This is a genomic window from Streptomyces sp. NPDC047130 (assembly GCF_040643475.1).
In the GTDB taxonomy this organism is placed as follows: Bacteria; Actinomycetota; Actinomycetes; order Streptomycetales; family Streptomycetaceae; genus Streptomyces.
The window spans coordinates 1-111,876 of sequence record NZ_JBEYUK010000013.1 but is presented as its reverse complement, the minus strand read 5'-3'; the positions used below and the strand labels follow the sequence as shown (position 1 = coordinate 111,876).

Here is a 111,876-nt window from a genome sequence, read left to right as displayed (position 1 = left end):
GGAGGCGCTGCCCGCGGGCCACGAGGTGGTGCTGGTCCACGACGCAGCCCGGCCGCTGGTCCCGGTGGACACCGTGGACGCGGTGATCGAGGCCGTGCGCGACGGCGCCCTGGCCGTGGTGCCCGCGCTTCCGCTGGCCGACACGGTCAAGGAGGTCCAGCCGGCCGCCGTGACCGGGGAGCCCGAGCCGGTGGTGGCCACCCCGGACCGGGCCCGGCTGCGCGCCGTGCAGACCCCGCAGGGGTTCGACCGGACGGTGCTGACCCGCGCCCACAAGGAGGTCGAGGGCGAGGTCACCGACGACGCGAGCATGGTCGAGCGCCTCGGCCTGGGGGTCGTCACGGTGCCCGGGCACGAGGAGGCGTTCAAGGTGACCCGCCCGCTGGACCTGGTCCTGGCGGAGGCGGTCCTGGCCCGCAGGAGGCGCAACGATGGCTTCTGAGCAGCCCGCGGAAGCCACCGCTTCCGAGCGGCCCGCGGCCACGGCGGCTTCCGAGCGGCCCGCGGTCCCGTACCCGCTGCCGCGGGTCGGCATCGGCACCGACATCCACGCCTTCGAGGAGGGCCGCGACCTGTGGTGCGCGGGCCTGAAGTGGGAGGGGGAGGGACCGGGACTGGCCGGCCACTCCGACGCCGACGTGGTCGCGCACGCCGCCTGCAACGCGCTCTTCTCCGCCGCCGGGCTCGGCGACCTCGGGCAGCACTTCGGCACCTCCCGCCCCGAGTGGTCCGGCGCCTCCGGCGTCACCCTGCTCACCGAGGCCGCCCGGATCGTCCGTGCGGCGGGCTTCGTCATCGGCAACGTCGCGGTGCAGGTCGTCGGCCCCCGGCCGAAGATCGGCAAGCGGCGCGAGGAGGCGCAGAAGATCCTCTCCGAGGCGGCGGGCGCTCCGGTCTCCGTCTCCGGCGCCACCACCGACGGCCTCGGCTTCCCCGGACGGGACGAGGGGCTGATGGCCGTCGCCACCGCCCTGGTGGTCCGCGAGGCCGGCCGGTAGCGGCGGACCGCCGGTGGCCGCTTGTGGTAGTGGGCGTGAGGCAGTGCCCCGCGCCCACTACTCTTGAGGCGTGACTATTCGCCTGTACGACACCAGCGCCCGGCAGATCCGTGACTTCGTCCCGCTCACGCAGGGCTGTGTCTCGATCTACCTCTGTGGCGCCACCGTCCAGGCACCCCCGCACATCGGGCACATCCGCTCGGGCCTCAACTTCGACGTGCTGCGCCGATGGTTCGCCCACCGCGGCTACCAGGTGACCTTCGTCCGGAACGTCACCGACATCGACGACAAGATCATCGCCAAGTCGGCCGAGCAGGGCCGCCCCTGGTGGTCCATCGGCTACGAGAACGAGCGGGCCTTCACCGCCGCCTACGACGCGCTCGGCTGCCTGCCCCCGACGTACGAGCCGCGGGCCACCGGCCACGTCACCGAGATGGTCGAGATGATGCGCGGCCTGATCGAGCGCGGCCACGCCTACGAGGCGGACGGCAGTGTCTACTTCGACGTGCGCTCGTACCCCGACTACCTCTCGCTGTCGAACCAGGACGTCGACGACCTCCGCCAGCCCGACGAGGGCGTGGCGGGCAAGCGGGACCCGCGCGACTTCGCCATGTGGAAGGCGGTCAAGCCGGGCGAGCCCAGCTGGGACACCCCGTTCGGCCGCGGCCGCCCCGGCTGGCACCTGGAGTGCTCGGCGATGGTCCACAAGTACCTGGGGCCCGCCTTCGACATCCACGGGGGCGGCCTGGACCTCGTCTTCCCGCACCACGAGAACGAGATCGCCCAGTCCAAGGCGTTCGGCGACGAGTTCGCCCGCTACTGGATGCACAACGCCTGGGTGACGATGAGCGGCGAGAAGATGTCCAAGTCGCTGGGCAACTCGGTGCTGGTCTCCGAGATGGTCACCCGGTGGCGGCCCATCGTCCTGCGCTACTACCTGGGCACCCCGCATTACCGGTCGATGATCGAGTACAGCGAGGAGGCCCTGCGCGAGGCCGAGTCGGCGTTCGCCCGGATCGAGGGCTTCGTCCAGCGCGCCGTGGAGCTCGCGGGCGGGCCGGTCGAGCCCGCCGCCGAGGTCCCGCCGGCCTTCGCCGAGGCGATGGACGACGACCTGGGCACCCCGCAGGCGCTCGCCGTGGTGCACACCACGGTCCGGCAGGGCAACAGCGCGCTGGCCGCCGACGACAAGGAGGCGGTGGTCGCCCGCCTGGCCGAGGTCCGCGCCATGCTCGGCGTGCTCGGCCTCGACCCGCTGGACGCGCACTGGTCCGGCGGCGCCGAGGGCCGCGGCGAGGAGCTCGAGGGCGTGGTCGACGGGCTGGTGCGGCTGGTGCTCGAGCAGCGCGAGGCCGCCCGCGCCCGCAAGGACTGGGCGACCGCCGACGCCATCCGCGACCAGCTCGGCCGCTCCGGCCTGGTCATCGAGGACAGCCCGCACGGACCCCGCTGGTCCCTCGGCGGCAGCTGACCCGACCTGCGCGAATGTGCCGCCCGGGCTTCCGGGCGGCACACTTGCACTTCCAGACGCACACTTCCCCCCAGCTTCACGGAGACGATCAGCTCATGTCCAAGGACCGCCGCGCATCGAGTAAGAAGGGCGCGCAGGTCGGCAGTGGCGGCCAGCGACGCCGGGGTCTCGAGGGCAAGGGGCCGACCCCGCCCGCCGAGATGCGCAAGGGGCACGCCAAGCAGCGTGCCGCCAACGCGAAGGCCCGCCGCGCCCAGGGCCGGCCCGCCGCCGCCCGCCGGGGCGGTGGCCGCTCCACCTCCGAGCTGGTCGTCGGCCGCAACCCCGTCGTCGAGGCGCTGCGCGAGGGCGTGCCCGCCAAGACGCTCTACGTGCAGCAGTTCATCGACAGCGACGAGCGGGTCCGCGAGGCGCTGCAGCTCGCGGCCGAGCGCGGCGGCATCAACCTGATGGAGGCGCCGCGCCCCGAGCTCGACCGGATGACCAACGGCCTCAACCACCAGGGCCTGGTGCTCCAGGTCCCGCCGTACGAGTACGCGCACCCCGAGGACCTGGTCGCCGACGCCGCGGACCGGGGCGAGGACGCGCTGATCGTCGCCCTGGACGGGGTCACCGACCCCCGGAACCTGGGCGCGGTGGTCCGCTCCGTCTCCGCCTTCGGCGGCCACGGCGTGGTCGTGCCGGAGCGCCGCGCGGCCGGCATGACCGCGGGCGCGTGGAAGACCTCGGCGGGCACCGCGGCCCGCACCCCGGTGGCGCGGGCCACCAACCTGACCCGGGCGCTGGAGCAGTACAAGAAGTCCGGCCTGGTCGTCGTGGGCCTGGCGGCCGACGGAGAGCACGAGATCGGTGACCTGGAGGCGCTGTCCGGCCCGGTCGTCGTCGTGGTCGGCAGCGAGGGCAAGGGCCTGTCCCGCCTGGTCGGCGAGACCTGCGACTTCCGGGTCCGCATCCCGATGCCGGGCGGCGCGGAGTCGCTCAACGCCGGTGTCGCGGCGGGCATCGTGCTCTACGAGGCGGCACGCCGCCGGGTCTGACCGCCGGCTCACCGGACCCGGTGCGGCACCCGTTCCCTCTCGAACGGGTGTGCAGAAATTCGCCCGCGCGGGGTGTTTTGCGGACGACTGCCGAGCTTGACGTGCTTCGGACAGATCGGGGCGGTCGGGGCAGTGTCCTTACGTGTCGTCACTCGGTTAGATGAGTGTGGACACCAGAACACCCCGCACACCTACGGGGGACCGTCCGTCGGGCTTCGACGACACCCCCGCGCTGAGCATGGTGAAGGTGCCCTGCGATCCCGCGCAGGTCATCGTCAATCACGCGAGCTTCCGCGTGCAGTTGGGCGCCTCGGCGCGGCGGGCCAGGTCGACGCGGATCGCCGGGCACGTGAGAGCCACCGAGGACACGACGCCGATCCCCGTCGTCGCGCAGCCGGGTGCGGCCGCGGCCGGGAAGAAGCGGCGTCCGGTCGTCTGGAGCGGGCGTTCGGCGCCGGACGACACGGGGGCGCACCGCCTGCTGCAGGCCGTGCGGGGCGCCCAGCTGGGCGGCCTCGCCCAGGCGCCCGCCGCGCCGGTGTCCCCCGCGCCCTCTCCCGCGACGACCCAGACCATCCCGCGGCTGCCGGACCCCGGCGCGGGCTACGGCGGCGGGTTCGGCGAGGGCCTCGACCGGGGGTACGACGGCGGCGTGGCCGCCGGCTACGCGGGCGGGCGCGAGGAGAGCGCGACGGAGCGGACCCTCGAGACGCCGGTGATCGGCGAGGGCACCCGCCTCCTGCCGCCCATGCGGTCGGTGGGCAGCGCCTTCGAGGAGCCCGGCTACCTGGCGCCGGGCGCGTACGAGACCTACGCCGACGAGTACGGCTCCGACGCCTCCGGCTACGGCCGGACGGGCGCGTACGGGGGCACGGGGGCGCGGTACGGCGGGTACGGCGCGGACGGGTACGCGGGCGGCGGCTACGGCACGGACGCCCACCGTCCCGGCGCCTACGGTCCGGACGGCCACCCCGCGGACGGCTACCGCCCCGACGGTTACGCCGCGGACGGCTACGGTCCCGACGGGTACGGTCCCGACGGGTACGCCGCGGACGGTTACGGCGCCGAGGCCTCGGCGGTGGAGGCCGGGGCCGAGGAGGGCCGCGGGGGCCGGCGGGCGACGGAGAAGCACGCCTACTACCCCGGCCGCCGGATGAACCTCGGCGTGGTGCTGCTGCCGCTGCGCGTGTTCCTCGGCTTCGTCTCCGTCTACGACGGCATGGGCAAGCTCTGCGACCCGGTCTACTTCGACGGCGGCGAGCGCGGCTCGATGACCCGGCTGCTGCACGCCCTGGAGCCGGGGGGCGTCGGCGAACCGCTGCACGGCTTCGCCCTCCAGCACCCGGTGGGCTCCGGCCTGACCGTGGCCTTCCTTCAGGTGCTCGTGGGCGTGCTGACCGTCCTCGGCCTGTGGCAGCGGGTCGCGGCCGGGGTGGGCGTGCTGCTGGCGGCGACGCTGCTGATGTGCGTGAGCTGGCAGGCGGTGCCGGTCTACGAGATGGCGGACGTGGTCTACCTGGCCGCCTGGTCGCCGCTGGTGATCGCGGGCGCGCCGGTCTACTCGGCGGACGGCGCGCTGGCCGGGCGGGCCTGGCGGCGGCTGGGCCCGCGGGCCCCGCTGTGGGACCTGCGCCGGTACGTGCTGAAGCGGGGGGCGCTGGCGGCGGGTGTCGTCGCGGGCCTGACCCTGCTGGTCGGGTCGCTGCTCGGCGCGGCGGTGCGGGACGCGGACCGGGTGGTCGTGCCGCGCCCCGGCGAGCCGCCGCGGAACGCGCTGCCGGGGTCGCCGCTGCCGGGTGACACGGCGCCGGGGAGCCGGTCGCCGTCCGAGTCGGCCTCGGGCGAGCCCACGGCCGGGTCCGAGGGCACGGCCTCCGAGCCGACCGCGGGCACGGCGGGAGCGCAGGAGCGGACCGCCGGCACGCAGGCGGACGCGGGCGAGGCCGCCGCCGGGACGGACACCGGGGACGCCGGCGACGTCTCGGGCGGGCGGCCCAGCGAGTCCGGTCAGGCGCCGCCGGTGGAGCCCGCGCCCGAGGAGGCGCCGGCGGGAGCCGGCACCTCGGACGGCGCCCCCTCCTCCGGCAGCCCCTCCGGCGGCGGCTCGCCCGACGAGTCACCCCGCAACCCCGGCCTGGTCGGCGGCCTCTTCGGCTGACCGGCCCGAGCCCGACGGGAGAGCCCCCGGCCCTGGTACGGGCCGGGGGCTCTCTCCTTGTCCCTCCTTGCCGGGGGGGCCGTGCCCCGGGCCTGGGGTGTCGGCCGGGGTGTCCGCCGGGGTGTCCGCCGGGGGGCCTCCGGGGCGTCCGCCGGCGGAGGGGGAGCACCGGTGGGAGCCCCGTGTCACCTGCGCCAGAAGAGGTGGTGGGTCACGCCGCTCGGGCTGGGCACGACCTCCAGGTGGTACCGGTCGAGGAGCTCGTCCGGCGACTCCCACAGCCGCAGGCCGGAACCGAGTTCCATGGGGGAGACCGCGACGTGCAGCGTGTCCACGAGGTCCGCGTCCAGGAACTGCCGCACGGTGGACACCCCGCCGCCGAGCCGGACGTCCTTGCCCCGCGCCGCCTTCCGGGCCTGCTCCAGGACGCTCACGGGGTCGCCGTCGACGAAGTGGAACGTGGTGTCGGAGAGCGTGAACGAGGGGCGCGGGTGGTGCGTCATCACGAACACCGGGGTGTGGAACGGCGGTTCGTCGCCCCACCAGCCCTTCCACTCGTGGTCCGTCCACGGCCCGCGCTGCGGGCCGAACTTGTTGCGGCCCATGATCTCGGCGCCGATGTTGTGCGAGAAGTCCCGCGTGAAGTAGTCGTCGAGCCCACGGCTGCCGCCGGGGTCGGTGCGGTTGGGCCAGCTCGCGGTGGCGCCCGCCCAGGCGAAGAGCGCCGCCGGATCGACGGCGAGACCGAACGGGTTCTCCAGGCTCTGGTCCTCGCCCGCGCCGACCCCGTCGCTCGAGACGGTGAAGTTCTGGACCCTCAGCAGCTGCGGCATGCGGTTCCCCTCTGTCGCCGACAACGGTGGCCAGACCCTACCGGCGGCGGGAACGCGGCGGCGGGCTCCCGCGCGGGCGAGGGCGGCGCGTCGCGGTGGCGGCCGCGGGGGTTCAGGCGGCTGCCGGCGTCAGCCGTTGAGGGCGGCGAGCTCCTTGGCGGCCTCCGTGAGGTCCTTCGCCGTGTCGATGGCCCGCCAGTACGCCCCGTGCGGGATGGAGAACCCGGCCAGCCGCCGCTCCCGCGCGAGCCGGGGGAACGTGCTCCGCTCGTGGTCCCCGCGGTCCGGCAGGAGCTCGGCGAACTCCGGCGAGAACACGTACACCCCCGCGTTGATCTCGAAGGTGGACGGCGGCGCCTCGATGAAGTCGTTGATGTACCCGAACCCGTCGGTCCTGACCGCCCCCCACGGCAGCCGGGGCCGCGCCAGCGCCAGCGTGGCCACCGCGCCCCGCCCGGTGTGGAAGTCGGCCATGTCGCGCAGCGAGAACCGCGTCCAGATGTCCCCGTTGGTGGCGTACCAGGCGCGGTCGGGGTGCGGCAGGTGCGCCGCGGCGTATTTCAGCCCGCCGCCCCGCCCCAGCGGCTCCGGCTCGACGACGGTGGTGACCCGGGCCGGCAGATCGGCGGAGTCGAGCCACTTCTCCAGCACGTCGGCGAGGTGCCCGCAGCTGACGACCACGTCGGTCACCCCCTCCTGGGCGAGCCAGGTGATCTGGTGGCCGATGATCGGCGTGCCGGTGCCGGGGATCTCCACCATCGGCTTGGGCCGGTCGTCGGTGTAGGGGCGCAGGCGGGAGCCCTGGCCACCGGCCAGGATGACGGCCTGGACGGGGCGCGCGGCGGCGTTCGGATCGGTCATGGACCGCACTGTACGTGCGCCCCGCGCGCCACTGGGCGAGGAGGGTGCCGGACAGGCCCTGGCTGTATTGCCTAGCGGCCGCCCGCCGCGGCCACGCCGGTGGCGAAGGCGGTGTCGCACACCGGGCGGGAGTAGGACTGGGCCTTCACCGGGCCGTGGACCCGGACCGCCGCCCGGCCCAGCGCGCGGGCGATGGACGCGCAGTGCCGTGCCAGCGAGGGCTGCTCGTCGACCGCCTTCTGGAGGTGGGTGAGGGCGACGCCCGGGTCCTTCTCCTGCAGCTCGGTCAGCAGCCGGTCGCGCAGCACGTCCTGCGGGGCGGGGCGGGCCTTGCCGGAGACGCTCGCCGGTGACCCGGCGTTCGCAGCGGCGAGCACCGGGTCGGCGGGCTCGCCCGACCAGTTCACCCGGGTGACCGCGAGCGTGCCGGAGAGGACCAGGACGACGGGGAGGACGAGGGCGAGCGTGCGGCCGATCCCGCGGGCGGGACCGCGGCCGGCGCGCGTCTGCTGGTTCGTGGTGTGCTTCACGCGAGTGAGGGTAGCGGGCGGTAGTTGTTAGGCGACATTTGGTAACCCTGATGGGTGACCTTTCGGTGGAGCATTCGAGTAGCCGTGTTGACGCGGCCGGTGCTGCGGTGCGGCCCTTGCGGTGCGTGCCGCTCGTGCGGTGCGGCCCGTCGAGGCGCAGCCGGGCCCGTGTGTCTCCCCGGCGTCGCCGGTCGCCCGGGAAACGGGAACGGGCCCCGCGGCGCGATGCCGCGGGGCCCGTTCCGTTCCGACGCCGGCCGGTGCCGGCTCCGGATCAGTCGGAGAGACGCTCGCCGGTGGAGGTGGAGAAGACGTGGGTCTCGCCCGCCTTCGGCACCACGTGCAGCTTGGAGCCCTTCTCGGGGACCTGGCGGCCGTTGACGCGGACCACCAGGTCCTTGTCCTCGCCGCCGACGCGGGCGGTGCCGTAGACGTAGCCGTCCGCGCCGAGCTCCTCGACCACGTTGACCGAGACCTCGAGGCCGGCGTCCTTGGCGAGGCCGGCGCCGCCGAGCTCCACCACCTCGAAGTGCTCGGGCCGGATGCCCACGGTGACCGTCGTGTCGCCACGGCTGGAGGCCGCGGAGAGCGCCTCACGGCTGACCGGCACCACGCTGTTGCCGAACTTCACGCCGCCGTCGGTGATCGGCACCTCGACCAGGTTCATCGCGGGCGAGCCGATGAAGCCGGCCACGAAGAGGTTGGCGGGGCGGTCGTACATGTTGCGCGGGGTGTCGACCTGCTGGAGCAGACCGTCCTTGAGCACGGCCACCCGGTCGCCCATGGTCATGGCCTCGACCTGGTCGTGGGTGACGTAGACGGTGGTGATGCCCAGGCGGCGCTGCAGCGACGCGATCTGCGTACGGGTCGAGACACGGAGCTTGGCGTCCAGGTTGGACAGCGGCTCGTCCATGAGGAAGACCTGCGGCTCACGCACGATGGCGCGGCCCATCGCCACACGCTGACGCTGACCGCCGGAGAGCGCCTTCGGCTTGCGCTCCAGGTACTCGGTGAGGTCGAGGATGCGCGCGGCCTCCTCCACCTTCTGCCGGATGACGTCCTTCGGCACGCCCGCGATCTTGAGCGCGAAGCCCATGTTCGCGGCGACCGTCATGTGGGGGTACAGCGCGTAGTTCTGGAACACCATGGCGATGTCCCGGTCCTTCGGCGGCAGGTGGGTGACGTCGCGGTCGCCGATGCGGATCGCGCCGCCGTTGACGTCCTCCAGACCCGCGAGCATGCGCAGGGAGGTCGACTTGCCGCAGCCGGACGGGCCGACGAGGACCAGGAACTCGCCGTCCTGGATCTCGATGTCGAGCGCGTCGACGGCGGGCTTGGTGCCACCCGGGTAGATGCGGGTCGCCTTGTCGAACGTAACAGTGGCCATGGTGATGGGCCCCCTTCACCGGCAGGAACGTGCCGGACGATCCGTAGTGGAAGGTGGTGATGTCCGATCCGGTGAACCGGACTGCAGGGACGTTAACCCGCGGGGCCCCCAAAGTCAGCAGAGTCCGGCGGAGAAGTTCGCAACAATTCCCGACGAGGCCCCCCGGCACGGTGGGTACACTGCTCGGGCAACGCCTCCTTAGCTCAGCTGGCCAGAGCACCGCTCTTGTAAAGCGGGGGTCGTCGGTTCGAACCCGACAGGGGGCTCCAGGCAGGACACGGCGAAGGCCCCGGACCGATCATGGTCCGGGGCCTTTGACATCCACGCCTGACATCAACGAGAGCGGTCACTCACGGGCGGGCCGCCGCTTCAGCAGCCGGTCCATGTGGCTGATCGCCTCCCGCTGCGTGTCCTGCACGACGTGCGTGTACACGTCCATCGTCATGCTGATCTGGCTGTGGCCCAGGATCTCCATGACGACGCGGGGCGCGACCCCGGCCGCCGTGAGCAGCGTGGCGCAGCCGTGCCGGGCGTCGTGCAGCCGGACGGGCCGGAGGCCGGCGGACTCGCTGACGCGGACGAAGGACCGGTGCACGTTCCGCGGCTCGATCGGCCGCCCGGTGCGGGTCGCGAAGACGTAGCCTTCAGAGGTCCAGTCGATGCCGGCGGCCGCGTACGCCGACTGCTGCCGCATCCGATGCCAGCGCAGCGGGGCGATGCAGATGGCCGGCAGGGGCAGGGCACGCGAGCGGCGCCCCTTGGTCTCGTCGTTGTAGAGCACCCCGCGTCGACGCTGCACCTGCTGGCGGACCAGGAGGACGCGGTTCTCGAGGTCGATGTCCCGCCAGCGCAGGCCGACGATCTCACCCCGGCGCAGGCCCATGGCGATGGCGAGCACGAAGGCCGCGTACAGCGGGTCCCGGCGGGCGGCGGCGAGAAATTCGAGCGTCTCGTCCAACGACCACGGGCTCAGCTCCCGTGGGACGGGCCGGGGCGGCTCCACGAGCGTGGCGACGTTGCGCGTGATCAGCTCCTCGCGGCAGGCGGCGGAGAGGGCCGTGCGCAGGACGCGGTGCGACTCCTTGGCGGTGGCAGCGGTGGTCTTCTTCTCCAGCTGCAGGAGGAAGCGGCGCACGTCGGGAGCGCTCAGGGACTCCAGCCGCTTCGTGCCCAGCATCGGGGAGAGGTAGAGGCGGACGTGCGCCTCGTACTTGTCGTAGGTGCTGAGCTTGCGGCGCGGCTTGACCACGCTGTCCAGCCAGAAGGCCAGCCACTCGGCGAGCTTGGCCGACCGGGTGGGCACGGGCACGCCCTGGTCGACCTTGTCGAGCAACTCCCGGCGCTTGGCGTCGCACTCCGCCCAGGTCTTGCCGTAGGCGAACTTGCGGGCGCGGGTGCCGTCGGGCTGGAGGACGTACACGGCGGCCTGATAGCGACCGTCCTTGCGCTTGGTGATGGTTCCCGCGCCGTTGGGGTTCCGCTTGCGTTGCTGGGCCATCAGGCGGCCTCCTCGATCTCGCGGGCGATGAAGTCCAGAAGGGCGTCCGCCGGCACGCGACGGGAACGGCCGATGGTGATGGACGTGAGACGACGCGAGCGGATCAGGTCGTAGACCGTGGAGCGTCCGAGCTTGAGCCGGGCCATGACCTCCGGCACGGTCAGCAGTTCGGCGGTCGCGGTGGTCATGCTGCGGCTCCTTCCAGGGCGAGTTGGTCGAGCAGGGCTTCGCGGGCGGTCTCGCGGTTGAGCTGGATGTCTCGGGCGATGGATGCGGCGAGCCAGGATTCGCCGGGGGTGTGGCCGTGGCCGGCGTAGGCCCAGTGCGCGAGGGTGAGCGTGGTGCCCTCGTCGGTGTCGGCGGGGTCGGGCAGGCCGAGGGCGGCGCGGTGCTGGGCGGCGCGGTAGTCCGCGCGGACCTGGCGGAGCGCACCGAGGGTGGTGGAGTAGGTACGGGACTTGGTGGAGAAGTGGCCGCGGAAGCCGAGCATGTGGGCCCACCGGGCAAGCTGCCGGTCCCGGTAGAGCGGCTGGAGGCTGACGCAAGCGGCCATCAGGCGCCGGGCGTGTTCGGGGATGTCCAGGCGGGTGAGGTTTTCGCCCAGGCCGGTGCCCTGGCAGGTGGCGCAGCGGCCGAGTGCTGAGTCGGCGCGGTCGTAGCGGGGGGAGCGACCGGTGCCGCGGCAGGTGCGGCAGTGCACAGGCGCATCCGCGGCGCCGGTGGTCTCGGCGGCCTTGGTGGCGTACTTGGCGACGTAGGAGGCGACGGCCGCTTCGGTGATGTCCTCACCGTCGTCGAAGGCGCGGACGGGTCGAACGTCGAGCTGGGTGCCCCAGCGCAGCGTGCGGGCCGGCTGCTTCCCGGCGGCGGGGACGTCGACTGCCACGCGGGCCGCGGCGGCGTGGATGGCGTCGGTGAGCAGGTCGAGGGTGGCCCAGCGCGGCGGCGGACTGTCAGGTCCGGCGGGTCCGTCGAAGCGGATCACCGCATGGAAGTGCACCGCTCCGCGTTTCTGGTACTCGGCGACCTTGCCGAAGGAGACGCGGGATTGTTCGCGGGCGTCCTTCTGCGTCAGCCCGGCCCGCTTGGCGATCTCGCGGCGGAGGTAGATCGTGAAGTAGCGCCACAGGTCGGAGGCGTGGTTGTTCCACAGCACCGCACCGGCGTAGTCGTAGGTTTCCGGGTCGAGCGGCGTGCCGAGTTCGGGGGCGTCCTCCTGGTGCCAAGTGCCGCAGCGGCAGGGGCGCTTGCCGGGCCGGTTGTGGACCGGGCCGAACGAGGGCGCGGTGAGGGTGGCAAACACTCGCGGGTGGTCGCGCACGGTGTGGGGCGTGCCCTTGGCCGGGTCGCCGGTGAGGCCGGCGCGGATCAGGTGGTAGGTGTCTCCGGCGTAGGTCCAGGCGCAGGACGGGCAGCGGGAGGCCCGGCGGTTGCCGCAGGCGACGCGGAGCCGCCCACCGGGCTCGGTGTCGGTGGAGTAGGCGTAGAGGACCTGTCCGGTTTCACGGTCGCGGGTGACGGTGGAGCCGCGGAGGTGGATCGGGTCGGAGCAGCCGCCGGTGCGGCGGATCTGGTCCTGGACGCGGTCGAAGCCGGGGGACCCGGCCACCCGCAGGAGGTCTGCGAGGGTGGCCGGGTCCAGGCCCGCCGCGGCAGTGGCGACGGTCATGCGGTCACCGCCGGACGGTGGCGAGAGCGCCGGCGGGGGCGGTGCGGCCGGTGCCCTTGCAGGTGGGGCAGGTGACCGGGAGCGTCTGACGGGTGCCGTCCGGGCGGCGGGTGCCGGTGGTGATGGCGGCGGTGGCGAAGCCGTCGCAGTCGCGGCAGATCCGCGAGGCCGGGGGGTGCTGGGGCATGATGGGCTTTCCCTTCCGGGTCCGTTGGGGTCTGGGAGTGGTGCAGGCGCCCGGGGCGGCGGAAGTTTGGCGACCGAGGCCGCCCCGGGGGCCGTTCAGCGCTGGGGCTTGTTGTGCATGTCGTTGACGAGCAGGCGCAGGACGATCGCGGTGACGGCGATCGAGACGCCGGTGATGGCGACCGCCAGGAGCATCGAGACCAGGACGGCGCCGACGACCAGGACCACGGCCCCGCCGCCGGCGGCGAGGGCGACCGCGCTTCCGGGCGTGAGCTGGATGGCCGGCCGACCAGCGGCGGCAGGTGCCATCGGCGCCGGCTGGTACACCGCCGGTGCCGCGCCGGGCCTCTCCGGCTCGGGTATCGGCTGGACGGGCGCGGCCGGTATGGAGACCGCGGGCGGGTACTTCGGGGTGAACATCAGGAGTGATCCCTTCGGCGGTATTCAGTCGAGGACGGAGCGGAGCGCGGTGCCGATGAACGTGTCGGCGGAGAGGTAACCGGTCAGCAGCAGCGCGGCGACCAGCCAGATCGGCGGGCGGACGAGGCGGATGCCGAGGAGGGCGACGGCGACCATGGCGAGCCAGAGCGGGACGTCGATCACGGCCGTCTCCTCACGCCTTGCAGCGGTGGGTCTGGGCGGCGAGCTCGGCCCCGGCCCTGGTCGGGTAATCGCCGGAGAAGTCACAGCGCGGGGCGGTGCAGACCGCGGTGTGCTGGTCCCGGCCGCGGCCGTCGTAGTAGGTGGCGACCTGCACCGGGCCTATTCGGATCTTGTTGCGGAAGCGTCGGTACGCGGACACGTAGAACCTCCTGGTCAGTCAGGTGAGTTGAAGTTGCGCGGCGATCTGGTCGGTCATCGGGGCCGGAAGGCCGAGACGGGCCGCAAGGACGTCCACGGGGATCGGTGAGCCGGTGGCGGCCTGGTGGGAGTCCGCCAGCTTGCGAGCGTGGTCGAGGAGCGCGGACGGGATCGCTGGCGTGGCAGGTGTTGACGGAGGCACCGGAGCCAGCTCGGGCACGGGCGGGGTGGAGTCGACCGGAGCCGGTTCGGGGTCGGGCTCTTCGGCGCGCTCCATCTCGACTTCCGCAGGCGCACGGTCGACGGGCGGCGTCACCTCGTCCGGGACCGGTGCCTCGTCCGAGGTGGTGTGGGCCGGGGAGTGGACGAGGAGGGTGCCACCGAGGAAGGCGAGAGCGGGCCACCCTGCGACGAGGATGCGTAGCCAGTCCGGCACGTCGGTGAGGTCGAGAAGGCCGGCGGTAGCGATGTTCGCGCCGAGCGAGGCGAAGAGGGCGACGATGAACCAGGTCCAGGCCCCGCCGTCTCGCACGGTGCGCAGTCGACGCCATGCGGCGACCAGTAGCAGGTCCACGGAGATCGGGTAGGCCCACGCCTTCCAACCGGTCTGCCCGGCGGCTTCCGCGAGGTCGTGTAGGTGGGAGAAGGACAGAGCGCCCGCGATGACGGCCTGGATGAGCACGGCGTCCGGGCGGAGCAGTCGAGCCATGAGGAGTCACCTCCCTTTGGGGGAGTTGGGCCAGGACCGGGCGGGAGCAGTTCGACCGCCCGGCCCCGGCGGCTTCATTCGGTTGCCGGGACCGGCTTGACCAGCGAAGGGCGTTGCCCGGCAACCGGCTCGGGCACGTAGGGCCGGAACGGTTCGAGGGCAGGAACGTCGGGGACCAGGTGCGCGTGCTCGCGGCAGACCGCGATCACCTCGTCCTGGGAGACCTTCGGGGTGCGGATGCGGCACCAGCCGCCGGAGGCGTCGGTGGCGACCGCGGTTCCGGGGCGGTCGGCGGGGATCTGGCAGGCCACCGGGACCGCCGCCGGGGCGACGTCCTTGAGCCCCATCTCTGCCGTTTCCTTGTCGTTGACGCGGTGGACGACGCGGCCGGTGAGCTGGGCTCGGAGCATGGTGGCGCCGCGGCCGAGGTCGGAGCCGAAGCGCTGCCCGCACACTTCGAGGTAGAGGCCGGCGGCGCGGCCCATCTGCGCGAGCCGGATCAGTGCGGTCACGATCCGCTCCCGGCGTTCCTCCTCCTTCTTCGAGGAGGTCAGGAACAGTTCCGCCACCTCGTCCACCAGGACCACGACCGGCACCGGCCGCACCTCGTCCGGCAGCTCCCACAGATCCGCAGCGCCGTAGAGGCTGAGCAGGTCGAACCGGTCGCCCATCTCCGTCAGCAGCACGTCCAGGAGGTCGGCCGCCCGGTCCGGGTCGGTGGCCAGCGCCGACAGCCGCGGCGCGTAGCCGGCCTGTTCCACGCCGCGCTTGCAGTCGATGCCCACCAGGGCGGCGGGGAGCTGGGCCAAGCCCTTGATGAGGTTGCGCTGATACATCGACTTCCCGGAGAAGTTCGCCCCCAGTGTCAGCGCCATCGGTACCGCCCGGTAGTCACGTTCGAACGGCGTTCCGTCCTCCCGCAGAGCGACCGGGACCACCATGTCCCGCGGGCGGGCCTTGGCCGGCATCCGGACGTCGCGCAGGACGTCGTAGCCGGTCATCCGAAGCTCGACGAAGCCAGGCTTCACCGGGGCGACGGTCACGGAGTGAACGCCCCAGGCGTGGCGCAGGCGTTCGGTCGAGGCGATGACGTCGGCGGGTTCGAGGCCGGCGGGAAGCCGGAGCGTGACCCGCAGGCCGGTCGACGTGCCCCGGACCCGGCGAACCTTCGGCGGCACCGGTTGCACCTCGCGCCGGGCGACGTTCCGGGCCATGAACGCCCGGAGGCCGGACGGCTGCACGGTCAGCCCGCACACGTCCATCGTGGAGCGGTACCGGAGCGTGAACCGGCCCGCCGTGAGCGGCTTGCCCACCAGCGACCAGTACACGCGCGGCGCCCGCGCCTTCGCGTAGCCGAGACCACCCGCACCCGCTAACGCGCCGGTCGCCTCCACCCACACCGTCAGGTCAGCCATGGTCAGACCGCCGCCGTGATGGCAACGGCGCGGAACGAGATGCCGTGGCGCTTCTGCCCGTTGAACTCGTTCTCCCAGTCACGCGCCTTGAGCCCGATCACCTTCACCGGCATCCCCGGCGCCAGGCCCTCGGGGTAGCCCGTCTCCGGGATGGTCACCTGGTAGAGGTTGCCCTCACCCTCGTCCGAGACGAGCAGGCCCACGGTCGACAGGGGCGCTCCGGTCTCCCGGTCCATCGCGCGCTCACCGGTCTTGGCGTTCGCGAGCTTGGGCGTCGGCGCGGTCGCCACGAACACCACGGCGGTCGAAGTGTCGATCTTGAAGGACGGCATGTGCACTCCCAGAAGTGAAGTCGGGACAGCTCGAAGGCTCGCCAATCCATTGCAGTCCTAGGACTGCGGCGGCCTTGACGAGACTGTGGCACGCAGTCCTGGGACTGTCAACAGTCCTGGGACTGTGTTTGACTTAGAGGGAACGGAAGGGGCGCACATGGCGGCCAAGTGGCGAGAGCTGGCGGACAAGCTGGCCGAGGAGATCAGGAGCGGCAAGTACGAGCCGGGACGGCAGCTGCCGCACATCAGGGAGCTGGTGGAAAAGGGTGCGGGTTCCAAGTCCACGGTTCACGCCGCCTACAAGGCTCTGGAAGCCGAAGGTCTGGTCACTTCCTCCCGCGGTCACGGCACGGTGGTGCGTGAGCAAGCGCCGCTGAAGCGGCTCGGTATCGCCCGCTACGACAAGGCCAAGTGGCGGGATGGGGACGAGGTCGCGTTCATCGCCGACCGCGTGGCGTCCGGCCGCGCCTATCGCCGCAACGAGCAGACGCAGACCGTCAGCCTCGTGGAAGCGCCGGCACTGGTGGCCGCGGCCTACGGACTTCCGGAAGGCGCGGAGGTCTACGCGCGCGCACGGCTGGTGAAGGAAGGCGAGCAGCCCACCCACACGCTGACGAGCTACTACCTCCCCGAGCACGTCGAGGGCACCCGCCTCGTCGATCCCACACCGGGACCGGCCGGACGAGGCGGCGGGTTCCGGGTGCTCTACGACGCCGGCTACGAGATCGACCACATGAAGGAACAGCTCTTCGCCCGCGTCCCCACCGCCGACGAGGTGAAGCAACTGCAGCTGCCGCCGGGTGAACCGGTCGTCGAGCTGCACCGCACGGCCTACACCGCCGAGGACCTGGTGGTGGAGTTCGCCATCGGCGTGCACGCAGCCTCTCGGTTCGCCTGGGAATATGACTTCAAGGTGCCGGACTCCGCAGCGGACCCGAAGGGCTAGACGTGATCTCAGAGCAGGACCGGGCAGACGCCAAGCGCTTGTGGGAGTACCACCAGATGCGCCACCATGCCCGGCCCTGCTCGGTCGCCATCGGCCTCGGAAGCCACGATCTCGGCGTGGCCGACACCGCCGTCGAGCTGTACCGGCGAGGACTGGCCCCCCTGCTCCTGTTCACCGGCGCCACGAGCCCCACGACGCGAGAGCGCATGCCGCGAGGAGAAGCCGTCCATTATCGGGAGCGCGCACTCGAGCTGGGCGTGCCCGAGACGGCGATCCTCGTCGAGCCCCGGGCGCGCAACACCGGTGAGAACGTCAGCTTCTCCAGGGAGCTGCTGGCCGAGGCCGGCGTGCCGGTGTCGTCGGTGCTGCTGATCAGCAAGCCGTACGAGGAGCGGCGTGCCTACGCCACCGCCCGCAAGCTGTGGCCCGAAGTCGAGATCGTCAGCGCGTCCACGCCGATGACGTACGAGGAGTACAGCGACTCCATCGGGGACGAGCGACTCGTGATCGACATGCTGGTGGGGGCGCTGCAGCGGCTGGTGGTCTACCCCGAGCAGGGGTTCATGATCCGCCAGCCCGTCCCGGACGACGTCATGGACGCGTACCAGCGACTGTGTCGCAACGGCTTCACCAGTCGGCTCCTTGCCACCGACACGACAACGAGCTGACCAGCACCGGGCATTGACCCGAGCAGACGCGTAGCCCGTTGTTACGAATTTCTCTACCTCATCAAGCCCGGCTGCGCTCCGCTCCGCCGGGCGCGCTCCCGGCTCCGCGTCGCGCTGCGCTCCTGCCTTCGGCCCGCTCCGCGCACGCTACGCCGACGCGCGCCCACGACGGGATGGGGCCGGGGCTGCAAGGCGAGTACCGCATCACTGGGGCCGCGGTGAAGGACATGCCTCCGGCGGGGGCGCTCAGGCTCCAGGATGGCGGGGGCGCCGCGGGCGAGTGCCGGCCGAAGATGGCGGGCGCGGGGAGCTCCCATCCCGCCTGCCGTCGACCCAGGCAGAGCCGAGCAGACACGGCACCGGGCGTCCAGGTCGTTCGTACAGTGGCGCGCTCCACCTGGACGCCCGGCACCGCGCCTGCTCCACGGAGTGTGGGTCGACGGCAGACGGGATGGGAGCTGGGGTGAGTAGTGGGCGAAGCGGGAATCGCCGCAGACCGCTGGTTTAACTACGTGCATCTGCCGCCACAAGTAGCTCTTGGATCAACTCCTCTTCTTTGGGGATCGAGCGGCGATGAAGGATGGCGCGCACCGTATGCGTGAGAATGGTCCACGCCTCCATCCAGGGGTCCTGATTGTTTTTTGCTTTAATGATTCCTCCGTGAGCCACCTTCGATCGATCGCCATACGACCGCTTTGCGCGCTGGAAGAATTCCTGCCGATCCCCCAAAGGGGCCTGCATCTGGGCAAGGTAAAGGGCGAGTCGAAAGCTGACCTCTGACTGAACTTTGGGGAATAGCGCTTCAAGGCCAGTCCAGATGTGGAGAAGTGACTGCCCGGCGTCAGGCACGACGGGGCTCGACGTCAGGACGCGTTCAATAAAGGAGCAGACAGGGTACTGACCCCGGAGGGCAGTCCATCGCTCCACGTCTTCCACTGCCTGCATGAACGCGCTCGGAGTCAGCGCCCGTGCGAGGCCCTCCCTGCGTGACACGGAGCCAGAAGTGTAAGGAGCTTCCCACATTTCTACGCACGCAGTCGCACTACTAATTCCGGTCCGCAACCCCTCCGGGAGAGAGTCTATTGTGTAGCTCGACTTGCGAGAGTTAATGCCAGCGTATTCATTTATTGAATGACTCGACATGAACTGAACGGAGAAAGGATGCACGCCTTGGGCGTACATCATCACGTGGAGCGGGAAGAGCATGCGCCGCGCATCGTCAACGGATTCCGCGGCGAGCGAGATTTCTAGATTGCAGTGCTTGAGGCGGATGTCGCCAGCCGTGAAGGGGAACTGCATTTTATGCTTGCTCCCCAGTTCTGCCCAATCGAAAATACTGACATCCCACTTCCGGGGAATGATGCCGTACTTTCCGCACTGGATGGGATCGCTAAAATTCTGAGGAATTAGTCCTGCGAGTGGTGCATAGTACGTCCCCACGTGCCACCCTCCCCTGTCGTCCTTGCTGGATTATGGGGCAGGCGCAAGCGCACGTCGTCCGATTTCCGGATCTCTTCTGCGTGTGTGCGTGCTGTCCACACTCACGTACCGGTTGCTGTACAGCAGCGGAGTACAGCAACCGGTACGACCGCAGCCGACCATCAATGCAAGTACGCGGCCTGCTGGTCAGCCCAGCAAGCCTCAGCGACCGTACCGCCCGTAGTTCGCATCGAGGGGCTTGACGTGAGCAGTCGGTGCTGATCGGCTGTATCCATGGCCGTGGACCCCAGCGAGTACGAGAAGGCAATACCGTTCGTGGCTGCCCATCTCGCGAAGATGGAGCGAGCGGTGGACCGTACTCGCGCTTCGCACGCGGGCCAGCCGTTCGTCGCGGTGCATCAGGCGCTCGTCGACGCGCTGCAAGACGCCGGCGCCGAACATGTCGTCCCCCAGGTCGTCGAGGAGTTGGCGCGCCAGATTTCTGGTGCAACCAGCGGTCCATGACACCCGCAGGGTGAGTGTCTAACTGCGTGACAACGCCAACGAACAGCGGCGGACGAGCGCGAACGTCTGTGGACTATCAGCACAGGTGAGGGACACAGCAGCCCGAGGAAGGGCTCGCACCCAAGTTGCTTCGGGACAAAGAGGTCGCTCCGTTAGGGTGCCCCGCATGACCAGCGATGCCCCGGCCTGTCCCGAGTGCAGTGAACCTATGAAGTTCGGCGGCCTGGTGCTCTCCGAGCGGGAGGACGACGGCCAGCGGACCTGCCGGTCACTTTGGAGATGTACCGATCGGCATGTCTGGTGGAGCTGGGCAGACCGGCCGGACGAACCACCGGAGGTCTGCCCGGTTCCTGGACTGTTCCGGTGACATCCAACGCTGACATCAACGAGCACGGAGGACGGTGACCATCGGCAGCCGCGCAGGACACCGGTACATGACGTGGGTCGCAACCACGGCGGGGGCAGATCGAACTTGTAAAGCGGGGGTCGTCGGTTCGAACCCGACAGGGGGCTCCAGGCAGGACGAGGCGAAGGCCCCGGACCGATCACGGTCCGGGGCCTTCGACATCCACGTCGAGGGGATCGGCCTGGTCGAGCGCACACCAGGACCGGCGGCACGAGGCGGCGGGTTCCGGGTGCTCTACGACGCCGGCTACGAGATCGACCACATGAAGGAACAGCTCTTCGCCCGCGTCCCAACGGCCGACGAGGTGAAGCAGCTGAAGCCGCCGCCGGGCGAACCGGTCGTCGAGTTGCACCGCACGGTGCAGGACTGGCGCTCGAGGGCTCACTCCCAGGGCTCGACACCCACCACGGCCGCGACCGGCACTGCCCCGTACACGTGCGGGAACTCCTCCCCGTTCGGTGGCATGGCCTCGTATCTCAGCGGGACGTCGAGCTGGCTCGGGTCTACGACCAGCACCACCAGCTCGTCGGGGCCCTCGTAGTCGCCGTAGAGGAAGGCGGCGATGCGCGGGAGTTGGTCGCGGGTGGAGAAGTGGATGAAACCCTCTTGTTGGAGCGTGCGGCCGCGGGTGGACATCTCGTAGGTGCCGGACTGGCAGGCCGTCTCCCAGAGGGAACGCTCGGTGATGTGCACGATGTGCTGAGGTTCTGGCATGCGGGCACGCTACGGGTTCGGCTCTGCCGCGCGCACCCGCGATAAAAGGTTCCTGACATCACATCCACGGCTGACATCAACGATGCAGGACGGGGCGCACACGAGCGTTCCTGGCAGGCCGTAACGGTGCGAGGCCACCGTACGACCGGGGCCGCGGTGAAGGACATGCCTTCGGCGGGGCGCTCGGGCCCCGAGATGGCGGGGGCGCCGCGGGCGGGTGCCGGCCGAAGGCGGCGGGCGCGGGGAAGGGGAGCTGGGATGGTTGGGGTACAGGTACGGGACCAAGCTCGGCGCATGCTTTCAGCCAACCTTTGGAGCGCATCTGGGGCCGGTTGTCAGGAACCAAACCCTGCGCCGTAGCTGCGCATATGCGGGCCTCTTGCGCTGAATCCGACCGCTGAGCAGGGGATATGGCACTGTCTGGTAACGCATTGCTATGCATTGCGTTACCTATCACTGCCAGGCAGTGACGAGGGGTCCGGTTGCAGCCCCCATCGGTTACCACTCACCTGTCTCGCCGGGCACGATGACCTCACCAAGTTGGAAGCCCGCCCCACTGCAGCGGACTTGGAGGAAAGCAGCAGCGGGGACGGGCACGACCCGGAGGTCTACGTTGAGTTTGACCCCTCAACCGCACCATCTGTCAAACCGTCATCGTTGTCCGTGGGTGCTTGTGATCGTCATCCTCGTAATGTGGTTGTGGCCGGAGGCCAAGGATGCGGTCGGTATCTACGTCGATGCAGCCCCCGTAGCGGCCCTCTTCGCCGGACTCTGTACCGCAGCTAAGTACGGCAACCGTGGCGGCCGGTGGCGGTGTCCCTCGGCTTTCGAAAGCTGAAGCGCCGCTGTAATAGCTGGCGCTGACCGTCTCGCATAGAGCTACGGATCAGAAGGCCGCCTGGGCTGTCTCCGAGCCGTCCGAAGCCGTTCACACCGGCTGACTATGCCTAATGGAGACAGCCCGGGGGTCTGCCTTCCGGTAGCTGTAGGAGCGAAGGGCTGCGGCTCCCCGGGCAAGCCTCGAGGGAAGGGGCGCCAGCCGACATCGTCAGTGCCGGCATTTACAGTCTGGGCATGTTTCCGCAGCCGGTTGAGGGGGCCTCCGGCCCTTATGACGCGGGGTATCTACCTCGCGTGGAGATGTGCATGTACCCGGTCGACGAGGCCATCACCGAACCTGTCGCCAAGCTGGGTGGCGGTCCTGTGTGGCTGGAGCAGCCCTGCTGGCCCCTGCACCCCCGCACGGGTGAGCCGCTCTACTTCATCGGGCAGGTTCCGGTTCCCGTCAGGCCCGGCGACGAGTTCCGGATGGCGTACCTGTTCCTGTCGTACGAGGACTATGAGACCGGTGGCATGCATCCCGAAGACGGTGAGTCCGTGGTGATCATCCAGCCCGGCGGGCGGATACCCGGCCTCGCCACGGTCGGGCCGAGTGGTACCAAAGGGCGCTCACTCTTCGCATTCGACGCCGAGGAGGAGCAGGTACCGATGGAGCTCCGCGTCGAGATGCGGCCGGTCTCGGAGGACCAGGAGCGCGAGCTGGAGGAGGACGGAGTCTTCGATGTGTACGACTACATCGGTGGAAAAGCGAAGTACCCCGATTGGGCCCCTGTCGAGGCGCCGTGGCGGTTCCTCTTTTCCTTGCACTGCACCGGCGACAGCGGGCCGTACTTCCTCAATTTCGGAGACAACGCCGGGTACGTATACCTGAGCCCGGACGGCCTGGAAGGGCGATTCGGTTGGACGGCCGCCTAGCAAACGCAGGTGAGCGGCCAGCATCCAAGAGCGTTTCCCGGATCAGCCGCTCTCGACGGCTCCGGACCTCTCGTCCCGAGCCGCTTGCGTGAGCGTAACGCGAGCGGACGGGGCCGGGGTGAACAGGTCGCCCTGGAAGTCGCCCAGAGCTCGCCGCTTCCGGCCAGGGATCGCCGCTGGTGGCGACCGCCTGCTCGACATCGCCCCGGTGGATCTGTGTGAGGGCAAGGTGGATGGTCGCGTTGGCCTCCTCCCTCTCCGGACGTCGGGACCGCACGGCGTGGACCTGTCGGCACCGGTCGGGCCGGAGGTGCGTTCCGCGGTGTGAGCGGCCGCCCGGTGCGGCCGGGTGTCCGGTCAGTCGAGCCAGATGATGACCGCGTGGCCGGCCTCAGCCGCTGCGGTGAGGTACTTCTGCAGGTCGGCGAACCAGTCCCTGCCCCACTCGAGGGAGGCCCTGTCGTCCCACCCCAGGGGATAGATCTCCGCGGCAACCAGCTCCTGCGGGTCGATGCCGTCGAGGAGCTGGTCGTAGGTGAGGCGGCTCAGGGCTCGGGCCCCGAGGCGGACCCGGTCCGGGGGCAGGTAGCGCGGAGGGCCGTACCCCCAGTCGTCGGCCTCACCGAGGGGCTCTTCGCCGTGGACGACGTTCACCGGGAACTCGGAGCGCCGGAGCAGGAAGTCCAGCAGGTGCCACGTCTGGTGCGTGGAGAAGTGGCGAGCCTCGGCCGGTGACAGCTCGGACTCCTCGTCGGCGTCCGCGGTCTCCTCGACGTGGGAGAGTGCCCAGTCGGGATCACCGATGGCGCGTTCCAGCTCGGCCTCGGTCATGCGGAAGTACTCGCCGATCATGCTCATGGCCGGATGCTAGGTGCTTCCGCCGACATCGGCAGTCCGGTCCGGGGACGGTCCGGGCTGTCCCGCGGCAACGTCGGCCGTGCTCAGTCGACCGGGTCGGGGGTGGTGCGGTCCGGGGAGGGGCGGTGCTGGTGGGGGATGGGGCAGCCGCGGAGGCCGGGGGTGGGGAAGGTGCCGAGGTCCTCGAGGCGGTAGCCGGTGGGGTAGCCCGGGTAGCTCCTGATCTCCGGGTTGTGGCGGGCGTGGTGCGCGCGGCGTCGCGGCGGCAGGAGGCGGACGGCGCGGGCGCGCAGGCGGAGGAGGCCGTGCACGAGGGCGCGGACGCCGGGGCGGGGCCGGGGGTAGCGGAAGGCGCGGCGCAGCGGCTCGTCGAGGAGGGCGAGGGTGCCGGCGCGCAGCAGAGGGGCGAGCGGGCGCGGGTACCAGGAGGCCATCAGGTCGAGGGTGGCGTCCGCGACCTGGCGGGAGCGCGCGTCCCAGGCGAAGTGGGCGGCCTCGTAGGAGTTGAGGAACTGCTCGAACTCCTCGAAGGTGCGCGGGATCTCCTTGATGCCCATGTGCTTGCCGAGCGCGCGGTAGTAGGCGGCGGTGGCGCGGCGCTCGTGGTCGCTGAGGGGGCGCCAGCCGAAGGAGTCCAGCCACCGGGCGGGGACGACGACGAAGGTGCACAGCACGTACCGCATGTCGTCGTCGGAGATGTCGTAGCTGCGGTGCATGCCGTTGATGCGGCGGATGGCGGTGCGGCCGGCCTCGCTCTCGAAGCCGTGCTCGACGACGGCGTCCAGCAGGAGCGAGGTGTCGTCGTACCGCTTCTGGGGGCGCTCGGTCATCTCCGCCGTCTCGGCCAGCAGGCGGCCGATGGAGGGGACGGCGTAGGTGCGGTAGAGGGCCAGTTCCAGTGCTCGGGTGTGGTCCCAGGGAAACTCGTAGGTGGCGGTCAGGCGGTAGATGGTGAGGAAGTCCCGCTCGGGGTCGAGGCTTTGGATCTCCTTGAGCCGGTCGTAGCGCTTGCCGCCCACTCGGTCACCCCTTCGTCGCCGTGGCCCGACTGTCAACTGTAGGCAGTGGGGCAGCGATTGGGAGCCCCTGAAACCGGCCTCGGCGCATGCCTGTTGGCCTGGGCGCGCCACGGTGCGGCCTCCGTCGGACGCCGCCGGGACGCCGGGCCGCCGGGACGCCGGGCCGTGGATCGGCCTGCGACCCGTGGCCTGCGGTCTGCGGCCTGCGACTGCGGCTCGACGAGGAGGCGGCCGTGTGAGGATGAGCGCATGATTCGACCCGCCGTGCCCTCCGACGTGCCCGTCATCCACGCCATGATCCGTGAGCTCGCCGCGTACGAGAAGGCGCCGGACGAGGCCGTGGCCACCGAGGAGCAGTTGGCGGAGGCGCTGTTCGGGGAGCGGCCAGCCGTGTTCGCGCACCTGGCGGTGGACGAGGCGACGGGGGAGCCGGCCGGGTTCGCGCTGTGGTTCCTGAACTTCTCCACCTGGCGCGGGGTGCACGGCATCCACCTGGAGGACCTGTACGTCCGGCCCTCCGCGCGGGGCGGCGGGCACGGGCGGGCGCTGCTCACCGAGCTGGCGCGGCTCTGCGTGGAGCGGGGCTACCAGCGGCTGGAGTGGTCGGTGCTGGACTGGAACGAGCCGGCGATCGGCTTCTACCGGGCGCTGGGAGCCCGGCCGCAGGACGGGTGGACGGTGTTCCGGCTGACCGACGAGGCGCTCACCGCGCTGGGGAGCCAACCGCGCTCCGGGGCGCCGGCGGCCTGAAGCCGGGGACCGGGCGGAACCGGCCGAGCGCCTGCGACACCGCCTCGAGCGCGGCGGCGCAGGCCACCGCGGACAGCACGCCCGGCGCGGCGACCTGGTCGCCGGCCAGGTGCACGTCGCCGCCGCGGTCCACGGCGGGACGGTCCCGCCAGGTGGTGCCCGGCGGGTCCACGGCCCCGGTGCGGCCGTCGGCCAGCGCGTCGCGGCGGTGGGTGGCGCGGTCGCGCCAGTCGGGCAGGCCGAGGTCCAGCAGTACCTCGCCGTGGGCGAGGGCTTCGTCCCGGGGCGCGCCGGGGGCCAGCGGGACCTGGGCCTGGACGAGGTGCTCACCCGTGGGCGCGAGGGTGGGGTCCTGGGCGGTGAAGCGTTCGAAGTAGCCGGGGACGTCCAGGTCGGAGAGGGCGAGGGCGTCGCGGGGGTCCTCGCGTACCGCCAGGTCGATCAGGAGGGTGCGGCCGCTCGGCCAGGTCAGCGAGGGGTCGTCGAGGATGCCGCGGGCGGCGGCCAGCGAGGTGGCGACGATCACCGGGCCGGTGCGGGTCCCGGCCCCGAGGTCGGTCAGGGAGTGGATCCGGGAGCCGGTCTCCACGCGGACGCCGAGGTTGCGGGCGCGGGCGGCCATCCGGTCGACGATGGTCTGCCAGCCGCCGCGCGGGTAGCGGACCTCGGGCGGGAAACCGGTGATCCGCAGGAGCCGCTCCTGCACGAAGCGGGCGGAGAGGGCGCCCGGGTCGTGGTGGAAGCACACCACGGCGGTGAGGTTCGCGGTGGCACGGGCGGTCTCCTCGCCGATCCGCCACGACGCCCAGCTGAGGAAGTCGACGTCGGCGGGCACCTTCTCCGGGGCGAACCGGAGCAGCCGCAGCAGGCCGAGCGGCGGGGTGCGGCGCAGGGCGCCGTGGTGGTGGAACCGGATCCCGCGGACGTCACCCGGCCGCAGCGGGGGCACCGGGCCGACCAGGCCGCGGTCGTTCAGCCAGGCCCAGTGGGGGCTGCGGGTCAGGAAGGCGTGCGGGCCCTCGTTGGTGCGGTAGGGGGCGGGGGCGGTGCGGGCTCGGCCGCCGAGGTCGTGGTGGGCCTCGTGCAGGGTGACGTCGGCGCCGCGTTCGGCGGCGGCGATGGCGGCGGTGAGTCCGGCGAGGCCGCCGCCGACGACGGTGACGGTGCGGGGCATGGCTCTCTCCCTCCCCCGCGGGGCGAGGCGGGGGCGCCGCCGGGCCGCTGCCGGGACGCCGCCCCGCGGCGCTGCGGTGCGCCGCCGGGGCCCTGCGGTTCGCCGGTGCGGGGTCGTACGGGTCCGTACGGGGCGTACGGGGTCCGAGTCCCCGTTTGCGGTGCATCGACTCGACCGGTTGGGGGCGACCTGGGTGGGCGGGGGCGGTGCGAGGGCGGTGCCGCCTGGCCGCGCGGGCGGTGCGGGCCTCGTGGTGCCTGGGGCGGTGTGAGCCTCGCGGTGCCTGGGGTGGTGCGGGCCTCGTGGTGCCTGGGGGCGGGGCGGGGCCTGTCGGACGGCGGGGCGGTGCCGGGGGTTACGGGAGGCGGGGGTAGCGGGCCTGGAGGGTCCAGATCGCGGGGTTGTCGGCGAGCTCCTCGTGCAGGTCGCACAGGTCCGCGACCAGATCGTGCAGGAAGTCCCGCGCCTCACGGCGGAGTTCCGCGTGCGAGAACCGCAGCGGCGGCTCGTCGGTGGTCATCCAGTCGGCGTCGATCTCGACCCAGCCGAAGCGGCGCTCGAAGTAGAGCCGGTCGGTGGACTCGGTGAAGTCCAGCTCGGCCCGCTGCGGCCGGGCGGCGCGGGAGCCGGCCGGGTCGCGGTCGATGTGCTCGGCGATGTCGCAGAGCGCCCAGGCGAAGTCCAGCACCGGCACCCACCCCCAGGCCGTGGAGATCTCCTCGTCCTTCTCGGTGTCGGCGAGGTAGACGTCACCGCAGAACAGGTCGTGGCGCAGTGCGCGGACGTCCACGCGCCGGTAGTCGGTCTGCGGCGGGTCGGGGAAGCGGTTGGAGAGGGCGTAGCCGATGTCGAGCACGTGTCGATGGTGTCATGCCCCGGCCGGGCGGCCGTCCTGCGGCGGGAGACCGTCCTGCGGCGGGAGGCCGTCCCGCGGGGCGAGGTCGGTCCGGGCGGCGAGGGCGGCGGCCACCAGGGGGGCGAGCCGGGGCGGCCAGATCGTTTCCTCGGTGGCGGCGAGCTCCTCGAGGTCCCACCAGCGCCAGGAGAGGATCGCGTCCGCGCCGTGCGCCTCGGCGACGTCGCCGGCGAGGTCGCGGCGCGGGGCGCGGGCCAGGAAGACGTGCTCGTGCTGGCGGACCGGGACGCCGTGGTACGTGAAGTCGTGCTCCCACACGCACAGCAGCGCTCCGGGGGTGACGTCGCTCCAGCCGGTCTCCTCGCGGACCTCGCGGGTGGCGCCCCGCAGCGGGCTCTCGCCGGGCTCCAGCCCGCCGCCGGGGAGTGCCCAGTAGACGCCGTCGTCGGGGTTCTCGTAACGGAACAGGAGCACCGGCCGGTCGGGGTCGGGGCCGACGACGGCGACGCGGGCGGCGGCCCGGGGCATGCGCGGGGTGCGCGGGTCCTGGAGCGGCTTGCGCAGCACCGAGCACGGGCGGTGGAACTGGCGGTCCACGCGGTGGCCGATCACCTGGTAGCCGAGGGCGGTCCAGAAGGCGAGGGAGTCGGGCGTGCTGTCCAGCACGGCGAGGCGGACGGCGGTGCGGCCCGCGGCGAAGAGACGGGCCTCCACCGCGGCGGCGACGCGGCGCCCGTAGCCCCGGCCGTGGACGGACGCGTCGATCATCAGCAGGCCGATCCACGGGTCGGGGTCGACCGGGTCGGGGTGGTGGGCGAGGGTCACGGCCAGACCGACGAGGCGGCCCGAACTGCGGGCCAGGAGCACCTCGATGTCGGGGTTGGCGAGCTCCTCGGCGAGGGCCGCGGCCACCTGCTCGGGCCGGATGTCGTCCGGGTCCGGGAACTCGTCGCCCCCGCTCAGCGCGTGGAAGTCGCGGTTCGACGCGTACAGGGCGGTGAGCTCGGTGAGCAGTGGGCCGGGGATGTCACGGTCCGGGGTGAGGGGCAGCGGCTCCAGGATCATGCGCCGCACGCTAATCCACGGGACGGCTGCCGCGGCGTCCGTGCGGGGAACCGCCCGGACGGCCGGAGTGGCGCCCCGCACCGGGACCGGTGCGGGGCGCCACGGGCCGGATCCGGGTCAGACGTTGACGCCGAAGTCCTGGGCGATGCCGGCGAGGCCGGAGGCGTAGCCCTGGCCGACGGCGCGGAACTTCCACTCGGCGCCGTGCCGGTAGAGCTCGCCGAAGACCATCGCCGTCTCGGTTGCCGCGTCCTCGGAGAGGTCGTAGCGGGCGATCTCGGCGCCACCGGCCTGGTTGATCACGCGGATGTACGCGTTGCGGACCTGGCCGAAGTTCTGCGAGCGGTTCTCCGCGTCGTAGATGGAGACCGGGAAGACGACCTTGTCGACCTCGGCCGGCAGACCGGCCAGGTTGACGTTGATCGCCTCGTCGTCGCCGGCGCCCTCACCCGTGCGGTTGTCGCCGGTGTGGACGATGGACTGGTCCGGCGTCGCCTTGTTGTTGAAGAAGACGAAGTACGCGTCCGCGTGCACGCGGCCCGCGGCCGTGACCGCGATGGCGGAGGCGTCGAGGTCGAAGTCCGTTCCCGTGGTGGTGCGGACGTCCCAGCCCAGGCCCACAGTGACGGCGGTCAGGCCCGGAGCCTCCTTGGTGAGCGAGACGTTGCCGCCCTTGGACAGGCTTACAGCCATGGTGGGAGTCCCTTTCTTCTTCGTTGTGTGACTGACGGGCTTCGCACTGGGGGCGAACCTACCGTCGCTTCGTTCAACGCCGGGAGAGGTCCGAGAGGTTCCGCCTGCCTTTACCTTTTTTACCGTTCACCCGGACAGCGGGACGGTGACCGGCGGGAAAACCGGGGTGACTGCGGCGCCCCGGGCGGGGGACCATGGGGGCATGTCCGGTCGCCCCCTCCTCATCCGCGGCTCCGTGCCTCTGCCCGAGGCGGAGCTGAGCTGGCGCTTCTCCCGTTCCGGAGGACCGGGCGGACAGCACGTCAACACCAGCGACACCCAGGTCGAGCTGCGGTTCGACGTGGCGGCCACCGAGGCGCTGCCGCCGGTGTGGAAGGCGCGGGCGCTGGAGCGGCTGGGGTCGCGGCTGGTGGACGGCGGCGTGCTGGTGGTGCGGGCCTCGGAGTACCGCTCCCAGTGGCGCAACCGCGAGGCGGCGATGGAGCGGCTGACGGCCCTCCTGGGGGAGGCGGTGGCGCCCCCGCCGAAGGTCCGGCGGCCCACCCGCATCCCGCGCGGCATCAACGAGCGCCGCCTGCAGGAGAAGAAGCGCCGGGCCGACACCAAGCGGGGACGCAGCTCCCGCACCTGGGACTGACCGAGCCGCCCGCCGGCCCCGCGTCCGCCGGGACGCCCCGCGCGGTCCGCGCTCCCCCGTCGCGCGGACCGCGTGCGCGCGGACCGCACCCGCAGGCCCGCGTCGTGGGACCGCCCCGGAGGGTCAGCTCAGGTGGCGGTACCGGCTGCGGAAGTGCAGCAGCGGCCCGGCGTCGCCCGGCCCCGTGGTGGCCGTCAGGACGCGCCCGACGATCAGCGTGTGGTCGCCCGCCTCCACCCGCTGCTCGGTGCGGCACTCCACCGAGGCCAGCGCCCCGGCGATCAGCGGCGCCCCGCTGGCCTCGCCGTGCGTGTGCGGGATGTCCGCGAACAGCAGCCGGTCGCTGACCCGCCCCTTCATGGCGAACCGCCCGGCGATGTGCCGCTGGTCCTCGGCGAGGACCGACACCGCCCACAGGGGCTGCTCGGCGAGCAGGTCGTCCATCCGGGAGCCGGTGCGCACGCTGATCATCGCCAGCGGAGGGTCGAGCGAGACCGACATGAAGGCCGTCGCCGTCATCCCCGCGTCCTCGCCGGCCGGGCCGTCGGGGTCGAGCTGCGGCTCGTGCGCGGTCACCAGGACCACGCCCGAGGCCAGCCGGGACATGGCCGCGCGGAAAGCTTCGTCGTTCACCCCTTCAGCATGCCCCGGCCCCGGAGCGGCATGGGCCGCAGGGGTCCCAGGGGGTGCAGGGGGTGCAGGGGTCCCAGGGGCCGCAGAGGCTGCCGGGACCGAGGGGCCGGACGAGGTGTGAGGGGCACGGAGGGAGGAAAGGGTCGCCACATGAACGACGCTAGGCGCCGCCACGCCTGCCGCGCATCGGCCCCGGGCCGCATCCGGCCCCCGCTCGTGGACCTAGGTCCCCCGCCCGCGGACCCGGGTCCCCGCCCGGGAGCCCACCCCGGAGCACCGCAGCCGTCCGGGGCGCCTGCGCCGCCCGCGTCGTCCGGGTCGCCCGCGCCGGCCGCGCCGTCCGCTCGGCCTGTGCCGCCTGTGCCGTCCGCTCGGCCTGCGCCGCCCGCGTCGTCCGGGTCGCCCGAGCTGTCCACGCCGGCCGGCCCGGAAGCCCACCCCGGAGCGCCGCGGTCGTCCGCTCGGCCCACGCCGTCCACGCCGTCCACGCCGTCCACGCCGTCCGCGTCGGCACGGCGGTCCCGTGTCTCCCCGCCATGCCCCGTGGGCCGCGTCGTCCGCGCGGTTCCGGCCGTCCCGGCCGCACCGCCCGCGCCGCCCGTCCCGTCCGTTCCTCCCGCCCCGACCGCCCCCGCGCGCCGCGGAATCACGGGACGTTCGCCATCGTTGCCCCCACGTTGTCCCCGTTTCCCGTGATACATGTGACTTGACTCACAGCGTGAGAAATTTGCTGACCCTGCGTACCGGTGGGGCAGCGCGCTGTGATTCAGTGGCGTGGAAGCTGCACGAGTACGCCGAAGACAACCCTTGATTCGCTGCGAGGTCTCGGGGGGAGGGCGAGCATGGAGACCGAGTCGGAACCGTATGTCCGCCTTGCGACTCTGCGGCAACTGCATCAGCTGATGGCGCGGATGAACACGGCGCGCAGTCTGGCCGACACCCTGCAGACCGTGGCCGACGGGCTGGTCGAGGGGCTGGGCTGGGAGCTCGCCTGCGTCAACCTGGTCCGCCCCGACCGGGGCGACCTCGTGGTCGCCGCCGTCGCGGGCAACACGGCCGCCGAGGCGCTGCTCACCGGCCGGTCCGGCTCCCGCGAGTCCTGGGACCGGCGGCTGCTGATGGGCGAGGCCTGGGGCACGCTCCGCTTCATTCCGCACACCGAGATCTGGGAGCTCCAGGACGACGTCCCGACCTGGCACACCGCCGGACCGCTGCCCCGCTTCGAGGACGAGTGGCACCCCGACGACCAGCTGATCGCGCCGATGTACGCGCCCGGCACCCTGGACCGCGGGGTGGAGCCCGAGCTGATCGGCGTGATCTCGGTGGACCGGCCGCGCAACGGACGCCGCCCCGGCGCCTGGGGCCGTGAGGCGCTGGAGACCTACGCCTTCCACGCCGCGATCGCCATAGCCAACGCGCGGCTGCGCTCCAACATGCAGCGCGCCCTGGTCCGCCTGGAGCGCGACCAGCAGGCGCTGCGGGCCAGCGAGGAGAGCTTCCGGCAGGCCTTCGAGTACGCCCCGTCCGGCATGGCCATCGCCGACCTGGGCTGCGGCGACCAGCACGGCCGGATACTGCGCACCAACGACGCCCTCTGCCGGCTGCTGGGCCGCCCCTCCACCATGCTCTGCAAGCAGTCCTTCGAGCAGCTGGTCCACCCCGAGGACGCCGAGACGCTGCGCCGGACCTACGCCGACGGCGGCCGGGCCGAGCTGCGGCTGGCCCGCCGGGACGGCAGCTTCGTGTGGGTGTCGCTGCGCAACTCGGTGGTCGCCGACGCCGCCGACGGGCCGCGGTTCCTGCTCAGCCACGTCGAGGACATCGAGGAGCGCAAGCGCCGTGAGCTGGCGCTCGCCCACCGCGCCTCGCACGACTCGCTGACCGGCCTGCCGAACTCCGCGGAGCTGCGGGCCCGGCTGAGCGCCCGGCTCTGCGACCGGCCCTACGCCCTGGACACCGCCGGCTCCCGGCTGGCCGGGGTGGTCGAGTCGCTCGACGCCGCCTACGGCGACGAGCCCGTCGAGGCGGGCGCGCACGAGGCGGGCATCTGGGGCACGGGCGGCTACGGCACGGGCGGTTACGACGCGAACGGCTACGAGGCGAGCGCCTACGAGACGGGCGGCTACGAGACGGGTCCTTACGAGGCGGCCTACGACAGCGGCGTGTACCGCGACCTGCCGTCCGAGCACGGTCAGGAGAACGGCGGCTCGGGCCTGACCGCCTACGAGGCGGACCCGTTCGAGGGCGCGGGCCACAGCCGCGCCCCGGTGCCGGTCGACCCCTACGGCATCGTCCGCGAGCCCCGCCACGTGCACACCGTCGCCCCGCGGGAGACGCGGGACGACGGGGCCAAGGGGCTGGCGGTCCTCTTCTGCGACCTGGACGGCTTCAAGGGCATCAACGACCGGTTCGGCCACAACGCAGGCGACGCGGTGCTGATCGAGGTGGCCCGCCGCCTCAGCCGGGGCGTCCGCGACGGCGACACGGTGGCCCGGCTCGGCGGCGACGAGTTCGTGGTGCTCGCCGACGGCCTCGGCCGGAGCGACGCCGAGGACCTCGCGGTGCGGCTGCGCAACGAGATCGTGCAGCCCATCACGGTCGACGGCCGCGACATGAGGGTCGGAGCCAGCTTCGGCATCGGCTGGGCGCACTGCGGAATGACGGCGGAGGAAGTGCTGAAATCCGCCGACGAACGGATGTACGTGCAGAAACGATCACGTCCGAAAACTCACAGACGCGCCGGTTGAGCCGCAGGTCAGCGCCCCGTCATCTCCCGGTGGGATCTGTGTCACCCACTCGGGCTACAAACACCGGGTACGCTCGCAAGACATCACCTGTCGCACCTGACCCCGCACCTGTTGAGGAGTACCAAGGGATGACGTCCGGCAACAACGGCGCCAGCACGCCCGAGGACGACGACCCGTTCGGCTACCTCTACGCCGACGGGCAGGCCAACGGGGCCCAGCCGCCCTCCGGCGGCGGCTACGGCTACCCCAACTCGGTCAACCGTGTGCGGGCCGTCGGTGAGCGCCGGTACGGCGGCCAGCAGACGGCGCAGCAGCCCGTGCCGCCCGCCGGCCCGGGCTACGGCCGTCCGAACCCCCATTACCAGGCCCCCGAGACGACCGCCCTCGGTTCCGTCGGAGCCCCCGGCGGCCCGGCGGCCCCCGGCCACCGCTCCCACGGTGGCGGCGGGGGGCGCGGGCGCGGTCCCAACACCAAGGGCCTGATGATCGGCGCGGTGGCCGTGGTCGCCGCCGTGGTCGTCGGCATCACCATCGCGATGACCGGTGGCGACGACACCGAGAACGGCGCGGACGGCGGCCCGTCGCCGACGGCCTCCAGCATGGAGAAGCCGACCAAGGCCGCCGACGACGGCAAGGACAAGAAGAACGCCGAGTTCGACCCGGTCAGGATCGACGCGGCCTCGCTCTCCACCGGCCTGGCCGGCGGCGCCGTCACCGCGAGCGACGTCCCCGGCGCCGGCTCCGAGGGCGGCACCTACGTGGGCGGCCTTACCACGCCCGGTTCCTCGGTGACCTGGACGGTCAACGGTGTTCCCGAGGGCGGGCAGTACACCCTCTTCACGTACTACGGCGTCCCCGGCGAGGACACCAAGGGCACGCTGACCGTCAACGACGGGACGCCGGCCGACCTCAACATGAAGAACCACGCGCGGGCCGAGAAGGGCGACTGGGCCAAGGGCTGGACGTACACCTACAACTACGTCCAGCTGAACAAGGGCACCAACACGGTCACCCTGTCCTGCCCGAGCGGCTGCAATGCCAACCTGGCCCAGTTCGGCCTGGTCAAGGGCCAGGTCGCGGACGAGCCGAAGTTCTCCTGAGGCTCCAGCCGCCAGGCCCGCCAGGCCCGCCAGGCCCGCCAGGCCTGCGCCACCCGCGCGGCCTGCGCCACCCGCGCGGCCTCCGTGGCCCGCGGGGCTCGTGCCGCCCGCGCCGTCAGCCCGTCGGCGCGGCCTCGGCCACCCCGACCCGGCCGAGCAGTTCCTCGTAGAGCGCCCGGTCGAACTCCCCCGCCGCGGGCGCGGCCACGGTGGCCGCCGAGAGGGCGGTCGCCCGGGCCAGCCGGTCCGGCCAGGGCAGCCCCTCCACCAGCCCGGACAGCAGACCGGCGACCACCGAGTCCCCGGCCCCCGCCGGATTGCCGCGCAGCGGCCGCGGCGGGACGGCCCGCCAGTGGCCTTCCGGTCCGGCGGCCAGCAGCCCCGCGGCGCCCAGGGAGGCCACCACGGTCCGCGCGCCGCGCCGCCGCGCGTCGCGTGCCGCCTGCGGGGCGTCGTGCGAGCCGGTCAGTTCGGCCAGTTCGCCCGCGTTGGGCTTCAGCAGGTCGGGCCGGGCGGCGATCCCGCGCCGCAGCGGCTCGCCGGAGGTGTCCAGCAGCACGGGCACCCCCGCCGCCCGCGCCTCGCGCACCAGGTGCGCGTACGCCCCCACCGGGACGCCCGGCGGCAGACTGCCGCAGAGGGCGACCGCCCGCGCGCCGGGCAGCAGGTCCCGGTAGGCGACCTGGAAGGCCGCCCACTCGGCCGCGGTCACCGCGGGGCCCGGCTCGTTGAAGAGCGTGGTGTCGTCGGCGGCCGGTTCGACCACCGAGACGGTGCGGCGGGTGGTGCCCGCCACCGGCGTCAGCGCGTCCACCACCGGGCCCGCCGTGCGCGCCAGCAGGTCCCGCAGGACACGGCCGGTCGGACCCCCGGCGAAACCGGCGACGGTGACCCGGTGCCCGAGTGCGGCGAGCACCCGGGCGACGTTGACGCCCTTGCCGCCCGGCCGTTCCGCGACCTCCGACACCCGGTGACCGGTGCGCGGACGGAGTTCCGGGACCCGGTAGGTGATGTCGAGTGCGGCGTTCAGCGTGACCGTGAGGATCATCCGGTCCGCCTCCCCCCGATGATGCGCCTGCTGTCGAACGCGACCGGGTTCCGGCCGCCCTTTCTGGTCCGATCATGCCAAAAACGGAGGCGGGGGCCCAGAGTCGGAGCAGGCGCGGTCCCGGTGACGGTCCGTCCGGCCCGCCCGGCGCGGCGTCACCGCCGGCGCGGATCGACCACCCAGGCGCCCTTGCGCATCACCCCGCGCAGCGTGAACTCCTCGTCCAGCACCACGAGATCGGCGTCCTTGCCGGGTTCCAGCGAGCCGATCCGGTCGTCCAGGCCGAGCAGCCGGGCGGGCGTCGAGGAGATGGCCGCGACCACCTCCTCCACCGGCAGGCCGTCCTCCGTGACGGCCCGTCGGAAGGCGCGGTCCAGGGTGAGGGTGGAACCGGCGATGGAACCGCCCTCGGTCAGCCGGGCCACGCCGTCGACCACGTCGACCTCCAGCGGGCCCAGCAGGTAGCGGCCGTCGCCGAACCCGGCGGCGTCCATCGCGTCGGTGATCAACGCGACCCGACGTCCGCCCGCGTGACGGAACGCCAGCCCCAGCGCGCCCGGGTGGAGGTGCACGCCGTCGTCGATCAGCTCCACGGTGACCCGCTCGTCCTCCAGCAGGGCGGTGACCGGGCCGGGGGAGCGGTGGCCCAGCGGGGGCATCGCGTTGAAGAGGTGCGTGGCGACGGTGGCGCCCGCCTCCACGGCCTCCACGGTCTGCTCGTAGGTCGCGTCGGTGTGGCCGACCGCGGCGATCACGCCCATCTCGCGCAGCATCCGCACCGACTCGATCCCGCCGGGGAGTTCGGCGGCCAGGGTGACCATCCGGGCCTGCCCGCGGGCCGCCTCCACCAGCTTGCGGACCTCCGACGGGTCGGGGTGGCGCAGCAGTTCCTCGGAGTGGGCGCCCTTGCGGCAGGGGGAGATGAACGGGCCCTCGAAGTGGACGCCGGCGATCTCGCCGTCCTCGGCGAGCTCGGAGAGCAGGCCGGCGCGGCGGGCCAGGGAGTCCAGGTCGCCGGTGACGGTGGAGGCCACCAGGGTGGTGGTGCCGTGCGCGCGGTGGGTGTGGACGCCGCGCAGGACCTCCTCGACGGTGCCGGAGGTGAACGAGGCCCCGCCGCCGCCGTGGTTGTGCAGGTCCACGAAGCCGGGGACGACCCAGCAGCCGGTCAGGTCGATCTCGGTGGCGGGCGCGTCCGCGGGCACGGCGGCCGGGTCGGCGAGGCGGTGGCCCTCGACGACCACGCGGCTGCCGGGGACGGTGCCGCCGGGCAGGACGACCCGGGCGCCGGTGAGGACCGTGCGGGAGCCGGCGGGATCGGTGGACGTCGTCATGGGGCGGGCACCTCCGGGGTGGGGGAGTGGGCGGGGCCGGCGGCCCGCGGGACGCCGGCGTCGGTGGCGAGCAGGTCCCAGGCGAGGAGGCCGGCGCCCAGGCAGCCCGCCGAGTCGCCGAGGGCGGCGGGGACGATCTCGGGCGGTACCTGGAAGGTGATCCGCGAGGCCACCGCCTCGCGCAGCGGGGCGAACAGGGTCTCCCCGGCCTCGGCGAGGCCGCCGCCGATGATCAGGCGCTGCGGGTCGAGCAGGGTCAGGCCGGTGACCAGGCCGTCGGCGAGGGCGTCCACCGCCTCCTGCCAGACCTTCCGGGCGCGCTGGTCGCCGCGGGTCACCGCCTCGGCGCAGTCCGCGGCGTCCGCCCGCGGATCCCCGCAGGCCAGGGCCCAGGCCTCGCCGACCGCCGAGGCGGAGGCGTACCGCTCCAGGCAGCCGCGCTGACCGCAGGGACAGGGGGCGCCGCCGGGGCGCACCACGACGTGGCCGATCTCGCCCGCGTTGCCGTGGGCACCCGCCTCGACCCGGCCGCCGATGCCGATGGCGCCCGCGATGCCGGTGCCGAGGGCGACGAACAGGACGCGGTCCGCGCCCCGGCCGGCGCCGGCACGGCCCTCGGCGAGGCCGCCGGAGCGCACGTCGTGGCCGACCGCGACCGGGATGCCGTGCAGCCGCTCGCCGATCAGTTTGCGCAGCGGGACGTCCCGCCAGCCGAGGTTGGCGGCGTAGACGGCCACGCCGAGGGCGGAGTCGACGATGCCGGGGACGGCGATGCCCACCGCCGAGGCGCCCCGGCCGAGGAGGGACTCGCCCTCGGCGTGCAGGTCCGCGGCGAACCCGAGGATGTCGTCGACGACGGCCTCGGGACCGCGGTGCCGGCCGGTGGCCCGGCGGGCCTGGTGCAGCAGACGGCCGTCGGGGCCGACCAGGGCGGCCTTCATCCCCGTGCCGCCCACATCGAGGGCGATGACGTGATTCACCCGACCAGTCTGGCGGGTGGGCCGAGAAAGGTCTAGTCCACTTGTCGCAGGGAGTGGGGCGGGAACGGGCGGGAACACGCGGGAACCAACCGCCGGGAACCCGCGGGAGCCGGGCGTCGGCGGCAGCGGTTACGGTGCTGGGCATGGACGAGCTCAGCCGCAGGGAACAGGACGTGCTCGCGCTGGAACGGCGCGGATTCGCGGGGCCCGGCGCGAAGGAGCGGGCGATCCGCGAGGAGCTGGGCCTGGCCCCCGTGCGGTACTACCAACTGCTGAACGCGCTGCTGGACGACCCGCGGGCGCTGGCCCACGACCCGGTGACGGTCAACCGGCTGCGCCGGATCCGGGACAGTCGCCGCGCGGAACGCTGAGCGGGGGGTTGACCGCGGGCCGCGCGGTTATGGTCCCGATATGGGCAGCGACCAGAACGACATGCAGGGGCTCCCGGAGCCGGTGACGGCGGCCGGGCGGGACGGGCTCGCGGCGATCCTCGCGGCGCCGGAGCGGGCCGTGATCGCGCTGGACTTCGACGGCACGCTCGCGCCGATCGTGCCGGACCCGGACCTGGCCAGGGCACACCCCGGGGCGGTGCCGGCGCTGGCGGCGCTGGCGCCCAAGGTGGCGGCGGTGGCGGTGGTCACCGGGCGGCCGGCCGAGGTGGCGGTGCGCAACGGCGGCTTCGCCGGGGTGGACGGGCTGGACCACCTGGTGGTCCTCGGCCACTACGGCGCGGAGCGGTGGGAGGCGGCCACCGGGAAGGTCACGGCGCCGGACCCCCACCCCGGTGTGGAGGCGGTGCGGCGGGAGTTCCCCGAGGTGCTGGCCTCCGTCCCGCAGTCGCGGGGGACGTGGATCGAGGACAAGGGGCGCGCGCTGGCCGCGCACACGCGGCGGGCGGAGGACCCGGAGGCCGCCTTCGCGGCGCTGCGGGAGCCGCTGGCGGACCTGGCCGCACGGCACGGGCTGATCGTGGAGCCGGGGCGCATGGTGCTGGAGCTGCGGCCGCCGGGGATGGACAAGGGGGTCGCGCTGCGGCGGTACCTGCGGGACGTGGGCGCGGGATCGGTGCTGTACGCCGGGGACGACCTGGGGGACGTTCCCGCGTTCGAGGCGGTCGCGGGGTTGCGGGGGGAGGGGGTGCCGGGGGTGCTGGTCTGCAGCGCGAACGAGGAGGTCCGCGCGCTCGCCGACCGCGCGGACCTGGTCGTCCCCGACCCCGCCGCCGTCGTCCACCTCCTCCACACCCTCGCCGACCACCTCCCCTGACCCCGGCCCGGGCGCGGCGAACGGCTCGCGTCGTCACGCGTGGGCCGACGGCCCTGTACGCACGTGACCCTCCCGGAGGGACCGAGGTCCAGTTCGGTGAGCCGTCACGTGCGTACGCACCGGTCTGCGCCCACCCGCGCGGCCGGCCGCACGCGGGGCGGAGGCGCGGCGGTTCCCCGCCCGGGCGGGGAACCGCCGCCCGGGGCGGGTCAGCGGGTGGTGGTGGTGAGGGCGTGGAGCTGGTCGAGGAACCACTTGGTCGGCGGGGTCGCGGTGGCGGCGGCCACCAACCGCTTCGTCCGCTCCGCCCGCTCCCCCGCCGGCATGGTCAGCCCCTCGTGCAGCGCCCGAGCCGTGGCGTTCACGTCGTAGGGGTGGACCGTGATCGCGTCGTCGCCCATCTCCTCGTGCGCCCCGGCCTCGCGGGAGAGGACCAGCGCGCAGCCGTTCTCGGCGAGCACCGGGACCTCCTTGGCGACCAGGTTCATGCCGTCCCGGATCGGGTTGACCAGCGCCACGTCGGCCAGCCGGTAGGCCGCCAGCGACCGCGCGAAGTCGTCCTTGAGGTTGAGCACGACCGGCGTCCAGTACGGCGTGCCGTACTCCGCGTTGATCTCCGCGGCGACCCGCGCGACCTCCGCCGTGTAGTCGCGGTAGACGGCGAGGTCCTGTCGCGACGGGTAGGCGAAGGCGACGTGGACGACCCGGTCGCACCACTCGGGGTGGTCGTCCAGGAGCTGCCGGAAGGCGTGCAGGCCGCGGACGATGTTCTTGGACAGCTCGGTGCGGTCGACCCGCACGATCGTCCTGCGGAGGTTGCCGTCCGGGTCGTTGCCGATCTCGGCGCGCAGCTCGGCGACCCGCTGGTCGACGTCGGCCCGGTGGCCCCGCTCCCGCAGGAAGTCGGCGTCCGCGCCCAGGCCGTGCACACCGATCCGGGTGTCGCCGACGCCGCCCACCGCGGCGTCGCAGCAGGCGGTGAAGGCGTCGGCCCAGCGCTGGGTGAGGAAGCCCAGCCGGTCGGCGCCCAGCATGCCGCGCAGCACGGACTCCGCGACGTCGTCGGGCAGCAGCCGGAAGTACTCCGGCGGGGCCCACGGGGTGTGCGAGAAGTGCCCGATGCGCAGGTCGGGGCGGAGCTCGCGGAGCATGCCCGGGGCGAGCGTCAGGTGGTAGTCCTGGACCAGCACCGCCGCGCCCTCCGCGGCCTCCTCCGCCAGCGCCTCGGCGAAGGACCGGTTGAACTCCTGGTAGGCGGCCCACCGGAGCCGGAACTCGCTGTCGAACACGGGCTCGAGCGGGGTCTGGTACAGCATGTGGTGCACGAACCAGAGCGTCGAGTTGGCGATGCCGTTGTACGCGGCGTCGTGCGTCTCGGCGGAGATGTCCAGCATCTTGACGCCCGGCTCGGACACCCCGCGGTGGACCGCCTCGCGGTCCCCGTCGCCGAGCGCCGAGCAGACCCACAGCGCGCCGGCGTCCGGGCCGATCGCGGAGAGCCCCGAGACCACGCCCCCGCCGCCGCGGCGTGAGACCAGCGAGCCGTCCTCGGCGACCGAGTACGAGACCGGTCCGCGGTTGGAGGCGACCAGCACCTGGGGGGCGGGGGAAGCAGTGGCGGAAGTTTCGGCGGAACCCATACGCGTCACCTAGCCCGGAGGGGAAAAGTCCAAACGTCGCCGGCCGCGGCGGCGGCGCCCGGGCCGGAGGCGGGGCGCTGCGCCGAACGGGTGAGGTCAGGCCACCTCGCGGGACCGGTACTCGACGATCTCGGTCATCGGCGGCCGTTCCAGCGTGTCCACCGCGTGGGTCCGCGGCGTGAAGCCCTCCTCGGTGCGCTCGAACTGGGTCATCAGGGGCCGGACCATCTGTCCGCGGGCCAGCCGGAGCTGGGCGGTGCGGTAGATGGTGGCGGCCATCCGCCCCAGGGCCTGGCTGTCCTGGTTGCGGTGTTTGCGGACGCCGACGTCGACCTGGGCGAGGGCGTCCAGCCCCACGGTGTGCAGGGCGTCGATCAGCATGGCCAGCTCCACCCCGTAGCCGACGGGGAACGGCAGCCGTTCCAGCAGCGACCGCCGGGCCGCGTACTCGCCGCCCAGGGGCTGCACGAAGCCCGCCAGCTGCGGCCAGTGCAGGTTGATCAGCGGGCGGGCCATCAGCTCGGTGACCCGGCCGCCCTGGCCGGCCTCGGTGCCGAGCGGGCGGTCGTACATCGCCTTGACCAGCGAGATCTGGGGGTCGGTGAGCAGCGGGCCCACCGTGCCCGTGACGAAGTCGGAGGAGAAGTCCCGGAGGTCGGAGTCGATGAAGCACACGATGTCGCCGCCGGTGACCAGCAGCGATCGCCAGAGCACCTCCCCCTTGCCGCGGACGGCGGGGACACGGGGCAGGATGACGTCCCGGTGCACCACCCGGGCGCCCGCGGCGGCGGCCACCTCGGAGGTGCGGTCCGTGGACCCGGAGTCGACGACCACGAGCTCGTCCACGAGGGGAACCTCTTCGATCAGGTCCCTGCGGATCGTGGCGACGATGTCGCCGACCGTGGCCTCTTCGTTGAGCGCCGGCAGCACGACGGAGACCGTCGAGCCGCATTGGCGCTTCGCGGCGAGGATCTGGTGGAGCGGGCGATCGGTCACATGCCAGGAGCGTGTGCCCAGCCAGCTTTCGACTTCTTCCAGCACAGTCAGCGGCTCCTCACTGTGTCCGACCACCTGCCGTACGGCGGGCGGCCCGTCTCGCGTTCCGGACGACTCTCTCAACTGTCCTGGCCTTCGGTTACAGTCTTGAACATCACCGGTGACCACCGCATGTCGGGGGTCGGGTTCGCTCGACTGGTGGATACGGGTCCCCTCGGTGGGGCCCGCTCAAAACAACCGAAGAACAACCGAAGAACAACAGAAGAACGCTCATCCAGAGGGGCAGAGGGATACGGCCCGATGAAGCCCCGGCAACCCTCCAGCCGTGCCCGCGATCACGCGAGGCCCCGGCTAGGGAAGGTGCCAAATCCGTCTCACGGCGAAGACGCCGCTGAGGAAGATGAGGAGAAAGGGCCTCGCCACTCATGGCTGTACAGACCGTCACGACCGCCTCCGCGTCCACGACGACCTCCGCCGCCCCCGTCGATCTCGGCCCCGCGACCGCCCTCTCGTGTCGCGAGTGCGGCCACCGCGTTCCGCTCGGCCCCGTCTTCGCCTGCGAGGAATGTTTCGGGCCCCTCGAGATCGCCTACGACTACTCCTCGTACGAGGCCGAGGAACTCCGCCGCCGCATCGAGGCCGGCCCCGGAAACATCTGGCGTTACGCCCCGCTGCTGCCCGTGCCCGCGGACGTCGCCGAGAAGCCCAACCTGAACCCGGGCTGGACGAAGCTGGTGAAGGCCGACAACCTGGCCCGCGAGCTGGGCGTCACCGGCGGCCTGTACGTGAAGGACGACTCCGGCAACCCGACGCACTCCTTCAAGGACCGCGTGGTCGCCCAGGCCCTCGAGGCGGCCCGCGCCTTCGGTTTCACCACGCTCTCCTGCTCCTCCACCGGCAACCTGGCCGGCGCCGTCGGCGCGGCCGCCGCCCGGGCCGGTTTCCGCTCCTGCGTGTTCATCCCGCACGACCTGGAGCAGGGCAAGGTCGTCATGGCCGCGGTCTACGGCGGCGAGCTCGTCGGCATCGAGGGCAACTACGACGACGTGAACCGTTTCTGCTCCGAACTGATCGGCGACCCGGCCGGCGAGGGCTGGGGCTTCGTCAACGTCAACCTGCGCCCCTACTACGGCGAGGGTTCCAAGACGCTGGCGTTCGAGATCTGCGAGCAGCTCGGCTGGAAGCTGCCGGACCAGCTGGTGATCCCGATCGCCTCCGGCTCGCAGTTCACCAAGATCGACAAGGGGCTGAAGGAGCTGATCCAGCTCGGCCTGGTCGAGGACAAGCCGTACAAGCTCTTCGGCGCGCAGGCCTCCGGCTGCTCCCCGGTCTCGGTCGCCTACAAGGCCGGGCACGACGTGGTCCGCCCGCAGAAGCCGGACACCATCGCCAAGTCGCTGGCCATCGGCAACCCGGCCGACGGTCCGTACGTGCTGGACATCGCCCGCCGCACCGGCGGCGCGGTGGAGGACGTCACGGACGAGGAGGTCGTGGCCGGCATCCGGCTGCTGGCCCGCACCGAGGGCATCTTCGCCGAGACGGCGGGCGGCGTGACCGTCGGCGTCACGCGCAAGCTGATCGAGAACGGGCTGCTGGACCCGTCGCTCACCACCGTCGTCCTCAACACCGGCGACGGCCTCAAGACGCTGGACGCGGTCGCCGACCAGGGCCTGACCGCCACCATCCGCCCCAGCCTCGACTCGTTCCGTGAGGCCGGCCTCGCCTGACCTCCGCCCCGCCAGCCCCGTACCCAGCCTCACCGTGACCGGAGGTCAGACCCCATGAGCGTGACCGTTCGCATCCCGACCATTCTCCGCACCTACACCGGCGGCCAGGCCGAGGTGAGCGCCGAGGGCGCGACCCTGGGCGAGGTCATCGCCGACCTGGAGAAGAACCACACCGGTATCGCCGCCCGCGTCCTCGACGACCAGGGCAAGCTGCGGCGTTTCGTCAACGTCTACGTCAACGACGACGACGTGCGGTTCGAGCAGGGACTGGAGACCGCCACCCCCGAGGGCGGCAGCGTTTCCATCATTCCCGCCGTGGCCGGCGGCGCCTGATCACTTTCGCTTTACCCGCGCTTTCCTAGTCGCCCTCTCCGATCGCCCTCTCCGGTTCATGCCGGCGTCACATACCGCCGACGACCGGGGAGGGCGATTCTGCATGATTGGGCGCGGTACAGTTGGGGTACCCCGCGCCGAACTCCCGCCGGGTGACGATGAGTTCCTGCCGCCGGCCCGACAAGATGCAGCCAAACTCCGCGGGTCCTTTGCGTGGTTCGCTCCTTCTGTCCGCCCGGACTTGCCCTGAATTCCGGCGATTTCTCGGCATATCGCTGACCGGGCTCCTCCAGAATTGTCGTCCGATTGACCTGTTGCAGAGGGCAGTTGGGCAGATACATTCAGCCGCGGTCGACGCGTTCCGGCGCACGCCCGCCGCCTGGGCGGCGGGTGAGGTCTGACCCGGATCCGCGAAGTGTGGATCTGTGCAAGGGCCAGTAATAGGGGAGTTAGGCATGGCTCAGGGCACCGTCAAGTGGTTCAACGCGGAGAAGGGGTACGGCTTCATCGCGGTCGACGGTGGTGCGGACGTCTTCGTGCACTACAGCGCGATTCAGATGGACGGCTACCGCACCCTCGAGGAAGGCCAGCGGGTCGAGTTCGAGATCTCGCAGGGCCAGAAGGGGCCGCAGGCGGACATGGTCCGTTTGGCCGGCTGAACGCAGCGACCGAACATCCTGACGTGACGTAGGGCCCGCGCCCCCTCGGGGGACGCGGGCCCTACGCCGTGCCCGCGCCCCGCAGCTCTCCGCGCCGCGCTCGGCAGCTCTCCGCGCCGCGCCCGGCAGCTCTCCGCGCCGCGTCCGGCAGCTCCCCGCACCTTCCCGTCCTCCCTGGACCTCCTCGTCCTCCCTGGACCTCTTCGTCCGTCCCGGACCTCCTCGTCCGCCCGGCGTCCGTGCCGTGACGCGCCCCACGCCTCCGGGCGCCGCGGAGCCCCGCAGCCGCCACCGGGCGGGCCGCCGGCCCCCGCCGGCGGGGTGTCCGGAGGGCGGAAAACGGGGCGGGATTCCGGGAGCGTCTTGCACTCGGCAGGGTCGAGTGCTAATCATTGCGTTAGCACTCTGAAGGTGAGAGTGACAACGATGGACCGGGTCGGTGAGGTCCGCGTTGCCGAGGCGGGAAGGAACCGTCCGGCACGCAGGCCGTCCGTCGCGGGCGCGGGCGCGGTCCGTAGGAATCACCCCCAGTCCTGGGAGGACCACTTCACATGGCCAAGATCATCGCGTTCGACGAGGAGGCGCGGCGCGGCCTCGAGCGCGGCATGAACCAGCTCGCGGACGCCGTCAAGGTGACGCTCGGCCCCAAGGGCCGCAACGTCGTCCTCGAGAAGAAGTGGGGCGCCCCCACGATCACCAACGATGGTGTCTCCATCGCCAAGGAGATCGAGCTCGAGGACCCGTACGAGAAGATCGGCGCCGAGCTGGTCAAGGAAGTCGCCAAGAAGACGGACGACGTCGCCGGCGACGGTACGACCACCGCGACCGTTCTCGCCCAGGCGCTGGTCCGTGAGGGCCTGCGCAACGTGGCGGCCGGCGCCAACCCGATGGCCCTGAAGCGCGGCATCGAGAAGGCCGTCGAGGCCGTCTCCGGCGCCCTGCTCGAGCAGGCCAAGGAGATCGAGACCAAGGAGCAGATCGCCTCCACCGCCTCCATCTCCGCCGCCGACACCCAGATCGGCGAGCTCATCGCCGAGGCGATGGACAAGGTCGGCAAGGAAGGCGTCATCACGGTCGAGGAGTCCCAGACCTTCGGTCTGGAGCTGGAGCTCACCGAGGGCATGCGCTTCGACAAGGGCTACATCTCGGCGTACTTCGCGACCGACATGGAGCGCATGGAGGCGTCGCTCGAGGACCCGTACATCCTCATCGCCAACTCCAAGATCTCCTCGGTCAAGGACCTGCTCCCGCTCCTCGAGAAGGTCATGCAGTCCGGCAAGCCGCTGCTGATCATCGCCGAGGACGTCGAGGGCGAGGCCCTGTCGACCCTGGTCGTCAACAAGATCCGCGGCACCTTCAAGTCCGTCGCCGTCAAGGCCCCGGGCTTCGGTGACCGCCGCAAGGCCATGCTCGGCGACATCGCCATCCTCACGGGCGGCGAGGTCATCTCCGAGGAGGTCGGCCTCAAGCTGGAGAACGCGACCCTGGACCTCCTGGGCCGCGCCCGCAAGGTCGTCATCACCAAGGACGAGACCACCATCGTCGACGGCGCCGGCTCCGCCGACCAGGTCCAGGGCCGGGTCAACCAGATCCGCGCCGAGATCGAGAACAGCGACTCGGACTACGACCGCGAGAAGCTGCAGGAGCGCCTGGCGAAGCTGGCCGGCGGCGTGGCCGTCATCAAGGCCGGTGCCGCCACCGAGGTGGAGCTCAAGGAGCGCAAGCACCGCATCGAGGACGCCGTCCGCAACGCGAAGGCCGCCGTCGAGGAGGGCATCGTCGCCGGTGGTGGCGTGGCCCTGCTGCAGGCCTCCCAGGTCTTCGAGAAGCTGGAGCTCGACGGTGACGAGGCGACCGGCGCCAACGCCGTGCGCATCGCGCTCGAGGCCCCGCTGAAGCAGATCGCCGTCAACGCCGGCCTCGAGGGCGGCGTCGTGGTGGAGAAGGTCCGCAACCTCACCCCGGGTCACGGCCTCAACGCCGCGACCGGCGAGTACGTCGACCTGATCGCCGAGGGCATCATCGACCCGGCGAAGGTGACCCGTTCCGCGCTGCAGAACGCCGCCTCCATCGCCGCGCTGTTCCTCACCACCGAGGCCGTCATCGCCGACAAGCCGGAGAAGGCCGCCGCGGCCGCTCCGGGCGGCATGCCGGGCGGTGACATGGACTTCTGAGCCTGACGGCTCGGAGCCCACGGTCCGCGAGCGGACCACGCGCAACGCCCGAGGGCGGCACCCCACCGGGGTGCCGCCCTTCGGCGTTCCCGCCCGCAGTGCCCCAGGTTCGGCGGCGGGGTTCGGCCGGGGGGCGGGAATGCCAGGGCATACCGACTGGTTCGCACAAGTACGCGGACGCTCGCCGGACCGGTGGCGCCCGCGCTGCCATGACTGTCCCTCCCCCAAGGAGCCCCACGTGACCGTCACCTCCGGTGCCGAGATCGCCGACCGCGCGTCCCGCGTCCTGTCCCGCCCGCTCACCGTCAACGGCATGACGCTGCCCAACCGCCTGGTGATGCCTCCGATGACCCGGAAGTTCTCGCCGGGCGGCGTGCCGGGCGAGGACGTGGTGGCGTACTACCGGCGGCGGGCCGCCGCCCAGGTGGGCCTGATCGTCACCGAGGGCACCTATGTCGACCGCCCCGCCGCCGGGGACAGCACCCGGGTGCCGCGCTTCCACGGCGAGGAGCCGCTGGCCGGCTGGCGCAAGGTCGTCGAGGCGGTGCACGCCGAGGGCGGGAAGATCGTCCCGCAGCTCTGGCACGTCGGCATGACCCGCCCGGACGGCCGTGGCGCGTTCCCCGACGCCCCGTCCGAGGGCCCGTCGGGCCTCCTGCTGAACGGCGAGGCCTCGCCGAACGGCCGGACGATGACCCAGGAGGACATCGACGCCACCGTCGCCGCCTTCGCCAAGGCCGCCGCCGACGCCGAGCGCGTCGGCTTCGACGGCATCGAGCTGCACGGCGCCCACGGCTACCTGATCGACCAGTTCCTCTGGGAGCGCACCAACCGCCGCACCGACGCCTACGGCGGCGACGCCGTCGCCCGGACCCGGTTCGCGGTGGAGATCGTGGAGGCGGTCCGCGCCGCGGTCTCGCCCACCTTCCCGGTGATCTTCCGCTTCTCGCAGTGGAAGTCCGACGCGTACGACGCGAAGCTGGCGACCACGCCGGAGGAGCTGGAGGCGGTGCTGCGCCCGATCTCCGAGGCCGGCGTGGACGCCTTCCACGCCTCCACCCGCCGCTACTGGCTGCCCGAGTTCGAGGGCTCCGACCTCAACCTGGCCGCCTGGACGAAGAAGCTGCTGGGCAAGCCGGTCATCACCGTGGGCTCGGTCGGCCTGGACGGCAACTTCACCGACGCCTTCACCGGCAAGGGCGCGCCGGTGCGGGCCGTCGACGACCTGCTGGACAGCGTGGAGCGCGAGGAGGTCGACCTGATCGCGGTCGGCCGCGCGCTGCTCCAGGACCCCGAGTGGGGCGCCAAGCTGCTCGGCGGGCGGACGGACGAGATGACGCCGTACGACGCGGCGTCCCTGATGCGCCTGCACTGACCCGTCGCCCACCGCCCACCGCCCGCCGGAACCGCAGGACGGCGGAACCGCAGGACGGCGGAACCGCAGGACGGCGGGACGGCAGGACGGCAGGACGGACGAAGGGGCCGACCGCGCACACGCCGCGGCCGGCCCCTTCCGGGTGGGCCCGGTCAGCCCATGGGTTCGACGGGGACGACGCGGGGTTCGCCCCAGACGCGCAGGACCTCGTAGTCGGTGAACTCGTGCACCAGCCGGTACGCCATCGCGGGCCGGGGCCCCCGGCGTTCCGCCGCCAGGAAGAGTTCCGCCTCGCGCCGGTCCCGGCGGGGCGCCCCGCACAGCTCCCAGGCACGCCCGTTCCACGCCTCCGGCAGCCAGCGCTGCTGCGGCTGCGGGCGGTCGCCGTGCATGCCGTACCGCGAGGGCACGGGTTCGGCCGGACGGTCCGGCACGGGACCGCCGCTCAGCCGGGCCCGGCGGCCGCTGCGGCGGCGGGTCTCGCACAGCAGGCAGAGGTCGGGGGCGCTCCGGTCCACCGGACCGTTGGGGTGCTCCGGGCAGCGGGTGGCGGGGGCGGCCGTGGTGACCGTCTCCTCCAGCAGCTCCATCGCGCGCCGCAGGTCGCCCTTCAGCTCGTGCAGCTGCGAGTCCGGGGTGTCGGAGGTGATCTTCTCCCCGTGCTCGCCGAGCACGCGCAGGGCGCGCCCCAGGGCGGTGAGCTGAGCGTGGTTCACGGCGGTGCGGATCCTTTCCGGACGGACGACGCGGTACGCGGTACGCGGTGCCCGGTACGCGGGACTGATGACGGATGTCGGACGTCGGCGCGGCGGGTGGGCGGTACCGGCGGCGCCCGGCACACCGGCCGGCCGCGTCGGGCAGCCGCTCGCCGCTCGCCGTTCCAGCGTCGCACACGCGGGGGGCACCCCGGAGCGCGTCCCGTGCGCGGGCGGTCCACAATGCGGGGCATGACGCGACCCGACGCCGCCCCCGCCGATCCCGCCGACCTCGACGCGCTGCGTGCCCGCTGGGCGCGGGCCCTGACGGCCGCCCGCGGCGGAGCGCCGGAGCCGGACCCCGCGCCGTACGCCGAGAACCTGCTGGCCCGCTGGGCGGAGCCGCAGCGGCGCTACCACACGCTCACCCACCTCACCGCCGTCCTGGACCGGGTGGACGAGCTGGAGCGGTACGCGGCCGACGCGGACGCGGTGCGGTTGGCGGCCTGGTTCCACGACGCCGTCTACCACCCCGACCGCTCCGAGAACGAGGAGCGGTCGGCCCGTCTCGCGGAGGTGGCGCTCCCCGAGGCGGGCGTCGACGCGGCGCGGACCGCGCAGGTGGCCCGCCTGGTCCGGCTCACCGTCACCCACGACCCGGCCGACGACGACCCGGACGGCCAGGTCCTCTGCGACGCCGACCTGGCGGTCCTCGCCTCCCCGCCCGAGGCGTACGCCGCGTACACGGCCGCCGTCCGGCAGGAGTACCACTTCATCCCCTCCGACCTGTTCCGCGAGGGCCGCACCGCGATCCTGCGGCAGCTCCTGGAACTGCCCCGGCTCTTCCGCACCCCCTACGGCGCGGAGCACTGGGAGGCGACCGCCCGTTACAACCTGAGGTCCGAAATCGACCTGCTCACCGGCTGATCCGGGCCCTAGGCTCCGGTCATGACGACTCTGGGCGCCCTGGGGGGCGACGCGGCGGCGAAGGCAGTGACCGATGCGGTGGCGGAGGCGGTGGCGGCCCTGCGGCCGGCCGCGGGACGGGACTGGTCCACGGTGCGGGCCGGACGGGTGGAGTGGGACTGCCGGCGGACCGCCCAGCACGTGGTGAGCGATCTCTTCGCCTACGCCACGCAGTTGGCGACGCGGGCGCCGGACGCCTACCGGCCGGTGGAGTACACGCTGGACCCGCCGGACGCCGACGCCCCGACCGCCCTGGAGGCGATCGAGGCGGGCGGCGTGATGCTGGCACTGGCCTGCCGGACGGCGCCGAGGGCGGCCCGCGGCTTCCACCCGTACCCCTTCCGCGGCGCCGGCCGCGAGGGGTTCGCCGCGATGGGCGTCGCGGAGGTGCTGCTCCACACCCACGACATGGCCGAAGGGCTCGGCATCGCGTACCGGCCGTCGGCGGAGCTGTGCGGGTACGTCCTCGCCCGGCTCTTCCCGCACGTGCGGCAGGGCGACGACCCGTGGCGGACGCTGCTGTGGGCCACCGGGCGGGGCACCCTGCCGGGCGAGGCGCCGGTCACACGGTGGCACTGGTACAACACGCCGCTGATCGAGGCGGAGCGCCTGACCCTGGAGGCGCTGAGCGTCCCGGCCGTCGCGGACCTCGCGCTCGGCGGCGACGGCGGCCACCACTGGGTCCCCGGCGGCCCGTTCGATGGCACCCGGGAGGGCGCGGGCATGGTCGCGTCGGCCTACGACAAGGGCGCGCTCCGTCCGGAGTGGGGCTCCTACGTCCTGCTGCGGCGCGAGGACGACCGGGCGCTGGGCTCCATGGGCTTCCACGGCCCGCCGGACGAGGAGGGGCGCGTCGAGGTCGGCTACGACCTGGCCGTCGCCGCCCGCGGCCAGGGCTACGCCACCGAGGCCCTGCGCGCCCTCAGCGCCTGGGCCCTGGACCAGGAGGGCGTCCGGGTCGTCACCGCCCGGGTCGAAGCCGCCAACACCCCCTCCCGCAGGGTCCTGGAACGCGCCGCGTTCCGGCCCGTCGGCCACCTGGAGGAACCCGGCGGCGTGCTCGTCCTCGAACGGCGCGCGGACTGACCGACCGCCCGCGCACGGGTGCCCGGTGTTCCCGGCTGCCCGGTGGTCCCGGTCCGGGGCGGCGGCGCGCGCTACGCCCGCGTCGTCCCCGGCCGCTTGCGGCGGCGGAGGCCCGCGGCGTGCAGACGGCGGACGATCTCGCGGCTGCGGACCGGGACCGCCCCGGCCGCGACCGCGTCGTCGTACCGGTCCGCGGGGATGTCGTAGTGGTCGCCGTCGAAGGCCCGCCGGGGCGCGCCCAGGCGGGCGGCGAAGGCGTGGAGTTCGTCGTAGGACACGTCGCTGACCAGGTGGGACCACAGGCGCCCGTGGCCGGGCCAGGCGGGCGGGTCGATGTACAGGGTCACGGGGTCACGACGCGTCCGGCGAGGCGGCGCCCGGCAGGGCCGAGCCCAGCGAGCCCACCGCGGCGACCCGGACGCCCGCCTGGTGGCACACCCAGTGCGGGTCGGGTCCCAGCTCCGGCTCGATCTCCAGCGCGTGCGGCTCGCCGTGCGCGCACACCGGGCACAGCGGCCACCGGCCGAACTTGTCCAGCAGCGCGTCCTGCACGTCCTGCGCCACGAGGCCGGGCAGGAACTCCGCGCCCTCCGGCCACTGCTCCACCCACCAGCGGCGCTGCACCACCGAGTCCTCGACCAGCGAGACCACGTCGGCCTCGGCGACGTCTCCGGCGACCAGATCGGCGAGGACGAGGGCACGGGCCGCGTGCACGGCCTGTTCGAGGGGGCTGATGGCGCTCATGCTCCCATTGTCACGCGCCCTTGACCCTGACCAGGGAACGAAAATATCTTTCAGGGGCTACCTTCTAGGTGAAGGAAAGTTTCGTGAGTTCACCGACCGTGCCGTCCCCCGCCCGTGGAGCAGGAGGCCGCGCCCCGGCGCGGGCCGCCGTGCCCGTGCCGCCCGCCCCGCCCGCTCCCGCCGCCCTCGCGGCCAAGGTGCGGACACTGGGCCCCTCGATGACGCGGTCCATGCAGCGCGTCGCCGAGGCGGTGGCCGGCGACCCGGCCGGCTGCGCGGCGCTCACCGTCACCGGCCTGGCCGAGCTCACCGGCACCAGCGAGGCCACCGTGGTCCGCACGGCGCGGCTGCTGGGCTACCCCGGCTACCGCGACCTGCGCCTCGCGCTGGCCGGGCTCGCCGCCCAGCAGGAGTCCGGCCGCTCCCCGTCGGTCACCGCCGACATAGCCGTCGACGACCCGATCGCCGAGGTCGTCGCCAAGCTGGCCCACGACGAGCGGCAGACCCTCGCCGACACCGCCGCCGGGCTGGACACCGCCCAGCTGGACGCCGCCGTCACCGCGATGGCCGCCGCGCGGCGGATCGACGTCTACGGCGTGGCCGCGTCCGGGCTGGTCGCCCAGGACCTGGCGCAGAAGCTGCTGCGGATAGGCGCGGTCGCGCACGCGCACAGCGACCCGCACCTGGCCGTCACCAACGCGGTGCAGCTCGGCGCGGGTGACGTGGCCGTGGCGGTCACCCACTCGGGCTCCACGGGGGACGTGATCGAGCCGCTGCGGGTCGCCTTCGAGCGGGGCGCGACCACGGTGGTGGTCACCGGGCGGCCCGGTTCGGCGGTCACCCAGTACGCGGACCACGTCCTGACCACCTCCACGGCCCGGGAGAGCGAACTGCGGCCGGCCGCGATGTCCTCGCGCACCGGGCAGCTCCTGGTCGTGGACTGCCTGTTCGTGGGCGTGGCGCAGCGCACCTACGACCGGGCCGCCCCCGCCCTCTCCGCCTCCTACGAGGCGCTCGCCCACCGCCACCGCCGCTGAGTTTTTGAGCCCCCGAGCCCTTGAGCCGCTGAACCCTTGAGCCCCCAGCCCTTGAGCCGCTGAACCCCTGAGCCCCCGAGCCCTTGGGCCGCTGAGCTCTCGGGCCGCCGTGGCGCCGATCCGCCGTGTCGCTGAGCGGCTGTGCCGCCGAGCCCACGGGCGCCCGAGCCGCTTCGACGCGGCCGCCGCAGAGTTTCCGTCCGTCCTCCCAGGGAGTGACCGCCGCCATGTCAGGTGCCGATCCGCGAGCCCAGCTCGACAACCCCGACCGTCTCGACAACCCCGACCGCCCCGACCGTCCCGACCGCCCCGACCGTCTCGACGGCCTTGACCACCTCGCCACCGAGGCAGCCCGTCCCGACCTCGCCGAGCTCGACCTGCTGCCGACGGAGCGGATCGCGGAGCTGATGAACGAGGGGGACACCGCCGTGCCCCTCGCGGTCGCCGGGCAGGTGCCGCGGATCGCCGCGGCCGTGGACGCCATCGCGGAGCGCATGGCCCGCGGCGGCCGGCTGGTCTATGCGGGCGCGGGCACGGCGGGCCGGCTCGGGGTGCTGGACGCCTCCGAGTGCCCGCCGACCTTCAACACCGCTCCGGGCCAGGTGACCGGCATGATCGCGGGGGGCCCGCAGGCCCTGGTGACCTCGGCGGAGGGCGCCGAGGACGACGCGGACGCCGCGCGCGCCGACCTGGAGGAGTTCGGGCTGACCGCCGACGACTGCGTGGTCGGCGTCTCCGCGTCCGGCCGCACGCCCTACGCGGTCGCCGCGGTGGAGTACGCGCGGGCCGCCGGGGCGCTCACCGTGGGGGTGGCCTGCAACCCGGACAGCCCGCTGGCCGCCGCGGCGGAGCACCCGGTCGAGGTGGTCGTCGGGCCCGAGCTGGTCGCGGGGTCGACGCGGCTGAAGGCGGGCACGGCGCAGAAGCTGGTCCTCAACATGCTGTCGACGATCACCATGGTCCGCCTGGGCAAGACCTACGGGAACCTGATGGTCGACGTGCGGGCGAGCAACGAGAAGCTGCGGGCCCGCGCGCACCGCATCGTCGTGCAGGCCACTGGGGCGCCGGACGCGGAGGTGGCCGACGTGCTGAAGGCCACCGGCGGCGAGGTGAAGCCGGCGGTGCTGGCCCTGGCGGTGGGCGTGGACGCGGCGACGGCGGCGCGGCTCCTGGAGGAGGCCGGCGGCCACCTCCGGCAGGCGCTGAACGCCGCCGCCCGCGGGTAGCCGTTCCGGGGCGGGCGCGGGTCCGTCGCGGCGGTCAGGTCCCGCCGAGGGGGCGGCGGAACCGGACGGCGGGGCGGCCGTCGAGGAGGAAGCGGCCGGTCTCGGCGAAGCCGTTGTGCGCGAGGACCCGGCGGGACGCGGCGTTGCTCTCGTCGGTGACGGCGACGAGCGCGCGCAGGCCGTAGGTCTCCGCCGCCGCCCGGCACACCTGCCGCACGGCGGCCGTGGCCAGGCCGCGGCCGGCGTGGGCCTCGGCCACCCGGTAGCCCAGCTCGGCCGTCCCCTCCGCGGGGTCGACGTCGATCAGGTTCACCCGGGCGACGACGGCGCCGTCGTCGCCGAGGACGACGTGGAAGTGGCAGACGCCCTCCGCCTGTTCGGCGAGCAGGGCGCGGTGCCGGTCGGCGAAGTGGGCGAAGTAGGCGTCGCCCCGGTCGGGGATGGTGCGGGCGAAGTAGGCGCGGTTCTCCCGCTCGAAGGCGAGGACGGCTTCCGCGTGGTCCGGGCGTAGGCGCTCGACGATCGGCATGCCGGGGAGCGTACGTCCCTGGGACGGGTCTTAGGCGGGGTCGCGCGGTGCTCAGCCGGCTCCGGGACCCTCGGGCCGGCGTCTAGGACGCCTGACGGCGCGGAAGATGCGGAACTCTCCCGATGCGCGCGGACCCCCTGGGAAACGAAGGTTGATGCGTCAGGAGACGCAGAAGAACCAAGGGGGCAACGCCATGGCCGAGTTGGTCGAGTACACGTTCCACGAGACCCGGGGCGCGGAGCTGCGGGCGCGGGCGGCGCGGTCCCGCCTGGCCCGGGCCGCGGTCCGGGCGCGGAAGGAGTCCGCCGGGCGCCGCGTCACGCGGTGGCGCCCGCACCGCCACCCCGTGCAGGCCCCCGGCCACGCCCCCCGCCCCACCACGTGACGATCCCGGACCGCACCGCCCGGACCGACCCGTCCGCCCGTCCGGTCGGGTCGGTGTCCGAGGGGGGTCGGGGGAGGGTGGGGGTGGTGTTCGGGGCCCGGGGAACGGGTGCCGTCGGGGCGGACGCCTGTGCGATGCTCCGGGGCGTGGAGACCAGGAACGTGAGCCCCGTGTTCGTGGGCCGGGCCGACGAGCTGCGGGTCCTCGGCGAGGCGCTCGACCGCGCCGACGCCGCCGAGCCGCAGGCGCTGCTGCTCGGCGGCGAGGCCGGGGTCGGCAAGACCCGGCTGGTCGAGGAGTTCGCCGCCGGGGCGGCCGGCCGGGGCGCGGTCGTCGCGGTCGGCGGCTGCGTGGAGATCGGGGCGGACGGCCTGCCGTTCGCCCCCGTCTCCACCGCCCTGCGGGTGCTGCGCCGGGAGCTGCCCGCCGAACTGGCCGCCGCGGTCGCCGGCCGGGAGACCGAACTGGCCCGGCTGCTGCCGGAACTCGGCGCTGCCCCGCTCGGCCGGCACGACGACGAGGGCACGGCCCGCCTCTTCGAACTGACGGCCCGCCTGCTCGAGGACCTCTCCGCCACCCGCACGGTGGTCCTGGTCGTCGAGGACGTCCACTGGGCCGACACCTCGACCCGCCACCTCCTCGCCTACCTGCTGCGCACCCTGCGTACCGGACGGCTGCTGATCCTCGCCACCTACCGCAGCGACGACGTCCACCGCCGCCACCCGCTGCGCCCGCTCCTGGCGGAGCTGGACCGCCTGCGCACCGTGCGCCGGATCGACGTGGGCCGTTTCAGCCGCGACGAGGTCGCCTCCCAGCTCGCCGGCATCGACGGCGCCGCACCCGCCTCCGAGCGGGTCGACGAGATCTACCGGCGCTCCGACGGCAACGCCTTCTTCGTCGAGGAACTCTCCTGCGGCGACCGCGCCGACAGCCTCCACGACCTGCTCCTGGTCCGCGTCGAGCGGCTCCCGGACGACGCCCAGCGGGTGCTGCGGATCCTCGCCGAGGCCGGGTCCCTGGTGGAGCACCGGCTGCTGGCCGCCGTCGCCGAGCTGACCGAGGACGGCCTGAACGACGCGCTGCGCGCCGCCGTCGGCGCCAACCTGCTGCTCGCCGAGGCGGAACAGGACGGGTACCGGTTCCGCCACTCCCTGGTGCGCGAGGCCGTCGCCGACGACCTGCTGCCCGGTGAGCGCGCCCGGATCAACCGGCGGCTGGCCGAGGCCCTGGAGACCGACCCCACGCTGGTCGCCGCGGACCGGCGCGCCACCCGTTTGGCGGGCTACTGGTACTGCGCGCAGGACGCCGCCAAGGCCCTGCCCGCCGTGCTGGCCGCCGCCCGCGAGGCGTCCTGCCGCTACGCCTACGCCGAGCAGCTGCGGATGCTGGAGCGGGCGCTGGAACTGTGGGACGTGGCGCCCGAGCAGGTCAGGGCGGGGCTGCGGCGCTCCGACCTCGGGGAGGTCCCGCCGTACGGCACGGACGCCGGGCCCGGGGCGCCCGGCAGCCCGGCGGCGTGCCCGGACCAGGCCGACCTGCTCGCCCGGGCCGTCGTCGCCGGCCGGCTGTGCGGGGAGCGGGACCGGGCGCTCAGGCTGACCCGGCGCGCGCTGGAACTGCTCGACGAGCGGCGGGACCCGCTGCGCGCCGCCTGGTTCTGGGACCAGAGCTCCACGCTGACCCAGGAGCTGGCGCGCGGCGACGGCCGGGCGGAACTGGCCCGTGCGCGGGAGCTGACCCGCGGACTGCCGCCCTCCCAGGTGCACGCCTGGGTGCTGGCCAACGCGGCGTCCTGGGCGATGGTGCGCCACCAGGGCCCCGAGGCGATCGCCTCCGCCGAGGAGGCCGTCGCGTACGCCCGCGGCATCGGGTCCCTCCCCGTGGAGCTCAACGCGCGCATCACCCTGGCCTGCATGCTGGTGCACTCCGGCGACCTGGACCGCGGACTGCGCGAGCTGTTCCGGGTCAGGGAGGAGGCCACCGCCGCCGGCCTGACGCAGCCGACCGCCCGGGTGTACGTGAACCTGCCCGCGCAGCTGGAGTCGGTGGGCAGGTCCCGGGAGGCCGCGGCGATGCTGGAGGAGGGGGCCGGGTACACCCGCCGTTACGGCCTGGTCGTCTCCGGGGTCTGGGTGCACGCCAACCTCGCCGAGTCGCGGTACTCGCTGGGCGACTGGGACGGCGTGCTGGAGGCCGCCGGCAGGGCCCGGCGGATCGGCCACGCGATCGAGGCGCAGGGGGCGGCCCGCCTGGTGACGGCCTTCGTCGCCCTGCACCGGGGGGCGCTCGAGGAGGGCGAGCGGCTGCTCGGCGAGGCGCGGGACCTGCTCGCCAACAGCGACCGGCTGCCGCAGACGACGGTCCCGCTGGCCTGCGCCCGGATCGTGCTGGCGACCGCACGCGGCGACGGCGCGCGGGCGCGGGAGGCGCTCCCCGCCGTGCTGGACGCCGGACTGCCGCTGGGCGCCCCCGCGCACAACTGGCCGCTACTGGTCGAGGCGGCGGAGGCCGGGATCGCCGCCGGGCCGGCCGACCCGCGCACACTGGAGCGGCTGCGCGCCGCCGCCCGAAGGGAGGCCGCCCTCGCCCCGGTGTGGCAGGCGCACGAGCTGTGGCTGCGGGCGGCGCTGCGGAGGGCCGAACGGGGCACCGGCCACGGCGACCGCCGGGCGGCGGAGGACGTGGACGCGTGGTCCGAGGCGGTCACCGCCTTCGAGCGGCTGGAGCGGCCGTTCGACCTGGCCCGGGTCCGCCTGCGGCTGGCCGAGGCCCTGACCGCGCGCGGCGGCGACGGCGACCGGGAGCGGGCCGCCGACCTCGTGAACCTGACCGCCGCGGCCGCCCGGCGGCTCGGCGCCCGGCCCCTGGCCGCGGCGGCCGAGGCGCTGCTGCCCGCCCGGCCGGCCGCCGCGCGGGACGCGCCCCACGGGCTGACGGCCCGCGAACGCGAGGTCCTGCCGCTGCTCGCGGAGGGCCGGAGCAACCGTCAGATCGCCGAGCGGCTCTTCATCTCGCCCAAGACGGCGAGCGTCCACGTCTCCAACATCCTGGCCAAGCTGGGCGTCGCCACCCGGGGGGAGGCCGCCGCGCTGGCGCACCGGAGGGGACTGGTGACGAGCGGGGACCAGCCTTAGCGTGACCGTATGACGACACCTGCCGACGTACGACGACGCGAACGCGACCCGGAGCTGCCGGGCAGGCTGCTCACCCTCGAACGGGACGCGCTGGTCCCGCTGTTGCGGTCCCGTCAGGACGCCGACTTCGCGCTCCCGGTGCCCGCCTGCCCCGGGTGGACGGTGCGGGACGCGCTCGCCCACTGCGGGGCGGTCCTCACCCGTCTGGTGGAGGGCCGTTGGGAGAAGGGAGCCGGCGGCCCCGAGCACAACGCCCGCGACATCGCGGAGCGGGCCGACTGGCCGGTGGCGCGGATCGTGGACGAACTCGAGCGGGGCCTGGGCGAGGCCGGTCCCGCGATCGCCGCCCTGGACGGCCGCCGCGACGGCGTGGCGCTGGGCGAGTGGATCCACGCCGGCGACGTGCGCGAGGCGTGGGGGCTGCCCGGGGCCTACGCGGGCCCCGGCCAGGCGGACGCGCTGGCGCTGCTGGCCTGGGTGACGCGGACCTACCGCCTCGTCCCGGTCCACGCCGACCTGGACGGCTACGACGAGCCGTTGCGGCTGGGCGACGGCACGCGGGCGCCCGGGCGGTACATCGGGGACGCCGCGACCCTGGTCCGCCTGTACTCCGGCCGTCCGGTGGGGGGAGCCCCGTACGAGCTCGCCGGGGTGGAGGAGGCGGAGTTGAACATCTTCGGCCGACGGCGCTGACCGCCCGCGGCCGGGCGCGTACGCTGGGGGTCCCATTGGACTAGACCTCTGCGGCGAGCGGGAGGTGCGAGGTGCGAGGTGCCCATGCCGGTGAGTGAGCGGTCGGAGCGGTCGGAGCGGTCCGTGCTGGAGGTGATCGCCCTGGACGCCGAGGACGCGGTGGCCGCGCAGGAGGGCGGCGCGGACCGGCTGGAGCTGGTGACGGACATGGCGGCCGACGGGCTGAGCCCGTCGGCCGCCGTCTTCGCCTCGGTGCGGGCGGCGGTGGACCTGCCGGTGCGGGTGATGCTGCGGCTCGCGGACGGGTTCTCCGCCGGGGGCGACCCCGGCGTGGCCGAACTGGTGCGCCGGGCTGGGGAGTTGCGGGAGGCCGGGGCGGACGGGTTCGTCCTCGGGTTCCTGGACGAGGGCGGGTCGCTGGACGTCCCGGCGATGGAACGGGTGGTGGACGCGCTGGACGGGTGCGCGTGGACGTTCCACCGGGCGCTGGACCACGCGGCGGACCGGAACGCCGTGCGGAAGGGGGTGGCGCTGCTGCCGGGGGCGGACCTCTGCCTCACCGCGGGAGCGGCGGACGGCGTGTCCGCCGGGCTCCCCGTCCTCCTCGCGGAGGCCGCCGGCGCGGCGCCGGGGGATCCCGGTCTGATGGCGGGCGGCGGGCTGCGGCTGGAGCACGTGCCGGTGCTGCGGGCGGGGGGTGTGCGGGCGTTCCACGTCGGCGGGGCGGTCCGCGACGGCGGCTGGGACGGCCCGGTCTCCGCCCCCGCCGTCCGCACCTGGCGCACCACCCTCGACGCCGGGTGACCCGCTGCGGGCCGGCCGCGCGGGCCGGGTGAGTCAGGCGAGGTGGGGCGGGAGGGGGGCGGTGTGGGTGACGAGGAGGCCGGAGACGGCTCGGGTCAGGGCGACGTACAGCCGCCGCAGCCCCGTCCGCTCGTCCGGCTCCCCGTCCACCACCGCCGCCGGCTCGTCCAGCACCACGTAGTCGTACTCCAGGCCCTTCGCCAGCGACGCCGGCACCAGCGTGAGCCGCGTGCTTACCGTGGTCTCCTCGCCCGGGGAGAGGTACCCGACCCCCGCCGCCGCGAGCGCCTCGGCCAGCACCGGAACCCGCGCGTCCGCGGCGATCAGGCCCACCGACCCCTCGTTGCGGAGCAGTTCCCCGCACGCCGCGACGACCGCCTCCGCCGCGTCGACCCGGCGGATCTCGAAGAACCCGGGGTTCTCCCGGACCGACGCCACCGGCGTGAGCCCCGGCGCGATGTGCGGCAGCAGCCGCGAGGCGTACGTGATGACGTCCGTCGGCACGCGGAAACCGGCGGTGAGCTCCTCGATCACCCCGTCCGGCTTGCCCAGGTGCCGCAGCGCCTCCTCCCAGGTCCGCGTCGCCCACGGCGTGGTGCCCTGCGCCAGGTCGCCCAGGACCGTCGCCGAGCCGGTGGTGCAGCGGCGGCCCACCGCCCGGTACTGCATCGGGGAGAGGTCCTGCGCCTCGTCCAGCACCACGTGCCCCAGCGAGGGCGTCCGCCGCACCAGGTCCGCCGCCTCGTCGATCAGCACCGCGTCCGCCGCCGACCACTTCGCGGACCGCGCCGACCGCGCCGGCCGGGTCCACAGCAGCAGCTTGCGTTCGTCCTCGTCGAGCACGCCCTCCGACTGCGCGGCGAGGAACTCCGGGTCGGAGAGCAGCCGCAGTACCAGCTTGGCCGGGTCGACCGGCGGCCAGATCGCCTTGACCGCCGCCTTCACCGCCGCGTTCCGGGCGACCGCGTCCTGCACCCGGTCGTCCGGCGCCTCGCCCGACTGCTCCATCCGCACCAGCACCGCGTGCGCGATCCGCTGCGGCAGCGCCTCCCGCGCCGCGCCGTAGCGGATGTCCCGGGCGAGCAACTCCTGGACGATCTCCTCCAGTTCGTACGCCGGGACCCGCCACCGCCGCGAGCCGCGGACCACCACCACCGCCTCGTCGGGCAGGGTGACGTGGGACCGGACGGCCCGCCGCAGCACCTCCGCCATCCGCACGTCGCCCTTGAGCAGCGCGGTGGCCGGTTCGTCGACGCCGCGCACCTCGACGTGGGCGACCAGGTCGTCGACGGTGGCCTGCTTGACCTCCAGCTCGCCCAGGGCGGGCAGCACCTGCTCGATGTAGTGGAGGAAGGAGCGGTTGGGCCCGACGACCAGGGTCCCGGTGCGGGCGAGGCGGTCCCGGTAGGCGTACAGCAGGTACGCCACGCGGTGCAGGCCCACGGCGGTCTTGCCGGTGCCGGGTCCTCCCTGCACGCAGACCGTGCCGCCGAGCCCGGCGCGGACGATCTCGTCCTGCTCCGGCTGGATGGTGGCGACGATGTCCCGCATCGGGCCGACGCGCGGCTTCTCGATCTCCTGCTGGAGGAGCCGGCTGGTGGTCTCCGCCTCGGCGGGGTCGGTGAGGTGCTCGTCCTCGTAGGCGGTGAGCTCGCCGCCGGTGTAGCCGAAGCGGCGGCGCAGCCCGATGTCCATCGGGTCCTTGCGGGATCCCCGGTAGAACGCCTGGGAGACCGGGGCGCGCCAGTCGATGACCATCGGGTCGCCGTCCGCGTCGTGGACGTGCCGCCGCCCGATGTAGAACCTCCGGTCGACGGCGCCCGCCCCCGGCCGCCCGTCCTCGGCGTCCTCGGCGTCCTCGACGTCCTCGACGTCCTCGGCGGGCTCGGCGGGCTCGGCGTCCCGCGCACGCTCCGCGCCCTGCGCGTTCTCCGGCCGGTCGGCGCCCGGGGCGTGCAGGAAGTCCAGGCGGCCGAAGAACAGGGGGGTGTCGCTGAGGTCGGCGAGCGCCTTGATCCGCTCGTCGATCTGCCGGCCGAGCACCTCGGCGTTCACCCAGTTGGCCGTGACGTCGCGGATGTCGAGGGCCTCGACGTCCTCCCTCATCGCCCGCAGCGCGGCCCGTGAGGCGGCGAGGTGGGCCCGCTCCCGGGCGAGGGCGTCGTCGGACGGGCTCGATGCGCTGGACAAGGCATGCCTCCGGTCGTACCTGATGATCTGCGGTGCGGTGACGGCCGCCGGGCGCGAGGCGCGGGGGCGGCCGGGCCGGCCGGTTTCCGTCCGGTCGGCGGCACTCCGGGGCACGGAGGCGGGGAGACGCGGGATCATACGCCGCCCGGCGGGAGCGGTGCCACCGCGTTTTCCGGTTGCTCCCCGCCGGGCCGGCAGCTCAGGACCCCGTGGCGGCCCCGGTGACCGTCCGGCGGTACACCTGGCGGGACCCTCCCTCGGGACCGGGCGCGGCCGGCTCGCAGGCGGTGAAGCCGAGCCGTTCGTAGAAGACCCGGGCGCCGCTCTCCACCGCGCCGGGGTGGTCCGCGCCGAAGGTGACGACCTCCAGGACGGCCGGGCGCCCGGTCACGAAGCGCGCCGTGGCCTCGTCCAGCAGGGCGCGGCCCACCCCGGTCCCGCGCGCCGCCGCGGAGACCACCAGCCAGTCGAGGTGGTGCGCCCGCGCCGATCCGGCCTCGGCGGGGTCGAACAGCAGCCCGCCGAGGGGGAACGGCGCCCCGTCGGTTTCCTCGGCCAGCAGCGCCGTCCCCCGGGTCAGATGGGTGCGCAGCGCCCGGTGGAACCCCGGCTCGGCGACCATCGGGCCGAACCACCGCTCCACCTCCGCGGCCAGCCGGAGGAATCCGTCCAGGTCGTGCTCACCCGCCACGCGCATCCGCATCGGCCCAGCATGGCACCACCGCCCGACCGGCCACCGCCCGACCGGCCGCCCGCGTGAACCGCCCGCGGCCGACCGCCCGCGGCCGACCGCCCGCGGCCGACCGCTCGCGGCGAACGCCGGGACGCGGCCGCCGGGCGGCCCTAGGGTGCCCGCATGGCCACCATCAAGCAGGTCTCCCTGGGTGTGGACGACGACCGGAGGGCGGGCGAGTTCTGGCGGCGGGCGCTGGGCTACGTGCGGCGTCCCCCGCGGTTCGAGGGCGACGAGTGGATCGTCCTGGAGCCGCCGCCGGGCGAGCCGGGCCTCGCCCTCGCCCTGGACACCAGCGAGAGCCCCGCCGAGCGGTTCCCCCGGATCCACCTGGACCTGGACGCGGGGGAGCGGGACCTGGACGAGGAGGTGGACCGCCTGGTCGCGCTGGGGGCGCGGCACGTCGACTGGCCGCACTACCCGGACGTCCTGCCGCCCGGCGCGCTGCCGTACGTCGTCCTGGCGGACCCGGAGGGCAACCGCTTCTGCGTCGAGGGCCACCGGCGCGGCTGACCCGGGCCGTCCCGCCCGCGGAGCCCGCGTCCCGACCCGGCGGCGCGGGTGTCCCGCGTCACTCCACCCGCGTCCCCGCGTGATGCACACTGGACGTTTGGCCGACAAGGGGCGGCCATGAGGGAAAGGTGGCGCTGTTGAACGGTCCGCTGATCGTGCAGAGTGACAAGACGCTCCTGCTGGAGGTCGACCACGAGCAGGCCGACGACTGCCGTCGGGTCATCGCGCCCTTCGCCGAACTGGAGCGGGCGCCCGAGCACATCCACACCTACCGCATCACCCCGCTCGGCCTGTGGAACGCCCGCGCCGCCGGGCACGACGCCGAGCAGGTCGTCGACGCGCTGGTCACGTACAGCCGCTACCCGGTGCCGCACGCCCTGCTGGTCGACATCGCCGAGACGATGGACCGCTACGGCCGGCTGACCCTCTCCAAGCACCCCGTGCACGGCCTGGTGCTCACCACCACCGACCGCCCGGTGCTGGAGGAGGTGCTGAAGTCCAAGCGCATCGCCCCGCTGGTCGGCGCGCGGATCGACGCCGATTCGGTGGCCGTGCACCCGTCCGAGCGCGGGCAGATCAAGCAGACCCTGCTCAAGCTGGGCTGGCCCGCCGAGGACCTCGCCGGGTACATCGACGGCGAGGCCCACCCGATCGACCTGCACGAGGACGGCTGGCAGCTGCGGCCCTACCAGAAGCAGGCGGTGGAGAACTTCTGGCACGGCGGCAGCGGCGTCGTCGTGCTGCCCTGCGGCGCGGGCAAGACGCTGGTCGGCGCGGGCGCCATGGCCGAGGCGAGGTCGACCACGCTGATCCTGGTCACCAACACCGTCTCGGCGCGGCAGTGGAAGTCCGAGCTGGTGCGCCGGACCTCGCTCACCGAGGACGAGATCGGCGAGTACAGCGGCACCAAGAAGGAGATCCGGCCGGTCACCATCGCCACCTACCAGGTGCTGACGACCCGCCGGAAGGGCGTCTACCCGCACCTGGAGCTGTTCGACTCCCGCGACTGGGGGCTGATCCTCTACGACGAGGTGCACCTGCTGCCCGCCCCCGTCTTCAAGTTCACCGCCGACCTGCAGGCGCGGCGCCGCCTCGGCCTGACGGCCACGCTGGTCCGGGAGGACGGCCGGGAGTCCGACGTCTTCTCGCTGATCGGGCCCAAGCGGTTCGACGCCCCGTGGAAGGAGATCGAGGCGCAGGGCTACATCGCGCCCGCCGACTGCGTCGAGGTCCGGGTCAACCTCACCGACTCCGAGCGGCTCGCCTACGCCACCGCCGAGACGGAGGAGAAGTACCGGTTCTGCGCGACCACGGCCACCAAGCGGAAGGTGACCGAGGCGCTGGTCCGGAAGTTCGCCGGACAGCAGATCCTGGTGATCGGCCAGTACATCGACCAGCTCGACGAGCTCGGTGAGCACCTCGGCGCGCCCGTCATCAAGGGCGAGACCAGCAACGCGCAGCGCGAGAAGCTCTTCGACGCGTTCCGCCGGGGCGAGATCAACGTGCTGGTCGTCTCGAAGGTCGCCAACTTCTCGATCGACCTGCCCGAGGCGACGGTCGCCATCCAGGTGTCGGGGACCTTCGGATCCCGGCAGGAGGAGGCGCAGCGGCTCGGTCGGGTGCTGCGGCCCAAGGCGGACGGGCACCAGGCGCACTTCTACTCGGTGGTCGCGCGCGACACCGTCGACCAGGACTTCGCCGCGCACCGGCAGCGGTTCCTGGCCGAGCAGGGCTACGCCTACCGCATCGTCGACGCGGACGAGGTCCTGGCCGCCGACTGACCGCCCCGCCGCCCTCCCGCGGGCACGACCCCCCGGGAGGGCGACGGCCCGGTTCCCGCCCCCCGCTACGCCTCCTCGTCGGCGAGTTCCGCCGCGCCCGTGATGCGGTGGAGGGGGTACGTGCGGACGGCCGTGGCCGTGTGGTCGTGGGCGGTGACGAAGCCGCCCTCGACGCTGAGCGGGGTCAGGACCCGCTGGGTGGCCACGCCGTTCGCGTCGAGGTGGCCGATCAGCACGCGGGTGCCGGTCAGCACCGCCATCTGCAGGGTGGCCAGGGTGTCCTGCGCCGACGACCGCGGCAGGTCGCCCTCCGGGATCTCCGGCGCCTTCAGCGGCGCCGTGGCGGCCTCGTCGCCCGCGCGGATCGCCCGCACCGCGGCGGACAGGTGGGGGCCGTCCGGCAGCGGCGGGCCCTCCGGCACCGGCTGCGGCAGGGACCGCGGCGGCGTGCGGTGGGCGGCGGCCCGCGCGATCAGGACGTCGCCCTCCGGGGACTCGGCTGCGGGCGCGAAGCCCATCGAGCGCAGCCCCTCCAGCAGCGTCGACGGGTCGGTCCGCGCCGCCAGGACGGTGGGCGCCAGCCGCCGCAGGCCCAGGCCGGCGGACCGCCCGTCGGCGAGGATCTCCTCCAGCACCTTCTCGTCGTCGCACCGCACGTACGAGGAGGACGCCCCCACCCGCAGCACGCCGTGCCGCCGGGCGACGTCGTCGATCAGGTAGGCCAGCGGCTGCGGCACCGGCGTGCGGGAGTGCGCGGCGAGGAAGGCGTGCAGGTCGGCGGCGGTGCGGCCGGAGTCCAGCGCGCGCCGGACCGAGCCGGGCGTGAAGCGGTAGACGGTGGCGCCGCCCTTGGACTCGACCTCGGCGAGGAGGTCGAGGGTCTCGGCGAGCGGCCGCTCCAGCGGGCCCGGCGCCACCGCCGTCAGGTCGGCCTGGAGCAGGACGTGGTCCAGCGGCGCCGGCAGCAGCGGGGTGAGCACCCGGGCGGCGGTGTCCGCGGCGACGGCCTGCTCGGCGGGCGGCAGCGGCGCGGGGACCGGTTCCGGACGGCCGCCGGCCCGGTGGTGGCGGTGCACGGGGAGTCTTCCGCCCGGCCCGGTGTCCTCGGCCGCGGCGGGGCCGGCGCCGCCCGCGGACCCGTACGGGAGTCCGGGCTCCCGGACCCCGGCCCGCGGGACCCCGGGCTCCCCGGGCTCCCCGAGCTCCCTGAGTTCCCCGAACTCCTCGTGCTCCTCGTGCTCCTCGGGCTTCTCGGGTTCCGCGCTGCCGGCGTCCTGGGCCCGCGGGTCCTCTCCGAGGAGCAGCGCGCGGCCGTGCGAGGAGAGCGCGCCCCGCCCCGTGACGCCGAGGCGTTCGGCCTCCTCCAGCGTCCAGCGGGCGATCCGGGTCCGCAGGTCCTCCTCGCCGCCCGTGGCGCCGCCCGAGGAACCGGCCGTGCCGTCGGCCCGCCGCAGCGGGCGCTCCCACCGCAGCCGCCGCAGCAGCGACGGCTCGTCCGGCGACGCCCCGGCGGGCAGCGCGGCCAGCAGCGTCAGCACCCGGTGCCGCACCTCGGGCGCGGCGGACCGGTCCAGGCCGGGGCCCAGCGCGGACAGGGCGCGGTCCTTGGCGTCGCGCCCGCCGACCACCCCCGCCGTGCGGGTCCCCGTCAGCCAGGGCTGGGCCAGCCGCGCCCACCGCTCGGCCGGCGGGCGGTCCAGCCACTCGTCGGACGCCGGGGTCGGCGCGTACCGCTCGTCGGCCTCGCCGTCGGAGGCGATCAGGCCCGCGCCGAAGGCGACCTCCAGCCAGAACGCCGCCTCCGGCTCGGAGACGCCCAGCGCCCCCGACGTCCGCTTCAGGTCCCGCACGCTGAGCCCGCCGGCCCGCAGCACGGCCGGGCCGCCGCCGTCCCACGCCTTCAGCAGCTCCTCGACCGTGGACAGCGCCTGGTACGCCTGCCCCGCCGCGGTGGCGTCGACGACCTGCGGGGCGTGCGGCGCGGCGATCTCCACGGCCGGCGGGAACGGCTCGGTGACCCGGTGGGCGCGTCCGCCGCGCAGGTGCAGCGCCACCTCGCGGGGCAGCACCACCGTGCCGGGGGTGATCGGCAGCAGCAGCCCGCGGTCCATCAGCCAGCGCAGCCGGGGCGCCGGATCGTGGGTGACCTGGCCGTAGGGCGGCCCCCACACCAGGCGGTCCAGGATCTCCAGCGAGTCGGCGGGCGCGTCGGACAGCAGGTCCGACATCCGCTCCGGGTCGGTGAAGAGCGCGGTCAGCGCGGCGACGGCGGAGACCGCGTCATGGGTGGACGACAGCCCGGCGGCGGCCAGGATGTCCTGCACCCGGTTCGGCGACATGGGCACGGCGGCCTCCGCGACCGTCGGGCCCAGGCCGGTCGGCGAGGGCTGCCGGGGCGAGGGCGCGAGCAGTTCGCGCACCGTGCGCACCAGACGCAGGTGGCCGTCGTCCCCCCAGACGAGGGCCTGCTCGCGCAGCTTGTCCACCGCGTACGGCAGGGCGCGGGCCACGGGGGACTCGGCGGCCTCCGGGTCGTCGCCCTGCTCGCCGGCCATCAGCCGCAGCAGCTCGCCGTAGGAGGCGGGGTCCGAGGCGACGGCCAGCGCCTCCGCGGTCTGCAGGGTGAAGCGGTCCAGCCGCTCCAGGGCGCGCGTCACGGAGGCGCGGGTGCCGGCCCGCGTGGCCAGCTGCGTCAGGTCGGTGGGGACGGGGGTCACCAGATCGGGGCGGGCGCGCAGCAGCGCGGACAACGACGCGTCGTCCCGGGCGCGCAACGCCTCCGCGAGGGAACGGGGGGTTGCCGCCGGCTTCTCCTCGGTGCTCATCCGCCCAACGGTAGTGGGTGGGACCGTCACTGCCGGGGCAGGGCTGTGGAGGGGCAGGCAGGGCGGCGGGTCCGGGAGTGTCCCGGGCCGCGTGGGGGGATGGTGACGGGGCGTCTGCGCTAGCGTGCCGGAAGGGCGGCCCGGGGCTGCGCGGGGCGGGCGCGCGGGCGGTGTGCACGGGAGGTGGAGCGGGTGGGTATCGAGAGCGACCGGCTGGTCTACGACTACCTGAGCCGGGTCGGTGACATCGCCCAGCAGCGGCAGTTGCCGTCGGCGGCGCGGATGCGGCTGGTGACGGAGCTGCGGGGCGAGATCGACCGGCGGCGCGCCAAGGCGATGGGCGACAGCCCGGCCGCGGTGAAGCGGATCCTGGACCGGATCGGGCCGCCGGACGCGGTGGTCGCGGCGGCGGGCGGACCGGTTCCGGCGCAGCGGAAGGAGCCGGACCCGGTGGCGCCCGCGCCGCCGCCCTCCCCGGAACGGCCGGGTCCCCCCGCGCCCGAACCGCCGTCGGGCCGGGCGCCCGACCCGACGGCGGCGGACCCGGCGCCGGATCCGGCGGCGGATCCGCCGTCCGGGGCCCGCGCGGGCGGCGGGCGGCTGTGGGGCCTGCGCAAGAGCGTGCCGAAGCAGCGCACCGACGAGGCGCCGGCCGCCCCGGCGGCCACCGACTGGTGGCGGGTCGACCCGGCGGCCGGGAGGGAGGAGGTCCCGGGCTTCACCGGCGGCGTGGAGATCCCCGAGATGCTCAAGCCCCCGCCGCGCGGGGGGCGGGACGGCGCGACCGCCGACGGCGCCGCGGCCGCCGCCCCCGGGGCGGAGGCGGAGGCCGCGGCGGTGGTCGCCCCGCCCCGCCGGCGGCGGTTCGGCCGGGTCACGCGCGGGCGGAGCGGCGCCGGGCGCGGCCTCGGCAGCCCCGTCCTGGTGACGGCGGCCGCGCTGCTGATCGCAGGGGCGGCCGTGGGACACCTGGTGCCGCTGGCGCTGGGCTGGCTCGTGGTGTGGGGCTCCCGGCGGCTCGGTCCCGCGGAGACCCGGTGGGCGCTGATGATCATGCCGGGGGCCGCCGTCGCGGGCGGCGTCGCCTGGCTGTGGGGTCGTGTCGACGGCCGCTGGGGCGCCCCCCTGCACGAGGGCGAACTCGCGGCGGCCCTCACGGAGACCGGCCCGGTGGTCCTCCGCGTCGCCGCCGTCCTCTCCGCCCTCTACGTCCTCCACACCGCCCGCCGCCGACCCTGAACGGCGCCCCCGGCGACCGCCACCGGGTCCGGGCACGGCCACCGGCGTCCACCCACCGCGTCCGGGCGGACGCCGGTGTGCGTTCGCCGGGGGGCGGGTGCGGCAGCCGGTGTTCGTCCGCGGCGGCCCGGTGGAGGCGCGTCCCGGTCAGGTCAGGTGGCGGCCCGTGGAGCCGGCGGAGCGGAGGAGGCCGCGGACGGTGGTGGCCCAGCCGGCGCCGACGATGGCCGCGGCGACGGCGAGGCCCAGGGGGCCGACCAGCGGCAGCGAGATGCCGATGGCGCCGCCCACCACCCAGGCCATCTGCAGCGTCGTCTCGGACCGGGCGAACGCCGAGGTCCGCACCTGCTCGGGGACGTCGCGCTGGATCATCGCGTCCAGCGACAGCTTGGACAGCGCCTGGGCGAAGCCCGCGACCCCCGCGAGGACCGCGACCATCGCCGCCCCGAAGAACGCCGCCGCCAGCGCCGCCGCGACGACGACCAGCGCGACCACCGTCACGATGATCCGCTCCGGCGCCCGCGCCCTCAGCCACGCCCCGACGGCGGTGCCCAGGGCGTTGCCCGTGCCGGCCGAGACGCCCACGACCCCCATCGAGACCGCCACGGACTGCCCGCTCATCGGATGCTCGCGCAGCAGGAACGCCAGGAAGAACAGCAGGAACCCGGAGAGGACCCGCTGCGAGGCGTTCACCACCAGCCCGTGGGTGACGCTGGTGCCGACCGTGCGCAGCGCCAGCCGGGGCCGGTCCTCCGGGACGCGCCGGTGCGGGCCGTGCAGGTGCTCGGGGTCGGCCGCCAGCAGGGCCGGTTCCTCGCCCTTCGCGGAGTCGACCTTCTTCGGCAGCGACAACGACAGCATCGTCCCCGCGACGAAGACGGCGCACGCCGCGTAGAGCGGCCACCGGGGGCCGATCAGGTGCAGCCCCGCGCCCACCGGCGCGGCCACGCCGGTGGCCACCAGCCCGCCGAGCGTGACCCGGGAGTTGGCCTTGACCAGAGAGAACCGCCGGGGCAGCAGCCGCGGCACCACCGCGCTGCGCACCACGCCGTACGTCCGCGAGCACACCAGCACGGCCAGCGCCGCGGGATAGAGCTGGATGCCGCCCCCGGCCACCGCGCCGGTGAGGACCAGCGCCAGCACCGCCCGCGCGCCCATCGCGCTCGCCATGGCGGCCCGCCGGCCCCAGGGGATGCGGTCGATCAGCGGACCGATGACCGGGGCGAGCAGCGCGAACGGCGCCATGGTGATCGCCAGGTACAGCGCGACGCGGCCGCGCGCCTCGTCGGTGGGGACGGAGAAGAAGACGGTGGAGGCCAGCGCCACGGTGATCAGGACGTCGCCCGCGCCGTTCACCGCGTGCAGTTCGATCAGCCGGCCGAGACCCGACTCGCCCGCGCCGTGCGCGTGGGTGACCCGGCGGATCAGCCGTCCCGCACCGCGGAACGGTGATTTCAGCGCGCGCCCGACGGCGCGGAGCGGTCCGCCGTCGCGGTCCGCTCCGCCGGTGGTCCGTCCCCGGCTCGCGCGGGACGTGCGTAGGGCTGCCACCCCGTCATAGTGCCCCGCCGACGGCGGTTATGCGCTGTTCCGTCCGGGCGGTTCGGATTGTCGGGCCCCCCGCCGGGCCCCCGCCGCACCTCTGTCGGGCCCCCGCCGGACCCCCGCCGGACCGCTCCCGGGACCGTCCGCCGACGATCCAGATCGCCGGAACCGCCCGCCGGTGTGGGCCGACGGCCACGGAGAAGGTAGCGTTCGGTTGCGCGCCGTGGTGGTTGTACTCGGCCGCGCGCCTGAACCTCATCCCGCAGAATGGATGACATAGGTGCGCCCGAGCGCGATCGGGCGCGGACGTCGACGCGGCCCACCGGTCCGCTCCGTCCGCCCCGCCGCCGTACGCGCGCACCCGTGAGACGGCGTAGGAGAGAAGCGATACCTGTGAGCGCAGCGACAACGCGAAGCCGCACCCCCGACCGCCTGTGCGCCGAGGCCGTCGACCTCGCCCGCGCCGCAGCGGAGGAGACGGCCGCCCCAGGAGTCGTCGGCGAGCACGTCGGCATGGTCTCCGAGGGGGACCGGGTCGTCACGCACTTCTTCGAGTGCCGGGAGCCGGGCTACCGGGGCTGGCGCTGGGCCGTCACGGTGGCCCGCGCCTCCCGCGCCAAGGTCGTCACGCTGGACGAGTCGGTGCTGCTGCCGGGCCCGGACGCGCTGCTCGCCCCCGAATGGGTGCCGTGGAGCGAACGGCTGCGCCCCGGCGACCTCGGCCCGGGCGACCTGCTGCCGACCAACGCCGACGACCTGCGGCTGGAGCCGGGCTGGAGCGGCGAGGACGAGCCGGCGCCGAACTCCGCGGTCTCCGACGAGATGGCCGCCCTGGTGGAGGCGGAGGACGCCGAGGTCGCGGGCGCGCGGCCGGCCGAGCTGCCGGTCTCCCCGGCGCGCGGCACGATCGCGGCGGTCGCCGAGGAACTGGGTCTGCGGCGGGCGCGGGTCCTCTCCCGGTACGGGCTGCACAGCGCGGCCGACCGGTGGGAGGAGTCCTTCGGGCCGAAGACACCGATGGCGCAGGCGGCTCCGGCCACCTGCGTGAGCTGCGGGTTCCTCGCCCGGGTGGGCGGCTCGCTGGGCCAGGCCTTCGGGGTCTGCGCCAACGAGTTCTCGCCCGCGGACGGACGGGTGGTGTCCCTCGGGTACGGGTGCGGAGCGCACTCGGAGGCGGCCGTCATGCCGAAGGCGCCGCGTCCGGCGCCGCCGGTGCTGGACGAGACGCGGGTCGAGTCCATGGTCCTCCACCCCGTCACGGTGCCCGGCGAGGGCTCCGTCCCCGCCACGGCCGACTCCTCCACCGAGGACCTCGGCCACTCCTGAGCCACCGCCCCCGTCTCCGTCCGGGCCCGACGGCGGTCCGCCGCCCGCGCGTTGCCGGAGGCCCCCGTGCGCGCGTCGCCGCGAACCTCCGCGCGGGCGGCTCGCCGACCCCGCGTGACCTTGTCGTTGCCAAGGGCAGATAGCCTTCGGGCATGACCTCGTTGCACTCCGCCGCGCGCCGCCGCCGAGCCGTCGCCGCCGTCGGCGCCGTTTCCGCCGGGCTGCTCGTCCTCACCGCCTGCGGCGACAAGCCGTCCCCTGTCGCCACCGTCACCGTGGGTTCGGACTCGGTCCACTCCGAGGCGTCCTGCTTCGACCACGGCAAGGAGATCAAGCAGGAGGAGCTGACCACCTGCCTCCAGAACCAGGACGTCCGCACCCTGCGGGTCGACCAGGACGAGACCGTCCGCTTCGGCGTGGACCCGGAGATCGCGGAAAGCCGCTGGGTGATCCTGATGAACGGCCGCCCGCTCGTCGAGGACAGCGGCCGCACCTACCGGACCATCCCGGCCAGCGTCTTCTTCAGCTCCCAGTACGGCGCCCAGGGCAACTCCACCACCGTCGCCATCCAGTCGCTCGACCCGGACGACAAGGCCAAGACCACCGGCCTGTGGACGTTCAAGCTGCAGCGCGGCGACAACTGACCGCCTGCCGGACCGACGTATGACCCGTGTGCTCGTGGCCACCGCCGTCCCCGCCGAGGGGGACGCGGTGGCCCGCGCGTTCGGCGCCGCCGCCGGGGAGACAGGGGAGACCCGGCTGCCCGGCGGCCTGATCCTGCGCCACCTCCCCGACGACACGGGGCGGCGGACCCGGGAGGACGGCGCCGGCGCCGCCCCCGACCTCCTCGCCGCCGGCGTGGGCCCCGCCCTCGCCGCCGCGTCCACCGCCACCGCGCTCACCGCGGCCGCCCTGGCCGGCACACCCTACGGCCTGGTCGTCTCGGCCGGCATCGGCGGCGGCTTCGCGCCCGCCGCCCCCGTCGGCTCCCTGGTGCTCGCCGACTCGATCACCGCCGCCGACCTCGGCGCGGAGACCGCCGACGGCTTCCTGCCCGTCACCGAGCTCGGCTTCGGCGTCGTCACCCACCGCCCGCCGCCCGCCCTGGTCCGTGCCGCGGCCGAGGCCACCGGGGCCGCCGTGGGCCCGGTCCTCACCGCCTCCACCGTCACCGGCACCGCCGCACGGGCCGACCTGCTGCGCACCCGTCACCCCGGCGCGCTGGCCGAGGCGATGGAGGGCTTCGGCGTCGCCGAGGCCGCCTCCGCGCACGGCGTGCCGGTGCTGGAGCTCCGGGCCGTCTCCAACCCCGTCGGCCCCCGCGACCGCGCCGCCTGGCGGATCCCCGAGGCGCTGGCCGCGCTCACCACCGCCTTCGAACGGCTCGCGCCCGTCCTGAGAAGCTGGAGACCATGACCGACACCCTCCGCATCGCCTACTCGCCCTGCCCGAACGACACCTTCGTCTTCGACGCCTGGGCCCACGGCCGGATCCCCGGCGCGCCCGCCCTGGACGTCACCTTCGCGGACATCGACATCACCAACGGCATGGCCGAGCGCGGCGAGCTGGACGTGCTGAAGGTGTCGTACGCGGTGCTGCCGTACGTGCTGGACGAGTACGCGCTGCTGCCCTGCGGCGGCGCCCTCGGCCGGGGCTGCGGCCCGCTGGTCCTCACCCGGGACGCCGCGACCCCCGCCGGCCTCGCCGGACGCACCGTCGCGGTGCCCAGCGAGCGGTCCACCGCCTACCTGCTGTTCCGGCTGTGGGCGGCCTCCGAGGTCCCCGGCGGCGTCGGCGAGATCGTGGTGATGCCGTTCCACGAGATCATGCCCGCCGTCCGCGACGGCAGGGTGGACGCCGGACTCGTCATCCACGAGGCCCGGTTCACCTACCGGAACTACGGCCTGACCAAGCTGGCCGACATGGGCGAGCACTGGGAGGCGACCACCGGCCACGCCATCCCGCTCGGCGCGATCATCGCCAGGCGGTCCCTGGGCGCGGACACGCTGAACCGCCTCGCCGACGCCGCCCGCGCCTCGGTGCGCGCCGCCTGGGCCGACCCGGAGGCGGCGCGGCCGTACGTGATGGAGCACGCGCAGGAGATGGACCCGGCCGTCGCCGACCAGCACATCGACCTGTACGTCAACGAGTTCACCGCGGACCTCGGCGAGGAGGGCTACGCGGCCGTCCGCGGCCTGCTGGACCGCGCGGCGGACCAGGGCCTCGTCCCGGCCCTCGAGCCCGACGCGCTCACCTTCCCCGCGCTCCCCGCGTTCCCCGCGGCGGACGTCCAGGCCTCCTAGACGTCCAGGTCGTCGGCGACCGCCCGCAGCAGCGCGGCGACCTTCTTGCCCACCGCCTTGTCGGGGTAGCGGCCCCGGTCCAGGCCCGGCACCATCCCCTCCAGCAGTGTGGTGAGGTCCTGGATGATCGAGGCCAGCTCGGCCGGCTTGCGGCGCTGGGCCGCGGCCACGGACGGGGCGGGCTCCAGCAGGCTCACCGCGAGGGCCTGCTCGCCCCGCTGGCCCGCCACCACGCCGAACTCGACCCGCTGGCCGGGCTTCAGGGCCTCGACGCCGACGGGCAGGACCGAGGAGTGGACGAAGACGTCACCGCCGTCGTCGCGGGAGAGGAAGCCGAAGCCCTTCTCCTTGTTGAACCATTTGACCTTGCCGGTGGGCACGTCCGTCGTCCTCGTCCTCGTACTGATCGGTCGGGGTGGCCGACAAAGCGGCCGTTCCAGGGTGTTCCTGTGGTTCCTGGCTGTTCCAGGCTAAGGGGCCCCGTACCGGGGACAAGTCGTCCCCCGGCCGTTTCCGCCTGGCTGGGAACTACCCTGGTCGGGTGCGCGAACAAACACCAATGAATTCCGGGGACCGCCTGGTCCGCATCGGCGGAATCGTCTTCGTCCTCGGCGCGGTGGCCACCCTGGTCACCGTGGCGCCCCTGTTCCTGGGCACCACGCCGTTCCCCGTCCACATGTTCCTGCTGAGCATGCTGATGGGCGTGGGCTTCCTGATCGCCGCCGTCGGCGTCCTGCGGACCGCCGCCGACGGGCGCCGCGCGGCGCGCGAGGCGGCCTCCGCCGCGGCGGAGGACCGGACGGGAGACCGGGCGGGCGAGCCGGCGGCGTCCGCTCAGGCGGCCTCCGGCTCCGGCAGGTAGCCGGCCAGCCAGGCGGGGAACTCCGACAGGTCCGCCAGCACCACGTCGGCGCCCGCCGCGCGGAGCTCCTCGGCCGGGCAGGGGCCGGTCGCCACCGCGACGGACAGCGCCTCGGCCCGCCGCGCGCCCAGCACGTCGCCCACGTGGTCGCCGACGTAGACCGTGGCGCCCTGCTCGCGCAGCGCGTCCGCCTTGGCCTCCGCCCACAGGCCGCCGATCACCGCGTCCGCGTCGATCCCCAGGTGCGCCAGGTGCAGCCTGGCGTTGGGCTCGTACTTGGCGGTGACGACCACGGCCCGGCCGCCCGCCTCCCGCACGGCGTCCACCGCGGCCCGCGCCCCGGCCATCTCGGGCGTCGCCGCCACCGCGTACCGCGGGTACATCGACCGGTACAGGTCGGCGACCTCCGCGATCCGCTCCTCGGGGAACCAGTACGCCAGCTCCGTCTCCAGCGGGGGCCCCAGACGGGTCACCGCCAGATCCGCGTCGACGAACGTCCCGGTGCGCTCCGCGAGCGCCGTGTAGCAGGCGTGGATGCCCGGCCGGGAGTCGATCAGGGTCATGTCGAGGTCGAAGCCGACCGTCACGGTCGGCCGGGTCGTCGGCGGGGGCGTCGTCGGGGTCGTCGTCCGGTTCGTGTTCACCCCGCCATCCTGCAGGTACCCGGTGACGGGCAGGTGAACGGGTTCACGTCGTGGACCGCCCCGCCGTGGCGTTAGCCTCCTTCCCGTGAACGTGACGAGCACCGACCCCGGAGCCCCGGACCCGTTCGGCACGGCGCGCCTCCGCCGCGCCGTCCTGGACACCTGGACCACCGCCCCTCCCCGCTTCCGTGAGGACGCCAACGCCGAGGAGGACCTGGTCCTCGGCGGCTACCGCGACCGCCTGGTCGTCGAGCTCGCCCAGAACGCCGCCGACGCCGCCGCCCGCGCCGGTGTGCCCGGCCGCCTCCGCCTCACCCTGCGCGACGGCGTGCTGGTCGCCGCCAACACCGGCGCCCCGCTGGACGCGGCCGGCGTGGAGTCGCTCTCCACCCTCCGCGCCTCCGCCAAACGCGAGGCCGGCGAAGCCGTCGGCCGCTTCGGCGTCGGCTTCGCCGCGGTGCTCGCGGTCACCGACGAGCCCGCCGTGGTCTCCCGCCACGGCGGCGTCCGCTGGTCCCTCGCCGAGTCCCGCGACCTCGCCGCCGCCGAGGCCGACGCCAGGGGCAGCGCGGGCCTCACCGAGGAGATCCGCCGCCGCGACGGCCACGTCCCGGTGCTGCGCCTGCCCCTCCCGGCCGAGGGCACCGCCCCCGACCCGTACGACACCGCCGTGATCCTCCCGCTGCGGGACCCCGCCGCCGAGGCCCTCGCCACGCGGCTGCTGGACGCCGTGGACGACGCGCTGCTGCTCGCCCTGCCGGGGCTGGCGGAGGTCGTCGTGGAGGCCGACGGGGAGCCTCCGCGGGTGCTGCGCCGCCGGGCCGAGGGCGACCGGGTGGTCGTGGAGGACTCCCGGTCCGGCACCGCCACCTCCTGGCGGATCGCCGCCGACCACGGCGGACTGGACGAGCGGCTGCTCGCCGACCGCCCCGTCGAGGAACGCCTGCGCCCGCACTGGTCGGTGACCTGGGCCGTCCCGGTCGACGAGGCCGGCGCGCCCGCCCGCCCCCGCACCAAGGCGGTGGTGCACGCGCCGACGCCCAGCGACGAGCCGCTGGGCGTCCCGGCCCTGCTGATCGCCACCTTCCCGCTGGACACCACCCGGCGCCACGTCGCCCCGGGACCGCTCACCGACTTCCTGGTGGACCGCGCCGCCGCCCTCTACACCGAACTGCTCGCCGCCTGGCGTCCGGTGGGCGAGGGCCTGATCTCCCTGGTCCCCGGCCCGCTCGGCAGGAGCGAGCTGGACGGCGCGCTGCGGGCCGCCGTCCTGGAGCGCCTGCCCCGCACGCCCTTCCTCCCGCCCGCCCTCCCGCCGCGCGGCGACGGCTCCGACAGCGACCTCCCCGAGGCGCTGCGGCCCCGGGACGCGGAGATCGTCGAGGGCGCGGGCGCCGACACCGTCCGGGTCCTCGCCGAGGTGCTGCCCACCCTGCTGCCCGCCGGGCTCGAGCGCCGCACCGAGCTGCGGGCGCTGGGCGTCGCCCGGATCCCGCTGACCGAGGCGGTGGACCGGCTGGCGGGGCTGGAGAAGTCCCCCGCGTGGTGGCGCCGGCTCTACGACAGCCTGCTGGGCGTCGACCCGGACCGGCTCACCGGCCTGCCGGTGCCGCTGGCCGGGGGCGGGCGGACCGTCATCGGGCCGCGCCAGGTGCTGCTGCCCACCCCCGACGGTCCGCGCGTCGCCCCGGAACTCCTCGGCCGCCTCGGACTGAAGGTCGCCCATCCGGACGCCGCCCATCCCCTGCTGGAGAAGCTGGGCGCGCTCCCCGCCACCGCCCGCTCCGTCCTCACCACCGGCCAGGTCCGGGCCGCCGTCGCCGCCTCGCTGGACGACGAGGGCGCCGGCTGGGACGAGGACGCCCTGGACGCCGTCGAACTCGCCGACCTGGTCCTCACCCTGGTCCGCGACGCCGGCCTGGAGCCCGGCGAGGAGCCCTGGCTGGGCGCCCTGGCGCTGCCCGACGAGGACGGCGAGCTCGCCCCGGCCGGGGAACTCCTCCTCCCCGGCAGTGCCTTCGCCCGCGTCGTCCGCGAGGGCGAACTCCTCGCCGTCGACCAGGAGCTGGCCGACCGCTGGGGCGAGGAGACCCTCGCCGCCTGCGGCGTGCTGGCCGGCTTCGCCCTGGTCCGCGCGCACGACGTCGTCCTCGACCCGGACGAACTCGAGCCGCGCGACGGGGACTTCGCCGAGCCGGACGACGCGGGCCTGCTGGACGCGGTCGACGTCTGGTGCGAGGACGTCCTGGACCGGTTCCCCGACACCCCGGTGCCGCCGGTCGCCACCGAGCTGGTCGCCGTCCGCGACCTGGAACTGGTCGACGACGACCACTGGCCCGAGGCGCTCGCCCTGCTGTCCCGGCCGCCGCTGCGGGACGCCCTGACCCAGCCGGTGCGGGTGCTGATGCCGGACGGCACCCACGAGACCGTGCGCCCCTACACGGCCTGGTGGCTGCGCGGCCATCCGGTGCTGGACGGCCGCCGCCCGGCCGGCCTGCTCGCCGCCGGCGGCGACCCGCTGCTGCGCGGCCTCTACGACGAGGCGGACGCCACCGGCTTCGACGACGCCCAGGTCCTCCGCGCCCTCGGGGTGCGTACCACGGTGGCCGCGCTGCTCGACGAGCCGGGCGGCCCCGCCGAGCTGCTCGACCGCCTCGCCGACCCGGACCGCCGGGTGACGCCGGCCCAGCTCCACGGCCTGTACAGCGCGCTCGCCGAGCTCGACCCCGAGCGGGTGGGGCTGCTGCCGGACGAGCTGCGCGCGGTGGTGGACGGCCGGGTGGAGGTCGTGGACGCCGCCTACGCGGTGGTCGCGGACGCGCCCGACCTGCTCCCGCTGATCGCCGGGACCCCGCTGCTGCCGGTGCGGCCGGGCCTGGCCGCCGGTCTCTCGGAGCTCTTCCAGGTCCGCCGCCTCGGCGACACGGTCCCCGGCACGGTCACCTCCCTGGGCGTGGAGCACGAGGTCCCGGAGGCGGTGCGGGCGCTGCTGGGCCCGGCCGCGCCGGAGTCGTACGTGGAGCACGAGGAGCTGATGGTCGACGGGACCGGGCTGGACTGGCGGTACACCTCCGACGGCACCGTCCACGCGGCCACCCTGGAGGGCGTCGCCGCCGGTCTCGCCTGGGCGGCCCGCCAGTGGCCGCGGCGCTTCGAGGTCGCCGCCCTCCTGGAGGACCCGACCCGCACCGAGGAGCTGGCCACGGCACGCTGGTTCGACTGACCGGGAGGCGGCGCGGCGGCGGGCGGCGCGGAGGCGGGCGGCGCGCCGGAAAAGCGGTTGGCGCCCGGGCGGCCCGGACCGTCACCCTGGTGCCATGCGCCTCTTCGCCGCCGTGCTCCCGCCGCAGGACGTGATCCAGGACCTCGCGGAGGCGGTGGCCCCGCTCAGGGAGCTGCCCGCCGGGCGGGACCTGCGCTGGACCGCCCCCGGGAACTGGCACCTCACCCTCGCCTTCTACGGGGAGGTCGACGAGGAGCGGCTGCCCGCCCTGCGCGAGCGGCTGGCCCGCGCGGCGGCGCACACCGGGCCGTTCGCGCTGGCCCTGGGCGGCGCGGGCCAGTTCGGCCGGGGCCGCGCCGTCTGGGCCGGGGTGCGGGGCGACGTGCGGGACCTGCGGTTCCTGGCCTCGCGCACCGAGGCCGCCGCCCGCAAGGCCGGCGTCGACACGGAGGAACACCGGCGGTACCGCCCGCACCTCTCCCTCGCCCGCTCCGGCCGCGGCTCCGCCCCGCCGGACGTCCGGCCGCTGCTGGACGCCCTGGAGGGCTACCGGGGCCGTTCCTGGACCGTCGACGAGCTGGCCCTGGTCCGCAGCCGGCTGCCGCGCTCGGGGGTCCCCGGCGAGCAGCCGCGCTACGAGACGGTCGCCCGCTGGGCCCTGGAGGCGTCCGGTTAACCTCGAAGGCGTGGATTCCAAGACCCGTAACCGGATCATGGCCGGTGTGCTCGTGCTGATGTTCGTCGTCGTCGCCCTCGCCTCGGCCGTCGGCCGGTAGGCCGGCCGACGGCGCGAGACGTCGGGAGACCGGGCGGTCACCTCACCAGGCGAACGCCTCCGGCGTCGGGCCCGGACCGGGGAAGATCTCCTCCAGCCCGTCCAGCACCTCCTCGCCCAGCTCCAGCTCGACCGCCCGCAGCGCGGACTCGAGCTGCTCGGTCGTGCGCGGGCCGACGATCGGGCCGGTGACGCCGGGCCGGGTCAGCAGCCAGGCCAGCGCCGCCTCGCCCGGCTCGATGCCGTGCTTGTCGAGCAGGTCCTCGTACGCCTGCACCTTGTCCCGCATGGCCGTGTTGGCCAGCGCGTCCGCGGAGCGGCCGCTCGCCCGCCGCCTGCCCTCGCTCTCCTTCTTCAGCACGCCGCCCAGCAGACCGCCGTGCAGCGGCGACCAGGGGATCACGCCCAGCCCGTAGTCGCGGGCGGCCGGGATCACCTCCATCTCGGCGCGGCGCTCGACCAGGTTGTAGAGGCACTGCTCGCTGACCAGGCCGATGGTGGTGCCGCCACCGCGGCGCGAGGCGACCTCGTTGGCCTGGGCGATCTTGAAGCCGGGGAAGTTGGAGGACCCGACGTAGAGGACCTTGCCCTGCTGGACCAGGACGTCCATCGCCTGCCAGATCTCCTCGAACGGCGTCCGGCGGTCGATGTGGTGGAACTGGTACAGGTCGATGTAGTCGGTGTTCAGCCGCTTGAGGCTGGCGTCCACGGCCCGGCGGATGTTCAGCGCGGAGAGCCGGTCGTGGTTGGGCCAGGGCCTCTCGTCGGCGCTCATGTTGCCGTAGACCTTGGTGGCCAGCACCACCTTGTCGCGGCGGTCCCCGCCCTTGGCGAACCAGCTGCCGATGATCGACTCGGTGCGGCCCTTGTTCTCGCCCCACCCGTACACGTTGGCCGTGTCGAAGAAGTTGATCCCGGCGTCCAGCGCCGCGTCCATGATCGCGTGGCTGTCGGCCTCGTCGGTCTGCGGCCCGAAGTTCATGGTCCCGAGGACCAGCCGGCTGACCTTGAGACCCGTGCGTCCCAACTGTGTGTACTTCATGGTCCCCCAGCCAACTCCCTGACGGGGCGTGGGGCAAGAGGGACTCGGCGGCCATCGGTGATCACTCCACCGGGAAGTCCTTGGTGGGGAGGACGAGGGCGAGGGAGGTGTCGGTGAGGTCGAGATCTCGACTTTCCCGGCCACCTCAACGGCTTCTGCCCGGACGTGGCAAAGAGTCGGGTGGGTGCCGTGGTCGATGTCTGGTAACGCCCGTACGTTCCCTCAGGGGAACGTCGGTTCGTACCGTTCGCCGAGTCCCCACGCCTCGTGCATGGTGTCGGCGAAGGTCGCCGCCAGCTTGTGCTCGCCCGCGGCGTTGGGGTGGGTGCCGTCGTAGGTGTCGTGGTCGATGTCCCAGCCGGGCGGGACGGGGGCGAGCAGGACGGGGGAGAGGTCGGTGTGCAGCTCGGCGGTCTCCTTGGCGAGGAGTTCGTTGAAGCGGCTCACCTCGCGGGCGAAGTCCCCGTCCCCGGCGGCGCGGACGTTGGGGATGACCGGGAGCATCACCATCCGCACCCCCGGCCGGGCCTCGCGCGCGTCGATCACGAAGCGGCGGACGTTGTCGGCCGTCTGCCGCGCGTTGGTGTAGAAGCCGAGGTCGATCAGGCCCAGCGAGATCAGCAGCACGTCGGCCCGGTGGGCGCGGACGGCGTCGCCGATCAGCGGCATCATGTGGTGCCACCCCTCGCCCCAGCCGGCCAGGTGGGCCCGGGGGAACGCCGGGTCGACACCGGGCGCGTACGCGTACGAGTCGGGGCCGTCGGTGACCGGGTCGTGGAGCGCCTCGCGGGGCCCGACGATCCGGAACGGGGCGTCCAGCGTGGCCCGCAGGTGCTGCCAGAGGCGGTAGCGCCAGGTGTGCTCCCCCGCGCTGCCGATCGTCATGGAGTCCCCGACGGGCATGAACCTGAGCATCCGATCATGATGCCCCGTTCGCGGCCCACGACGCGACGTGAGGGGGGACACTGGGCGCATGCTGCGTCGATCGCTCGCGTCCCGCGTCGGGGCCGTCGTCCTGGCCGCCGCCTGCGGGGCGGTGGGCCCGGCCGGCGCCGTGCCCGCCGCGGCGGAGGAGGCGGACGGAGGCTTCACCCTCCAGGACCCGCGGATCACCGAGTCCAGCGGCCTGGCCGCCTCCCGCCGCCATCCGGGGTTCTACTGGACGCACAACGACAGCGACGACGGCTCCCGGGTGTTCGCCGTGGACGGCCGCACGGGCCGCACGGTCGCCACCGTCACGCTCGCGGGGGTCGGGCAGGCGCGGGACGTCGAGGCCGTGTCGGTCGGCCCGGACGGGCGGGTGTACGTCGGGGACATCGGCGACAACTTCGACGGCGGCTGGGACCACGTCTGGATCTACGCCTTCCCCGAGCCGAAGGAACTGCGGGACGCCACGGTGCGGGCCACCCAGTACGTGGTGCGGTACGAGGGCGGGGCGCGGGACGCCGAGTCGCTGGCCGTCCACCCCCGGACCGGGCGGGTCTACATCGTCGACAAGCGGCGCGACGGGGACGGGCGGCTCTTCGCCGGACCGGAGCGGCTGTCGGCGTCGGGGGTGAACGTCTTCCGGCCGGTGGCCGAGGTGGGGGTGTGGGCGACGGACGCGGCGTTCTCGCCGGACGGGTCGCTGCTGGCGGTGCGCGGCTACCTGGAGGGCGTCCTGCTGGACTGGAACGAGGGGCGGCCCGAGGAGCGGGAGCGGCTGTCGCCGCCGTTCCAGGGGCAGGGCGAGTCGCTCGCGTTCACCGCGGACGGGACACGGCTGCTGTTCGGCAGCGAGGGGGAGCGCAGCCGGGTGGTGGCCCGGCCGGCGCCGACGGGGTCCGGACCCGACGCGTCCCGCCGGCCCGCGCCGTCCCCGGCGGAGGGCGGCCCCGCGGGGTCCGCGCCCGACGGCTCCGGCGAGGTCACCCTCGGCGGCGTGGCCCTGATCGCCGTGGTCGTCGGCCTCTGGGCCGCCGCCCGCCGTCGCCGCACCACCTGACCCGGCCCCCGGCCACCCCGTCACCCGGCCACCCGGCCCTCGGTCACCCCGTCACCCGGCCTACGCCGTTCGGACCGCGCCGGTTGCGGGGTGGCGGACGGGGCGTCAGCGTGAGGGAGGTGGCGTGAAATGGGTCACGGAGCGGGGTGGCGCTCCGCCGCGGCCCGCCGGAGCGCGGCATCGCGTTTGCGGACGTACCAGATGCCGATCAGGCCCAGCCCGCCGCCGGCGAGGCAGGTCCAGACCCACCACGCGTGCCCGTTGTCGTCGAACCAGCCGTAGAAGGGGAGTTGGACGAGGAAGAGGACGAACCACAGGATCGTGCCGCCGGTGATGGTGGCTACCACGGGGCCCTCCAGGGGCTCCGGCGCCTCGTGCTTGGGGGTCCACTTCGCCATGGCGTCAGTCTACGAGGCTCCTCGCACCCGCTTTCGGCGTTCCTCGCCCGCATGCCCGGAGATTCGCTAACGCGAGGTTTATATGTTCATACTGTTGGAGACACCGCCTGGCTGATATGCGTCGTAGAAACCTACGAGAGCCGCCGGACGGATCCCCAGCCCCCATGCACATCTGAGGTCCCGTATGTCCACCTCGGCCACCGCCACGGCCACCGCGCCCGAGCAGCCGGGCCAGCCCCGGTTCGGCGCCCTCGACCGCTTCTTCAAGATCTCCGAGCGGGGCAGCACCCTGTCCCGCGAGGTCCGCGGCGGCTTCGCCACCTTCTTCGCGATGGCGTACATCATCGTGCTGAACCCGATCATCCTGGGCAGCGCGAAGGACATGTACGGGAACCAGCTGGACAACGCCCAGCTGGTGACCGCGACCGCGCTCTCCGCGGCCTTCTCCACCCTCCTGATGGGCGTCATCGGCAACGTCCCGATCGCCCTCGCCGCCGGCCTCGGCGTCAACACCGTGGTCGCCCTGCAGCTCGCGCCGCGGATGTCGTGGCCGGACGCCATGGGCATGGTCGTGCTGGCCGGCTTCGTGGTGATGCTGCTCGTCGCCTCGGGCCTGCGGGAACGCGTCATGAACGCCGTGCCGTTCGGGCTGCGCAAGGCGATCGCCATCGGCATCGGCCTGTTCGTGCTGCTGCTCGGCCTGGTCGACTCCGGCTTCGTCACCCGGATGCCGGACGCCGCGAACACCACCGTCCCGCTGCAGCTCGGCGTCGGCAACCAGCTCCTCGGCTGGCCGGTCCTGGTCTTCGTCCTGGGCGTGCTGCTCACCTTCGCGCTGATGATCCGCAAGGTGCCCGGCGCCATCCTGATCTCGATCGTCGCGATGACCGTCGTCGCGATGGTCATCCACGCCGTCGCCGACGTGAAGAGCTGGGGCCTGACCACGCCCGAGTGGCCCGGCAACCCCTTCGCCGCCCCCGACTTCAGCCTGGTCGGTCAGGTCAGCCTCTTCGGCGGCTTCGAGAAGGTCGGCATCCTCACCGGTGTCCTCTTCGTCTTCACCGTCCTGCTGTCCTGCTTCTTCGACGCCATGGGCACGATCATGGGCATCAGCGACGAGGCGAAGCTGACGGACGCGCAGGGCCAGATGCCAGGCATGAACAAGGTGCTGTTCATCGACGGCATCGCGGTCGCCGCCGGCGGCGCCACCTCCTCCTCGGCCACCACCTGCTTCGTGGAGTCCACCGCCGGTGTCGGCGAGGGCGCCCGCACCGGTTTCGCCAACGTGGTCAGCGGCGCCCTCTTCGCCGTCGCGCTCTTCCTGACCCCGGTCGCCACCATGGTGCCCTCGCAGGCCGCCACCCCGGCGCTGGTCGCCGTCGGCTTCCTGATCCTGGCGGGCAACATCAAGGAGATCGACTGGAGCGACTGGTCGATCGCGATCCCGGCCTTCATCACCATGCTGGCGATGCCGTTCACCTTCTCCATCACCACCGGCATCGGCCTGGGCTTCATCACCTTCGCGGTGCTGCGCCTGGCGACCGGCCGCGCCAAGGGCGTCCCGGCGGCGATGTGGGCGGTCTCGGCGGTCTTCGTCTTCTACTACCTGATGCCGGCCCTCGGCCTCGCCTGATCCTTATCCGCTCCACCCCGGCGGCCCTCGGGCCCCGGACCGGCTACGGCCCCGCGTTCCCGTGCGCGGGGCCGTAGCCGTACAACCTCTCCGTCTCCTCGACCGCGGTGCGGAACCGCCGGTCGAAGTCGTCCCTCACGAGCGTCCGGATCACGTAGTCCTGGACGCTCATTCCGCTTCTCGCCGCGTGTGTGCGGAGACGGTCGAGCAGGTCCCCGTCGACACGCAGGCTGAGCACACCGGAGTCGGTGCGGCCCGTCGACTGCGTCGTCTGCATGGGGACGAGGGTCGCGCCGGCGCCCCGAAGGTGTCTCGTCCACATCCCCGGGATCACTCCATCGGGTGATCTCGCCCACCCTCCTGCCGTCAACCGCCCCCTCGGGTGTTCCTTAGGTTGAGTAATGAGTTACGCTAAGGAACATGCTGGACCTCACCCACGGCGACGACGCGGACGCCGTGAACGACCTGCGCTCCGCCGTGATGCGCCTGGCCCGTCGGCTCAAGCACCAGCGGGTGGACGAGTCGCTGAGCCCCACCGAGATGTCGGTGCTCGGCACGCTCGCCCGCTGCGGCCGGGCCACCCCCGGCGAGCTGGCCCGCAAGGAGCACGTGCAGCCGCCGTCCATGACCCGCATCGTGGCCCTGCTGGAGGCGAAGGGGCTGGTCCGTCTGGAGCCGCATCCCGACGACCGCCGGCAGAAGGTCGTCTCCCAGACCGACGCGGCCGAGGCGATGCTCGAGGAAAGCCGCCGCAGGAGGAACGCGTTCCTCGCGTCGCTGGTGGACGAGGGACTCGACGAGGAGGAATGGGCGAAGCTCCGTGCCGCGGCGCCGGTGCTGGAGAAGCTCGCCCATCTGTGAGCTGGACGCCATAAGGAGGCGAGACCCTTTGAGTTCGGGATCCGGAGCAGACTCCGCCCCCGCACCGATCGCACCCCGACCCCACCGCACGACCCGCACGACCCGTGCGACCCGCACGTGGCGGACCGCTCGTTCGTTCCGCACGGCCCGCGCGATGCCGGGCATCCGCGGGACCGGCCCGGCCCGCACACCTCGCACACCCCGCCCGCCCCGTGAGCCCCGCCAGGGCTCCATGTTCAGCTCCCTCCGGATCAGGAACTACCGGCTCTTCTTCGCCGGCCAGGTCGTCTCCAACATCGGCACCTGGATGCAGCGCATCGCCCAGGACTGGCTGGTGCTGAGCCTCACCGGCTCGTCCACCGCCGTCGGCATCACCACGGCCCTGCAGTTCCTGCCCATGCTCCTCTTCGGCCTCTACGGCGGCCTGCTGGTGGACCGGCTGCCCAAGCGGCCCACCCTGCTCGTCACCCAGTCCTCCATGGCCGTCACCGGCCTCGGCCTCGCCGCACTCGTGCTGAGCGGAAGCGTCGAGGTGTGGCACGTCTACCTGGCCGCCTTCCTGGTCGGCATGGCCACCGTGGTGGACAACCCGGCGCGGCAGACCTTCGTCTCCGAGATGGTCGGCCGCGGCCAGCTCCAGAACGCGGTCAGCCTCAACTCCGCCAACTTCCAGTCCGCGCGCCTGGTCGGGCCCGCCGTGGCCGGTGTGCTGATCACCGGCATGGGCACGGGCTGGGCCTTCCTGATCAACGGCCTGTCCTTCGCCGCGCCCATCGCCGGCCTGCTGATGATGCGGGACCGGGAGCTCCACCCCGTGGAGCGCGCTCCACGCGCCAAGGGCCAGCTGCGCGAGGGCATCCGCTACGTCTCCGGGCGGCCGCACCTGTACTGGACGATCGTCCTGATCGGCTTCGTCGGGGCCTTCGGCTTCAACTTCCCCGTCGTGCTGTCCGCGTTCGCCGACGACGTCTTCCACACCGGGGCGGGCGGCTACTCGCTGTTCAACACGCTGATCGCCGTCGGTTCGCTCGTCGGCGCGCTGCTCGCCGCCCGGCGCGGCCACGCTCGGCTGCGGCTGCTGATCGCGGCGGCGCTCGCCTTCGGCGTGCTGGAGGTGGCGGCGGCGCTCAGTCCCGAGATGTGGATGTTCGCGGCGCTGCTGGTGCCGATCGGCGCGTTCAGCATGACGGTGAACGTCACCGCCAACACCAGCGTCCAGATGGCGACCGAGCCGGCGATGCGGGGGCGGGTGATGTCGCTCTTCATGATGGTCTTCCTGGGCGGCACCCCGATCGGGGCGCCGCTGGCGGGATGGGCCACGGACGTCTACGGGCCGCGCGCCGGTTTCGCGGTGTGCGGGGCGGTCGCCGCCCTCTCCGCGGTCGCCGTGGGCGTCGCCCTGGCCCGTGTCGGGCACCTCCGCCTCTCCGTCACCTGGCGGGGCGCCCACCCGAGGCTCCACGTGATGCCCCGCGACCGGGAGGCGCAGCCGGCCCCGGCCGGGTGAGCCCGCCCGGGCGGCGCACGAGCCCTGCAGGGCAGGCACGAGCCCTGTAGGGCAGAGCACGAGCCCTGTAGGGCAGAGCACGAGCCCTGTAGGGCAGAGCACGAGCCCTGTAGGGCAGGCACGAGCCCTGTAGGGCGGCGCACGGAAAACGGCGCCGCGTTCGGTCGGAACGCGGCGCCGTTTCGTGGTGGACCCGAGGGTCCGAGACCGGTCGGAGCCGGATCAGAGGTGGTCGATGACGTGGTCGACGCAGGCGGTCAGCGCCGCGACGTCGGCGGGGTCGATCGCCGGGAACATCGCGACCCGCAGCTGGTTGCGGCCCAGCTTCCGGTACGGCTCCGTGTCCACGATGCCGTTGGCCCGCAGCGCCTTCGCCACGGCCGCCGCGTCGATCTCCTCGGCGAAGTCGATCGTGCCGATGACCTGCGAACGCTTCGCAGGGTCCGTCACGAACGGCGTCGCGTACTTCGACGCCTCCGCCCACCCGTACAGCGTCCGCGAGGACTCCGCCGTCCGGGAGACGGCCCAGTCCAGGCCGCCCTGGCCGTTAATCCACTCGAGCTGCTCGTTCAGCAGGAAGAGCGTGGCCAGCGCGGGCGTGTTGTACGTCTGGTTCTTGCGGGAGTTGTCGATCGCCGTCGGCAGCGAGAAGAACTCCGGGATGTGGCGGCCGGAGGCGTGGATCCGCTCGGCGCGCTCGATCGCCGCCGGGGAGAAGACGCCGATCCACAGGCCGCCGTCGGAGGCGAAGGACTTCTGCGGGGCGAAGTAGTAGACGTCGGTCTCGGAGACGTCGACCGGCAGGCCGCCCGCGCCGCTCGTCGCGTCGACCAGCACCAGCGCGCCCTCGTCGGCGCCCGCCACCCGGCGGATCGGCATGGCGACACCGGTGGAGGTCTCGTTGTGGGTGAAGGCGTAGACGTCGACGCCCGGCTCGGCCTTGGCCTCGGGGTGGTCGCCCGGGTCCGCGGAGACCAGCGTCGGGTCGCCGAGCCACGGCGCCAGCTTGGAGGCCTTGGCGAACTTGGAGGAGAACTCGCCGAAGGTGAGGTGCTGCGAACGGTTCTCGATCAGACCGTGCGTCGCGACGTCCCAGAACGCGGTGGAGCCGCCGTTGCCGAGGACCACCTCGTAGCCCTCGGGGAGCGAGAACAGCTCGCGGATGCCTTCCCGCACCTTGCCGACCAGGTTCTTGACCGGGGCCTGGCGGTGGGAGGTGCCGAGCAGGGAGGTACCGGTCGCGGCGAGAGCGTTCAGCGCCTCCGTCCGCACCTTGGAGGGGCCAGCGCCGAATCGTCCGTCGGCGGGCTTGATGTCAGCGGGAATCTGGATCTCAGCCACGGTCGCGAGCGTAGCCGTTCGCGAAACCCGGACGAAACGCGGTCCGGCCGCTGAGACGCCGTGTCCACGCCGTGGCTGCGCCGCTTCCGTGCGGCTTCCGTGCCGCTTCCGTTCCGTGGCCGTGCCGCCGGCGTGGCCGTGCCGCCGGGGTAGCCGTGCCGCCGGGGTAGCCGTGGCTGTGCCGCTTTCGGTGCCGCGTCCGTGCTGTGTCCACGCCGGGTCCGTGCCGTCGGCGTGCCGCTTCCGCGCCGCGTTCGTGCCGTGGCCGTGCTTCGTCCGCGCCCTGGTGGTGGGGGGGGCCGGCCTCCGCCCCCCGCCCGGGGCCGACGGGCCACCCCTGGCGGGCCGTCACCCCCGCTCCTGCCGAGGGCGTCGCCGCGGGGCATCCTGGGGAGATGCACGCTTCGGGAACCGGGGACAGGCACGCTCTGGAGACGGCGCTGCGCGCGGCGGTCCGCGGCGAGGTCGCGTTCGACGCGACCGCCCGCGCGCTGACCACCATGGACGCCTCCAACTACCGCCGGGTGCCGCTGGGCGTGGTCGCCCCGCGCGACGCCGACGACGTGGCGGCGGTGCTGGCGGTGTGCCGGGAGCACGGCGTCCCGGTGGTGCCGCGCGGCGGCGGCACCTCGATCGCCGGGCAGGCCACCGGCACCGGCGTGGTGCTCGACCTCACCCGGCACATGAACCGCCTGGTGTCGGTGGACGCGGAGGCCCGCACCGCCGTCGTGCAGCCGGGGCTGGTGCTGGACCGGCTCCAGGAGGCGGCCGCCCCGCACGGCCTGCGGTTCGGGCCCGACCCCTCCACGCACGGCCGGTGCACGCTGGGCGGGATGGTCGGCAACAACTCCTGCGGCTCCCACTCCGTGGCCTGGGGGACGACGGCGGACAACGTCGAGTCGCTGACGGTGCTCACCGCGCGCGGCGCCCGGCACCGTCTGGGCCGCGGCCGGCGCGGCGCCCCGGACGGGCTGGGGGACCTGGTCGACGCCGAACTGGCGCTGCTGCGGACCGGGTTCACGACCGGCCTGCCGCGCCGGATCTCCGGCTACGCGCTGGACGCGCTGCTGCCGGAGCGCGGCGGCGACGTCGCCCGGTCGTTCTGCGGCTCCGAGGGCACCCTCGGGGTGCTGACGGAGGCCACGGTGCGGCTGGTGGAGTCGCCGCCGGCCCGCGCGCTGGCGGTGCTCGGCCACGCCGACGAGTCGGCCGCCGCGCAGGCCGCCGCGGGCCTGCTGCCGCACCGCCCGCTCACCGTGGAGGGCATGGCCACCGACCTGGTGCCCTCCGCCGAGGGGCTGCCGCGTGGCGGGGCCTGGCTGTTCGTGGAGACCGGCGGGGCCAACGGGACCGAGGCGCGGGCCCGCGCCGAACGGATCGTGCGGGCGGCCGACGTGCTCGACGCGCTGGTGGTCACCGACCCGGCCGCCCAGCGCGCCCTGTGGCGCGTCCGCGAGGACGCCTCCGGCACCGCCACCCGGATGCCGGACGGCACGGAGGCCTGGCCCGGCTGGGAGGACTGCGCGGTGCCGCCCGCGCGCCTGGGCGCCTACCTGCGGGACTTCCGCCGCCTGATGTCCGAACACGGCCTGCGCGGCATCCCGTACGGGCACTTCGGGGACGGCTGCGTCCACGTCCGCGTCGACTTCGACCTGCTGACGGAGCGGGGCGTCGCGCGCTACCGCCGGTTCTCCGGGGAGCTGGCGGACCTGGTGGTCTCGCACGGCGGCTCGCTCTCCGGGGAGCACGGCGACGGGATGGCGCGGGCCGAGCTGCTGGAGCGGATGTACGGGGCGGAGGTGGTGCGCCTGTTCGAGCGGGTCAAGGGCGTGTGGGACCCGGACGGCCTGCTCAACCCGGGTGTCCTGGTCCGCCCGGAACCGCTGGACGCCAACCTGCGGTTCGCCGTGCTGCCCCGCGAGCCGGTCGACGTGGAGTTCGGCTACCCCGCCGACAACGGGGACTTCCGCGCGGCCGTGCGGCGCTGCGTGGGCGTCGCCAAGTGCCGCACCACCACGGTGGCGGGGCGCGAGGTGATGTGCCCGTCGTTCCGGGCGACCGGCGAGGAGGAGCACTCCACCCGCGGCCGGGCGCGGCTGCTCCACGAGATGCTGGCCGGCGAGGTGATCACCGACGGGTGGCGGTCCGAGGAGGTCCGTGACGCGCTGGACCTCTGCCTGTCCTGCAAGGGGTGCCGCAGCGACTGCCCGGTGGGCGTCGACATGGCCACCTACAAGGCGGAGTTCCTGCACCACCACTACGCGGGACGGCTCCGGCCGGCCACGCACTACGCCCTGGGGTGGCTGCCGGTGTGGCTGCGGGCGGTGGCCCGGACGCGGCTGGCGGGGGTGGTCAACGCGCTGGCCGCGGTGCGGCCGCTGGCGGCGGCGGGCAAGCGGCTCGCGGGCGTGGCACCGGAGAGGCCCGTCCCGCGCCTCGCCCTCGAGACGTTCACCCGATGGTGGGGCAGGCGTACGGGGGGCGGGGTTCACCCGCGGGGGGTGTGGACAGGGGAGTCGGCGCGGGACGGCGTTCACCCGGAGGGGGTGGGGACGGGGGAGTCGGCGCGGGACGGCGTTCACCCGGAGGGGGTGTGGACGGGGGAGCCCGCGCCGGACGGCGTTCACCCCGGCGGGGGACGGACCGTCGTGCTCTGGCCGGACACCTTCACGGACCACCTCTCGCCCTCCGTCGGCCGGTCCGCCGTACGGGTGCTGGAGGCCGCCGGGCTCACGGTGGTCCTGCCGCCGGTGACCCGGCCGGGCGGCCCGAGGATCGCCGACGGCCGGACCACCGGCATCGGCGGGGCCCTCGCCGTCCTGGTCACCGCCGCCCGCCGCCGCGGCCGGGTCTGCTGCGGCCTCACCTACCTCTCCACCGGCCAGCTCGACCGGGCCCGCACGGTGCTCCGCCGCACCCTCGGCCTGATGGAACCGGTGCTCGACGCCGGCCTCCCCGTCGTGGTCCTCGAACCGAGCTGCGGGGCCGCGCTCCGGAGCGACCTGCCCGAGCTGCTGGCCGACGACCCGCGTGCCGAACGGCTGGCCGCCGCCGTGGTCACCTTCGCCGAGGCCCTGGAGCGGTACGCCCCCGACTGGACGCCGCCCCGCCTGGACCGCCCGGTGGCCGGCCAGACCCACTGCCACCAGCACGCCGTCCTCGGCGACGCCGCCGACCGCCGGCTGCGCGAGGCGGCGGGCCTCACCGGCGACCTCTCCGGCGGCTGCTGCGGCCTGGCCGGCGACTTCGGCTTCGCCCGCGGCCACCACGAGGTGTCCGTCGCCTGCGCCGAGGACCAGTTGCTGCCCGCCGTCCGCGCCGCCGGGGAGGACACGGTGCTGCTCGCCGACGGCTACTCGTGCCGCACCCAGCTGGACCACCTCGCGGGTGAGCGCGCCCGCCACCTGGCGGAGGTTCTCGACGAGGCGCTGGGTAAGGACTGAAATGGTTTTACGCGGCTGACATCCGGCGCTTACCCTCTTGACCGACGACCCTCCCGCACCACCGCGCACACCACCAGGACGGCACCTCGTGAACGCACCCCGCACCGACCGGCCCCTCGCCGGCGCCACGGCGACCGGAGTCGGCCCCGCTCCCGCGCCCGAGGCCGGTGCCCGCTCCGCGCTCGGCCCGGTCGGCCTGGTGATGGGCGGTGTGGTCTCGGTGCAGTTCGGCAGCGCGCTGGCCGTGCAGCTGATGGACCGCACCAGCGCGCTGGGCGTGGTCGCCATCCGCCTGGTGGTCGCGGCCGCGCTGCTGCTGATCGTCTGCCGTCCCCGGCTGCGCGGCCACTCGCGGGCCGACTGGGGAACGGTGATCGCCTTCGCCGCGACCCTGGCCGGCATGAACGGCCTCTTCTACCAGGCCGCCGACCGGATGCCGCTGGGCCCGGCGGTCACCCTGGAGGTGCTGGGCCCGCTGGCGCTCTCCGTCATCAGCTCCCGGCGGCTGGTGAGCCTGCTGTGGGCGGGACTGGCGCTGGCCGGCGTGTTCCTGCTCGGCGGCGGCGACTTCTCCGGCCTCGACCCGGTGGGCGCGGCGTACGCGCTGGGCGCGGGCGTCATGTGGGCGGGCTACATCGTCTTCAGCGCCCGCACCGGCCGCCGCTTCCCCCAGGCCGACGGGCTGGCCATCGCCATGGCCCTCGCCGCGCTGCTGGTCCTCCCGCTGGGCGTCGGCTCCGCGGGCGCCGAACTCCTCGACCCGGTGACGGTGGGCCTCGGCGCGGGCGTGGCGATCCTGTCGTCCGTGCTCCCCTACACCCTCGAACTGATCGCCCTGCGCACCCTCCCGGCGTCCGCCTTCTCCATCCTGATGAGCCTGGAGCCCGCGGTCGCCGCCCTCGCCGGCTTCCTGATCCTCCACCAGACCCTCGGCGCGGCCCAGGCCGCCGCCATCGGCCTGGTGGTCGCCGCGAGCATGGGCGCGGTCCGCACCCAGGTGGGTGCGGTGCGGTTGAAGCCGTCGGACACGGCCTAGGCGCGGCACGTACCTGGCCGGGCCGGCCGGCGGGGAAAACACCGGCCGGGCGCCGCGCCGACCGCCTAGGGTTCCCGCATGGGTGAGGGACTGAGACTGGAGCCGGTGACGGCGCGGAACTTCGACGCGGCGGTCGGGATCGAGGTGGCGCCCGCACAGCGGCGGTTCGTGTCGCCGGTGGTGAAGTCGCTGGCGGAGGCGTACGTGTACCCGGAGAGCGCCTGGCCGCGGCTGATCCTCGACGGGGAGCGGCCGGTGGGGTTCCTGATGGCGTTCCTCGACATCGACTGGCTCGGCGACGGCAGCCGCAGCGACGTCCGGTCCGGACTGTGGCGGCTGAACATCGCCGAGGGCGAGCAGCGGCGCGGCTACGGCGCGTTCGCGGTGCGGGCGGTGGCGGAGGAGATCCGGCGGCGGGGCGGCTCGCTCTGCCACGTCACCTGGGAGCCGGGGGAGGGCGGGCCCGAGGGGTTCTACCTCGGGCTCGGCTTCCGGAAGACCGGCGAGGTCAGCGGCGGCCAGACCGTGGGCGTACTGAACCTCACCGCGTCCACCTGACCCGGACTGCGCGGAACCCCCCAGCGAACGCCGCGGGACCCGGCACGGGGCTGCGCGGGACCTCGCACCGGGTTGCGCGCGATCCCGCACGGGGCCGCGCGGAACCCCGTACCGGGCTGCGCGGGTCCCGGCACCGGGCTGCGCGCGATCCCGCACCGGACGGCGCGGAACCCCGTACCGGGCCGCGCGGGTCCCCGCACCGGACGGCCCGGGACCCCGCACCGGACGGCGCGGAACCCCGCACAGGGCCGCGCGGAACCCCACCCCGACCCGCGCAAGCCCTCGCACCGGCCCGCGCCGCCGAACCCCGCACCGGTCCCACCGCGCCCAGAAATCAAGCATGCACGCTTGATTGTTTCCCGCCCCGCTGCCATGCTCCGGAGCGCACCACCCCGCACATCGCCGTGCCCGGAGGGAGCAGGACGCCGAAGATGGACGATCCGACGTCGTCGGTGATCGACGACATGCGTGAGGAGTTCGAGGAACTCGACGCCCTCGTGGCGGAGTTGGACGACGCCCGGTGGGCGGCCCCGACTCCCGCGTCCGGGTGGCGCGTCGCCCACCAGATCGCCCACCTGGCCTGGACCGACCGGGCCGCGCTGGCCGCGATCGGCGACCAGGAGGCGTTCCGCGCGGAGGTCGAGCAGGCCCTCGCGGACGTGGACGGGTACATGGACGCGCAGGCCGCGCTGGGCGCCGGGAAGCCGCCCGCGGAGCTCCTGGCCACCTGGCGGGAGGGCCGCACGGCGCTGGAGGCGGCGCTGCGGCGGGTGCCGCGGGGCGCGAAGATCCCGTGGTTCGGGCCGCCCATGTCGGCCGCCTCGATGGCCACCGCCCGGCTGATGGAGACCTGGGCCCACGGCCAGGACGTCGCCGACGCGCTGGGCGTCGCCCGCCGCCCCACCGGGCGGCTGCGGCACATCGCCCGGCTCGGGGTGCGGACCCGTGACTACGCCTTCCTGGTGAACGGCCTGGCGGTGCCCGCCGAGGAGTTCCGCGTCGAACTCGCCTTCCCCGGCGGCCCGTCGTGGACCGTCGGGCCCGAGGACGCCGCGCAGCGGGTCACCGGGTCGGGGCCGGACTTCTGCCTGCTGGTCACCCAGCGCGCCCACCGCGCGGACCTGGACCTGCGTGCCGAGGGCCCGGACGCCGACCGGTGGCTGGACATCGCGCAGTGCTTCGCCGGCCCGCCCGGCGGCGGACGCGCCCCGAAGGGGGAAGCGTGACCGTGCCGCCGCCCCTGCGCATCGGCAACGCCTCCGGCTTCTACGGGGACCGCTTCGACGCCGTGCGCGAGATGCTGACCGGTGGCGGACTCGACGTGCTGACCGGCGACTACCTCGCCGAGCTGACCATGCTGATCCTCGGCCGCGACCGGCTGAAGGACCCCGAGGCCGGCTACGCCCGCACCTTCCTCCGCCAGCTCGAGGAGTGCCTGGGCCTCGCCCACGAACGCGGCGTGCGGATCGTCGCCAACGCCGGCGGGCTCAACCCGGCCGGGCTGGCGGCCCGGATCCGGGAGCTGGCGGAGCGCCTCGGGCTGCCGGTGCGGGTCGCGCACGTCGAGGGCGACGACCTCACCGCCGCGCACCCCGGCGCGCTCGCCGCCCACGCCTACCTCGGCGGCTTCGGCATCGCCGCCTGCCTGCGGGCCGGCGCCGACGTCGTGGTGACCGGCCGGGTCACCGACGCCGCCCTGGTCACCGGCCCGGCCGCCGCCCACTTCGGCTGGCGCCCGCAGGACCACGACGCGCTCGCGGGCGCCGTCGTCGCCGGACACGTGCTGGAGTGCGGCACCCAGGCCACCGGCGGCAACTACGCCTTCTTCGGCGACGTCGAGCCCCGCCGCCTGCTCCGCCCCGGCTTCCCGCTGGCGGAGGTCCACGCCGACGGCACCTCCGTCATCACCAAGCACCCCGGCACCGGGGGAGTGGTCGACGTCGGCACGGTCACCGCCCAGCTGCTCTACGAGACGGGCGGCGCCCGGTACGCGGGGCCGGACGTCACCGCGCGGCTGGACACCGTCACCCTCGCCCAGGACGGGCCGGACCGGGTCCGGATCGGCGGGGTGCGGGGCGAGGCGCCGCCGCCGGCGCTGAAGGTGGGCGTCAACCGGTTCGGCGGGTTCCGCAACCAGGTCGAGTTCGTGCTCACCGGCCTGGACGTGGAGCGCAAGGCCGAGCTGGTGCGGGCGCAGATGGAGGACGCGCTCGCCCGGGCCGGGTCCCGGCCGCGCGAGGTGTCCTGGGAGCTGGTGCGCACCGACCGGCCCGACGCACCGACCCAGGAGACGGCGAGCGCGGTCCTGCGCCTGGTGGTCCGCGACCCCGACCAGCGGGCCGTCGGCCGCACGCTCAGCAGCGCGGGCATCGAGCTCGCCCTGGCCAGCTACCCCGGCTTCCACGTCACCGCCCCGCCCGGCAAGGGCGCGCCCTACGGCACCTTCCACGCCGCCCGCGTCCCCCAGGGCGACGTCCCGCACGTCGCCGTGCTGCCCGACGGCACCCGCGAACCGGTCCCGCCGGCGCCGGAGACCCGGGAACCCGCCGCGGTCCCCGAGCCCCCGCTGCCCTCGCCGCCCGCGCCCGGGCCGTCCCGCCGCGCACCGCTCGGGCTGGTGGCCGGGGCCCGCAGCGGTGACAAGGGCGGCGACGCCAACGTCGGGGTGTGGGCCAGGACGGACGAGGCCTGGCGGTGGCTCGCCCACACCCTCACCGTCGACCGGTTCAAGGCGCTGCTGCCGGAGACCGCACCGCTCACCGTCACCCGGCACACGCTGCCGAACCTGCGCGCGCTCAACTTCGTCGTCGAGGGGATCCTCGGCGAGGGCGTGGCCGCGCAGCACCGCTTCGACCCGCAGGCCAAGGCGCTCGGCGAATGGCTGCGCGCCCGCTGCATGGACATACCGGAGGCCCTGCTGTGACCGTGCTGCCCACGGCCCTGGACACCGACAGCCCCGAGTACACCGCCCACCGGGCCGCCCTGCTGGAGAAGCTGGCCGCCCTGGACGCCGAGCACGCCAAGGCGCTGGCGGGCGGCGGGGAGAAGTACGTGGCCCGCCACCGCAAGCGCGGCAAGCTGCTCGCCCGGGAGCGGATCGAGCTGCTGGTCGACCCGGACACCCCGTTCCTGGAACTGTCCCCGCTCGCCGCCTGGGGCAGCGACTACCCGGTGGGCGGCTCGACGGTCACCGGGATCGGCGTGGTCGAGGGCGTCGAATGCCTGATCACCGCCAACGACCCGACCGTGCGCGGCGGCGCCACCAACCCGTGGGGGCTGAAGAAGGCGCTGCGGGCCGACGAGATCGCGCGGATCAACCGGCTGCCGGTGGTCACCCTCGTCGAGTCGGGCGGCGCGGACCTCCCCTCGCAGAAGGAGATCTTCATCCCCGGCGGCCAGGTCTTCCGCGACCTGACCCGGCTGTCCGCGGCCGGCATCCCCACCGTCGCCGTGGTGTTCGGCAACTCCACGGCCGGCGGCGCCTACATCCCCGGCATGTCCGACCACGTGATCATGGTCAAGGAGCAGGCCAAGGTCTTCCTCGGCGGGCCCCCGCTGGTGAAGATGGCCACCGGGGAGGAGAGCGACGACGAGTCGCTGGGCGGCGCCGAGATGCACGCCCGCACCTCCGGGCTCGCCGACTACTTCGCCGTGGACGAGCGGGACGCGATCCGGCAGGCGCGGCGGGTGGTCGCCCGGCTCAACCACCGCAAGGCGTACGCCGATCCGGACCCGGCCTCCGTCGAGCCGCCGAAGTACGACCCGGAGGAACTGCTCGGGATCGTCCCGGAGGACCTGAAGACGCCGTTCGACCCGCGCGAGGTGATCGCCCGGATCGTCGACGGCTCCGACTTCGACGAGTTCAAGCCCCTCTACGGCACCAGCCTCACCACCGGCTGGGCCACCCTGCACGGCTACCCGGTGGGCATCCTGGCCAACGCGCAGGGCGTGCTGTTCAGCGCGGAGTCGCAGAAGGCCGCCCAGTTCATCCAGCTCGCCAACCAGCGCGACATCCCGCTGGTCTTCCTGCACAACACCACCGGCTACATGGTCGGCAAGGAGTACGAGCAGGGCGGCATCATCAAGCACGGCGCGATGATGATCAACGCGGTGTCGAACTCGAAGGTGCCGCACCTGTCGGTGCTGATGGGCGCCTCCTACGGGGCCGGGCACTACGGCATGTGCGGGCGGGCCTACGACCCGCGGTTCCTGTTCGCCTGGCCGAGCGCCAAGTCGGCCGTGATGGGCCCGCAGCAGCTCGCCGGTGTCCTGTCCATCGTGATGCGGCAGTCCGCGGCGGCGAAGGGGCAGCCCTACGACGAGGAGGGCGACAAGGCGCTGCGGGCCATGGTGGAGCAGCAGATCGAGGCCGAGTCGCTGCCGGTGTTCCTCTCCGGGCGGCTCTACGACGACGGGGTGATCGACCCGCGCGACACCCGGACCGTGCTCGGCATCTGCCTGTCCGCGATCCACACCGCGCCCTTCGAGGGCGCGCGCGGCGGCTTCGGCGTCTTCCGGATGTAAGGGCGGTAACAGCGTTGATCACCAAGCACCTCATCACCAAACTGCTGGTCGCCAACCGGGGCGAGATCGCCTGCCGGGTCTTCCGCACCTGCGCCGGGCTGGGCATCCGCACCGTCGCCGTGCACTCGGACGCCGACGCCGGGGCGCTGCACGTCCGCAGCGCCGACGAGGCGGTCCGGCTGCCGGGCTCGGCGCCCGCGGACACCTACCTGCGCGGCGACCTGATCGTGAAGGCCGCCCTGGCGGCGGGCGCGGACGCCGTGCACCCCGGGTACGGATTCCTGTCCGAGAACCCGGAGTTCGCCCGGCAGGTGCTGGACGCGGGACTGATCTGGGTGGGGCCACCGCCGGAGGCCGTCGAGGCGATGGCGTCCAAGACCCGCGCCAAGGAGCTGATGGGACTCGAGCCGCTGCGCGAGGTCACCGAGGCCGACCTGCCGGTCCTGGTGAAGGCGGCGGCGGGCGGCGGCGGCCGCGGCATGCGGATCGTGCGCCGGCTGGACGACCTGGACGCCGAGGTGACGGCCGCGCGGGCCGAGGCGCTCGGCGCCTTCGGGGACGGCGAGGTCTTCGTCGAGCCCTACGTGGAGGGCGGCCGCCACGTCGAGGTGCAGGTCCTGGCCGACACCCACGGCACGGTGTGGGCGCTGGGCACCCGCGACTGCTCGCTCCAGCGCCGCCACCAGAAGGTGGTGGAGGAGGCGCCGGCCCCCGGCCTCGCGCCCGAACTCGTCGACGAGCTGCACGCGCTGGCGGTGCGCGCCGCCCGCGCGGTGGACTACGTCGGTGCCGGCACCGTGGAGTTCCTGGTCGCCGACGGCACCGCGCACTTCCTGGAGATGAACACCCGCCTCCAGGTCGAACACCCCGTCACCGAGGAGGTGTTCGGGATCGACCTGGTCGCGCTGCAACTGCGGATCGCGGAGGGCGAGCCGCTGGAGGCCGGACCGCCCGCCCCGCGCGGGCACGCGGTGGAGGCCCGCCTGTACGCCGAGGACCCGGCCAGGGGCTGGGCCCCGCAGACCGGGGTGCTGCACCGGATCGCCTTCCCGCGGGCCGCGGGCGTCCGGGTCGACACCGGGTTCGCCGACGGCGACCTGATCGGCGTGCACTACGACCCGATGCTCGCCAAGGTCGTCGCGTACGCCCCCACCCGCGCGGAGGCGGTCCGCAAGCTGGCCGGCGCGCTGGAACGGGCCGCCCTGCACGGTCCGGTCACCAACCGGGACCTGCTGGTGCGCTCGCTGCGCCACGAGGAGTTCGCCGCCGGCCGGATGGACACCGGTTTCTACGACCGGCACCTCGCCGGGCTCACCGAGGCCGCCCCCGACCCGCACGCCCCGCTGGCCGCCGCCCTGGCCGCGGCGGCCGGTCGGGGCGGCCGGTTCGGCGGAGGGTGGCGGAACGTTCCGTCGCAGCCGCAGACCCGGCGGTACCGGGTGGGGGAGACCGAGCACGAGGTCGCCTACCGGTGGACCCGCGCGGGCCTCGCCGCCGACGGGGTGCGGGTCGTGCACGCCGACGGGTCCCGCGTCGTGCTGGAGACCGACGGCGTCCGGCGCGGGTTCGACGTCGCCCGGTACGGCGCGTCGGTCTTCGTGAACGGCACCGCGCTCACCGAACTGCCGCGCTTCCCCGACCCGGAGTCCCGCCGGGAGCCCGGGTCGCTGCTGGCGCCCATGCCCGGCACCGTCGTCCGCGTCGCCGACGGGCTCGCCGTCGGGTCCGCCGTCACCGAGGGGCAGCCGCTGCTGTGGCTGGAGGCCATGAAGATGGAGCACCGCGTCACCGCCCCGGTCTCCGGCACCCTCACCGCGCTGCACGCCGCCCCCGGCCGCCAGGTCGAGGTGGGCGCCCTGCTCGCCGTCGTCCAGGAAACCCCGCATGCCGAGGAAGACACCACCCCGGAATCCGCTGAGGAGAACCAGTGAGCGTTGTCATCGAGACCGAGGAGAACCTGGCGCTGCGGCAGGCCGTCGCCGCGCTGGGCCGCCGTTACGGGCGGGCGTACGTGACCAAGGCCCTGGAGGAGGGCAAGGGACCCGAGGAGCTGTGGAACGAGGCGGGCAAGCTGGGCTACCTCGGGGTGAGCCTGCCGGAGGAGTACGGCGGCGGGGGCGGCGGCATCTACGAGCTGTCCCTGGTCCTGGAGGAACTCGGCGCGGCCGGCTGCCCGCTGCTCCTGCTGGTGGTCTCCCCGGCCATCTGCGGCACGATCATCTCCCGCTTCGGCACCGAGGAGCAGAAGCGGGAGTGGCTGCCGGGCCTCGCCGACGGCAGCCGGATCATGTCCTTCGGCATCACCGAGCCCGACGCCGGCTCCAACAGCCACCGCATCACCACCACCGCCCGCCGCGACGGTGACGGGTGGGTGCTCAACGGCCGGAAGGTCTTCATCTCCGGCGTGGACATCTCAGACGCCACCCTCGTCGTGGGCCGCACCGAGGACGCCCGCACCGGCAGGCTCAAGCCCGCGCTGTTCATCGTCCCGCGGGACACCCCCGGCTTCCACCGCACCGTGATCGACATGGACCTGGCCGCCGCCGAGAAGCAGTTCGAGCTGGTCCTGGACGACGTGCGGCTGCCCGCCGACGCGCTGGTCGGCGACGAGGACGCCGGACTGCTCCAGCTCTTCGCCGGACTCAACCCGGAACGGGTGATGACGGCCGCCTTCGCCGTCGGCATGGCCCGTCACGCGCTCGGCAAGGCGATCGAGTACGCCAAGGAGCGCCAGGTCTGGAAGACCCCCATCGGCGCCCACCAGGCGATCCAGCACCCCCTGGCCGTGGCGCACATCGAGGTGGAGACGGCCAAGCTGATGATGCAGAAGGCCGCGCACCTCTGCGACGCCGGCGATGACCTGGCCGCCGGGGAGGCCGCCAACATGGCCAAGTACGCGGCCGGCGAGGCCTGCGTGAAGGCGGTCGACACCGCCGTGCACACACTCGGCGGCAACGGCCTCACCAAGGAGTTCGGACTCGCCTCGCTGGTCAACGCGGCGCGGGTGGCGCGGATCGCCCCGGTCAGCCGGGAGATGATCCTCAACTTCGTCTCGCACCAGACGCTGGGTCTTCCCAAGTCGTACTGACATGGCCATATTTGTCGGCCACACCCCAGCCGGGGCGTGCTGTTCGTGGACAGCGTCACGCACAGCGTCATGCACAGCGTCGTGCGACAAGGAGCCCTGATGTTCCGCAGCGAGTACGCAGATGTCCCCGCCGTCGAGGAACCCATCCACGACGTGGTGCTCGGCCGGGCCGCCGAACGCGGCGACCTCCCCGCCCTGATCGACGGGGTCGACGGCATGACCCTCACCTACGCCCAGGTCGACGCCTTCCACCGCAAGGTGGCGGCCGGCCTGGCGGAGGCGGGGCTGGCCGTGGGGGACGTCCTCGCCCTGCACAGCCCCAACACGGTCGCCTTCCCCATCGCCTTCTACGCCGCCACCCGGGCGGGCGCGGCCGTCACCACGGTCCACCCGCTCGCCACCGCCGAGGAGTTCGCCAAGCAGCTCACGGACTCCTCGGCACGCTGGATCGTCACCGTCTCGCCGCTCCTGGAGACGGCGAAGGCCGCCGCCGGGATCGCGGGCGGCATCCGGGAGATCCTCGTCTGCGACACCGCCCCCGGCCACCGCTCGCTGATGGACTTCCTCGGCACCACCGCCCCCGAGCCCCGGGTGGAGATCGACCCGGTCAGGGACGTCGCCGTCCTGCCGTACTCCTCGGGCACCACCGGCACGCCCAAGGGCGTGATGCTCACCCACCGTTCCATCGCCACCAACCTGGCGCAGCTGGAACCGGTGGTGCCGACGGGGGAGGGCGAGAGGATCCTCGCGGTGCTGCCCTTCTTCCACATCTACGGGCTCACCGCCCTGATGAACGCCCCGCTCCGGCTGGGCGCCACCGTCGTGGTGCTGCCCCGCTTCGACCTGGAGGCCTTCCTCGCGGCGATCGAGAAGCACCGGATCACCGCCCTGTACGTCGCCCCGCCGATCGTGCTGGCCCTCGCCAAGCACCCCGCCGTGGACGGCTACGACCTGTCCTCGGTGCGGTACGTCATCAGCGCCGCCGCCCCGCTGGACGCCGAACTGGCCGAGGCCTGCCGGGCACGGCTCGGGGTGCCGACGGTCGGCCAGGCCTACGGCATGACCGAACTGTCGCCCGGCACGCACGTCGTCCCGCCGTTCGCGGAGGACGCCCCGCCCGGGACGGTCGGCAAGCTGATCGCCGGCACCGAGATGCGGATCGTCTCGCTCGACGACCCCGCCGAGGACGTGGCCGCCGGGGGGACCGGCGAGATCCTCATCCGCGGCCCCCAGGTGATGAAGGGCTACCTGGGCCGCCCCGACGCCACCGCCGCCATGATCGACACCGACGGCTGGCTGCACACCGGCGACGTCGGCCGCGTCGACGCCGACGGCTGGCTGTTCGTGGTGGACCGGGTCAAGGAGCTCATCAAGTACAAGGGCTACCAGGTCGCCCCGGCCGAGCTGGAGGCCCTGCTGCTCACCCACCCCGGCATAGCCGACGCGGCGGTGATCGGGGTCTACGACGACGACACCAACGAGGTCCCCGCCGCCTTTGTGGTCCGGCAGGCCGGGGCCGGGGAGCTGACCGCGGCGGAGGTGACGGCCTACGTCGCCGAACGCGTCGCGCCCTACAAGCGGGTGCGGCGGGTCACCTTCGTCGACGCCGTGCCGCGGGCGGTCAGCGGCAAGATCCTGCGAAGAGAACTGAGGGAGAACGCATGACGGAGCCCACCCCGGTGCGCCGGTCGGACGAGCGGGGCGTCGCCACGCTCACCCTGGACTCGCCGGGCAACCGCAACGCCCTGTCGGCGGCCCTGGTCGGGCGGCTGTCCGAGCTGCTCACCGAGTGCGCCGGGGACGACGGCGTGCGGGCCGTGGTCCTCGCCCACACCGGCACCACCTTCTGCGCGGGCGCCGACCTGCGGAACCCGCCGTCCCCGCAGGAGCTGGTCGGGCTGCTGCGGCAGATCCTGGAGCTGCCCAAACCGGTGCTCGCGCGGATCGACGGACACGTCCGGGCGGGCGGCCTCGGGCTGCTCGGCGCCTGCGACATCGTGGCGTCCACCTTCGCCTCGGACTTCGCGTTCACCGAGGTGCGGATCGGGGTGGCGCCCGCGGTCATCTCGCTCACCCTGGTGCCCCGCGTCGACCCGCGGCCGCTCACCCGGTACTACCTCACCGGGGAGAAGTTCGACGCCGAGGACGCCGCCGCGATCGGTCTGGTCACGGAGACGCACTACGACCTGGACGAGATCCTGGCCCCCGTCCTGGACGGCATCCGCCGCGCCTCCCCCCAGGCCCTCGCGGAGACCAAAGCGCTGGTCACGGCTAAGGTGCTGGAGAACTTCGACCGGGACGCGGACACCCTGTCCGCGCTCTCGGCCCGGTTGTTCTCCTCCGACGAGGCGCGGGAGGGGATGACCGCCTTCCTCGAACGACGGGATCCCGCGTGGGTGATGTGAACCAGGTGTCCGCCGTCGCGCGCGCCCCCAAGCAGGACCGCAGCCGGGCCACCCGGCGGCGGCTGCTGGAGGCCGCGGTGGCCTGCCTCGCCGAACACGGCTGGGCGGGCTCGACGGTGGCCGTGGTCGCCGAACGGGCCGGCGTCTCCCGGGGCGCCGCCCAGCACCACTTCCCCACCCGCGAGGACCTGTTCACCGCCGCCGTCGAGCACGTGGCGGAGGAACGCTCCACCGCCCTGCGGGAGCTGTTCCCGCGGGGCGCGGCGGGGGACCGCCGGGCCGTGGTCACGGAGATCGTGGCCCTGTTCACCGGGCCGGTCTTCCGCGCCGCCCTCGCCCTGTGGGTGGCCGCCTCCAACGAGGAGCAGCTGCGCCCCCGGGTCACCGAGCTGGAGGCCCGGGTCGGCCGGGAGACCCACCGCACCGCGGCGGAGCTGCTGGACGCCGACGAGTCCCGGCCGGGCGTCCGGGAGACCGTGCAGGGCCTGCTGGACATGGCCCGGGGGCTGGGCCTGGCCAATCTGCTCAGCGACGACACCGCCCGCCGCGAACGGGTCGTCGCCCAGTGGGCGGCCCTGCTCGACGAGGCGCTGGGGCCACCCCGCGCCCGGTGACGCCACGGCCACGCGACGCGCGGGGCCGCCGGGCCCTCGGGGCCGCCGGGCCGTTCCGCGGTCACGGCCACCGGGGCCACCGGGCCGCCGTTCCGCCCACCGGGCCGCCGCCGTCAGGGGCTCAGCCGCTCGATCCGCCAGCCGCCGCCCGGCAGGGCGACGTAGCGGAGCCGGTCGTGCAGCCGGTTGCCGCGGCCCTGCCAGAACTCCACGCTCTCCGGCGCGACCCGGAAGCCGCCCCAGTGCGGCGGCACCGGCACCTGCTCGTCGGCCGGGTAGCGGGCGTCCAGCTCGGCGAAGGCCCGGTCCAGCTCCTCCCGCGAGCCGATCACCGTGGACTGCTCGCTGGCCCAGGCGCCGAGCTGGGAGCCGTGCGGCCGGGTGCGGAAGTAGGCGGCCGTCTCGTCCCGGCCGGTGCGGACGGCCGTGCCGGTGACGATCACCTGCCGGGCCATCGGGTACCAGGGGAACAGCAGTGAGACGTGCGGGTTCTCGGTCAGCTCGCGGCCCTTGCGGGAGCCGTAGTTGGTGTAGAAGACGAACCCCTGCTCGTCGATGTGCTTGAGCAGCACGGTCCGTGAACTGGGGCGGCCCTCCGCGTCGGCCGTGGACACCACCATCGCGTTCGGCTCGAACACCGCCGGGTTGTCCGTGGCCTCCCGGAACCAGCGGCCGAACTGCTCCACGGGCGTGCCGGCCAGATCGGACCGGACCAGCCCCTCCGCCTGGTAGTGCCGGCGCATCGCGGCGGGATCCGGCGCGGCGGCGAGAACGGTGTCGTCGGCCCTGTCGAGGGCGGCTTCTCGGTCGTTCACGCGATCATCTTGCCGTATCCGCAGGCACGTTCGGGTCGCGGACGGGTGAAGCGCGTGCGGCGGGTGGAGGACACGACGGGTGGAGTCATCGGGTGCGGCGACGCACGGGTGGCACTCAGTGCCGCGCCTCTCCCCAAATGTGGCACTCCTGGATACGATCCGGGCTACGGGGCAGACCACAACCGTCGAGGAGCCGCACATGTCCGACTTCGTTCCCGGGCTCGAGGGAGTCGTCGCGTTCGAGACGGAGATCGCCGAACCGGACCGGGAGGGCGGGGCCCTGCGCTACCGGGGCGTCGACATCGAGGACCTGGTGGGCAAGGTCGGCTTCGGCCACGTCTGGGGTCTGCTGGTCGACGGATCGTTCAACCCCGGCCTGCCGCCCGCCGAGCCGTTCCCCATCCCGGTGCACTCCGGCGACGTCCGCGTCGACGTCCAGGCGGCGCTGGCGATGCTCGCCCCGGTGTGGGGCCTCAAGCCGCTGCTGGACATCTCCGTGGAACAGGCCCGTGACGACCTGGCCCGGGCCGCCGTGATGGCGCTGTCCTACGTGGCGCAGTCGGCGCGCGGCCAGGGCGTGCCGATGGTGCCGCAGCGGGAGATCGACAAGGCGAACTCCATCGCCGAGCGGTTCATGATCCGCTGGCGCGGCGAGCCCGACCCCAAGCACGTCGCCGCCGTCGACGCCTACTGGACCTCGGCCGCCGAGCACGGCATGAACGCCTCCACCTTCACCGCCCGCGTGATCGCCTCCACCGGCGCGGACGTGGCGGCGGCGCTCTCCGGCGCGGTCGGCGCGATGTCCGGCCCGCTGCACGGCGGAGCGCCCTCGCGGGTGCTGGGCATGATCGAGGAGATCGAGCGCACCGGCGACGCCGAGGGCTACGTCCGCGGCGCCCTGGACCGCGGGGAGCGGCTGATGGGCTTCGGCCACCGGGTCTACCGGGCCGAGGACCCCCGCGCCCGTGTGCTGCGGCGCACCGCGCGCGACCTCGGCGCGCCGCGCTTCGAGGTCGCCGAGGCGCTGGAGAAGGCCGCGCTGGCCGAGCTGCACGCGCGGCGTCCCGACCGGGTGCTCGCCACCAACGTGGAGTTCTGGGCGGCCATCGTCCTCGACTTCGCCGAGGTCCCGGCGCACATGTTCACCTCGATGTTCACCTGCGCCCGCACGGCCGGCTGGTCCGCGCACATCCTGGAGCAGAAGCGGACGGGGCGCCTGGTGCGGCCCTCGGCGCGGTACGTCGGTCCCGGCGCGCGACCGGTCGAGGAGATCGACGGCCACCAGGACATCGCCCGGGGCTGACGGCCCGGGGCGGGACAGGGAACGACCCGCGAGCTCGGTCCCACGGAAGGGGGCCGGCCGGACGTGCCGGCGAGCTCGCGGGTCGGGTGACTGCTGGGTCTGGGCCGAGGCCCCTGACCGGCGTACTCGTGGTCACGGGCCGTCAGCCCGCAGCCACCTCACGCGTCCGGGTGTCACTCATGTACCCGATCACCTCCTTTCCCGTGTAGCCCCACCGTACGACCGTGCCCGGTCCGGGACAACGCCTTTTCCGCCCGGCTGTCCCGCCGGGGGTGCCGTCTTGACCGAAAGCCCTGTTCGCGGGGGCCGTCCGTGGGTTTGAATGGGAGCCCCACGGCCCAGCACAGGGGGTACCACCGTGACCGCTCCCACCGGCGAGAACCAGTGCGGCGACCGGCTGCTGGCCGCCCTGCTGAACGGCATGGACGCCGCGCTCTGCGCCTTCGACGCCGACGGCGTGGTGACCCACTGGAACCGTGAGGCGGAGCGGATCCTCGGCTGGACCGCCGCCGAGGCGGTCGGCCGCCGCGGCCTGTCCGGCTGGGCGGTCCGCCCCGCGGACGCCGCCGACACAGAGGCCCGGCTGACCGCCGCCATGCACGCCGACGGGCGCCGCGTCCACGACTTCGCGCTGCTCACCAAGGACGGCGGACGGGTCCTGGTGCGCACCCAGTCCGCGGCCGTCCCCGGCCCGGACGGCACTCCCGCCGGCGTCTACCTGGCCTTCGGCCCGGCCGACGCCCAGACCGACCTCGAACGCTCGCTCGCCCTGAGCGAGGCGCTGTTCCAGGAGGCCTCCTGGGGGGTCGTGCTGCTCGACGCGGACCTGCGTCCCGCGGTGGTCAACTCCCACGCCGCCCGCGCCTTCGGCCGGACGCGCGGCGGACTGCTCGGGCGCCCGCTGGGGGAGGTGCTGTCCGAGGGCGTGCGCGAGGTCGAGTCCGCGCTGACCCATGTGCTGGCCCAGGGCACGCCCCCGGCGCCGGCCGACCTGTGGGTCACGGTGCACGGGGGCGCGGCATCCGGTTCGGGCTCCGGCGCGGGTTCGGGTTCGGGCTCCGGCTCCGGCTCCGGCGCGGGTTCGGGTTCCGGGTCGGGTTCCGGCTCCGGCTCCGGCTCCGGCGCGGGTCCGGGACCGGGGTCCGGCTCCCGCTCCGGGGCCGGCTCCGTCGAGGGCGGCGAGGAGCGGCGGCGCTGCTGGCGCAGCGGCTTCCTGCGCCTCGCCTCGCCGCTGACCGAGGAGCCGGTGCCGCTGGGCGTGGCCTGGCTGTTCCAGGACGTCACCGAGGCCCGCGTCACCGAGCGGGAGGCCGCCGTCACCCGTTTCCGCGCCGCCCAGCTGCACCGGGCGTCCCGTGCGGCCGCCGAGTGCGAGGACCCGGCGGAGGCCGCCGCCGTCCACCTCGACTTCGCGCTGGCCGGCTTCGCCGACCACGCGCTGCTGGACCGGGTGGCCGGCAGCGCGGTGCCGGACGACGAGGGGACGCCCGTCCGGCTGGTCCGCGCGGTGGCCACGCCGTTCGGCACGTCGGGGGCCGGGGAGCCGGCCGACCGGTCCGGGCTCCCGGTGCCGTACCCGCCGGGGCACCCGGCGCTGCGGTGCGCGGAGCGCGGGGGCACGGTGCGGGTGTCGGCCGCCGCCGGGTTCGCCCGCCAGTGGCCGCCGGGCGCCGCGCACGCGCTGTGCGTCCCGCTGCGCAGCCGGGGCCGCACGCTGGGCGTCGTCACCTTCCTCCGGGGCGCGGCGCGCGGACCCTTCGGCCGCCACGACGTGGCCCACGGCGAGGACGTGGCCGGCCGCGTGGCCACCGCCCTCGACCTGGCCTCCGCCCTCGCCTGACGGGGGACGGGGGACGGGGGACGGGGGACGGGGGACGGGGGACCGGGCGCCCCGGGACCCGGCGCCGCTCGGCGCGGCGGGGTCAGTGCTGGTGGTGGATGCGGTCGCGGTAGCGCGCGAAGACCGCGTCGTTCCACGCGCGGCCCCCCTCGACGTTCCCGGACCGCAGCAGCGGGGGTTCCACCCCCCTGGCGACCAGCCCGGCCGCCGCCACCGCCATGACCGCCTGCATGACCGCCGACGTCACCACCGTGGAGGCGGACGCGAACGGCGCCCCCGCGCCCTCCAGCGTCAACTCCGCGTCCCCCACCGCCACCTTCGAGTCGATCACCACGTCGCAGTGGTCCTTGAGGAAGGTGCCCGAGGGGTTGGCCGGCGCGGTCTCCCGGGCGTAGGCGAGGGAGGTGACCCCCACCACCCGCACCCCCCGCTCCCGCGCCCGCGAGGCCAGCTCCACCGGCAACGCGTTCCGCCCCGACAGCGAGATCACCACCAGCAGGTCCCCGGCCCGCAGCGGCGAGACGTCCAGCACCGTCGTCGCCAGCCCCTCCACCCGCTCCAGGGCGGAGCCGAGCGTGGCGGGGCGGACGTCCACCCCGGTCAGCCCGGGCACGGACAGCAGGTTCATCAGCGCCAGCCCGCCCGCCCGGTAGACCACGTCCTGCGCGGCCAGCGACGAGTGCCCCGCGCCGAAGGCGAACAGCCGTCCGCCCCCGGTCACGGTGTCCGCCACCAGTTCCCCGGCGGCGGTGATCGCCTCCGCCTCCTCCTCCCGGACCCGACGCAGCAGCTCCGCCGCCGCGTCGAAGTACCGGCCGACCAGATCGTCCCCGAGACCGCTCACCGCAGGCTCCCTCCTGTGTGCCGATGATCACGGTGAGGTCTGGACCACAGTGGTGTCAACGGGGGGCATCTCCCGTTTCCCGAGGGGCAGACGGGAACCGAACGGGCGTGGACGGGTTCCCCCGGCGGGGCACGGTTGTCCGCCGCATGCGTAAGAATTGGTTGCGGAGTCGGCGCGCCGCCCGGAGCAGCCGGGCAGGCCTGACCGCCGAGGCTGCGCGCGGCTTATCGGCAGATGTATTGCGAGGGGCACGTATGTCCGGACTGATCGACACCACGGAGATGTATCTCCGCACCATCCTCGAGCTGGAGGAGGAAGGTGTGGTCCCCATGCGCGCCCGGATCGCGGAGAGGCTGGACCAGAGCGGGCCCACGGTCAGCCAGACGGTGGCCAGGATGGAGCGGGACGGCCTGCTCTCCGTGGCCAGCGACCGTCATCTGGAGCTGACCGACGAGGGCCGGCGGCTGGCCACGCGGGTCATGCGCAAGCACCGGCTGGCCGAGTGCCTGCTGGTGGACGTCATCGGCCTGGAGTGGGAACAGGTGCACGCCGAGGCCTGCCGCTGGGAGCACGTGATGAGCGAGGCCGTCGAGCGTCGCGTCCTCGAACTGCTCCGGCACCCGACCGAGTCGCCCTACGGCAACCCGATCCCGGGCCTGGAGGAACTCGGCCAGGAGACCGCGGCCGACCCGTTCCTCGACGAGGGCATGGTCTCGCTGGCCGAGCTGGAGCCCGGCCGCGAGGGCAAGACGGTCGTGGTGCGCCGGATCGGCGAGCCCATCCAGACGGACGCGCAGCTCATGTACGCGCTGCGCCGCGCGGGCGTCCAGCCCGGCTCGGTGGTCAGCGTGACCGAGTCGCCCACCGGTGTGATGGTCGGCAGCGGCGGCGAGGCCGCCGAGCTGAACAGCGAGATCGCGTCGCACGTCTTCGTGGCCAAGCGCTGACGCCTCTCCGGCGGGGCGGCCTGGTGCCGGTTCCGCCGCCGGGCTCGCTCCGTACGCCTGCGCGCGCCGCCTGAGCGGGGCGGCGGGCCGGCGGGGCGGGTCATGAGCGCTCCGCCCCCGTTCGCGTCCCTGCCCCCGCTCGCGCTCGCGCCCCCGCCCCGCCTCCGCCCGCGCGGAGTCGGGAGCTCGGAGGAGTGCGTGCCGGCCCCCGCGACCGGCGAGTACGGCTCGCCGGACATGCCTGGGGCGCGCGTCCGCAGGGCGGGTACCGCGGCGGATTCCCCGCGGATCCCGGCCCGGTGGGGCCGGCGACCGCGTCCCCGGGGGCGTCCGGCCCGCCCGGAGGCGCCGCCCCCGGTCGTCGCGCGCGCCGTCTTTCACGCCGTTCGCCTTTCCAAGGGGGCCGCCCGTGCGGCAGTGTGGTGTGCGAGGCATATGACCCGAGGACCCCGCCCCGAGGGGCGACCCGGACGAGAGGGCCCCGGCGCGGCGAAGGCCGTGCCGGGGCCCGTCCTCCCCTGCGCCGACCTGGAGCCCCGAGCTCCCGAGGTCGGCCCTTCCCGCGGACCCCTGTCCCCGAGTGGTCCGCCCCCCGCTCAAGATCTCCCCCCGCCGACAGCGGTCAATCCCCGGCCGTGGTCACTCGAACGAGGGGTGTCGGCGATATGAGGCCGCGTTTTCGAATGCATCTTCGATAGTCTGCGAGGGATGGCGCAAAGCAGCGCACACCCGGTCAGACAGGCGTAAGGATGGGCGCGTGTCAGGGCGCGCATGGAGGGGGCACGGATGGCACGGCGGATCGATCTGACCGGAGCGGGTGGCCTGCGCCTGGCCGCCTGGGAGTTCGCCGACCCCCCGAAGCCGGCCGGGCAGGCCGGCTCCCCGGGGCCGGACGACGGTGGGGCGGAGAGTCCCTGGCCCGGCGGTGGCGCCGGGCCGGAGAGGGGCGGTGAGCCGGGCGTCGGACCGGGCGTCGGAGCGGCGGCCAAGGGCCCAGGGGTCCTGTTACTCCACGGGCTGCTGGGCCGGGCCTCGCACTGGGCGGAGACCGCCCGCGGCCTGGCCGGCGACTGCCGCGCGGTGGCGCTCGACCAGCGGGGGCACGGGCTCAGCGAGCATCCCGCCGGCACCGCCGGGCTGACCCCGGAGGCCTTCGTGGCCGACGCCGCGGCCGCCCTGGAGCAGCTGAGCCTCGGCCCCGCCGTCGTGGTGGGACACGGCATGGGCGCCCTGGTCGGCTGGCGGCTCGCCGCCGAGCGGCCGGACCTGGTGCGCGGCCTGGTCCTGGCGGAGATGAAGGCCTCGGCCCTCGGGGCGGCGCTGCAGCGGGAGTGGGAGGACTGGCTGGCGGCCTGGCCCACCCCCTTCGCCACCCTGGAGGACGTCCGCGAGTGGTTCTCCCGCGACCCCTGGGTGGAGCGGCCCAGCAGGGCGCGCGCCTCCTACTACGCCGAGGTCATGACCCAGGCGCCGGACGGCTGGCGTCCGGTGTTCGACCCCGAGCAGATGCGGCAGGTCCGCCGCGGCTGGGCCTTCGACGCCCACTGGGAGGAGCTCGCCCAGGTGCCCTGCCCCACGCTGGTGGTGCGCGGGGTCGACGGCCACCTCGGCCGTGCGGAGGCGCACGAGATGGTCCGCGTCCTGCCCCGCGGCGAGTACGCCGAGATACCCGACGCCGGCCACCTCCTCCACCACGACCAGCCCACGGCCTGGCGGGAGGTGCTGACCCCCTTCCTGCAGGGCGTGCTGACGCCCTGAGCGCCGCGCGGGCCGGGGGCGGCGGCCGGCGCGCGATCAGCCCTTGCTGACGGCGGCCAGGATCTCCGGCAGCCGCTCGGCAGCCCTGGGCGCGACCAGCCGCAGCCCGGCCACCGTCAGCAGGGCGCCGTACGCGGCGCCCACCGGCAGCAGCAGCCAGCTCCACGCCGCGGCGTGCCCGGCGACGTGCATCCAGACGGTCAGCGCGATCACCGGGGCGGAGAGCACCGAGGCCGCGGCCGTCCCGCCGACGATCGCCATCCACACCAGGCCCACCTGCCCCGGGGCCACGTTCCGGTTGCCCTCCGGGGGGATGGAGTACGGCAGGCGCACGGAGGCCCACGCCCCGGTCGCCGTCATGGAGCCCAGCAGCGCCAGCGACAGCCCCACCGTCTCCGGGAGCTTCGCCCAGGCGTCGAGCACCGCCACGGTCGCCACGCACACCAGCACCGCGTACGGCACCGCGTAGGACAGCAGCGCCAGCGCCCGGCCCCACAGCTCGCGCAGGGCGTCCCGGGGCGAGGAGATGGTCATCGCGACCATCCAGAACCCCGAGTAGTCCTGGCCGAACTGGTTGTACATCATCGAGCCGAGCATCCCCGCCGCGAAGCAGGCGAAGTACACCGACCCCGACCCCTGCAGCGCGTTGAAGAGCGGCACGATCAGCCCGACGGCCAGGGAGATCACCAGCGCCGCGCGGGTCTTGGGGTCGCGCCAGGCGTAGCGCAGGCTGCGTTCCATCACCGTGCGGACCCGGCCGGCCGGAACCAGCCGGGTGACCAGGGAACCGCCCGGGCGTCCGGCGCGGGCGGCGGCCGGCTCCGCGGCCTGCAGCGTGGAGGCGTCCGGAGCGGTCATCAGCCGGGTCAGCGTGGCCGACCACCACCCGAGCGCCAGTGCCAGGGCGAGCGCGGTCAGCGCCAGCTGGGCCGCCGCCGTGCCGTACGCGCCGTCGCCCGCCGAGTCGACCGCGCCGATCGCCGAGGCCGGCGGCACCCAGCGCAGCACCTCGGCGTACGGGTCGAGCTGCGCCAGCCCGGAGGCCCCGAGCCGCTGCACGCCGAAGTTGACGCCCTGCGCGCCGATCGCCACGATCAACCCGCTGACCACGGCCAGGTCGCGCCCCCGGCGGCTGGCCAGCAGCCGGGTGTTGGCGGTGACCACGGCGCGGGCCAGCGCCACGCACGTCAGCAGCGCCAGCGCCACCGCGACCACCCCGGTCACCGCCCCGGCCGCCCCGCGGGCCACCGCGACCGCCGACCCGGCGAGCAGGCAGAGCGTGAACAGCGGCCCGA

General features: G+C 74.1%; 103 protein-coding genes, 1 tRNA gene, 1 pseudogene and 1 riboswitch (1 of these 106 only partly in view). Of the genes and pseudogenes, 59 read left to right on the top strand and 46 right to left on the bottom strand.

Translation table 11 applies throughout. The annotated features are described in order from the left end of the window. From ispD to ABZ836_RS17720, 5 genes are all read left to right on the top strand, one after another. A protein-coding gene (ispD, locus tag ABZ836_RS17740) for a 2-C-methyl-D-erythritol 4-phosphate cytidylyltransferase (RefSeq protein ID WP_356130304.1) crosses the window boundary here: on the top strand, positions 1 to 442 show its 3' portion. 311 nt of this gene lie to the left of the window's left edge; only the last 442 of its 753 coding nucleotides appear in the window; the start codon falls outside the window, past its left edge; it ends in the stop codon at positions 440 to 442. Continuing rightward, positions 432 to 998: a 2-C-methyl-D-erythritol 2,4-cyclodiphosphate synthase gene (gene ispF / locus ABZ836_RS17735; RefSeq protein WP_356130137.1), complete on the top strand. Its 567-nt coding sequence runs from the start codon at positions 432 to 434 to the stop codon at positions 996 to 998. The genes ispD and ispF overlap by 11 nt, the downstream gene beginning before the upstream one ends. 70 nt (positions 999 to 1,068) lie before the next feature. Beyond that, positions 1,069 to 2,469, top strand: a complete 1,401-nt coding sequence (cysS, locus tag ABZ836_RS17730) for a cysteine--tRNA ligase (protein WP_361143145.1) — start codon at positions 1,069 to 1,071, stop codon at positions 2,467 to 2,469. Between the two features lie 95 nt (positions 2,470 to 2,564). Next, positions 2,565 to 3,506: a 23S rRNA (guanosine(2251)-2'-O)-methyltransferase RlmB gene (rlmB, locus tag ABZ836_RS17725; RefSeq protein WP_356130134.1), complete on the top strand. Its 942-nt coding sequence runs from the start codon at positions 2,565 to 2,567 to the stop codon at positions 3,504 to 3,506. A 160-nt stretch (positions 3,507 to 3,666) separates the two neighbouring features. Next, positions 3,667 to 5,664: a DoxX family membrane protein gene (locus ABZ836_RS17720; protein ID WP_361143142.1), complete on the top strand. Its 1,998-nt coding sequence runs from the start codon at positions 3,667 to 3,669 to the stop codon at positions 5,662 to 5,664. 185 nt (positions 5,665 to 5,849) lie between these two features. On the opposite strand, the gene ABZ836_RS17715 is transcribed toward ABZ836_RS17720, so the two are convergent. From ABZ836_RS17715 to ugpC, 4 genes are all read right to left on the bottom strand, one after another. Next, complete coding sequence (locus ABZ836_RS17715; protein WP_361143139.1) at positions 5,850 to 6,497, bottom strand: dihydrofolate reductase family protein; 648 nt, start codon at positions 6,495 to 6,497, stop codon at positions 5,850 to 5,852. Between the two features lie 129 nt (positions 6,498 to 6,626). Beyond that, a complete protein-coding gene (locus ABZ836_RS17710) occupies positions 6,627 to 7,358 on the bottom strand; it encodes a nucleotidyltransferase family protein (protein WP_356130128.1) in 732 nt (243 codons plus the stop codon). Positions 7,359 to 7,429: 71 nt separating this feature from the next. Then, positions 7,430 to 7,888, bottom strand: a complete 459-nt coding sequence (locus ABZ836_RS17705) for a hypothetical protein (RefSeq protein ID WP_356130126.1) — start codon at positions 7,886 to 7,888, stop codon at positions 7,430 to 7,432. Between the two features lie 274 nt (positions 7,889 to 8,162). Beyond that, entirely contained in the window at positions 8,163 to 9,275 is a 1,113-nt protein-coding gene (gene ugpC / locus ABZ836_RS17700; protein WP_361143135.1) for a sn-glycerol-3-phosphate ABC transporter ATP-binding protein UgpC, read from the bottom strand. 192 nt (positions 9,276 to 9,467) lie between these two features. On the opposite strand from ugpC, the gene ABZ836_RS17695 reads away from it, so the two are divergent. Then, positions 9,468 to 9,544: transfer RNA gene (locus ABZ836_RS17695), tRNA-Thr, on the top strand. A gap of 77 nt (positions 9,545 to 9,621) precedes the next feature. On the opposite strand, the gene ABZ836_RS17690 is transcribed toward ABZ836_RS17695, so the two are convergent. The 10 genes from ABZ836_RS17690 to ABZ836_RS17645 all read right to left on the bottom strand — a co-directional run bounded on the left by ABZ836_RS17690 (position 9,622) and on the right by ABZ836_RS17645 (position 15,885). After that, a complete protein-coding gene (locus ABZ836_RS17690; protein WP_361143132.1) occupies positions 9,622 to 10,773 on the bottom strand; it encodes a site-specific integrase in 1,152 nt (383 codons plus the stop codon). Next, positions 10,773 to 10,961: a helix-turn-helix domain-containing protein gene (locus ABZ836_RS17685; RefSeq protein WP_361143129.1), complete on the bottom strand. Its 189-nt coding sequence runs from the start codon at positions 10,959 to 10,961 to the stop codon at positions 10,773 to 10,775. Before ABZ836_RS17685 ends, ABZ836_RS17690 begins: the two co-directional genes overlap by 1 nt. Further along, positions 10,958 to 12,442, bottom strand: a complete 1,485-nt coding sequence (locus ABZ836_RS17680) for a replication initiator (protein ID WP_361143126.1) — start codon at positions 12,440 to 12,442, stop codon at positions 10,958 to 10,960. Before ABZ836_RS17680 ends, ABZ836_RS17685 begins: the two co-directional genes overlap by 4 nt. Before the next feature lie 4 nt (positions 12,443 to 12,446). Continuing rightward, a complete protein-coding gene (locus ABZ836_RS17675) occupies positions 12,447 to 12,629 on the bottom strand; it encodes a hypothetical protein (RefSeq protein WP_361143124.1) in 183 nt (60 codons plus the stop codon). A gap of 95 nt (positions 12,630 to 12,724) precedes the next feature. Beyond that, complete coding sequence (locus ABZ836_RS17670) at positions 12,725 to 13,048, bottom strand: SpdD protein (protein WP_361143121.1); 324 nt, start codon at positions 13,046 to 13,048, stop codon at positions 12,725 to 12,727. Positions 13,049 to 13,072: 24 nt separating this feature from the next. Then, the gene (locus ABZ836_RS17665; protein WP_361143297.1) at positions 13,073 to 13,231 is read right to left on the bottom strand and encodes a hypothetical protein; all 159 of its coding nucleotides are present in this window, start codon (positions 13,229 to 13,231) and stop codon (positions 13,073 to 13,075) included. Positions 13,232 to 13,241: 10 nt separating this feature from the next. After that, positions 13,242 to 13,430 (bottom strand): mobile element transfer protein, encoded by a 189-nt coding sequence (locus ABZ836_RS17660; protein ID WP_356130114.1) that lies wholly within the window; start codon positions 13,428 to 13,430, stop codon positions 13,242 to 13,244. 18 nt (positions 13,431 to 13,448) lie between these two features. Beyond that, complete coding sequence (locus tag ABZ836_RS17655) at positions 13,449 to 14,138, bottom strand: DUF2637 domain-containing protein (protein ID WP_361143118.1); 690 nt, start codon at positions 14,136 to 14,138, stop codon at positions 13,449 to 13,451. A gap of 74 nt (positions 14,139 to 14,212) precedes the next feature. Continuing rightward, positions 14,213 to 15,553, bottom strand: coding sequence for an FtsK/SpoIIIE domain-containing protein (locus ABZ836_RS17650; RefSeq protein ID WP_361143115.1), 1,341 nt, complete (start codon positions 15,551 to 15,553; stop codon positions 14,213 to 14,215). Positions 15,554 to 15,555: 2 nt separating this feature from the next. After that, the gene (locus tag ABZ836_RS17645; RefSeq protein ID WP_180219605.1) at positions 15,556 to 15,885 is read right to left on the bottom strand and encodes a hypothetical protein; all 330 of its coding nucleotides are present in this window, start codon (positions 15,883 to 15,885) and stop codon (positions 15,556 to 15,558) included. 157 nt (positions 15,886 to 16,042) lie between these two features. On the opposite strand from ABZ836_RS17645, the gene ABZ836_RS17640 reads away from it, so the two are divergent. Continuing rightward, positions 16,043 to 16,831: a GntR family transcriptional regulator gene (locus ABZ836_RS17640; RefSeq protein WP_361143112.1), complete on the top strand. Its 789-nt coding sequence runs from the start codon at positions 16,043 to 16,045 to the stop codon at positions 16,829 to 16,831. Between the two features lie 2 nt (positions 16,832 to 16,833). Next, on the top strand, positions 16,834 to 17,499 hold the full coding sequence (locus ABZ836_RS17635) for a YdcF family protein (RefSeq protein ID WP_361143109.1): 666 nt from the start codon (positions 16,834 to 16,836) through the stop codon (positions 17,497 to 17,499). A 504-nt stretch (positions 17,500 to 18,003) separates the two neighbouring features. Here ABZ836_RS17635 and ABZ836_RS17630 read toward each other — a convergent pair. Then, a complete protein-coding gene (locus ABZ836_RS17630) occupies positions 18,004 to 18,939 on the bottom strand; it encodes a hypothetical protein (RefSeq protein WP_361143106.1) in 936 nt (311 codons plus the stop codon). Positions 18,940 to 19,212: 273 nt separating this feature from the next. Between ABZ836_RS17630 and ABZ836_RS17625 the strand changes: the two genes are divergently transcribed. Continuing rightward, the gene (locus tag ABZ836_RS17625; RefSeq protein WP_361143103.1) at positions 19,213 to 19,443 is read left to right on the top strand and encodes a hypothetical protein; all 231 of its coding nucleotides are present in this window, start codon (positions 19,213 to 19,215) and stop codon (positions 19,441 to 19,443) included. A 569-nt stretch (positions 19,444 to 20,012) separates the two neighbouring features. After that, positions 20,013 to 20,207: pseudogene (locus tag ABZ836_RS17620) on the top strand (GntR family transcriptional regulator); the annotation flags it as partial. A gap of 23 nt (positions 20,208 to 20,230) precedes the next feature. On the opposite strand, the gene ABZ836_RS17615 reads toward ABZ836_RS17620, so the two are convergent. Beyond that, entirely contained in the window at positions 20,231 to 20,563 is a 333-nt protein-coding gene (locus tag ABZ836_RS17615; protein ID WP_361143100.1) for a DUF952 domain-containing protein, read from the bottom strand. A 1,074-nt stretch (positions 20,564 to 21,637) separates the two neighbouring features. Here ABZ836_RS17615 and ABZ836_RS17610 point away from each other — a divergent pair. Continuing rightward, positions 21,638 to 22,318 (top strand): hypothetical protein, encoded by a 681-nt coding sequence (locus ABZ836_RS17610; protein ID WP_361143097.1) that lies wholly within the window; start codon positions 21,638 to 21,640, stop codon positions 22,316 to 22,318. Positions 22,319 to 22,675: 357 nt separating this feature from the next. Here the strand turns inward: ABZ836_RS17610 and ABZ836_RS17605 are convergent, their stop codons facing one another. Continuing rightward, positions 22,676 to 23,176: a YfbM family protein gene (locus ABZ836_RS17605; protein WP_361143094.1), complete on the bottom strand. Its 501-nt coding sequence runs from the start codon at positions 23,174 to 23,176 to the stop codon at positions 22,676 to 22,678. Positions 23,177 to 23,259: 83 nt separating this feature from the next. Beyond that, positions 23,260 to 24,195 carry an oxygenase MpaB family protein gene (locus ABZ836_RS17600; protein ID WP_361143091.1) on the bottom strand — a complete coding sequence of 312 codons (936 nt, stop codon included), beginning with the start codon at positions 24,193 to 24,195 and terminating at the stop codon, positions 23,260 to 23,262. A gap of 249 nt (positions 24,196 to 24,444) precedes the next feature. Here ABZ836_RS17600 and ABZ836_RS17595 point away from each other — a divergent pair, with 249 nt between their 5' ends. Further along, on the top strand, positions 24,445 to 24,945 hold the full coding sequence (locus ABZ836_RS17595) for a GNAT family N-acetyltransferase (protein WP_361143088.1): 501 nt from the start codon (positions 24,445 to 24,447) through the stop codon (positions 24,943 to 24,945). On the opposite strand, the gene ABZ836_RS17590 is transcribed toward ABZ836_RS17595, so the two are convergent. From ABZ836_RS17590 to ABZ836_RS17575, 4 genes are all read right to left on the bottom strand, one after another. Beyond that, positions 24,899 to 26,119, bottom strand: coding sequence for an FAD-dependent oxidoreductase (locus ABZ836_RS17590; protein ID WP_361143085.1), 1,221 nt, complete (start codon positions 26,117 to 26,119; stop codon positions 24,899 to 24,901). The genes ABZ836_RS17595 and ABZ836_RS17590 overlap by 47 nt on opposite strands. A 355-nt stretch (positions 26,120 to 26,474) precedes the next feature. Continuing rightward, the gene (locus ABZ836_RS17585; protein WP_356130086.1) at positions 26,475 to 26,975 is read right to left on the bottom strand and encodes a hypothetical protein; all 501 of its coding nucleotides are present in this window, start codon (positions 26,973 to 26,975) and stop codon (positions 26,475 to 26,477) included. Between the two features lie 12 nt (positions 26,976 to 26,987). Then, a complete protein-coding gene (locus ABZ836_RS17580) occupies positions 26,988 to 28,040 on the bottom strand; it encodes a bifunctional GNAT family N-acetyltransferase/NUDIX hydrolase (protein WP_361143082.1) in 1,053 nt (350 codons plus the stop codon). 117 nt (positions 28,041 to 28,157) lie between these two features. Beyond that, a complete protein-coding gene (locus tag ABZ836_RS17575; RefSeq protein ID WP_356130083.1) occupies positions 28,158 to 28,733 on the bottom strand; it encodes a TerD family protein in 576 nt (191 codons plus the stop codon). Positions 28,734 to 28,935: 202 nt separating this feature from the next. Here ABZ836_RS17575 and arfB point away from each other — a divergent pair, with 202 nt between their 5' ends. After that, positions 28,936 to 29,370 carry an alternative ribosome rescue aminoacyl-tRNA hydrolase ArfB gene (gene arfB / locus ABZ836_RS17570; RefSeq protein ID WP_356130081.1) on the top strand — a complete coding sequence of 145 codons (435 nt, stop codon included), beginning with the start codon at positions 28,936 to 28,938 and terminating at the stop codon, positions 29,368 to 29,370. A gap of 123 nt (positions 29,371 to 29,493) precedes the next feature. On the opposite strand, the gene ABZ836_RS17565 is transcribed toward arfB, so the two are convergent. Beyond that, positions 29,494 to 29,976 (bottom strand): flavin reductase family protein, encoded by a 483-nt coding sequence (locus ABZ836_RS17565; RefSeq protein ID WP_361143277.1) that lies wholly within the window; start codon positions 29,974 to 29,976, stop codon positions 29,494 to 29,496. 869 nt (positions 29,977 to 30,845) lie between these two features. Between ABZ836_RS17565 and cdgB the strand changes: the two genes are divergently transcribed. Next, positions 30,846 to 32,750 carry a diguanylate cyclase CdgB gene (gene cdgB / locus ABZ836_RS17560; RefSeq protein WP_356130079.1) on the top strand — a complete coding sequence of 635 codons (1,905 nt, stop codon included), beginning with the start codon at positions 30,846 to 30,848 and terminating at the stop codon, positions 32,748 to 32,750. A 128-nt stretch (positions 32,751 to 32,878) separates the two neighbouring features. Next, positions 32,879 to 33,850 carry a carbohydrate-binding protein gene (locus ABZ836_RS17555; protein ID WP_361143078.1) on the top strand — a complete coding sequence of 324 codons (972 nt, stop codon included), beginning with the start codon at positions 32,879 to 32,881 and terminating at the stop codon, positions 33,848 to 33,850. Between the two features lie 115 nt (positions 33,851 to 33,965). On the opposite strand, the gene ABZ836_RS17550 is transcribed toward ABZ836_RS17555, so the two are convergent. From ABZ836_RS17550 to ABZ836_RS17540, 3 genes are all read right to left on the bottom strand, one after another. Further along, the gene (locus ABZ836_RS17550; RefSeq protein ID WP_361143075.1) at positions 33,966 to 34,898 is read right to left on the bottom strand and encodes a 1-phosphofructokinase family hexose kinase; all 933 of its coding nucleotides are present in this window, start codon (positions 34,896 to 34,898) and stop codon (positions 33,966 to 33,968) included. Between the two features lie 155 nt (positions 34,899 to 35,053). After that, positions 35,054 to 36,232, bottom strand: coding sequence for an N-acetylglucosamine-6-phosphate deacetylase (nagA, locus tag ABZ836_RS17545; protein WP_361143072.1), 1,179 nt, complete (start codon positions 36,230 to 36,232; stop codon positions 35,054 to 35,056). Further along, the gene (locus ABZ836_RS17540; protein WP_361143069.1) at positions 36,229 to 37,212 is read right to left on the bottom strand and encodes an ROK family protein; all 984 of its coding nucleotides are present in this window, start codon (positions 37,210 to 37,212) and stop codon (positions 36,229 to 36,231) included. The genes nagA and ABZ836_RS17540 overlap by 4 nt, the downstream gene beginning before the upstream one ends. Positions 37,213 to 37,355: 143 nt before the next feature. Between ABZ836_RS17540 and ABZ836_RS17535 the strand changes: the two genes are divergently transcribed. Together ABZ836_RS17535 and otsB are read left to right on the top strand one after the other, a co-directional pair. Beyond that, positions 37,356 to 37,583 (top strand): DUF3263 domain-containing protein, encoded by a 228-nt coding sequence (locus ABZ836_RS17535; RefSeq protein ID WP_356130070.1) that lies wholly within the window; start codon positions 37,356 to 37,358, stop codon positions 37,581 to 37,583. Between the two features lie 40 nt (positions 37,584 to 37,623). Further along, positions 37,624 to 38,478, top strand: a complete 855-nt coding sequence (otsB, locus tag ABZ836_RS17530) for a trehalose-phosphatase (RefSeq protein WP_361143066.1) — start codon at positions 37,624 to 37,626, stop codon at positions 38,476 to 38,478. A gap of 209 nt (positions 38,479 to 38,687) precedes the next feature. Here otsB and ABZ836_RS17525 read toward each other — a convergent pair whose 3' ends face one another. Both ABZ836_RS17525 and ABZ836_RS17520 read right to left on the bottom strand, forming a co-directional pair. Next, positions 38,688 to 40,118 (bottom strand): trehalose-6-phosphate synthase, encoded by a 1,431-nt coding sequence (locus tag ABZ836_RS17525; RefSeq protein WP_361143064.1) that lies wholly within the window; start codon positions 40,116 to 40,118, stop codon positions 38,688 to 38,690. 96 nt (positions 40,119 to 40,214) lie between these two features. After that, the gene (locus ABZ836_RS17520; protein WP_356130064.1) at positions 40,215 to 41,159 is read right to left on the bottom strand and encodes a glucosyl-3-phosphoglycerate synthase; all 945 of its coding nucleotides are present in this window, start codon (positions 41,157 to 41,159) and stop codon (positions 40,215 to 40,217) included. 222 nt (positions 41,160 to 41,381) lie between these two features. Then, a riboswitch (SAM riboswitch) is annotated at positions 41,382 to 41,521 on the top strand. Positions 41,522 to 41,539: 18 nt separating this feature from the next. Between ABZ836_RS17520 and thrC the strand changes: the two genes are divergently transcribed. From thrC to ABZ836_RS17495, 5 genes are all read left to right on the top strand, one after another. Further along, a complete protein-coding gene (gene thrC, locus ABZ836_RS17515; protein WP_356130062.1) occupies positions 41,540 to 42,841 on the top strand; it encodes a threonine synthase in 1,302 nt (433 codons plus the stop codon). Positions 42,842 to 42,895: 54 nt separating this feature from the next. Next, positions 42,896 to 43,174 (top strand): MoaD/ThiS family protein, encoded by a 279-nt coding sequence (locus ABZ836_RS17510; RefSeq protein ID WP_356130060.1) that lies wholly within the window; start codon positions 42,896 to 42,898, stop codon positions 43,172 to 43,174. A gap of 455 nt (positions 43,175 to 43,629) precedes the next feature. Further along, complete coding sequence (locus tag ABZ836_RS17505; protein ID WP_009339379.1) at positions 43,630 to 43,833, top strand: cold-shock protein; 204 nt, start codon at positions 43,630 to 43,632, stop codon at positions 43,831 to 43,833. Between the two features lie 551 nt (positions 43,834 to 44,384). Beyond that, the gene (gene groL, locus ABZ836_RS17500; RefSeq protein WP_151774325.1) at positions 44,385 to 46,007 is read left to right on the top strand and encodes a chaperonin GroEL; all 1,623 of its coding nucleotides are present in this window, start codon (positions 44,385 to 44,387) and stop codon (positions 46,005 to 46,007) included. Positions 46,008 to 46,245: 238 nt separating this feature from the next. Beyond that, a complete protein-coding gene (locus tag ABZ836_RS17495) occupies positions 46,246 to 47,382 on the top strand; it encodes an NADH:flavin oxidoreductase (protein WP_356130058.1) in 1,137 nt (378 codons plus the stop codon). A gap of 152 nt (positions 47,383 to 47,534) precedes the next feature. Here the strand turns inward: ABZ836_RS17495 and ABZ836_RS17490 are convergent, their stop codons facing one another. Further along, positions 47,535 to 48,098, bottom strand: coding sequence for a hypothetical protein (locus ABZ836_RS17490; RefSeq protein ID WP_361143059.1), 564 nt, complete (start codon positions 48,096 to 48,098; stop codon positions 47,535 to 47,537). A gap of 231 nt (positions 48,099 to 48,329) precedes the next feature. Here ABZ836_RS17490 and ABZ836_RS17485 point away from each other — a divergent pair, with 231 nt between their 5' ends. Together ABZ836_RS17485 and ABZ836_RS17480 are read left to right on the top strand one after the other, a co-directional pair. After that, complete coding sequence (locus ABZ836_RS17485) at positions 48,330 to 49,004, top strand: hypothetical protein (protein ID WP_361143057.1); 675 nt, start codon at positions 48,330 to 48,332, stop codon at positions 49,002 to 49,004. 21 nt (positions 49,005 to 49,025) lie between these two features. Beyond that, entirely contained in the window at positions 49,026 to 50,129 is a 1,104-nt protein-coding gene (locus ABZ836_RS17480) for a GNAT family N-acetyltransferase (RefSeq protein ID WP_361143054.1), read from the top strand. Positions 50,130 to 50,200: 71 nt separating this feature from the next. Here ABZ836_RS17480 and ABZ836_RS17475 read toward each other — a convergent pair whose 3' ends face one another. Further along, positions 50,201 to 50,476 (bottom strand): DUF4031 domain-containing protein, encoded by a 276-nt coding sequence (locus ABZ836_RS17475; RefSeq protein WP_361143051.1) that lies wholly within the window; start codon positions 50,474 to 50,476, stop codon positions 50,201 to 50,203. 4 nt (positions 50,477 to 50,480) lie between these two features. Next, the gene (locus ABZ836_RS17470) at positions 50,481 to 50,873 is read right to left on the bottom strand and encodes a hypothetical protein (RefSeq protein WP_356130048.1); all 393 of its coding nucleotides are present in this window, start codon (positions 50,871 to 50,873) and stop codon (positions 50,481 to 50,483) included. 149 nt (positions 50,874 to 51,022) lie between these two features. Between ABZ836_RS17470 and ABZ836_RS17465 the strand changes: the two genes are divergently transcribed. Both ABZ836_RS17465 and murQ read left to right on the top strand, forming a co-directional pair. Further along, the gene (locus ABZ836_RS17465) at positions 51,023 to 51,910 is read left to right on the top strand and encodes a MurR/RpiR family transcriptional regulator (protein ID WP_361143274.1); all 888 of its coding nucleotides are present in this window, start codon (positions 51,023 to 51,025) and stop codon (positions 51,908 to 51,910) included. A 227-nt stretch (positions 51,911 to 52,137) separates the two neighbouring features. Next, a complete protein-coding gene (gene murQ / locus ABZ836_RS17460; RefSeq protein WP_361143048.1) occupies positions 52,138 to 53,136 on the top strand; it encodes an N-acetylmuramic acid 6-phosphate etherase in 999 nt (332 codons plus the stop codon). Between the two features lie 34 nt (positions 53,137 to 53,170). Here murQ and ABZ836_RS17455 read toward each other — a convergent pair whose 3' ends face one another. After that, positions 53,171 to 53,665: a GNAT family N-acetyltransferase gene (locus ABZ836_RS17455; protein ID WP_356130044.1), complete on the bottom strand. Its 495-nt coding sequence runs from the start codon at positions 53,663 to 53,665 to the stop codon at positions 53,171 to 53,173. A gap of 154 nt (positions 53,666 to 53,819) precedes the next feature. On the opposite strand from ABZ836_RS17455, the gene ABZ836_RS17450 reads away from it, so the two are divergent. The 4 genes from ABZ836_RS17450 (at position 53,820) to ABZ836_RS17435 (ending at position 58,681) form a co-directional block, all read left to right on the top strand. After that, positions 53,820 to 54,050: a hypothetical protein gene (locus tag ABZ836_RS17450; protein WP_361143045.1), complete on the top strand. Its 231-nt coding sequence runs from the start codon at positions 53,820 to 53,822 to the stop codon at positions 54,048 to 54,050. 134 nt (positions 54,051 to 54,184) lie between these two features. Further along, the gene (locus tag ABZ836_RS17445) at positions 54,185 to 57,184 is read left to right on the top strand and encodes an AAA family ATPase (RefSeq protein WP_361143042.1); all 3,000 of its coding nucleotides are present in this window, start codon (positions 54,185 to 54,187) and stop codon (positions 57,182 to 57,184) included. Positions 57,185 to 57,193: 9 nt separating this feature from the next. Continuing rightward, a complete protein-coding gene (locus ABZ836_RS17440) occupies positions 57,194 to 57,877 on the top strand; it encodes a maleylpyruvate isomerase family mycothiol-dependent enzyme (protein WP_361143039.1) in 684 nt (227 codons plus the stop codon). Between the two features lie 90 nt (positions 57,878 to 57,967). Then, positions 57,968 to 58,681 carry a copper homeostasis protein CutC gene (locus ABZ836_RS17435; RefSeq protein WP_356130038.1) on the top strand — a complete coding sequence of 238 codons (714 nt, stop codon included), beginning with the start codon at positions 57,968 to 57,970 and terminating at the stop codon, positions 58,679 to 58,681. Between the two features lie 33 nt (positions 58,682 to 58,714). On the opposite strand, the gene ABZ836_RS17430 is transcribed toward ABZ836_RS17435, so the two are convergent. Beyond that, entirely contained in the window at positions 58,715 to 60,787 is a 2,073-nt protein-coding gene (locus tag ABZ836_RS17430; RefSeq protein WP_361143271.1) for an ATP-binding domain-containing protein, read from the bottom strand. 283 nt (positions 60,788 to 61,070) lie between these two features. After that, the gene (locus tag ABZ836_RS17425; protein WP_361143036.1) at positions 61,071 to 61,574 is read right to left on the bottom strand and encodes a GNAT family N-acetyltransferase; all 504 of its coding nucleotides are present in this window, start codon (positions 61,572 to 61,574) and stop codon (positions 61,071 to 61,073) included. A gap of 153 nt (positions 61,575 to 61,727) precedes the next feature. On the opposite strand from ABZ836_RS17425, the gene ABZ836_RS17420 reads away from it, so the two are divergent. Both ABZ836_RS17420 and ABZ836_RS17415 read left to right on the top strand, forming a co-directional pair. Further along, positions 61,728 to 62,117, top strand: a complete 390-nt coding sequence (locus tag ABZ836_RS17420) for a VOC family protein (protein ID WP_356130032.1) — start codon at positions 61,728 to 61,730, stop codon at positions 62,115 to 62,117. Positions 62,118 to 62,254: 137 nt separating this feature from the next. Further along, entirely contained in the window at positions 62,255 to 63,898 is a 1,644-nt protein-coding gene (locus ABZ836_RS17415; protein ID WP_356130030.1) for a DNA repair helicase XPB, read from the top strand. A gap of 65 nt (positions 63,899 to 63,963) precedes the next feature. Here the strand turns inward: ABZ836_RS17415 and ABZ836_RS17410 are convergent, their stop codons facing one another. Continuing rightward, complete coding sequence (locus ABZ836_RS17410) at positions 63,964 to 66,723, bottom strand: helicase-associated domain-containing protein (protein WP_361143032.1); 2,760 nt, start codon at positions 66,721 to 66,723, stop codon at positions 63,964 to 63,966. A 192-nt stretch (positions 66,724 to 66,915) separates the two neighbouring features. Here ABZ836_RS17410 and ABZ836_RS17405 point away from each other — a divergent pair, with 192 nt between their 5' ends. Beyond that, positions 66,916 to 67,962 (top strand): hypothetical protein, encoded by a 1,047-nt coding sequence (locus ABZ836_RS17405; protein ID WP_361143029.1) that lies wholly within the window; start codon positions 66,916 to 66,918, stop codon positions 67,960 to 67,962. Positions 67,963 to 68,109: 147 nt separating this feature from the next. Here the strand turns inward: ABZ836_RS17405 and ABZ836_RS17400 are convergent, their stop codons facing one another. Continuing rightward, a complete protein-coding gene (locus tag ABZ836_RS17400; RefSeq protein ID WP_361143026.1) occupies positions 68,110 to 69,513 on the bottom strand; it encodes an MFS transporter in 1,404 nt (467 codons plus the stop codon). Between the two features lie 387 nt (positions 69,514 to 69,900). Here ABZ836_RS17400 and ABZ836_RS17395 point away from each other — a divergent pair, with 387 nt between their 5' ends. The 4 genes from ABZ836_RS17395 to ABZ836_RS17380 all read left to right on the top strand — a co-directional run bounded on the left by ABZ836_RS17395 (position 69,901) and on the right by ABZ836_RS17380 (position 73,136). After that, positions 69,901 to 70,833, top strand: a complete 933-nt coding sequence (locus ABZ836_RS17395; RefSeq protein WP_361143023.1) for a DUF3027 domain-containing protein — start codon at positions 69,901 to 69,903, stop codon at positions 70,831 to 70,833. Positions 70,834 to 70,985: 152 nt separating this feature from the next. Further along, positions 70,986 to 71,477, top strand: coding sequence for a DUF2771 domain-containing protein (locus ABZ836_RS17390; RefSeq protein ID WP_356130020.1), 492 nt, complete (start codon positions 70,986 to 70,988; stop codon positions 71,475 to 71,477). Positions 71,478 to 71,496: 19 nt separating this feature from the next. Further along, entirely contained in the window at positions 71,497 to 72,249 is a 753-nt protein-coding gene (locus tag ABZ836_RS17385; protein WP_361143020.1) for a futalosine hydrolase, read from the top strand. After that, entirely contained in the window at positions 72,246 to 73,136 is an 891-nt protein-coding gene (locus ABZ836_RS17380) for a 1,4-dihydroxy-6-naphthoate synthase (RefSeq protein ID WP_356130016.1), read from the top strand. Before ABZ836_RS17385 ends, ABZ836_RS17380 begins: the two co-directional genes overlap by 4 nt. On the opposite strand, the gene ABZ836_RS17375 is transcribed toward ABZ836_RS17380, so the two are convergent. After that, positions 73,133 to 73,516 carry a cold-shock protein gene (locus ABZ836_RS17375; RefSeq protein WP_356130014.1) on the bottom strand — a complete coding sequence of 128 codons (384 nt, stop codon included), beginning with the start codon at positions 73,514 to 73,516 and terminating at the stop codon, positions 73,133 to 73,135. The genes ABZ836_RS17380 and ABZ836_RS17375 overlap by 4 nt on opposite strands. A 161-nt stretch (positions 73,517 to 73,677) precedes the next feature. Here ABZ836_RS17375 and ABZ836_RS17370 point away from each other — a divergent pair, with 161 nt between their 5' ends. Continuing rightward, positions 73,678 to 73,998, top strand: coding sequence for a hypothetical protein (locus tag ABZ836_RS17370; protein ID WP_361143016.1), 321 nt, complete (start codon positions 73,678 to 73,680; stop codon positions 73,996 to 73,998). On the opposite strand, the gene ABZ836_RS17365 is transcribed toward ABZ836_RS17370, so the two are convergent. Further along, a complete protein-coding gene (locus tag ABZ836_RS17365; protein ID WP_356130010.1) occupies positions 73,971 to 74,642 on the bottom strand; it encodes a haloacid dehalogenase-like hydrolase in 672 nt (223 codons plus the stop codon). The two genes, ABZ836_RS17370 and ABZ836_RS17365, sit on opposite strands and share 28 nt — an antisense overlap. Positions 74,643 to 74,727: 85 nt before the next feature. Here ABZ836_RS17365 and ABZ836_RS17360 point away from each other — a divergent pair, with 85 nt between their 5' ends. Together ABZ836_RS17360 and thpR are read left to right on the top strand one after the other, a co-directional pair. Beyond that, entirely contained in the window at positions 74,728 to 77,865 is a 3,138-nt protein-coding gene (locus ABZ836_RS17360; RefSeq protein ID WP_361143013.1) for a molecular chaperone Hsp90, read from the top strand. Positions 77,866 to 77,959: 94 nt separating this feature from the next. Beyond that, a complete protein-coding gene (gene thpR, locus ABZ836_RS17355) occupies positions 77,960 to 78,541 on the top strand; it encodes an RNA 2',3'-cyclic phosphodiesterase (RefSeq protein ID WP_356130006.1) in 582 nt (193 codons plus the stop codon). A gap of 142 nt (positions 78,542 to 78,683) precedes the next feature. Here thpR and ABZ836_RS17350 read toward each other — a convergent pair whose 3' ends face one another. Together ABZ836_RS17350 and ABZ836_RS17345 are read right to left on the bottom strand one after the other, a co-directional pair. After that, positions 78,684 to 79,682, bottom strand: a complete 999-nt coding sequence (locus tag ABZ836_RS17350; RefSeq protein WP_356130004.1) for an aldo/keto reductase — start codon at positions 79,680 to 79,682, stop codon at positions 78,684 to 78,686. 222 nt (positions 79,683 to 79,904) lie between these two features. Then, on the bottom strand, positions 79,905 to 80,597 hold the full coding sequence (locus ABZ836_RS17345; protein WP_361143009.1) for a GDSL-type esterase/lipase family protein: 693 nt from the start codon (positions 80,595 to 80,597) through the stop codon (positions 79,905 to 79,907). A 61-nt stretch (positions 80,598 to 80,658) separates the two neighbouring features. Between ABZ836_RS17345 and ABZ836_RS17340 the strand changes: the two genes are divergently transcribed. Beyond that, the gene (locus tag ABZ836_RS17340) at positions 80,659 to 81,666 is read left to right on the top strand and encodes a WD40 repeat domain-containing protein (RefSeq protein ID WP_361143268.1); all 1,008 of its coding nucleotides are present in this window, start codon (positions 80,659 to 80,661) and stop codon (positions 81,664 to 81,666) included. A 134-nt stretch (positions 81,667 to 81,800) separates the two neighbouring features. Here the strand turns inward: ABZ836_RS17340 and ABZ836_RS17335 are convergent, their stop codons facing one another. Continuing rightward, a complete protein-coding gene (locus ABZ836_RS17335; protein ID WP_356130000.1) occupies positions 81,801 to 82,064 on the bottom strand; it encodes a DUF2530 domain-containing protein in 264 nt (87 codons plus the stop codon). A gap of 184 nt (positions 82,065 to 82,248) precedes the next feature. Between ABZ836_RS17335 and ABZ836_RS17330 the strand changes: the two genes are divergently transcribed. After that, positions 82,249 to 83,697: an NCS2 family permease gene (locus tag ABZ836_RS17330; RefSeq protein WP_356129998.1), complete on the top strand. Its 1,449-nt coding sequence runs from the start codon at positions 82,249 to 82,251 to the stop codon at positions 83,695 to 83,697. A gap of 43 nt (positions 83,698 to 83,740) precedes the next feature. Here ABZ836_RS17330 and ABZ836_RS17325 read toward each other — a convergent pair whose 3' ends face one another. Then, complete coding sequence (locus ABZ836_RS17325) at positions 83,741 to 83,974, bottom strand: ribbon-helix-helix protein, CopG family (protein ID WP_356129996.1); 234 nt, start codon at positions 83,972 to 83,974, stop codon at positions 83,741 to 83,743. A 143-nt stretch (positions 83,975 to 84,117) separates the two neighbouring features. On the opposite strand from ABZ836_RS17325, the gene ABZ836_RS17320 reads away from it, so the two are divergent. Beyond that, positions 84,118 to 84,558, top strand: coding sequence for a MarR family transcriptional regulator (locus ABZ836_RS17320; RefSeq protein ID WP_356129994.1), 441 nt, complete (start codon positions 84,118 to 84,120; stop codon positions 84,556 to 84,558). A 154-nt stretch (positions 84,559 to 84,712) separates the two neighbouring features. Continuing rightward, a complete protein-coding gene (locus ABZ836_RS17315) occupies positions 84,713 to 86,065 on the top strand; it encodes an MFS transporter (protein ID WP_361143004.1) in 1,353 nt (450 codons plus the stop codon). Positions 86,066 to 86,287: 222 nt separating this feature from the next. On the opposite strand, the gene serC is transcribed toward ABZ836_RS17315, so the two are convergent. Then, the gene (serC, locus tag ABZ836_RS17310; RefSeq protein WP_361143001.1) at positions 86,288 to 87,406 is read right to left on the bottom strand and encodes a phosphoserine transaminase; all 1,119 of its coding nucleotides are present in this window, start codon (positions 87,404 to 87,406) and stop codon (positions 86,288 to 86,290) included. Between the two features lie 395 nt (positions 87,407 to 87,801). On the opposite strand from serC, the gene ABZ836_RS17305 reads away from it, so the two are divergent. From ABZ836_RS17305 to ABZ836_RS17255, 11 genes are all read left to right on the top strand, one after another. After that, on the top strand, positions 87,802 to 90,849 hold the full coding sequence (locus tag ABZ836_RS17305) for an FAD-binding and (Fe-S)-binding domain-containing protein (RefSeq protein ID WP_361142998.1): 3,048 nt from the start codon (positions 87,802 to 87,804) through the stop codon (positions 90,847 to 90,849). Positions 90,850 to 90,937: 88 nt separating this feature from the next. Then, complete coding sequence (locus ABZ836_RS17300; RefSeq protein WP_361142995.1) at positions 90,938 to 91,885, top strand: EamA family transporter; 948 nt, start codon at positions 90,938 to 90,940, stop codon at positions 91,883 to 91,885. Between the two features lie 78 nt (positions 91,886 to 91,963). Further along, a complete protein-coding gene (locus ABZ836_RS17295; protein WP_356129986.1) occupies positions 91,964 to 92,443 on the top strand; it encodes a GNAT family N-acetyltransferase in 480 nt (159 codons plus the stop codon). Positions 92,444 to 92,874: 431 nt separating this feature from the next. Continuing rightward, positions 92,875 to 93,669, top strand: a complete 795-nt coding sequence (locus ABZ836_RS17290; RefSeq protein WP_356129984.1) for a TIGR03084 family metal-binding protein — start codon at positions 92,875 to 92,877, stop codon at positions 93,667 to 93,669. Between the two features lie 2 nt (positions 93,670 to 93,671). Beyond that, positions 93,672 to 95,366: an acyclic terpene utilization AtuA family protein gene (locus ABZ836_RS17285; RefSeq protein WP_361143265.1), complete on the top strand. Its 1,695-nt coding sequence runs from the start codon at positions 93,672 to 93,674 to the stop codon at positions 95,364 to 95,366. Next, entirely contained in the window at positions 95,363 to 96,967 is a 1,605-nt protein-coding gene (locus tag ABZ836_RS17280; protein ID WP_361142991.1) for a carboxyl transferase domain-containing protein, read from the top strand. Before ABZ836_RS17285 ends, ABZ836_RS17280 begins: the two co-directional genes overlap by 4 nt. Positions 96,968 to 96,984: 17 nt before the next feature. Next, positions 96,985 to 98,898: a biotin carboxylase N-terminal domain-containing protein gene (locus tag ABZ836_RS17275; protein WP_356130293.1), complete on the top strand. Its 1,914-nt coding sequence runs from the start codon at positions 96,985 to 96,987 to the stop codon at positions 98,896 to 98,898. Further along, on the top strand, positions 98,895 to 100,055 hold the full coding sequence (locus ABZ836_RS17270) for an acyl-CoA dehydrogenase family protein (RefSeq protein ID WP_356129980.1): 1,161 nt from the start codon (positions 98,895 to 98,897) through the stop codon (positions 100,053 to 100,055). The genes ABZ836_RS17275 and ABZ836_RS17270 overlap by 4 nt, the downstream gene beginning before the upstream one ends. Positions 100,056 to 100,154: 99 nt before the next feature. After that, positions 100,155 to 101,720 (top strand): 4-coumarate--CoA ligase family protein, encoded by a 1,566-nt coding sequence (locus ABZ836_RS17265; RefSeq protein WP_361142987.1) that lies wholly within the window; start codon positions 100,155 to 100,157, stop codon positions 101,718 to 101,720. Beyond that, entirely contained in the window at positions 101,717 to 102,460 is a 744-nt protein-coding gene (locus ABZ836_RS17260) for an enoyl-CoA hydratase family protein (protein WP_356129976.1), read from the top strand. Before ABZ836_RS17265 ends, ABZ836_RS17260 begins: the two co-directional genes overlap by 4 nt. Then, entirely contained in the window at positions 102,448 to 103,074 is a 627-nt protein-coding gene (locus ABZ836_RS17255; protein ID WP_361142984.1) for a TetR/AcrR family transcriptional regulator, read from the top strand. Before ABZ836_RS17260 ends, ABZ836_RS17255 begins: the two co-directional genes overlap by 13 nt. A 113-nt stretch (positions 103,075 to 103,187) precedes the next feature. Here ABZ836_RS17255 and pdxH read toward each other — a convergent pair whose 3' ends face one another. Continuing rightward, a complete protein-coding gene (gene pdxH / locus ABZ836_RS17250; RefSeq protein WP_356130291.1) occupies positions 103,188 to 103,817 on the bottom strand; it encodes a pyridoxamine 5'-phosphate oxidase in 630 nt (209 codons plus the stop codon). Positions 103,818 to 104,088: 271 nt separating this feature from the next. Between pdxH and ABZ836_RS17245 the strand changes: the two genes are divergently transcribed. Together ABZ836_RS17245 and ABZ836_RS17240 are read left to right on the top strand one after the other, a co-directional pair. Then, positions 104,089 to 105,192: a citrate synthase 2 gene (locus tag ABZ836_RS17245; RefSeq protein WP_356129972.1), complete on the top strand. Its 1,104-nt coding sequence runs from the start codon at positions 104,089 to 104,091 to the stop codon at positions 105,190 to 105,192. A 322-nt stretch (positions 105,193 to 105,514) separates the two neighbouring features. Further along, positions 105,515 to 107,032: a PAS domain-containing protein gene (locus ABZ836_RS17240; RefSeq protein ID WP_361142981.1), complete on the top strand. Its 1,518-nt coding sequence runs from the start codon at positions 105,515 to 105,517 to the stop codon at positions 107,030 to 107,032. An 82-nt stretch (positions 107,033 to 107,114) separates the two neighbouring features. Here ABZ836_RS17240 and ABZ836_RS17235 read toward each other — a convergent pair whose 3' ends face one another. Then, on the bottom strand, positions 107,115 to 107,876 hold the full coding sequence (locus tag ABZ836_RS17235; protein WP_356129968.1) for an SIS domain-containing protein: 762 nt from the start codon (positions 107,874 to 107,876) through the stop codon (positions 107,115 to 107,117). A 254-nt stretch (positions 107,877 to 108,130) separates the two neighbouring features. Here ABZ836_RS17235 and ABZ836_RS17230 point away from each other — a divergent pair, with 254 nt between their 5' ends. Both ABZ836_RS17230 and ABZ836_RS17225 read left to right on the top strand, forming a co-directional pair. Next, a complete protein-coding gene (locus ABZ836_RS17230; protein WP_356129966.1) occupies positions 108,131 to 108,823 on the top strand; it encodes a metal-dependent transcriptional regulator in 693 nt (230 codons plus the stop codon). A gap of 786 nt (positions 108,824 to 109,609) precedes the next feature. Next, on the top strand, positions 109,610 to 110,581 hold the full coding sequence (locus tag ABZ836_RS17225) for an alpha/beta hydrolase (RefSeq protein ID WP_361142978.1): 972 nt from the start codon (positions 109,610 to 109,612) through the stop codon (positions 110,579 to 110,581). Positions 110,582 to 110,617: 36 nt separating this feature from the next. On the opposite strand, the gene ABZ836_RS17220 is transcribed toward ABZ836_RS17225, so the two are convergent. After that, positions 110,618 to 111,876 (bottom strand): transporter (locus ABZ836_RS17220; RefSeq protein ID WP_361142975.1); only part of this gene is annotated, 1,259 nt, incomplete at its 5' end.

Bases quoted from the DNA above. Each gene is read 5' to 3' on its own strand.
- ABZ836_RS17380 (WP_356130016.1), top strand. From the start codon at position 72,246: ATGACCGACACCCTCCGCATCGCCTACTCGCCCTGCCCGAACGACACC.
- ABZ836_RS17330 (WP_356129998.1), top strand. From the start codon at position 82,249: ATGTCCACCTCGGCCACCGCCACGGCCACCGCGCCCGAGCAGCCGGGC.
- ABZ836_RS17535 (WP_356130070.1), top strand. From the start codon at position 37,356: ATGGACGAGCTCAGCCGCAGGGAACAGGACGTGCTCGCGCTGGAACGG.
- ugpC (WP_361143135.1), bottom strand. From the start codon at position 9,275: ATGGCCACTGTTACGTTCGACAAGGCGACCCGCATCTACCCGGGTGGC.
- ABZ836_RS17565 (WP_361143277.1), bottom strand. From the start codon at position 29,976: ATGTCCCGGCTGGCCTCGGGCGTGGTCCTGGTGACCGCGCACGAGCCG.
- ABZ836_RS17385 (WP_361143020.1), top strand. From the start codon at position 71,497: ATGACCCGTGTGCTCGTGGCCACCGCCGTCCCCGCCGAGGGGGACGCG.
- ABZ836_RS17320 (WP_356129994.1), top strand. From the start codon at position 84,118: ATGCTGGACCTCACCCACGGCGACGACGCGGACGCCGTGAACGACCTG.
- ABZ836_RS17590 (WP_361143085.1), bottom strand. From the start codon at position 26,119: ATGCCCCGCACCGTCACCGTCGTCGGCGGCGGCCTCGCCGGACTCACC.
- ABZ836_RS17390 (WP_356130020.1), top strand. From the start codon at position 70,986: ATGACCTCGTTGCACTCCGCCGCGCGCCGCCGCCGAGCCGTCGCCGCC.
- ABZ836_RS17525 (WP_361143064.1), bottom strand. From the start codon at position 40,118: ATGGGTTCCGCCGAAACTTCCGCCACTGCTTCCCCCGCCCCCCAGGTG.
- ABZ836_RS17450 (WP_361143045.1), top strand. From the start codon at position 53,820: ATGCGTCAGGAGACGCAGAAGAACCAAGGGGGCAACGCCATGGCCGAG.
- ABZ836_RS17335 (WP_356130000.1), bottom strand. From the start codon at position 82,064: ATGGCGAAGTGGACCCCCAAGCACGAGGCGCCGGAGCCCCTGGAGGGC.
- ABZ836_RS17295 (WP_356129986.1), top strand. From the start codon at position 91,964: ATGGGTGAGGGACTGAGACTGGAGCCGGTGACGGCGCGGAACTTCGAC.
- ABZ836_RS17230 (WP_356129966.1), top strand. From the start codon at position 108,131: ATGTCCGGACTGATCGACACCACGGAGATGTATCTCCGCACCATCCTC.
- ABZ836_RS17240 (WP_361142981.1), top strand. From the start codon at position 105,515: ATGGGAGCCCCACGGCCCAGCACAGGGGGTACCACCGTGACCGCTCCC.
- groL (WP_151774325.1), top strand. From the start codon at position 44,385: ATGGCCAAGATCATCGCGTTCGACGAGGAGGCGCGGCGCGGCCTCGAG.
- ABZ836_RS17265 (WP_361142987.1), top strand. From the start codon at position 100,155: ATGTTCCGCAGCGAGTACGCAGATGTCCCCGCCGTCGAGGAACCCATC.
- ABZ836_RS17690 (WP_361143132.1), bottom strand. From the start codon at position 10,773: ATGGCCCAGCAACGCAAGCGGAACCCCAACGGCGCGGGAACCATCACC.
- thpR (WP_356130006.1), top strand. From the start codon at position 77,960: ATGCGCCTCTTCGCCGCCGTGCTCCCGCCGCAGGACGTGATCCAGGAC.
- ABZ836_RS17350 (WP_356130004.1), bottom strand. From the start codon at position 79,682: ATGAAGTACACACAGTTGGGACGCACGGGTCTCAAGGTCAGCCGGCTG.
- ABZ836_RS17655 (WP_361143118.1), bottom strand. From the start codon at position 14,138: ATGGCTCGACTGCTCCGCCCGGACGCCGTGCTCATCCAGGCCGTCATC.
- ABZ836_RS17345 (WP_361143009.1), bottom strand. From the start codon at position 80,597: ATGCTCAGGTTCATGCCCGTCGGGGACTCCATGACGATCGGCAGCGCG.
- ABZ836_RS17595 (WP_361143088.1), top strand. From the start codon at position 24,445: ATGATTCGACCCGCCGTGCCCTCCGACGTGCCCGTCATCCACGCCATG.
- ABZ836_RS17470 (WP_356130048.1), bottom strand. From the start codon at position 50,873: ATGAGCGCCATCAGCCCCCTCGAACAGGCCGTGCACGCGGCCCGTGCC.
- otsB (WP_361143066.1), top strand. From the start codon at position 37,624: ATGGGCAGCGACCAGAACGACATGCAGGGGCTCCCGGAGCCGGTGACG.
- ABZ836_RS17680 (WP_361143126.1), bottom strand. From the start codon at position 12,442: ATGACCGTCGCCACTGCCGCGGCGGGCCTGGACCCGGCCACCCTCGCA.
- murQ (WP_361143048.1), top strand. From the start codon at position 52,138: ATGTCAGGTGCCGATCCGCGAGCCCAGCTCGACAACCCCGACCGTCTC.
- ABZ836_RS17615 (WP_361143100.1), bottom strand. From the start codon at position 20,563: ATGCCAGAACCTCAGCACATCGTGCACATCACCGAGCGTTCCCTCTGG.
- ABZ836_RS17650 (WP_361143115.1), bottom strand. From the start codon at position 15,553: ATGGCTGACCTGACGGTGTGGGTGGAGGCGACCGGCGCGTTAGCGGGT.
- ABZ836_RS17625 (WP_361143103.1), top strand. From the start codon at position 19,213: ATGGCCGTGGACCCCAGCGAGTACGAGAAGGCAATACCGTTCGTGGCT.
- cdgB (WP_356130079.1), top strand. From the start codon at position 30,846: ATGGAGACCGAGTCGGAACCGTATGTCCGCCTTGCGACTCTGCGGCAA.
- ABZ836_RS17425 (WP_361143036.1), bottom strand. From the start codon at position 61,574: ATGCGGATGCGCGTGGCGGGTGAGCACGACCTGGACGGATTCCTCCGG.
- ABZ836_RS17505 (WP_009339379.1), top strand. From the start codon at position 43,630: ATGGCTCAGGGCACCGTCAAGTGGTTCAACGCGGAGAAGGGGTACGGC.
- thrC (WP_356130062.1), top strand. From the start codon at position 41,540: ATGGCTGTACAGACCGTCACGACCGCCTCCGCGTCCACGACGACCTCC.
- ABZ836_RS17645 (WP_180219605.1), bottom strand. From the start codon at position 15,885: ATGCCGTCCTTCAAGATCGACACTTCGACCGCCGTGGTGTTCGTGGCG.
- ABZ836_RS17610 (WP_361143097.1), top strand. From the start codon at position 21,638: ATGTTTCCGCAGCCGGTTGAGGGGGCCTCCGGCCCTTATGACGCGGGG.
- ABZ836_RS17480 (WP_361143054.1), top strand. From the start codon at position 49,026: ATGACGACTCTGGGCGCCCTGGGGGGCGACGCGGCGGCGAAGGCAGTG.
- ABZ836_RS17605 (WP_361143094.1), bottom strand. From the start codon at position 23,176: ATGAGCATGATCGGCGAGTACTTCCGCATGACCGAGGCCGAGCTGGAA.
- ABZ836_RS17550 (WP_361143075.1), bottom strand. From the start codon at position 34,898: ATGATCCTCACGGTCACGCTGAACGCCGCACTCGACATCACCTACCGG.
- ispF (WP_356130137.1), top strand. From the start codon at position 432: ATGGCTTCTGAGCAGCCCGCGGAAGCCACCGCTTCCGAGCGGCCCGCG.
- ABZ836_RS17575 (WP_356130083.1), bottom strand. From the start codon at position 28,733: ATGGCTGTAAGCCTGTCCAAGGGCGGCAACGTCTCGCTCACCAAGGAG.
- ABZ836_RS17225 (WP_361142978.1), top strand. From the start codon at position 109,610: ATGGCACGGCGGATCGATCTGACCGGAGCGGGTGGCCTGCGCCTGGCC.
- ABZ836_RS17675 (WP_361143124.1), bottom strand. From the start codon at position 12,629: ATGCCCCAGCACCCCCCGGCCTCGCGGATCTGCCGCGACTGCGACGGC.
- arfB (WP_356130081.1), top strand. From the start codon at position 28,936: ATGTCCGGTCGCCCCCTCCTCATCCGCGGCTCCGTGCCTCTGCCCGAG.
- ABZ836_RS17685 (WP_361143129.1), bottom strand. From the start codon at position 10,961: ATGACCACCGCGACCGCCGAACTGCTGACCGTGCCGGAGGTCATGGCC.
- ABZ836_RS17445 (WP_361143042.1), top strand. From the start codon at position 54,185: ATGCTCCGGGGCGTGGAGACCAGGAACGTGAGCCCCGTGTTCGTGGGC.
- ABZ836_RS17305 (WP_361142998.1), top strand. From the start codon at position 87,802: ATGCACGCTTCGGGAACCGGGGACAGGCACGCTCTGGAGACGGCGCTG.
- ABZ836_RS17485 (WP_361143057.1), top strand. From the start codon at position 48,330: ATGACGCGACCCGACGCCGCCCCCGCCGATCCCGCCGACCTCGACGCG.
- ABZ836_RS17580 (WP_361143082.1), bottom strand. From the start codon at position 28,040: ATGATCCTGGAGCCGCTGCCCCTCACCCCGGACCGTGACATCCCCGGC.
- ABZ836_RS17510 (WP_356130060.1), top strand. From the start codon at position 42,896: ATGAGCGTGACCGTTCGCATCCCGACCATTCTCCGCACCTACACCGGC.
- ABZ836_RS17410 (WP_361143032.1), bottom strand. From the start codon at position 66,723: ATGAGCACCGAGGAGAAGCCGGCGGCAACCCCCCGTTCCCTCGCGGAG.
- ABZ836_RS17245 (WP_356129972.1), top strand. From the start codon at position 104,089: ATGTCCGACTTCGTTCCCGGGCTCGAGGGAGTCGTCGCGTTCGAGACG.
- ABZ836_RS17290 (WP_356129984.1), top strand. From the start codon at position 92,875: ATGGACGATCCGACGTCGTCGGTGATCGACGACATGCGTGAGGAGTTC.
- ABZ836_RS17420 (WP_356130032.1), top strand. From the start codon at position 61,728: ATGGCCACCATCAAGCAGGTCTCCCTGGGTGTGGACGACGACCGGAGG.
- ABZ836_RS17720 (WP_361143142.1), top strand. From the start codon at position 3,667: ATGAGTGTGGACACCAGAACACCCCGCACACCTACGGGGGACCGTCCG.
- ABZ836_RS17640 (WP_361143112.1), top strand. From the start codon at position 16,043: ATGGCGGCCAAGTGGCGAGAGCTGGCGGACAAGCTGGCCGAGGAGATC.
- ABZ836_RS17555 (WP_361143078.1), top strand. From the start codon at position 32,879: ATGACGTCCGGCAACAACGGCGCCAGCACGCCCGAGGACGACGACCCG.
- ABZ836_RS17670 (WP_361143121.1), bottom strand. From the start codon at position 13,048: ATGTTCACCCCGAAGTACCCGCCCGCGGTCTCCATACCGGCCGCGCCC.
- pdxH (WP_356130291.1), bottom strand. From the start codon at position 103,817: ATGCGCCGGCACTACCAGGCGGAGGGGCTGGTCCGGTCCGATCTGGCC.
- ABZ836_RS17325 (WP_356129996.1), bottom strand. From the start codon at position 83,974: ATGCAGACGACGCAGTCGACGGGCCGCACCGACTCCGGTGTGCTCAGC.
- ABZ836_RS17430 (WP_361143271.1), bottom strand. From the start codon at position 60,787: ATGAGGGAGGACGTCGAGGCCCTCGACATCCGCGACGTCACGGCCAAC.
- nagA (WP_361143072.1), bottom strand. From the start codon at position 36,232: ATGACGACGTCCACCGATCCCGCCGGCTCCCGCACGGTCCTCACCGGC.
- ABZ836_RS17315 (WP_361143004.1), top strand. From the start codon at position 84,713: ATGCCGGGCATCCGCGGGACCGGCCCGGCCCGCACACCTCGCACACCC.
- ABZ836_RS17455 (WP_356130044.1), bottom strand. From the start codon at position 53,665: ATGCCGATCGTCGAGCGCCTACGCCCGGACCACGCGGAAGCCGTCCTC.
- ABZ836_RS17260 (WP_356129976.1), top strand. From the start codon at position 101,717: ATGACGGAGCCCACCCCGGTGCGCCGGTCGGACGAGCGGGGCGTCGCC.
- ABZ836_RS17710 (WP_356130128.1), bottom strand. From the start codon at position 7,358: ATGACCGATCCGAACGCCGCCGCGCGCCCCGTCCAGGCCGTCATCCTG.
- ABZ836_RS17440 (WP_361143039.1), top strand. From the start codon at position 57,194: ATGACGACACCTGCCGACGTACGACGACGCGAACGCGACCCGGAGCTG.
- ABZ836_RS17715 (WP_361143139.1), bottom strand. From the start codon at position 6,497: ATGCCGCAGCTGCTGAGGGTCCAGAACTTCACCGTCTCGAGCGACGGG.
- rlmB (WP_356130134.1), top strand. From the start codon at position 2,565: ATGTCCAAGGACCGCCGCGCATCGAGTAAGAAGGGCGCGCAGGTCGGC.